Below are 115343 nucleotides of genomic sequence, written 5' to 3' on the forward strand. Positions count from 1 at the left end.
AAATGTTTGCGGGTCCAGAGGTGTTTCAGCACGGCTTTGACGTGTGCGTTGTGGGTGCAGGTCCGGTCGGTATTGCCGCTGCGCTCGAATTGAGCAGGCGCGGCATGCGAACGCTGCTTATCGAAGCCGGCCCGAAACAATCGAAACGGCCCGAACGAAACGAAACAGGTTTCGATATAGACGACGACATCTATCACGCTGCGGACCAGGTTACCTCTGCCACCGGACTTGGCGGCACGTCCGAACGATGGGGTGGGCAATGCGTTGAGCTGGACGATATAGACTTCGAAGCAAGGGATTATGTCGCACACTCCGGCTGGCCTATTGCTCACGAAAAGATTTCGCCGTTCTATCAGCGCGCGCGGTCTCTTTTGAGTAGCAACGTCGCCGGCGAGCGATCGGAGCCGGAATCGGAGACTGATTTTCCGGCATCACGGGAAAGCTGGACACGCATACGCAACACAGCGAAAGCCAACAGGGCTGAGCTCACCTCTTCGCAGAACCTCTTCGTCATCCTGGACGCGAGGGTCAAAGCTCTGGGGTTCGACCCCGTGCAAGGACGGCTACATTCCATATCGATTGGCTGCCGCGGTGGCTCGTACAAGGTATGCGCCGAGCATTATGTGCTGGCCTGCGGAGGCAGGGGCAATACCCGGCTGCTGCTGAACCTTCAGGTCGCCTATCCGCAACTGTTCGGCGGAAGCGACGGGCCGCTCGGGCGCTTCTACATGGGACACCTCGCCGGACAGATCGCGCAGATCGAATTCACCACCAAGGAGCATGCCGAACGGTATCTTTTTAAGCGCACATCCACCGGAACCTTCGTGTGTAACCGGTTTCAACCTGGCCCCAAATTGCAACGGACACTCAAGCTGCCAAATATTGCCTTTTGGCCGACGAACCGGAGGGCCGCTTTCGGTGAGGCCGACCCAGCGCTCTCGCTGCTATATCTCTGGAACAGTAAGAAGGCGGTCGTCCACAAAGCGACGTGGGGCGAGGCCGATCGATCCCGTTACTATAATGTGCTGCATAATGTCCTGCGCCATCCGATTGGCGCGACCTTTTCCGCGTTGGAGTTGCTTCGCCAAAAATACGGCGTCGCTGAGCCATATCTTGTGCTCCGCAGACCTGACCTCAGATACGGGCTTCGCTACCACGGAGAGCAAATTCCAAGCAGTTCAAACCGCGCCTTCCTCAAGCCCGAGCAAGATGCGGATGGCCAGTTCAAGCTCGAGGTCTCGTTCCGATATTTACCTCAGGATATCAGCGGCACGCTCAACGCGCATCTTGCCCTCGATCGATGGCTCAAGGAGCGCAAAATAGGCAAGTTGATCTTCGACACAGCACCCGAACACCTTGAAGAGCATATCGATGCGCAAGCCAAGGATGGCTACCATCAGATCGGGTTGACCAAGATGGGCGTCGACCGCAAGCACGCCGTCGTCAATCACAACTGTCGCATCATCGACATCGTCAACCTCTATATCGCCGGAAGCTGCATTTTTCCCACGTCCGGACAAGCTAACCCCACGCTTCCAGCCGTCGCCTTCGCCGTCAGGCTCGCTGACCATCTCGTTACCGAGATCCGCTGTCAAAGCACGCCGGCGGCTTTGTCGATGAGTAGCCGCCTGGAGCCCAAAGTGGTATCGTCCCTAAGCGTCCCGCGAAGCATTTGCTGACAGGGCTGCCAAGGACATGAAGTTGAGCGAGATGCTGATCGCAAAGCCGATCACGCCGGCAATCGAGGTTTCGACCGCCGCACGAACCTGAAATCTCGAGCGCCAAAGAACCGTATAGCGGCTGCTATTCCTTAGTGATCAATCGCAGGTACGGCGCTCCGGTCCTGGAATGGGTCTTCTCCTCTCAGACCCGCTCGCAGTCGGTGAAAGCGGCTGATATGATCACCACCTCCTTGTTCGGTTACTGAGCCGGCTCGCGCGGCTAGCTGCAGCGAATACCCCCTGATCTTCATCCAATTTTCGCACAAATATCCGGAATCGGCACAAAAGTGGAAGCATTCCGGAAGAGAGCCCGCCAGGAGACACGCCCCTCAAGCTCCCGTTAAGCTTTTAGAAGCTTGCTGGATCGCGTTTGACGCCGGCAAGCCGCTCAACAACCAGTCAGGATTGGTGACAGCCTAACTGGTTTGAGGTGGCCGTGGGTGTCCCACTTTCTTGCTCAACTACGGATGCGGGCAAACTGGATAGCAGAATGCAAAGTCTCACAACAAAGCTTCGCGCCACTATCGCCTTGCTGCTAGTCGCCCTCGCCCAGGCTGTCGCTCTCGCCCACCATCCCATCCCGAATTTCGAAGACGTCGCACTGATCGGTACGCTGTGTCTGGGCATCGCAGTGATCTTAGCAACGCTCGTCAACAGCACGCAATTATCTGAAAGCCCAACCCCTGTTCATCGTGCGGATGCGGGGAATCCTGCGTTAACGACAGCGATCATGTCTGAAGCGGGAACGGTAGCGGGAATGCCCCCACGGGCCGACAAGGAGGGAACGGATACCGCTTCATCCGTCAACGGAGAGAGCGCCTTTGCCGTTGACATTGAAACGATGACCACGGCGGTTATTGAAGGTGACCTTACCGCTCGCATGGCTGAGGGTTACGACGATCCCAACCTCGACCGCGCAGCGATTGCCGTTAACAGAATGGTCTGGACGTTAGAAGAGGGCGTGCTTGAGATCAATCGAGTAACGGAGGCGCTGGCCAATGGCGATTTATCGGCATCCATGCGTGGCCAGTTTCGAGGTTCCATTGGACAAATTCAAAGAAACGTCAATCTCGCAATGGCAACGATCCGGTCCACGCTCAACGTATCCGGAGCAGCGCAATTCGAGCAAAGCGCCTCCCGAGCCGCAAGGATGATTGCTCGTTTCAAGCGGCGAACCGCGTTACCAAAGATTGCTGTTAGCGACGGCTCGTCAATGCCAGTAGCTTCGCCGGCGCGCGCACTCCGCCGCAAAGTCATGCGAGCTTTTGGGGAACCTGCGAACGCGGTCTTGCGCGCACCAAAAGACTCCTCGAAGCGGCTTAACGGACATTATGAGGTTGCGGATGTACTAGCTCATCCACGCAAAGCAACTGGCGCGCCCGATGAGATTTAACCGAGAAGCGCTCGTCTGAGGCCTGCGACCTGCGATCACCTTCTCAAGGATCTTGCCGACGATCTCGACAATCACCGGCCGCCTCGGCGCAACCGAGCCTTGTGAAGGACGGGAAAGCCTGCCAGTGGCGCCTATGACGCCACTGATAAGGACGGGTGTTTTATAACGATAGCTCCAGAGCTTACTTGCTCTGGATCAGGCGGCCTAGCGGCGCGAGCGGGCCGACGGGGATAAACTCAAAGGTCATCAGCCCGGTTTCGGTCAGGGGCAGTTTGATCTCGCGCTACCTGCTCGCGGACATCCGCTCTTCCCAAGCGCCCTACATCATCCCCAATCATTTGGCGCAGGCCGATCCCCTCATCCTGCGCTTCGAGCGATGGGCGCGGGAGCATTTGCAGGACGGCTTCTCGTTGCGGGAAGCCGCCACCGCGCTGGCGACAAGCCCTCGCTCCCTGCAACGCCGTTGCCAGGAAGTGCTCGGCAAATCACCTTTGTCCTACTTTCAGGACCTTCGGGTCGAACGAGCACAAAACCTGATCCATGGCAGCGGGCTCGACCTCGACGCCATCGCCGCCAAGGTGGGATACGTCGATGGGGCGACCTTGCGCACGCTCTTGCGACAACGTCTCGGGCGAGGCGTACGTGAGCTTCGCGAAGACCTACGCTGAGAGGCGCAAGTCTTCTTCGGCCAGCCTATGGCGGATTGCACGTTGGTCAGCAAATCACGTCAACAGCATGTCGACAAAACCGAGCGAAAAAACTACATTGCTGACATGCTGCCTTTTTTGACCCAATGCGGCATCTGCGAATGAAAGGTACCTAAGTGTCTGACGAGGCTGAAGTGAAACGAATCCGGGGAACCGGATGGAAGAGCGTCTACGATACGCTGCGAAGCGAGATTCTTTCTCTCACCTTGCCGCCGGGTCAGCTTCTCGATGAAATGACCTTGGCCGAGCGTTTTGACATGTCGCGTTCGCCGGTGCGCGAAGCCCTAATCCGCTTGGGCGGAGACGAGCTCGTCGTCACGCTCTCCAACCGCAGCACAATCGTTGCGCCAATCGAAGTGGCGACCTTTCCGAAATATGTGGAGGCGCTCGACATCGCCCAGAGGATGAACACGCGCCTGGCCGCGGCACTGCGAACCGAAGCCGACCTGAAGCTGATTGCCAAACGGGAAAAGGCATTTGCCGCCGCCGTCAAAACCGGAAATCATCTGGCGATGTCGGAGGCGAACAAAGAGTTCCACATGGCGATCGCCTATGCCGGCAAGAACCAGTATCTGGCATCCTTCTATCACAAGCTTCTGTCTCAGGGTCAGCGCATGCTGCACCTGCATTTCGAATATCTCGAGCGCACCCATGAGGGATATCTCCTCACCGATGAGCACAGTCTGATGCTGGAGGCGATCCGGGACAAGAACGTCGATCTGGCGGATGAACTCGCCCATGCTCATACCCGACAGTTCCAGCACAACTTCATCAACTTCATGCGCGAGAACTACACGACCGATGTCCCGCTCGGACCCGCGCGGGCGGCGGAATAGGTGGCGAGGATGAAGGCTATTGGTTTCGTCGGAACCGGCGCGATCACGGAGGCCATGGTGCGGGGCCTACTGGCTGAGCCGGCGCATGTATCCGAAATCCATGTCTCGCCTCGCAATGCGGAGATCGCAGCAAATCTTGCCGCCAAGTACGACAGCGTAACTGTAGCGGCTGACAACCAGACGGTCGTCGAACATAGCGATATCGTCGTCCTTGCCATACGCCCGCAGATTGCCGAAGACGTTATACGTGAGCTTCGTTTCAAAGATGGGCAACGCGTTGTCAGCGTCGTGGCTACGGTGGAGCGTCAAAGTCTGCTCGACTGGATCCGCGCGGACATCGACCTTGTGCAGGCGATCCCTTTGCCATTCGTGGCAGATCGCCAAGGTGTGACGGCCATCTATCCTCCCGATCCCGAAATAGCCGGCCTCTTCGATGCCCTTGGCACCGCCGTTCAATGCGAATCCCGAAAAGAATATGACCTTCTTGCCGCTGCCAGCGCCATGATGTCGACCTTCTTCGGCATCATGGAGTTCACGACCGACTGGCTGGAAAAGAATGGGCTCGATCGATCGAAGGGCCAGGCCTATATCGCGCCACTATTTGCGAGTTTGGCGCAAAGGGCCAACGAGCCGGGCGTCACGTCCTTCAGTTCTCTGAGCTCTGAATTCGCCACCAAGGGCGGCCTGAACGAACAGGTTTTCTCGGACTTTGAGACGAAGGGCGGACGACAGGCGCTGACGGCCGCACTCGACCGGGTACTCGCTCGCATTGAGGGCCGCAGTAACTAATCAGAACGTCGGCGGCGTGCAGGCGCTGATGACCTCGCAAGCTACCGGCCCGACGCATCGGAACCGATGCGGGCGTCGACTTTCGAAATAATAGGCATCGCCAGGGCCGAGGATTCGCCGCTCGTCGTCGACCGTGACCTCGAGCCTTCCCGAGAGAACGATCCCGCCTTCTTCTCCATCGTGGACGAGAGGTACCTTTCCAGTATCGGCGCCGGGCTGGTAGCGCTCCTTCAGGATCTGCAAACTGCGCCCGAACAGGTTCTCTCCAACCTGCCTATATGAGATAGCGCCCTTGCCGATCTCGACCAATTCTTCCGCGGCATAAAACGCCTTCTTTGGCCGAGCGGGCTCGAATGCGAAAAACTCCGCCAGGCCGATCGGGATGCCATCCAGAATTCTCTTCAACGCGCCCACCGACGGGTTCGAGGCGTTCGACTCGATGAGAGAGATCGTCGAATTCGGCACGCCGGTGCGTTTGGCAAGCTCGCGCTGCGAAAGGTTGTGCGCAATGCGCAGGTGGCGGAGACGATTGCCGATGTCGACGGACATGATGTGGTGGCGTTCCTGTTGTTCAGAATAGGCAAAAACCTATATGCTGCCGCCATAAATTTCAATTGGTTAGAGCCATAAAGAAAAGGACTTGTTTGAAGAAGGGAAATCGTCGATCTGATTGCTATTCCAAAGAGGAGGCCAATTATGGATCAGGTCAGTAAGCCGAACACCCCCGTTCTCGACAATTTCTGGATGCCGTTTACGGCGAACCGGCAGTTCAAGGCAGCACCGCGCCTATTGGCCGCTGCAGACGGTATGTACTACACCGATGTCGATGGGAACCAGGTTCTCGATGGCACCGCCGGCCTCTGGTGCGTGAATGCCGGCCATGGCCGCAAGAAGATTGCGGAGGCCGTCGAGCGACAGCTCGCCACCTTGGACTACGCGCCGACCTTTCAGATGGGGCACCCGATCGCGTTCGACTTCGCCACGAAGTTGGCCGCGAATGCGCCTGGTGGTGGCGAAGCCAAACTCGACCGCGTGTTCTTCACCGGTTCCGGCTCCGAATCCGTCGATACCGCTCTCAAGATTGCCATTGCCTACCAACGTGCCATCGGCCAGGGCATCCGCACGCGGATCATCGGACGCGAAAAGGGCTACCACGGCGTCGGATTCGGCGGCATCTCGGTCGGCGGCCTCGTCAATAATCGCCGCGTCTTCCCGCAGATCCCGGCAGATCATATGCGCCACACGCTCGACATCGAGCGCAATGCCTTTTCGAAAGGGCTTCCGCAGCATGGCGTTGAGCTTGCAGATGATCTGGAACGGCTCGTCGCGCTACATGGCGCCGAAACCATAGCGGCCGTCATCGTCGAACCGATGTCCGGATCGGCAGGCGTCGTCCTGCCTCCCAAAGGCTATCTGGAGAAATTGCGTGCTACCGCGGACAAGTACGGAATTCTGCTGATCTTCGACGAGGTCATCACTGGCTTCGGACGCCTCGGAACACCCTTTGCCACCGAGTATTTTGGGGTCGTGCCCGATCTGGTCACCACCGCCAAGGGCATTACCAACGGCACAATCCCGATGGGCGCCGTCTTCGCCAGCCGCAAGGTCTATGATGGACTTATGGTCGGGCCGGAGAACGCGATCGAGCTATTCCACGGCTACACCTATTCCGGCCATCCCGTCGCCTGCGCCGCCGGCCTCGCCACTCTCGAGATCTACCAGGAAGAAGGACTGCTGACGCGAGCAGCCGATCTGGCGGAGCACTGGCAAGAAGCCCTCCACTCTCTCAAGGGCCTTCCGCATGTCGTCGACATCCGAAACCTTGGGCTGGTCGGAGCGATCGAACTTGCGCCTCGCAAAGATGCCCCTGGAGCGCGGGCTTACGACGTGTTTGTGGACTGCTTCGAGAAGGGTCTGCTGATCCGCGTCACCGGGGACATCATAGCGCTTTCGCCACCACTGATTATCAGCAGGGCGGAGATCGACACGATTGTCTCCATGCTATCTGATGCGCTGAAGCGCGCAGCCTAAGGTGCTTAGTGGGGGTGCCACTGGCTGGTTCAGTGGCATCGCGATGTCGCGGCCGCCAAGCAAATGATCATGCCTATATGCTGCGCAACGCCATTTATGGGTGCTCATGCCGCCGATATCAGATGGCCGGCTGCTCATTGAAAGAGAACTGTAAGGGCGGGATATCCCTCGCCCTTACGCATCTTCACTTTCCTCAAAACTCTTCCCAGCCGTCCTTGGACACTGCCGTCGCAGTTGCACCGCCTCCGTCGAAAGCGCCGACGATCTTGGCCCTGAGCGAGCGGGCCGGCGACGCGGCCGGCTGGTGACGTTCGCTCGCCACGGCCAGACGCGGTTGCCTATAGCCTTCCTCGACGTTGAACTGGCTAAGCAAACTGTTGAGCGATGCGACTTCCTTTGCAAGGCTGTGGCTCGCTGCGTTCGACTGCTCGACCATCGCCGCATTCTGCTGCGTCCCCTGGTCGATTGCGTTCACAGCCGTGTTGATCTCGGCGAGCCCCGTTGCTTGCTCCCGTGCCGCCTCGACGATCGCCTTCACATTGGCGTCGATCTCTTCGACTTCCTGGACAATTTGGCTTAGGGACTGGCCAGTCCGCGCCACGAGTTCGACGCCGTTGCGCACCTGATTGCTGGAAGTCGAGATCAGCGCCTTGATCTCCTTGGCAGCCTGTGCCGAGCGTTGCGCCAATTCGCGCACCTCCTGGGCAACGACCGCAAAGCCCTTGCCCGCCTCGCCGGCGCGCGCCGCCTCGACGCCGGCATTGAGAGCCAGCAGGTTCGTTTGGAAGGCGATTTCGTCGATAACGCCGATGATGTTCGTGATCTCGCTGGAAGACTTTTCGATACCCTCCATGGCGGCGACAGCCTCGCGCATCACGATACCCGACTTTTCGGCGCCGATACGGGCTTGCGCGACCAACTGGCCAGCCTCCTCGGCGCGCTTCGTGGAGTCTTTAACTGTCGTGGTGATCTGTTCGAGCGCCGCGGCGGTTTCCTCGACGGATGCTGCCTGCTGCTCCGTGCGCTTCGACAGATCGTCCGCGGCCGAACGGATTTCGTTGGCACCGGCATCGATGCCGCGGGCATTGTCGCCAACGGCTCGTAGCGCCTGCTGCATCTTTGTTATCGAGCCGTTGAAATCGCTGCGCAACTGGTCGAGATGGCTGACGAACGGCTTGTCGATGCGGTAGTTGAGATTGCCGTTTGACAGTGCTCCAAGGCCATCAGCCAGCGCCTTGACAGCAAATTCGGTTTCGGCTGCCTCCCTCGCCTTCTGAGCGTCCCGCTCCATACGTTCCCGATCAGAAAGGCTGCGGTTGGCATCTGCGTCACGCTCCAGCCGGATGCGCTCGATCGCATTGTCGCGGAAGACGGCAACGGCTGCGGCCATCTGGCCCACCTCATCCTTGCGCCCCAGGCCGATGACAGATGTCTCGGTTTCTCCACCGGCAAGAGACACCATGCGTTCCCGCAGTTTCTCGATCGGCGTGGTAATACCCTTGGCCGCGACAAACAGGCCGGCGAAGATTGCAGCGACGAAGACGATGCCGAGCGTCGTCAATGTATAGAGGATCGTGCCATTTGCCTGGCTAGTTAAAGTGTCGCTTTGCGTCCCGACGCTCTTGCTGGCGTTCTCGATCCAATGCCGGACACTCAGGATCTCGTCTTCAATCATCGGATCTGCTTGTTTCAGCAACCCTTTGGCACTCTCGTTGTCGTCCTTTGCTCCGGCTTCGACGGCCTTATCCATGATGGCGGTCATTGCTCTGGCTTTGTCCGCCAGCACATCAACTGACGCTGCCTGTTCCGGGACCAGACGCTTTATAGAGTCAAACCAGTCCAACAAGGCTTTCTTGTTTTCGCCGTAGTCTTTGACAAAGCCCGGCATCTCCGCATCCTTGGCGCTATAGGCAAGGATCTGATAGGCATTATAGCTGAGTGCGACCACTCGCTGGCTCGCTCGCGCCATCTGGATCGTAGCGGTCCCCTCGTTTGTAAGAAGACCCGCATAGGCATCATTTGTCGCTTTATAACTCTCCGACATCGCGATGATGCCGGCAATTCCAACAACGCAGATCGGGATGATGACGGAAAGAATCTTCGTGCGAATCTTGGTGTTCTGAAGAAACGACATGGGGCTCATCGTGCAATTGTCAGGCAATCGCTCTGCCGCCAGATGAAATCATCGGCGCAAAATGCGCGTGCCGACCAGTGACCGGGCATCACAGACTCGGAGCATCATGCTCGACGCAAATGCGCTGTATTCGAATTTAAGCAAAACATGCTGACAAATCGGTTAATGGGTAAATTTCGACTTAAAACTCGAATATTAGACCTTGCGCACGAGCCCGCTTGCCGCACCAATTTGCTACACCATGGAGCCCAGCGGACGCAGCGTGGGATCGCATTCAAAATAATTCGGTGATCAGGGCGATCAGGGGCTTGCCCGCATCGCCCGAGTCAATTCACGAATATTTGAATTATTGAACGACGCCCTTTGCAGCGGATGAGCAGAAAAATGGCTTTGTCCACATTCTTACAGTCTCCGGTTATTTTTCCAGAACACGTTAGAAATTCACGCGTTCATGCAGGGCACCTGAATTCAGGAGCGTTCAAGCGACTGCAGGACAGTGCCAGACGCCTGCCGGAATAATCAGCATGCATATAAATCGACTTGAGGCGGAAAGCATAACAATCATTCGCGAAGCGGTTGCCGAGGCTGACAGGCCGGTCCTTCTCTATTCAATCGGCAAAGACAGCTCCGTTCTGCTTCATCTTGTCAGAAAGGCATTCTTTCCAGCTAAGCCGCCATTGCCCCTGTTGCATGTGGACACAAGATGGAAATTCCAGGAAATGTACCAGTTTCGCGATCTTATCCCGCAGCAAACTGGAATGGATCTGCTGGTTCACATCAATCCTGAGGCGATCGAGAAAGACATAAACCCGTTTGACCACGGCGCGGCGCTTCACACCAGCATTACCAAAACGGAAGGGTTGAAGCAGGCACTTGATCATCATCGCTTTGATATGATTTTCGGGGGAGCCCGACGCGATGAGGAGAAGTCGCGATCTAAAGAGCGGGTATTTTCCTTTCGCACGCGCAATCATTGTTGGGATCCGAAGAATCAGCGGCCAGAACTTTGGAGCCTCTACAATACCCGCAAAGCCCCCGGTGAAAGCATACGGGTCTTTCCGCTCTCCAATTGGACGGAATTGGACGTGTGGCAATATATCTTCCAGGAGGGCATTCCAGTTGTGCCGTTGTATTTCGCCAAGGAACGTCCAGTCGTTCTACGTGACGGTATGATCCTTGCCGTTGACGATGATCGCATGAGGTTATTGCCCGGCGAGGAAGTCACTCGTCGCAAAGTTCGTTTTCGAACATTGGGATGTTATCCCTTGACGGGTGCTATCGAATCCGAGGCCGATACCATTGAAGGAATAATCGCGGAACTCATCCAGGCGCCAGTGTCCGAGCGACAAGGCCGGCTGATCGACACTGGTTCGTCGGCGAGCATGGAAAAAAAGAAATTAGAGGGTTATTTCTGATGCTCAGCCTGGATCAGAACAGCAACCAAGATCTCTTATCATCCGAAGAGGTATTTGCGCGTTTTCAGCATCAGGAACAGTCTCGGGATCTCTTGCGCCTTATTACATGTGGCAGCGTAGACGACGGCAAGAGCACCCTCATCGGTCGCCTTCTTTGGGAATCGCAGCAGCTACTTGACGATCAATTGGCGGCACTCAAAGCTGAATCGAAACGCCATGGCACGCAGGGCGATGAAATCGATCTCGCACTGCTGGTCGATGGCCTATCCGCCGAACGCGAACAAGGCATCACCATAGATGTCGCCTACCGCTATTTTTCCACGCCAAAGCGAAAGTTCATCCTCGCCGATTGCCCCGGCCATGAGCAATACACGCGCAACATGGCCACCGCAGCGTCGTCCGCCGACGTCGCAATCCTGCTCGTTGATGCTCGCAAGGGTGTTCTGACGCAGACACGCCGGCATGCTTATCTCGCCTCGCTGCTCGGCGTTCGGCACGTGGTCGCCGCGATAAACAAGATGGATTCGATCGGATACGACGAGCAAATATTCGATCAGATATGCAAGGAAATCTCGACGTTCAGCGCCGCGCTTGGATTTGAGAGCATTACCCAGATCCCGATCAGCGCTCTTCACGGCGACAACATAGTCCGGCGCGCCGCACATACCCCATGGTATCTTGGTCCGACCTTGATGGAGTTCTTGGAGACCATCAAGATAACGCGCACGCCCTCCGACCGACTTGTTATTCCGGTGCAGTGGATCAATAGACCGAATGCGGATTTCCGAGGTGTCTCGGCCACCATCGTCGAGGGCAAGTTGGAGATTGGGGACGAAATACGCGTAACGGGTTCAGGTCAAGTCGCGCGCGTAGCTGAAATCGTCGCGATGGATGGGACGACGAGGCGGGCCGACGAAGGGGCAGCCGTCACATTCAGACTCGATCGAGACATCGACGTTTCCCGCGGCGATGTTCTGTCTTACGCGCAAAAGCCCTTGGAGATGTCTGATCACATTGAAGCCACCTTGATCTGGATGAACGCAGATGCGGGTCTGATTGGCCGTCAATACGATATCAAGCTTGCGACCCAATGGGCGTCCGCATCAATCACCAGCATTAAATATCACATCGATGTCGATACGTTTGCACACACCGCCGGGCGAACCCTGGCGCTCAACGACATAGCCGTCTGCAACGTATCCCTGAGCCGCCCTCTTGTTTTCGACAGCTATTCAACCTCGAAAACGCTCGGCGCCTTTATTCTCGTGGACCGGCTGACGAACGCCACCGTCGCCGCCGGCATGATCCGCCACAATCTTCGACGCGCTCAGAACGTGCACCGCCAGATGCTTTCGATCACCCGGCAAGACCGCGAGCGTTTGAATGAGCATCGGGGCAAGGTAATTTGGTTTACGGGCTTGTCTGGCTCCGGGAAATCAACCCTCGCCAATGCCCTCGAGATGGAGCTGCATAATCAAGGCAAGCGCACATATATTCTGGACGGCGACAACATCAGGCAAGGCCTCAACAAGGACCTGGGCTTTACCGACGCGGACCGTGTGGAGAACATCAGACGAATTGCCGAAGTGGCCAAGCTGATGATGGACGCAGGCCTCATCGTACTCACCGCCTTCATTTCACCTTTCCGCCGAGAAAGAGAGATGGCGCGCGAACTGATCGGCTCCGAGAATTTCCTGGAAGTTTTTGTCGATACTCCGCTCGATATCTGTGAACAGCGTGACCCGAAAGGGCTCTACCGGAAGGCGCGCGAGGGGAAATTGCCGAACATGACGGGGATCAATAGCCCGTACGAGGCGCCGATGTCGCCTGATCTCATCATTCAAAGTGTAGAAAGACCGCTTGCAGAGAGTATCAAATACTTGGTCAATTGCATTGATTCTAATGGCTAATTACAAATACACATAATTATGGTCCCTGCATAATTCCGGTTTGTGGGGCACCGCTTACCTGACAGGAAACACGATTTCTACTTCACTGACCGAGCCGTTCCACATGTCAGCCAGAATCGAATGCCGGAACACATGACCGTTGCAATTTTATATCCGTTTGATAACACGCTCTCTTATGAATATTCTGGCAAAGAACGTTCTCATCTATGGCACGCACCTCCTCAAGCCCCCGCCATCCAATATTGGAAGCCTTAATTATTAAGAAAAACGTAATGAGTGCTGTCGTTCTTCGCGACATGCGAACCCGTTTTTTCAATCATGGCTTGGGTTTTCTTGTTGTATCCATATGGCCTTTGGGGCATATGGCGGGCCTATTGGTAATATATCATCTCACAGGACGCAAAGCGCCCGTCGGCCAGAGCATCAACATCTTCTTCGCGACTGGTCTCATCCCGACTTTGGCCTTCATGTACGTATCGCGATTTATGTCATTGTCGCTTATAGCGAACCGTCCTTTGTTCGGATTTCCGGTAGTAAAAGTAATTGACGTAATGATGGCTCGTGCATTTCTAGAAATTGTCGCTGCGGTGATCACGATGACCATCATGATAGTCATACTTTATATTGTCGGCGACGATCCGGCTCCATATGATCCGGAGCAGGCTGTTCTCGCGTACTTAGCAACGCTACTGTTTGCTGTCGGCATCGGCAGCCTCGTTGGTGTCCTTGTCATGTTTTTCGAGTTCTTTGTTACCATCTATGCTCTACTGATGATTGCAGTCTACATATCGTCCGGAACCCTATTCCTTGCTTCTGCGTTGCCGGATACACTCTCAATACCACTCTCATGGAACCCAATTTTTCAGTGTACGGAATGGATGCGATCCGCTTATTTCGAAGGCTATGACACTAGGCTATTAGGAAAGGAATATCTTGTTGCAGTCGGGCTAAGCAGTCTGTGTTTAGGGCTTTTCCTTGAAAGGGTGTTCCGCCGAAAGATGTCTGAAGGATAGCATTCACGAGCCGTCAGGGCATATGCGAATGTCGGCGGCGAGTATGGCGCTTCTGCCCTGCGGCTTGTCAATATTATATTTACAATTTTGCCAGTCTCAATTGCCAATGGCAGAAAGCATCAACGGTAGGACTTTGATCACTTTTGCTTATCACAGCCGATGCCAGATAGGCGGGGCAAACGCGGTTGAAAGATCGGTTACTATTTTCAACAGTCGCCAGCACGTGGCCAACTATCGTATCGTTCTCCCAATCCAAAGTGCGCCGCAGAGCTTTTGTAGCTAAGTTCAGCGTAAAGTCCCTTTCACTTGCACTTTTTTCCACAGCAATCTCCAATGCATCGGCGATCGACGCAGGGCTCTGATAGGCAAGAATTGCCGTTTCATCTTCATAATCCATCAAATTGTTATAGCGGTACACATCGACGGGGATGCAGCCCGCCGCCATCATTTCAAATGGAATACGAGACGGATTTGAGAGACTAATGCAAATTCCAGCCCGACAATTGTTGTAAAGCGCATTTAGTTGGCGAAGATCAGAGATCACGCCAAGCTGTTCTGCTTCAAAATCAGTTTCAATACGCTCATTCGACCCGTACAGATATATTCTAATGCCAGGATTTCTCTGTTTCAGAATTCGCAGCGCTGCCAAACCCAAAATGTTTCCGCGTCGTGGCTTCTCTGGCTGATATAGCATGCAAACTGCGTTGTCGCGCGCTCCATGCTCCGCGAGGCGGTAGATCGTTGTATCGATGCCCAATCCGGCAGGATTCGTGGGCGCGTTATATTGATTTTGTATAAGATGAGTCAGCCAGTTCCCAATTGTGATATGATTCAACCCTTGGGAATAACTATTCTCCGCCATGATGTAATTGTCACCCACCGGATTAAAAAACGCTTCAGCGTCTTGAACTAAATAGAACTTGTGCTGGGAAACAACGTTTTGCCGAACGAATTCAGCCGAGCAAGCAATTGTCGCAAAAGCAACTGTAGAGGCAATGTTATGTCTCCAATTTGTATGCAGCCGAGCACGCGTTCCCGCCAAATACTCCTCGACCACGTCCAGTCCCGCGCCCTCTCCGTCAAGAAAGATAAATGGCTCAAGCCCCAGGTGCGAGAGCCTCTTTACCACGTTGAAGATAGTGCGGTGACCGCCCGACGCTTTCAACACACCAGGGGCATATATTGCCAACCGTTCCCCGATCATCTTATTTACAGCTGGGCTGTAAACCTGCGTTATGGCTAGCGGCGCGGCGCTTCTATATGCGGTTGCCGATTCTGCCCACCACTTTGCTACGGCACTTTGGCGAATCGCACCATTTCGCCAGCGTACAGATCCTAGCCAATTGTTGAGAATGTAATGCATTTCGCGCGATGAATTTGCTTCGCGCAACTGCGTGAGTTCGCTCTGCCGACCGACCTCGTCAACGAGCCCCGCCCCAAAAGTCTCATTGTGCTCCAGGCGAGAGAAGAGGTCAGCGATAGCCATGGGCGGGCTATTGATCAGGCTTTTGTTCAGCTGACGCGCCAATGGTTTTAAATGTTCGGCCAACAAACCATGAAGACCGATATAACGAGAGAGATAAGGGACTGCAGCAAGCATCCCCGCTTGGAGTGGTTTTAGCTCTTCAACAATTTTCTCTTCATTCTCGATGATTTCCTTCACAGGGTAAAAGGTGCCATCCGAATACTTATAGCTAACGACAGAGCCACCTCGTCCATTATAAATCATTTCAATCGGAGCAACTTGATCTGGTATACTCTGTTCGGGGTCTACATTGTCATCGTTTAACCATCCAAACTTTCTTCCACTTTTGCATTGCTCGTTTAAAAATTTAAAAAGTGCAAGGTAATGCCCATTTATGGGACGATCTAATATTCTGGCGATGTTATCCTGAATTGTACCGCGCCATCCAATGTCTACGATGGTAGTTGGTGTGTCTCCATGCGACTGCAATCCTTCTTGTTCGAGATACCCCTTCAGAAGAAATTGCTGAGCGCGAATGGATTCTCTTGCGTGCTCAGTCAGCTCACTGTCATTCAGCACGGTCAAAAAATCCTCGTTCATCCACGGATGAACGAACGATTTCTCATACTGAACCCCATGCCTTTGGCAAACGCGCCGCAGCAAATCTTCGTCCAAATTGAGCGAGAATGCAAAACCACGAAACGACTGTGAAGTATACATCGTCCACAACCGCATCATATCTCGAATATCGAAATTTTTTATCGACGCCGCAAAAGTTGCTCGGCGGGACACAGCTAATATGGAGGATTTCGGAACGGAAGTTATATATGGATTTTCTCTAGAAATGGCATCATATACTTCCTTTAGAAAAATTCCTTCCCTGGTAAAAAAGAATATATTATCGATTTTATTCTTTACAGCATCCTCAAACACGGAAAGGCAAAATGAAAATACTATCGGCGAAAGTCGTATCCCTATCTGAAACAGCGCTAGGTCGCTATTTACCCTATGAGTTTTTTCGCTTGCCTTACACAGCCCCTCTAATATTGCTAGTATCCGCCTTTGATGTTTGGACAAATCGCCCTGAAGAAAATCCTCGAATGCATCACGATACCAATGTGAGCGATCGGTTTCTTTTATAGGCTTGTATAAGGACGCCGAAATGCCGAGCGATCTGGGAACAGAGCCATCTGCATCCGGATTATCCCCAAAGTGCGCTAATTCAGATGGCTGAAGTGCGAAATCTGACAAAATTCGTTTGAACAATGCCCCACTTCGTTTGCTCTCGAAAGAGTCCGATGAACAATAGGCTTTGGACCAAAGTCCTCCAACGCCATGGCTTTTCAGAAGCTTTCGAACAAAGTCAGCGGACGTATAGAAATCTGACGCAAATACGTAGGGTTGTCGCAGCTTCTCAATGAACTTCGCAGTCCGATCATCTCGATGGGTACAGCGAAGCTCACATTCAAACTCATGAGCAAGCAAACTACCTTTTAGTTGCACAACGGCTTGATCAGAAACAGAAGGCTGTAAAGTTTCGTTCAACCAAACGTCTACCGCGTTGGCGAAGCGGTATTCAAAATCGTTATTGGGGGCAGACCTGTTCTCCGCCCGAATGCGCGACCAGTAAAGTTCCCGAAGTGATTGGAATGCCGGTCGAAGACTGTCGTAAGCATTAAGCAGCAGGTAGCGAGCAGATTGAAGTTTCACCTCGTCGGGATAGCATTCTCGATGTAATAATGTGCTCCAGACATCAAACGAAACAAGCTTTGCTCCGGAAATATCAAAATTTAACTCTCCCTCGCTGTTATCGAGTGATGGCTCGTAGTCCTCAGCCGTTATTAATTGGTCGAAATTTGAAAGGCCAATTGTTCCTTCCGAAAGGTAGTCGCTTTGGCAGGTGTTTAAACCGACGACATAAGGTAACGGCGATCGGCCTTCCTCGCGTCCATATTCGAGGAAATGAAGGTAAGGATGAACACCGGCAGCAACTACATCGGGGTTTTCAGACTTGTACCAATCGCAGGAAAAATGTGTACCTGGATTGTAATTCCCAGAGTTGCCTACAGTCAAAAAATGCACACCAGGATGTATGCCCGACTGGCGAGTTTCCGGATATTCACTCTCATACCAACTTAAACTGAAAAATGGACTGAATTCCCTGCGCTCGTTAAGACCGTGCGATAAAAAATGCAGGAGCGGTGACATCCCCGCTTCGAGAACATCAGGATTGGCTTCAAGATACCACGCAGGATTGAAAATAGGGTGTGGCCAGCGCCCCTCTTTTTCACCCGTAGTCAAATAATGGACTAAAGAATCATTAGCATCGACTACAATAGTTGGGTTCGTTCGCAAGTACCAGTCGGCGTCAAAAAACAAATTAGGAGAACGACGCTCTTTAAAGCCGTAGCGCGAATAATGATGAAACGGCCCCCGCGGAAATTTCTTAACGTCAGGATACCTGTTAAGATAGTATACCTCATCAAATACCAGCCGGACGGCTGCATTTCGACGCGATTTATTTGACAGGCGGGCAAAGGACGCTTTCAGCATTTTCAACCAATTGATGTAATTTCGAAGGTGATCCGACGAATTTTGACGAAGTTTTCTTTGATTTTTCAAAACTAGTCTCTGCGCCGCTATATTTTCTTCCAAGAATATAAGATTATCTTCACGTAACACAGCACCTCATATCGCAACGTCGATCTCTGATCGAGATACCATATTGGCTCCGATTTCTGCAATAATTTCCTCGACGAGGCGAGACTTACTTTGTACTTGCGGTTGTATATGCTTGAGGCGCCGTCGAGACCATCGCCATGTGGGCTCCAATGCTCTGTAAGATGAAAGCTAAGCGTCTGTCAGTACCGGACCAATACTCCTCAACAACGCGGAGTGTTACTCCACTATCGCCAAGCCCGCCGTACTTTGGTTCACCGTGTTTTAGTAAGCGTGCAGATCGACCGCCGTCATCCAGATCGAGGGCTCGAGCTACCGGCTCCGCCAACATGCCGAACTTATGCCGGAGCACGTCCGCTCCAAGGCCTTGATCACTACCGCCCGCCTTCGCGCCGCCATCAAAATCGCGCGGCAGGCAACCGAAAAATGGCCATCTCTCCTTGTGGCCCACGTCGGCATGGTTGGGGAATTTTACTTCGGCACTTTTGGACTCGCTTCGTCAGTGTCGATGATGCGCTCCTTGTCGCGGATATGACAAGGCACCGGCTTCTTCCAACAATATTGCGAACGCATGCAGCTCGTCGAATACCACATGCGAGACTGCAGTTTACCCCAATAGTTACGCGCAGTAGGCGGTCCCTTGCGCACCGATAGCGATAGTAGTGCTGGACGAACTAACCATTGCTGCGTAATAAATTGGTGACCTACAGCCATGTGGGATATTCACCCTGCACCGAGTTCGGGATACTTGGGCTAATAGAATTAGCGGAGCGTGAATATCCTAATATTTCCATTTGTTTGAGAGCGACCTTGAAAAAACTCATTCTCCACATCGGAAGAGCGAAGACCGGCACGACTGCCATCCAGCAGTTCTGCAACGACCATACCAACATTCTTGCCTCACAGGGGATTCTGTATCCCCAAACAGGGATTTTTTACGGCGGTCACCACCCGATTGCCGGTGCGCTTTCAGGCGATGCCGCCCGATGGACGAAACGTGTATCCGATCTCGAGGAGTGCATACAAACAATAATAGATGAATGCACGCACACTGGCCTTGATACCGTTTTATTATCTTCTGAAGGTTTCCAGGGGCGCGATATAAGTAAGTTGATCCGCTTATTGCCAGAAGTGTCTATCAACGTCCTGATGTTCGTTAGGCGTCATGACCGATTTTACGAGTCTCTGGTTTCCCAAGACATAAAGGTGGGGCTTCTCAACATCGTTCCCAGTTGGACTGAAGGATTTTATGAGATGGTGCTCGCGCACTCTAGTGAGGCTAATTATTTTAGCACCTTCTTGGGTAGAGAGGCGATAAAAGTTGGCCTTTACGAGGAAGGAATCGATGTCGTCGAAAAATTCGCGAGCCTATTGGATATTTCCCTCCCTAAAGAGAAACGGAAGACAAGAGGGACGGAGAGTACCAATACGGGAATGTCAACGACAGATATCGGGGCCTGCTTACTTTTCAACCGCCTCTATCCCGCTTCAAAGGATCGGCAGGCTTTCGTAGAGGCATTAACGACGCCTTCCGCACTGGAGCCGGCAGATAACCAACCACGATGGTGGCGAGCGGGGATGTTCCTAAAGATGGATGAACGGGAAAAACTTCTCGAACGTATGCGGTTTGATGTTGACGCGCTGGTAGAGAAGTTTTCTTTCACACCCGAAGATGCTAGCCAAATGGCGAAAGTGCCGGAAGAGTGCCTAGATGCCTGTCCACCATCTTCCGGGGCAATATTTAGACGATTAGGCGAGCTTGCGAAGACTACAAGTCAGATCGAAGCTCTCATGAATGAAGGATACAGAACCTTTTATCGCCCATTCTCCTACGAAGAATACAGTTTTGGACTTGAAAAGATTACATAGTATTTTATTTTATCCGGAATAAATATGCAAATTGCCCAGGTAAGTAAAGCAGATTCTATTGGTGGTGGAGCGAGTACAGTCGCAGATATTCTTTCGGAAGAATATCGAAAAATGACAATTTCGGCTCTGCATTACTGTCTCTATTCAGAATCTGGATTTGACTACAAGCGACGCCCTATCGGGGGGCATGACAACACTTCTGTTATTGACCTCTCTGCGGCCATGAAGCAGCAGTACGGTTTTGCCGACCTCATTCCGTTCGAATATCGTCATTTCGAGGAAGAGCGTCTGCGGTACCCCACTGATCTCTATCATTTCCACGATCTTACATCAGCCGTTTCACCTCTCACGCTCATGAATTTGGCGAGACACACTCCGGTGATTTGGACAATCCATGACTGCTCCACTTTTACGGGTGGTTGCCTCTACCCGATGGACTGCGAGAAGTGGACGCAGAATCCCGGCTGTTTCGATTGTCCTCAACACGGCTTGTGGCCCCTGGATACGGTAGTCGATACGGCCTGGGTAAATCGCCAAGTGAGGAGCGTGCTCCATAAGATGCCGAACCTCACGCTCGTTAGCCCCTCACACTGGATGGCTCACCAGGCGCTCCAATCCGGCATTGTTACGAAGCCCGTCCGCATCATCCCGAACGGTATCCCAAATGGGAACTTTAAAAGGCTGGACATCAACACGGCACGGGATGAGATCGGTATCGGCCGAGATGCCTTGACGCTTTGCTTCAGCTCCGGTCATCTCAAAGACGAACGGAAGAACATAAAGGACGCCATTCGGGCACTCCGGATCGTGCGCGATGCAAATCTCACTGTCATCGCCCTCGGCCACATGTCCGATGAAATTGCCGAAATGCTTCCCGACGTAAACTTGATAGCGCCCGGCTTTATCAGCGACAAAGACGTCCTGGCGCGCTACCTCGTCGCTTCTGACGCCCTTGTCTTCACCTCGCTTGCCGATAACCATCCACTCTCCATTCTGGAGGCGATGGCAGCCGGCACCGCAGTGTTAGGTTATGCAACCGGCGGCGTTCCCGAGCAGATTAATCATGGAACGACCGGCTTGCTGACACCGAGCAGCGATGTTGATACGCTTTTGGGGCTATTTCGCACGCTGCCTTCGCGTGAGAAGCTTATTGAAATGGGTCAGGCTGCCAAGGCCGACTACATGGGTCGCTTCACGTCAAGCCTGATGGCAACCCGATACATAGACCTTTACGAGTCTGAAATCCGTCAATTTGAAAGTGTCTCTCTTGGCTAACAATCCCGTAGAAGATATCCTCACGCATGTGGATGGCCGGCTTTCACGCGGCGAACATGTGGTCGTTGGTCTTGATCTGTTCGATACCGTCTTCACGCGGATTATCCCGAAGGAACTGTCCCTCGAGGTGATGTGTCGGGCCATTGCGCGCAACTTGCTCGGAGATGTCAACAAGCACTTCGATGTGCAACAGGCCTATGAAGAAGCGTATAATGAAAGTGCGGCGATCAATAGCGGTGCGGGCCTCGACTATGAGGCCACGACAGAGGCTCTCTTCGCTGGCTGGACAAGCAATCTAACAAAAATCAAAGACGATATCCTGGAATCCGACGTCGTCGATTGTATCATTGCTGTCGAATCGAGTCTTCTTGTCAGTATCCCGAATACATTTGAGCTACTGACGCAACTCAAGAAACGAAATGTCCGTGTGGTATACGTGTCGGACATGTATCTCGGAAAGCCGATCATTGATGAACTGCTGAATCGGCTCTCCATTGGGGATCTCTTTTCCGATGGCTACGTATCCTCCGATTATTCGCTCCTGAAGCGGACCGGACGCCTGTTCACGCGGGTGCTCGAAGATGAGGGACTGTCGCCGGAGCAGATGATTTTCGCCGGTGATGACCCGTTGGCCGATGTAGAGTGGCCGCAGACCCATGGCATGGCGAGCGTACACTTTGTATTCCCCGAACTAGAGGAGGAACGTGTCTCCCTTCGGTTGGCGTTCGAAAGGGGGATCGAAAGCAAGGATGAACTGGCAAACGCCGTCGTTCAGGCAGCCGGGGGGTGTTGTTTCGCCAACACAAGCGTTGAGGCATTTTCCGCGAACAAATATCTGGGACCCTATTTTGCGTCGTTCGGATTTGCGGTTCAGCAGGAATATTCGAATCTCAAATATAATAATATCCTGTTCGCCGCGCGCGAAGGACTTTTGCTTCTCCGAGTCACTGAGGTTTTTGATAGATATTTCCATGCTGGGAACGAACATCGGAAAATTTATCTTCCAGCTTCTCGATTAACCGCGCTGGCCTTCAGTCTTGCCGATGAAGGTCTGAGCATGCTCGACGTTGCAAACTTAGCCAAGAATGGCAAAAGAACCCTACGGACCATTCTCAGCTTCCTGTCTCTCGAGGAAAAAAGGCTTAATGAGGTTCTGAAGCTCGCAAGAATTCCCGATCCCGACATCCCTCTCGTTCACAATCTGCTCGAATGGGATCCGATATACCGGCTGGTCAAGGTCATCAATGAACTGCCGGAGTTCAAATCCTTCGTCGCAATGGGCAACCGATTCCAAAAGTGGATGACCCAGAATGGCATTCAAGCGGGTCAGTTCAACCTGTTCGTCGATCTGGGCTGGTCCGCTCAAATTCAGGATTCGATTGCGCGCGGGTTCGAGCGCCGTAATATCCCGATGAATTTCGTCGGCCTCTATTCCGGCACCCGCTTATCAGCGCACTGGCGCCGTCGTCCAGGCAACGAGATCTGCTGGTACCATAGCGACGAGTCCCAGCATGACACGGTTTCCAAGGCGACCCTGTGGTTTCCACAGATCCTCGAGACGATCTGCCGTTCGCCTCATGGGACGACCATCGGATTTTCAGAACCGCCGGACGGCCCGGTGCAGGTCCTTTTCAAGGAAGACCGGTCGCCGCTGGAAGTCCAGGACGATCCACTCATTTCGCGTATGCATGAACTTATTCTCGTCTACGCGGACCGGCTCGCAAAGCTCTGCTCCTTGTTCGCATTGCAGCCATGGGATCTGCGCGGCGTCGTCAACGAGCGTGTCTTTAAATTCCTGATGGTGCCGGAACAGCAGGTGGCCCGCCTGTTCAGCGGCTTCTGCAATATATCGGACCTTGGCTCGTCCGAAACATTCGCGTATCGCGGCGGAATGGGACAACCGGGTAAAGATAATCCGAGATTTGCCGATATTGAGCACACGACCCTATGGCCTTCCGGCGCTGCCGCCAGCTATTTCGGCGAGGACGCGGCCTACGCCTATGCGGAGCAATATATCAGAAATCTCGTTCGTTCCGGAAATCTGACCAGAAGCGATGGGATGACGCTTGACAATACCAATGGCCGCTTGGGACCGAAGAACGCCGCAAGCACCCGGTCGGAGGATTGCGAACCAACCATCGGCCTTGCCGATCATCAATTGATGTATGATGGCCTCACCGAGGTGATCGGCAACTTTTCCCGAAGCTATGAATTGACGGAGCTGAAGCAGAAAGCGGCTTTTGGGTCCGTTGCGTTCAGCCCGGCTGATCGCCGTGATCTTCATCATCTGGTGGCCCGAGGACAACAGGCCCATTTGCCGGATTGCTGGCCCCCTTCCGGCAATTCCTCGATGATCGCTAAGTTGCATGGTGACGACCACCGCCTGCGCAATGACCTTCATGCGGCGCGCGCTTTGGCCGAAGAACGGTTCAAGTCCATTCAGGAAATGGATCAGATGATCAAGGAGCGCGACGAGGTTATCGAAGCTCAGGAGAAATTGTGCATCGAAAGATATCAAGCAATACAAGACATGAACCAGATGATCGTCGAGCGCGATGACCACGTTACTCTTCTGTTGTCTATGATCCGCGGACAGGAAGAACGGGACACTTCCGAGATAAGGGGTGTAAATCCATGATTTCCGACGCGGCAAAGGATATTTTAGGCGTTCCCTGCTATCATCAGGACCAGTATAACGTCTTCTCGATGATCAACTACTGGTGTATTTTTGAAAAGCTGATCGACATTCTACAGATTAAATCGATTTGTGAAATCGGTTCGGATCGCGGCGATACATCGCTCCGGCTGATTAGCGGTTCCGAGGCAGGAAATTTCTCTGTGCATATCGTTGATCCGACCGCAAAAGCGGAGTTGGATGAATTGGCCAGCGAAAATATCCACATCCACAGGGAGACGTCCCTGCAATTTCTTGCGAAGCGCCTTCCTTGTGACCTCTATCTCGTCGATGGCGATCACAACTACTGGACGCTATCGCGTGAAATCGCGTCCATTCTGGATCGCGAGACAGCCGACCTGCCCCTTGCAATCGCGTTTCACGATACGTCATGGCCCTGCGCAAGGCGGGACAGTTTCTATGCCCTCGGGGACGTGCCAAGTAAAAGGCCACTCCGCTTCAACAGCGGGATATCGCTAAACAACGAGGAGCTCAATAACGGAACATCCTTCCCCTGTGGTGACGTTTTCGCGTGGGCTGAGGAGCACGGAGGAGCGGAAAACGGGGTTCTGACGGCCATTGAGGATAGCATGTTAAGCGGCGAGCAGTCCTGGCTGCAACTCAGCATGCCCAGCTTTTATGGATTGAGTATATTCGTGAACAAGGCCAAGCAGCAAGCAAAGCAATTGGAAAGTATTGAGAAGATAAAAGAGGCTATCGATTTTCTAAAACCTCTTCTTTCACTGCATGAAGCAAACAGACTGCGCTTGCTGCAAGGTCTGCACGAGACGCAGAAACATCGAGATTCCTTGATTAAATCCATCACTGCAGCCACAACGTGACAATCCGGTTGAATGTTATTGGCGTTCGATTGTGCTGCGGCCCGAGCCTGCACGGTCATCAGACTTGAGCTAATGCTCAATCGTGTCGATGGTTCCGATTAGGGCTAGGGGTCTAGACTCAATCACATCCACCAATTGACGATAGCGGCGATATGGCAAGTTGCGGCGAAGTTTATGGCCAGCTTGCCGTAACGCGTAGCAACCCGGCGCCAGTCCTTGAGACGACAAAACATGCGTTCGATGATGTTTCTGCATTTGTAGGTCTGGGGATCGAACGGCTGGATTCGTTTGCGGGTCGGGTTATTGGGAATGACAGGACGGGTTCCTCGCTGAATGAGGAAGAGCCGCAGGGCATTGCTGTCATAGGCGGTATCGGCGGCGCAGAGATGACTGGGCGGCAGGGGTTCGAGCAGGCTTATGGCGACAGGAGCGCCGCCGCGCTGTCCGGGTGTTATTTTAACCGCGATGGGGCGACCGCAACGATCGACAACAGCATGGATTTTTGTCGATCTGCCGCCTCGCGAGCGACCGATGGCCTGGGCATCCGCCCCCCTTTCCCGCCCGCAGCCGCGCGGTGGGCTTTGGCGGTTGTGCTGTCGATCATCTGGATATCGGTGTCATCCGTCTTGACCAGTGCATCGAATAGCTGACGCCAGATCCCGCGCGCCGACCATCGATGGAACCGATTGTAAATCGTCGTCGAAGGTCCGTAGCAGGCCGGGCAGTCCTGCCAGCGGCAGCCAGACTTCAACACATGAATGATGCCGCTGATCACGCGGCGGTCGTCGGTGCGGTGCGCTCCGGGTTGGTTCGTCGGCAGCAGCGGTTCAATCGCTGCCCACTGACAATCATCGAGCCCAAATTCCCCTCCCATGATCCAAACAGTCAGATTGAATCAAAAACACAAAATGTAATCAATCCTATGATTGGGTTTTCAGCCGTAAGCGCGCGTTTCATTGCACGTGGTAAGCGGCTTGAAGGGGCAGCTCAGGCTGGCTGGCTTTTGAAGTTAAAGGGCAGCAGGTCGTCGATATCGACATCGTCGGGGCGCTGCGGCAGTTCGGTGAGGACGTGGCGTAGCCATGCGAATGGTTCGACACCGCAGGCGCGACAGGTCAGCATCAAGCTGTAGATGACGGCACTGGCTTTGGCCCCCTGGACTGTATCGCTAAAGAGCCAACTCTTTCTTCCAGTTGCAAAAATCCTGATGTCGCGCTCCAGCAAATTGTTGTCGATCGGCATCCTGCCGTCATCGGTATAGCGGGTCAGATAGTCCCATTGGTTGAGCGTATAGGAAACGGCATCGCCAAGCTTGGTGTCGGGCACGACCTTTGGCGCGATTTTGTCGAGCCATTCCTTGAGGGCGGAAAGAACCGGAACGCTATGTTTCTGGCGAAAGCGACGCATGTAATCGGCCTGCGTTTCGCCGTCATCGGGCTTTTCGTCCCGCACCTGCCTTTCGATCCGATAAAGCTGGTCGAAGAACTTGATGGCCTGTGCCGGCGGCCCACCGGGTTTCTTGCGCGCCTTGAGAGCCTCGACAAAGCGCCGCCTGGCATGGGCCATGCACCCGACATGCGTGGCACCTTTCAACGTGCGCCAGGCCTGATAGCCGTCACTCATCAAGATGCCGCGGTAGTCGCCAAGAAAGGCCTGCGGATGCTCTTGTCCGCGGCCGGCCTGATAATCGAACAGCACGATCGGCTGTTTACTGTCTTCGCCACTACGATAGGCCCACATGTAAGAGATGCTGGTGGGATCCTTGCCCTCTTCCTTCAGCACCTGGACTGTGGTCTCGTCACCATGGATGATCGTCTGCGATTGGAGCCGCAGTTTCAGCGCGTCATAGATACGAACGAGGTGTTTCTCGCTCGAACTGATCACCCAGTGGCCGAGAGCGCCGCGGCTGACAGGAACGCCTGCACGCTCAAAGGCCTGCGCCAGACGATAGAGCGGTGTGCCATCGACATATTTATGGACGAGCGCGAAGGCCAGCGTCGAGGCCGTGGCTATGCTGCCGGGCAAGGGCTGCTTCGGCATCGGCGCGATGACAACAGGCGTATTGATCCCGGTCCGGTCGCAGTTGCGGCATGCATATTTTGCTCGGACATTCTGCAGAACCTTCGCCTTCACCTCGATGTGAAGCTGTTCTGTGACCAGTTCGCCCATGCGGTGCATCTGATGGCTACAGCACGGGCAGACCTTCTGATCGTCGGCAAGGTCATATTCGACGCGCTGGCGCGGCAGGTTTTCCGGCAACGGCCTGCGACCAGGTTTCTTGCGTTCCGGCTTGTCGGTCTGCGGCAATCCCGTGTCCGGAAGATCGATGGTATCCGCCTCGTCGGCGAGGTCGCAACCCTCGTCCCCCTCAAGGACGCTCTGCTCGGCTTCGTTGAAGATGCGATCCACGTGCTTTTCACTACGCGGCGCAAAACGATGCAACTGCGCCAGCGCCAGCTCTTCCTCGAGCTTGAAGACGCGCTGCGCAAGGGTATCTTTCTCAGCCTTCAGCGCGGCAATCTCGGCAGCATTCGCCGCCAAAAGCGCCATCAATTCTTCAACGGTCGGGGTACCGGTTCGAGTCATCGCATTTTTGAATCTGAACCGCTCCCCTGCGTCAACCGCCAAATTCACCCGACAAATTCATATTGTCGCACCGGATGGCGAACCATCGCGTCGAGATCAATGCCGTCGAGCAGCCAGTGCAATTGCTCGGCATCAAGCGACACCACAGCCTCCTGTCGCCGAGGCCAGCGGAACTTATCTTCGGTCAGCGCTTTCAAAATTAGCACAAAGCCCGATCGATCAAAAAACAGCAATTTCATCCGGGTTCTGCGACGGTTGCAGAAGGCAAATACCGCCCGCTCGAACGGATTGAGGCCCATAGACTGCTCGACCAAAATCGCGAGGCTGTTGATCCCAGCCCTAAAGTCGATCGGTTCCCGGTGAAGATAGACGCGCAGATCATCAGCCAGCCGGAACATCGCAACGCCCCAACGCTTCGATCATCGCCGACAGAGCCTGCGCATCCGCATCTTCAAGCTCAAGCCGCACGCCGTTCGGTAGCGATGCCTTCAAGCGCATCCGTGGCGATGTCGGAGCCGACGGGGCCGGCGGTCGTCCAGTCGGCGATGCCGCAACCACCGGAACGAAGGCCGACGGCGCGCAAGGCATAACCGTCAACGCCTTCTCCGCCTGCCGGCGCTGATGCAGCTTGATCCAGTTGCGCAACTGATTAGCATTCACCCCGTACTTCAGCGCAAGCCCTGCAACCGATACCCCCGGCTCAAGGGCCGCGTCGATCAAGCGTTCCTTCTCGACCGGATCAAACCGCCGCTTGCCATTGCGAAGAACCTTGACGACCCGAAGCTCCCCTGAAATTCCCGCGCCATCCAATGTCATTGTATCCACAGTCTCCGTTGTGGACACAGATTCGCTCAACACTCCGCCAATGAACAGGTGCAGCGATTTGCGCGCTTACTTTCAGCCTAGAGCGTTTCACGTTTTGACAGAAGCGTAGGCTGAGTTTGCGAAGTAGTTGGCGCATTCGTCTGGTTTGATGGTTTCGGCGAGTAAGGTCGCGTCATGGATGCTGGCCTCCATTCCAGCATCCATCATGAATCACAAATCAACTGATTTGGGAATCCCGACCCGATTCCGATTAGTTATGAACCGCTCTAACTCACGGTCACAATCTACAGTTTCATTTCTGGAAGGTGGCCGCCGGCCGCTACCGATAGTCTCAAGCCGCTCCATTCGACTGTCTTTCTTGACGTCGACAAGGAGCCAGTGGGTGCCAGATCCGACCATTCCCACAAGGCAGCTTACTCAGATGCCACTGAGCAGGTCGCGAGCTCCATTTTTGATTGAACTAATTTCGCCGGTCCTTATTTTGGAAACCCGAAAGCAAGCAATTTATTGCAATCCTATGTTGGACATCGTGATTTGGAATATTTCAATGAAGCCGGCAAACATCTTCGTTCAGTTGACGGGGGCTTTTCATGTCTTGCTATTTAAGTGAAATACCTGAACTGCACGCTGTGGGCTCCCAGGAGTTCATGCATTTGAGGGAGCTGTTTGATCGTTCATTCAAGGCTGCCAGGATAGGCGTATGGGAGTGCAGCTTGCCGGATCAGACGCTAAGTTGGACGAATACGGTCTATGAATTCTTCGATCTTATTCCGCAGACGCCGTTGGCACGGGATGAAATCGTCAAACTCTATACGCCAGAGAGCCGCAAACTTCTTAGCGAAGCCCGAGAAAAAGCAATTCGTACAGGTGAAGGTTTCACGTTGGACGCACAAATAGTTACCGCAAAAGGTAACAGCCGTTGGATTAGAATAACCGCTTGCGTCGAATTTGCGAATGGCTCTGCAGGACGGATATTCGGGGTGAAACAGGACGTCACTGCCGAAAAGACAATGGTCGAGCAGCTACGTCGCCTGGCAGAGCGCGATACCCTCACCGGACTGACATCTCGGACAAGGTTTGAAGCTTTCTTCAACGAGATATGTGGAGGCGAGAGTGAAAGGCCCCGCGCTCTGCTCTTGGTGGATCTCGATGGCTTTAAGTCTGTAAATGACACTTTAGGACATCAGGCCGGGGACGACTGTCTCAAGGTTGCTAGCCGCAGACTCTCGCAGGCCTTACCTGAAGCCGAGATGATCGCTCGCATCGGCGGGGATGAATTTGCAGTCCTCCATCCATGTTCATCGGCTGAAGATCTCGCCAAAATCGCCACTCGTATCGTGGAGGGCATCAATTGGATAATCTCTACGCCGACGAAGAACATCCAGATTACAACATCCGTTGGCGCCGCCATAATCGTACCTGGCCAATCGCCCAAGGATATATTTGCGAAAGCGGACCATGCCTTATATGAGGTAAAATCGGCGGGCAGGAACGGGTTCCGAATCGTGTCACTTTCGCGACCTGCGCTGGAAATCGCTCAGGCAACGTTGCTCAAAGAGGGAAATAGGTTCTCATCAGGAAGAATCTAATGACCTCAGATTTGCGATAGTGAATCATCTTATCCGCATCGGTGTCGGTGATCGCCGGGCAGACTGGTATAGATCGAAAGGCACTCTGCGGATAATCGAGCGTAAACTGTAGGCCCTGCCTCGACTCGAAAATGCCGGAACGAGGTCGATTGACCGGTTCTCCACATAACGATCGCCTTTGCGAAGTTTTCTCTGTGCAGTTGCGCGAAATATGGCTACGTTCCCCCTTTGTTCGGAATGCCGGTCTTTGCGGAGAAAGATCAGCAGACGGTTTTTCAAAGCGAGAATCGAGAGCGAAAACTTATACTCTAATGAGATACTTGACGGTCGGGGACGGGAAAAATGGCAGTTCTTTACGCAACGCTGGAGTAGCATTTGCAGCCGTATCATATCTTAACAGGCGCGGTCAGAAAGGTTTCCGTTTTCCAATGAAATCCAGCCTCGATCATCTGCCGGCGCGTAAGCAACGTGAACTGTCGCACATCGTCGAGATCCTCCACGAGGAGTTCGACGATGCCTTAAAGGGAGGAACGGCGGACTTCAAGAAGAAGGGACGCATTCTCAAGATCATTCTGTTTGGCTCCTATGCCCGTGGCGATTGGGTCGATGAGGTCCACACCAGCAAAGGCTACAAGTCCGACTATGATCTGCTGATCATCGTCAATAACCGAAAGCTCACAGATTTCGCGCTTTTCTGGCACAAGGCCGCCACTCGTTTCCCCTATGACCGCGCCATCAAGACACCGGTCAGCCTGATCGTGCATTCACGCCGCGAGGTCAACACGGCGCTTAAGGAAGGTAACTATTTCTTCTCTGACACCCGTCGTGACGGCATCATACTTTTCGAGCTCGACGACGAGGAGTTGGCGGAGTCGAAGCCACTCTCAGCTGCGGACGAATATCGCGCAGCATCCGAACATTTTCGGATCAGAGCCTCCGGTGCTTCAAACTTTCTTCGTCTCTCGAGATGGCTCTCGAGACGAACATGCTCAGAGAGACCGCATTCTTGCTTCATCAGGCCATCGAGCAAGCCTACTCCACGTTGCTGCTGACGCTGACCAGCTACAGCCCTGCCTCCCATAACCTTAACCACCTCAGAACCTTGGCGGAAGGCCGCGATCGGCGGCTTGCTACCATCTGGCCAAACGACCGACAGCGCTATATCGCCTGGTTCAACACCATCAATCAAGCCTATGTGAAAGCCCGCTATTCTCCGCACTTCCTCATAGGTGACGAGGCCCTCATCTGGCTCAGCGAGCGTACCAGTGGATTGCAGCACCTAGTGAAAGCGATCTGCGAGGAGCATCTCGATAAGCTCCGAAAAAATCCTTCCGCCTATAGTTCAGAACATTAGAAGCAGCGTGTTTAATTGTATTTGCGCATTGGTAAGTTCAGATTACATCGATGCAGATGAAGCTGTGATTTTTCTAAATTGCTGATTGCTGTTATCGCCCTGATCGGCCAGATTGATTCTGCAATCTGGGAGCGAACCGATGGGCGTGGGCCAAGTTACAGCGCGTGAATTAGATAACTTTGTGAGGGGGTGCGATGAACTTGGCGGCGTGGAAGATCCTCGCGCCGCTGACTTCATCGCCGACTTTGAGTTGATTTTTAAAAGTGTTGTCGATGAAAACCTGAACCCGTTCGGTGACGCCTATTTTAATCAACAGATGGCACTTTATACCGAAATTTCTGGCCGTGAAGTCGATCAGGAAACGGGAGAGATATCTCCCATTGATCCCGTATTTCAAGCCGATGGCATCAACCCATACAGATCTAGCGACCTGTCATTTATGAGCCGGCATGTTCGGGCCATTTCGACAGCAATGATGGTCGCGCAACTTCGCAAAGACGCCGATATTCTCGACGTAGGCAGCGGATGGGGACTTAGTTCCGAAATCATCGCTTACTGTGGCGGGCAGGTAACCAGCGTCGACATCAATCCCCTTTTCGTGGAACTTGTGCGCTTGCGAGCTAGAAAGCTTGGATTACCAATTGACGCCGTTCGGGGAAACTTCGACGAGTTTCAATTGAAAAAGAAATACGATGCGGCTTTCTTCTATGAATGTCTTCATCACGCTTTAAGATCTTGGGTGGCCGTTGAAAACGTTGGCCGGCATTTAAAGCCCGGTGGAAAGATTATATTCGCGGGCGAGCCAATTTTCGATCGTTGGATAAATTGGGGAATGCGCCTTGATGCCGTTTCGGTTTATTGCATCCGTAAGTTTGGCTGGATGGAAACAGGCTGGTCGCGAGATTTTATCACCCGTGCCTTCGAAAGAGCGGGCTTCAAACTCGAGTTAATTCCATTTGTCGGCTTAGATAACGGCAATATCGGAATAGCCAGCAGAGTCGATGAAACAGCCTCATTTGATCGAAACCTCATGCTTCCTTTTGATCGTCTGGAAAATGCGATCGAAGCAAAGGATACCTACATCTCTGCGTTGGAAAACGAACTCCATTCGTGGCGAAACAGAGCCAAAGAGCTGCAGGTTCAAGTTGATCATCTCGATTTAGGCAGAGTCAATTTGGAGGCCAATATCTCTGCGATTCACTCCTCCACATCCTGGCGGATCACCCGACCGATACGAAAGCTCTCAGGCATCTTAAATGTCATGAATTCTAGGCGCCCATGATGCATTCACTGATCGCTCACCGTGTTGTGGCCACCACAATAGCTACCCACCTTCTCCCTTAGAAGTCACTGACAGTCAGATCGGCATGAACCTTCGTAGCAGAGCGGGAAGGATCAGCATCTTCCCGGGGATAAATCTCCGACGATCGGTAGCTGAGAGATAGTCGCTATACTTAGCGGCACGCCCGGGAGTTTCCCCACGCTTAACCAGCACAAGTGGCAGTAGAGAAGATAAAATGTTGTAACGACCCGTCGCGAACAGTGGAACCTCAAAAGAGCGCTCAACAAACTTGTCGATAACAGTGCATGGGCATTAAGTCGTAGCAGAGTCCACCGCAGCAAAACGGCTTTGGTCGTTGTTTTCGTATTAGAGAAAGGCTAAACGGTGCGGGATAGATCAAAACCGCCCTCGTCAGGCCTATGAAATTGCTTGTCTGACTTCACCAGGGTTGCGCCGAAAGGAGAATGAAATTGGCGAAGAAAGCGTTGATAACAGGCATTACAGGTCAGGACGGCGCCTATCTTGCAGAGCTGTTGCTGCAAAAGGGTTACGAAGTTCACGGCCTTGCTCGGCGATCAAGCACTTCCGACGTCAATCTTAGCCGCCTTCAATGGCTGGGTATCGAGCGCGATGTTCAAATTGTCGACGGCGATCTCCAGGATCTTTCCGGGCTCATTCGAACCATGCGGGACGTCAAGCCGGATGAAGTATACAACCTTGCTGCCCAGTCATTTGTGAGATCCTCTTGGCAGCAGCCCTTTTTGACGGGACAAGTTACCGGTCTCGGAGTGGCAAACGTCTTGGAATCCATACGTTTGGAGAGCCCTGGCGCCCGTTTCTATCAGGCGTCCTCGTCTGAAATGTATGGCCTTATTCAGGAGCCAATGCAGTCGGAGACGACTCCTTTCTACCCGCGGTCGCCCTATGCGGTTGCAAAACTCTATGGTCATTGGCTGACGGTCAACTATCGCGAAAGTTTTGGCCTGCATGCCTCGAGCGGGATTCTGTTCAATCACGAATCTCCCCTGCGTGGCATTGAGTTCGTGACCAGAAAGGTCACTGACGGCGTCGCCCGGATCAAGCTCGGCCTGGCGACGGAACTGCGCCTCGGAAATATCGATGCAAAGCGGGATTGGGGTCATTCCAAGGATTATGTCCGCGCCATGTGGCAGATGCTGCAGCAGGACATTGCTGACGATTACGTCATCGCGACGGGACGGACGACAACCGTGCGAGATATGTGCGCGATCGCTTTCCGGCATGCCGGCCTCGACATGGACAAGCATCTCATCATCGACCCCGTACTCTTCCGTCCCGCGGAAGTGGATATTCTCCTCGGCGATGCCACCAAGGCTCGGCAGAAATTTGGCTGGGAAGCCAAGATCACGCTCGAAGAAATGATCGTCGAGATGGTTGAAGCCGATTTGAAGCGGCTTAAGAAGTGATACCTGGTTCCAACTCCTAGGGACTGTCCATGCCTCGCGAACATCGTCTTCTTGTAACAGGTGCCAACGGCTTCGTTGGCTCCTGGCTGCAACGCGAACTTGAGACGCGCCGGCTTCAAGCCGGCGTCGATTTGACGGTATTGACCGCAGGTCATGGCGGGACATCGGATCTGTCGGCGGATGTCTCAGATAAGCGCCAGGCAATGGCGCTTATCGAGACCTCCCGACCCTCGGCGATCATTCATCTTGCTGCAATTGCAGCTCCCAGCGATGCCCGCAAGGCTCCCGATCGCGCCTGGGACGTAAACTTTCACGGAACTATGAATCTTGCTTACGCGACGATGGAGCTTGCGCCGGATGCATGCTTCATTTTTGCCGGCAGTTCAGAGGCTTATGGCGCCTCCTTCATCGAGAAGGTCGGGGCGCCGGTTAATGAAAATACCGCCCTTAAACCCATGGGCGTTTATGGCGCGACGAAAGCAGCCGCAGATATGCTCCTCGGTCAGCTCGCATATGAAGGATTGAAGACAATCCGCTTCCGCCCCTTCAATCATACTGGGCCTGGCCAAACCGACGCCTATGTGGTCCCTGCATTTGCGAGGCAGATTGCGGAGATTGAAGCGGGTCTCCGTTCTCCGACACTCAGCGTTGGAAATCTGTCCGGATTTCGAGATTTTCTTGATGTCCGGGATGTTGTGCGCGCCTACGCCGACGCCGCGCTCGGCGATCCGGCGCCAAGCGTTCTTGGCAAGGCTTTCAATTTGTCGTCAGGTCGGCCGACGCAAATTCGCAGCATACTCGATCTGCTCATAGAGTTGTCAGGACTACGCGTCGATATCGAAATCGACCCACAGCGCTTAAGAGGCTCGGAAGTGCCGACGGCATCCGGTCAGAACGAGGCTGCGCTTGCCGCTTTTGGATGGAAGCCAGAAATTGAGCTGCGCGACACACTCAACGACGTCCTTGCTGACTGGCGTCAGCGGGTGAAGTCTCGCTAACAGAGCCGGCATTTGCTACACGCCATACCGCCCAAAGGCCGGAGATAGAGATTTGCTGAAGAGCATCTGGAATTACCGACATTTCATCCTCGCCTCCATCAAGGGAGAGTTGCGGGGGCGCTTCGCGCGATCGCGCCTTGGAGCACTTTGGTTTATCCTGCACCCCCTGGCGCAGGCGCTGATATTTTCGATTGTTCTGTCCGAGGTCATGCGGGCGAAGATGCCGAATATGACTAACCCCGCCGCCTATCCGATCTATCTTCTCTCAGGCATGGCCGCTTGGGGCTTGTTCAGCGAAATTCTGATGCGCAGCATGAACGTCTTCATCGAGCAGGCAGCGGCCCTGAAGAAAATCTCCTTCCCACGACTGTGCTTGCCCATCATTGTCTGGGGAAGCGCGTTGATCAATCACCTTCTCCTGCTTGTCTCGATTGCGGTCATCTTCCTGTTCTTTGGACAATATCCCGGTCTTGCCTGGCTTTACCTCATTCCCGGGATGCTGTTGATCTCTGCCTTAGCCTTCGGCATCGGCGTCTTCCTGGGAGTTCTCAACGTCTTCGCGCGCGACGTTGCGCAGGCCATGGCCGTGGTAATGCAATTGTGGTTCTGGTTCACACCTATCGTCTACGTCAAATCGGCGGTGCCGGAGGGCTTCCAGAAGTTGCTGCGGTTCAATCCGATGGCGCCTTTGGTGGAGCTCTATCAGAACGCCCTGCTCCTGAACGAGGGGCCGTCCTGGCTGGGAATCTTGCCGCCGATCGTGGTTGGCGCGTGTATGGTACTTCTGGCGTTCACACTCTTCCGGCGGGCCAGCGCCGATCTTGTGGACGCACTTTGATGAACTCAATATTGCACGTCTCGCACGTCTCCAAACGCTATCCAACTTATAAAAGCAATCTGCTGCGGTTCGCGAATTGGTTTGGAGCTTCTTTTGCGCCGGCATCAGAATTTTGGGCTAGCCGCGACATCTCCTTTGAAATGCGGCCGGGAGAGGCTGTCGCATTGATCGGTCAAAATGGTGCCGGCAAGAGCACTCTGCTGAAGATCGTCACAGGAACCGTACGGCCGACCAGCGGCAATGTTCAAGTTTCGGGCCGGATCAGTGCCATTCTCGAATTGGGCCTTGGTTTCAATCCCGAATTTACGGGTCGTCAGAATATTTATCAAGCTGGTGGCCTTATGGGCTTCTCAGCGCAGGAGCTTACCAGGCTCATGCCTGGGATTGAGGCTTTTGCCGAGATTGGCGAATTTTTTGATCAGCCGGTGCGCGTCTATTCGAGCGGCATGCAGGCAAGGCTGGCTTTTGCGCTAGCGACCGCCAGCCGCCCGGACATTCTGATCGTGGATGAAGTGCTGTCCGTCGGCGACAGCTATTTTCAGCACAAGAGCTTCGACAGAATAAGACAATTCAAGGCTGAAGGAACGGCTATCCTCCTCGTGACACACGGCCTCGGCGACGTGAAGGCGCTATGCGAGCGAGTCCTTCTCCTTGATAAAGGGCAGATTGTAAAAGACGGCCCACCTGACGAAGTTGTAGATTATTACAACGCGATGGTGGCCGAACGTGAAAATAGCAAGCAGACCATACAGCAGACCCGCGACAGCAACGGATGGCTGAAAACGCGGTCGGGCACGTTCGATATAGCTGTAAGAAACGTTGCTCTCCTGGACCGAGCGAGTCTTGCGCCGGTTTCGACAGCGTTGGTCGGCCAGAAATTGATCTTGCGCATCGAGCTGGAGGTTTGCCGGGCAATACCCAAATTGGTTCTCGGCGTCATGTTGCGAGACCGAACAGGGCATGTGGTATGGGGAACTAATACCTCGCACACGGATCAGACGCTATTCAATCAGCCTGCCGGAGAGCTTATTCGCTTCGATTTGGAGTTTGATTGCAATCTCGGACCAGGCTCTTTCAGCGTAACAACAGCGGCGACCGGTTCGGATACGCATCTTGATGCGAACTATGAATGGCAGGACAATGTACTGGTGTTCGACGTAGTGAATGCGTCACTCCCCTTTTTCGTGGGCTCGAACGCCCTCCAAGCTCAGATTAAAATTGCGAAAGTAGATTGATGGACGGCCTTGAACGAACCCTGATGACTATAGGCTGCAAGGACTGCGAGCAGATCCCCAAGGTCGCCGATGCTGGGCGGATCATCGAAACCGAGAGCGGTCCGGTGCAAATCATGCACAACGGTATTAAAGTCGTTGCCGGAGGCTATCACGGCGATTGGATGGCGCATATCATACGCGCTCTTCATGGACATCACGAACCACAAGAGGAACTTATTTTCGACAGCTTGCTGCGCCTGTGTCGGCACAATTCGCTTTTCGTCGAACTTGGAGCATTCTGGGCCTACTACAGTCTTTGGTACCTCAACGACATACCAGGTTCTCGCGCCATCTGTGTCGAGCCAGACCCGCACAATCGCACCGTCGGCGAAAAAAACATCGCCGTGAACGGGATGCAACAAAGGGTTGCGCTACATAGTGCATGGGTCGGGGAAAAGGAGGAGACTACTTTTGCGCTTCATGCGGAAAGTCTAGGCGCCGAGTTGACACTCCCTTGTTTCAACATGGGTTCCATTTTGAGACTTGCCGGCGAGAATATTATCGAAATCCTTCACATGGATGTCCAAGGAGCCGAGCTGCCGTTTCTGAGTTCGATGACTCAGGCAATCGAAGGTGGACGGGTACGATTTCTTGTCGTCTCGACCCATCATAGCTCCATCTCCGGCTCGAAGACGACACATGGCGACTGCGTTGAGAAAATCAGGACGCTTGGGGGACGCATTCTAGTCGAGCATGACGTTCAGGAATCCTTCAGCGGTGACGGCCTTATCGTCGCGAGCTTTTTCTCCCAGGACGCAAACGTGGTGCTACCACACATAAGCCGCAACACCGCCCGCCAATCACTCTTTCCGGAATTATAATGTTTGTTTCTTACGCGCAAAATTTCGAAGACGTCATTCTTTGGCGAGCACTGAAGCAGGTCAAAAACGGATTCTATATAGATATTGGAGCGCAGGATCCTGTCGTCGAATCGGTCAGCCGCGGCTTTTATGAAAACGGCTGGCGCGGCATTCATGCCGAAGCAACGACGCATTATGCCGAAAAGGTGCGGCAAGATCGACCGGATGAGAATGTTATCCAAGCCGCAATCGGGAGTGGCGACGGCTCCATCCGCTTCTTCGAAGTTCAGGATACCGGCCTAAGCACCAGCGATCCCGATTTCGCGATGAAGCATAAAGCCGCGGGCCACAGCATAGTCGAAACCGATGTTCCGCTCATGCCGCTATCGGCCGTTTTCGCGCAGGCTGGAGACCGGGAAGTTCATTGGCTCAAGGTCGACGTCGAGGGCATGGAGGCATCGGTCATAGAGAGCTGGGCGCCGTCTCCAGCACGACCTTGGGTCGTTGTGATGGAAAGTACGTTACCGAATTCACAGGAAACAAACTACGAGCAATGGGAGCCCAAATTGCTCGATATGGGTTACCAATTTGCCTATTTCGACGGTCTGAGCCGTTTCTACGTAAGCGAACAACATAAGGAGCTTCTGCATTTCTTCGGTCCTGGACCGAATGTCTTCGACGGCTTTGTGCTGGCGGACAAGACTCCTTACACAGCCGTGCTGCGCCTCCGGCTAGCTGAGCGTGATCAACAGCTAGAGCGCGCCCATACCGAACATGCACATCAAATGGCGGAGATGCGCCGGATCGTTCAAGAAGACGATCGACGAATCCGCACATTGGAAGGAGAGCTTTCTGCATCGCGCAACCGAGAAGCGATCATCGGCGCGCAATTGCATGAGACTTACCAAAGTCTTTCATGGCGGCTGACACGCCCTCTGCGCAAAATCAACGCCCTGAAAGCGGGATTGCTCCGTCTGCCTCGACATGGTGTTAAAATCCTGCTTGAAAAAATCATTCGCTGGCTTTCCCGCCACCCTCAGTGGAAAGACAGATGCCTGCAGCTGCTTTATCGCTATCCGAAATTTAGGGGCAAGCTGGAAGCATTTGCGAGATCGCGTGGATATGGCGTGACGCAGCACGGTTTAGACGTCGGTCACGAGGCAGAATGGTATATCGACGCGCCCAAAGGCGCTTCGGCTCAGTGGAAACAACTACTCGAAGATATTCCGGCAAAAAGCGAGAGATGACAGCCTATGCGGCTATGGATAGATGGTCAGTGCTTCCAGACGGCAAGCAGATTGCGAGGGATCGGGCGGTATGTACAGGAGCTAGTACTCGGAATTGCAGACAACCATCCAGAGGTAGAGCTTCTTGTTTCCCTTAATGCCGCGATGCCGCTGGAAGCGCTGGCAGCTCGCGATCATTTGCAGAAATGGATCAAGTCCAGCAACATCCACCTATGGCACGGTGTTGCAGAAGCGGGTGAAGCAATCAACGGCTATACAGAAAAGCGGCGATTGAGCGAGGTTGCGCTTGCTTATCATGTCGCCTGTTTGAAGCCCGATATAGCTCTCTCGACAAGCCCGTTTGAAGGCGTCGGGGAAAAGGCTGTCCCTCTTGTTCCGAATGACATCTCGGGAATGCCGATTGCGTCCATCTTCTACGATGCGATCCCCTATCGCTACCCGCAGCAATATCTCACCTCTTCCGCGATGCGAGCATATTACGATCGGCGCCTTGCGCTTTATTCGCGATATGACCTGAATCTCTGCATCTCGGAATATTCTCGCAGTGAATGCGTTGAGATCTCAAACAATCACCACTCCGTTAACATACTCGCCGGCGTCTCAAAGGATTTCATCGACGCGATCGAACATCCCGATGCCAAGATGCCAAAATCGATCGAGAAGCCGTTCATTCTTTATGTAGGTGCCCTGGACTGGCGGAAGAATGTCAAGTCCGCCATCCAGGCCTTCGCGCGACTTCCAGCAAATATGCGCGATCGCTACAGCTTTGTGTTGGCCGGCGACCATCCCCGAGCACTCCTGAAGGACGAGGAGGATAGATGGAAGAAGCTCGGTCTTCCAGAACAGGATCTTGTGGTTCTCGGCCATGTCACCGATAGCCAACTTGTTTCGCTCTACAAAGCGACTGATCTGGCAATTCAGCCGTCCTTGCTTGAAGGTTTCGGCCTTACTGCTCTGGAAGCCATGACCTGTGGCGCGCCCATTATCGCCTCGAACACGGGCGCCTTGCCTGAAGTCATCGGCGACGAAGAATTCCTGTTCGATCCAGCCGATGTGAATGACATCGCTCGGGTCATGGAACATGCCCTAGCCCACCCGGAAGCGACAAAGGCGGTCGCCGAAAGGCAGCGTTGCCGTGCCCAGGAATTCAGTTGGGCAAAATCTGCGGCCATTGCGGTCGAGGCTTTGAAGAAAGCGGCGGCAGCTACCGCGGGGCCTGCCAGCACCGAAGCCTCCGTCTCCGTGACCCAAAAGATTGTGCTTCGAAACCTCGAAGACAAGGCCCTTCCTGCCGACGCAATCGTCGAAACGCTGTCTCGCTCCGAAAAAATGCCCACCACCGGCGCGCGTCTCATCGTTGATGCGACAGCCACATATCGCGTTGATCATAAGACTGGCATCCAACGGGTCGTCAAGAATATCTGCGCCAATCTTGGAACTGACGACAAAAGCAAGAGCGGCGGGATCGAAAAGATAATTGCGTATAGCGATTCATCCGATGGCTGGTTCAGCATTCCCAGCACTCTGGAGAAGTCGGCCAACCCGCTTGCCTTCACGGAAGATAATCGGCTGGACTTCTCATCCGATGATTTGATTTTGATGCTCGACAGTTCCTGGGAGTTTTACAGACACCACTATATGACGTTACGCTCCGCCCGCTTGCGAGGAGCCCGCGTGGTCTCATGCCTGTATGACACTATCCCACTGCAGTTTCCGGGCTTTTGCAGCCCAATCATGCCGCCGATTTTTTCCGCCTGGTTCCAGACGGCCTTATCTTATTCGACGGCCTTTGTGTGCATCTCAAAGGCCGTCGCCGACGAGCTCATTGCCCTTCTGGAAGCGATCCAGTTTCCGAGAGAAATGAAGATAGGCTATTGGCATCTCGGGGCCGATTTCGCTGAAAAAGACGTTGCCACTGAGATTGATCCTGTTCGGGAAAACAAACGTCCAAACTTCCTTATGGTTGGAACGCTCGAGCCTCGCAAAGGCCATACGGTCGCACTTGCTGCGTTTGAACGGCTATGGGCCGAGGGTCTGGATGTTGGCCTTACAATCGTTGGGAAGCCAGGTTGGGGTGTCGAGCATCTTGTTCGAAGAATTGAAGGGCATTCCGAATACGGACGCCGACTTTTCTGGCACAACGGTATTTCCGATAGTCAATTGCAGGGCGAATACGCCCGCTGCGACGCACTCTTGGCCACCTCCTATGCCGAAGGTTTTGGCCTTCCGATAGTCGAAGCGGGACATTTCGGGAAATCGGTCATAGCGAGTGATATACCTGTATTCCGCGAAGTCACCGCACGCGGACAGAATTGCCAATTCTTTACCGCCGGTTCACCTGAGGCTCTTGCGGATGCCGTCCGATCATTCCTTGCCGCTGGAGACAGTCTTCAAACGAATACCGAAGTCAGCAACTGGACCACTTGGAAGGAGAGCTCCCAGGAATTGGAAAGGATCGTGTTGGCTGAAGATTGGTATAAAATCTACAAGCCGTCCTCAGACAAAGCATACGTTCCGATTAGCGATATCGGAATGACAACGATGATCGCGCCGCTCTCTCCTAGCGATACTCAAATTAAGATCGAACTCGTTGATGGCCCAACTGATGGCGGATCCGCGGGAACGATCAAATACACGGTTCGCGTTACCAATCTTTCCGAAAAGCTATGGTCCAGCGTCGGCACAAATGACGAATCTTTTGCGATAACCTTAGGTTGTAAAGTTTTAAGCGACGACGGAAGCACGGTTTTTGACAATAGTGCAAGCGCTCGCATCCCCTTCGTTTTGCCGCCGAAGCAGAGCTTGTATATTTCGGTCGACATCCCCTCCGATCTGAGGAAAAAAGGTGGCGCTTACGCCGAGCTAGGCCTGTTTCAGAAGACTGTCGGATGGTTGCGTGATCCCTTGCGAGTCCCACTATGATTGGACGAGAGTCAGTCAGCCAGCACAATGCCCAACAGCTAAGGATTGGCGTAGACGCACGAAATCTTGTGACGGAGATGACGGGAATTGGACGCTATGTCCTCGAAATGAGCCGTCATCTCCTTAGTCTTGGTCACCAGCTTTATCTCTATTTGCCGGACACTCCCAACCGGGATTTAGAGAAGGAACTGCACGGCGCAAAGATCCGCGTGTCTCGCTTTCCTGGCGGAATAAAACGCATGATCTGGGCGCAAACGCAGTTGCCGCTCCTTGCCGCGAGGGATCAACTCGACGTCCTTTGGGGGCCGGCTCACCGACTGCCTTTTTTTCTCGATAAACGTATCGCACGCGTGGTGACGATACACGACCTTGTTTGGCGGGATATGTCTGCCACCATGCGATGGCAGACATGGCTCGGCGACCGGTGGTTAATGAAGCCGGCCATCTCAGTTGCTGATCAGGTCGTCGCCGATTCAGAGGCAACGGCGAACGCGCTAAAGCAGCAATTTCGCGGCTGCAACAACAAAATAACGGTCATTTATCCCGGCCTCACCGAAATTTCCGAATTAAATTCTACGAAAGATCTCTCACAATTTTGTATTGACCGCCCCTATATTCTTTTTGTAGGCACGCTCGAGCCCCGAAAAAACCTCCATAGACTGCTGCAAGCTTATGCTTCACTGCCTGAATCTACAAAAGATCGATTTCTTCTTGTGCTTGCTGGCGGCCAGGGTTGGCGGTTAGGTGATCTAAAACAGCTCATTACAGAATTAGGCATTGAGACGTTTGTTCGGCTCACGGGTTACGTGTCAGACGCCGATTTGGCGCAACTCTACCGCCACGCAAGATTTCTCGCGATGCCTTCCCTATATGAAGGCTTTGGGTTTCCCATAATAGAAGCCAACTCGTGGGGAGTTCCCGCGTTGACTTCAAACACGTCGTCAATGCCAGAAGTCGCCGGTGACGCGGGAATCTTGGTAGACCCTGACAACGTTCAATCGATACGGGACGGCTTACAGAGACTCGCGACCGATGATCCCTTGCGCGCTAGGCTGGTTGAAAATTCCCGAGCGAATGCAACTCGTTTCAATTGGCAAAACAGCGTGCTACAGCTCGAAGCAATATTCAAAAAGGCTATAGTCGAGAGAGAAGCCCGATTTATATAATATTAGATTAAATTTGATTAGCCGATGCTTATATTCAAAAAGAACAAAGTATTTCTATAGAAATAAATTTGGCATACACTACATATTACAGCAAAACTCCAATTAGCCAGGAGATCATCATCAAATAATATTATAATAATACTGAAAAGTTGAGGACGAATTCGCAAACTTTTTTAAGAAATATTTTTTACAATTGCCGCAAAACCGGATCCGCACTGGATGAGAACGTAGCCAAATATTGACTACGCGACCAAACTTCATTGTCTATGCTATCACTATGTGATACTTGCTCATCGTTCTCAACGGGGGCGGTGGGAAATGTCACTCAAAACGCTTGCGCTAGTTGCGCCGCCAATACGGCGTTTGTGGCAGGACAGAATAACGTTGATTTCCGAGCGCGATGCCCTTGCAAAGGCCAACAAGGAGCTACGTCTCTCGCTTGAGGCTGCATCGAACCTAAAGCAAAATCCTTTCTTTCATTACCACTGCAGTTTCGATGCGCTGGACGTTCTGAAAAGACACGAGCAAGCTAACCTTGTTGCCGATAATGCTCACGTAACGAACTTCCTAGGCGTAAAGGTCTCACCAAGATTTTTTCCAGGCATTCTCGATGGCAAAGGAGGAACGATTGAGCCTCCCCCAATTCCTGCTAACTGGCACGCTGACATTGCAGAGTGGGCTGCTGCCTTAAGGGCAGTAGACCTAGCTGAAGAAAAGTTCAGGGCCGTTGAGCTAGGCTGTGGTTGGGGCTGTTGGTTAAACAATACAGGAGTGGCAGCCCGAAATCGGGGCCTTAGTGTCCAGTTAACTGGCATTGAGGGCGACAGCGGTCACGTTGAATTTGCCAAAGAGGCATTGGCTAGCAACGGTTTCTCATCTGACAACTATAGGATAATTCACGGAGTTGCTGCCCCTCAAAAAGGCACGGCGCTATTTCCCGTCGTCGAGAATGCTGGCGCGTCATGGGGTTCGGAGCCGATTCTAAATGCAACCGACCTTCAAATTCGGGAGGCAAGTGCTTCGAGACAATTCGAGATATTGCCCGCGCTTTCTCTCGAAGAAATCGCGCTTGGCGAACCACTTGACCTTCTTCATATCGACATACAAGGCGGCGAAGCGGACTACATAGACGCTGCCGTGCAGGATATAAATCGTTACGTCAGATATATCGTAATTGGGACGCACTCTCGTCAAATCGAAGGACGCATAATGTCCACTCTCTTGGCGAACGGTTGGAGTCTTGAAATGGAACGACCGGCTATCATTGGAATAATAGACGGAATACCGCAAATAGCCGTTGACGGAGTGCAGGGTTGGAGAGCTTCACCGGCTGGCCGGCATTGAGTGCGACCGGCATGCTGGTTGGCAACTGCTATCTTTCTCACATTTCAGATTACAATTGATAATTGTTTCGTGCCGCAGTAGGGTCGGGGCGTTATCGCTTTGCGTGCAGTGGAGAGAGGGGGCAATCTTCATGAAGCAGCTCGCGTTGCTTATTGGGCCAATACGTCGCCTCTGGCAGGAGCGACAAGATCTCATCACGGAGCGCGATCATTTGCGCGCCGAAGTGAACCGCGTTAGCGAACTTTCGAACGAGCTTGCAAAAACAGAAGCGAGCTTGAGTACAGCTAAGGCGAGCAATGAGTCCTTTTATCTGCTAGGCGGCATGTTTTCCGGCAGTGCAAACGCGGAATATATGGCGCATTCATATCCCGTCGCATCAGACTTTTTTCATCCTGGCTACAGGGACTTCCTAACTTCCTTCAATAATCATCCATTCCAGATGCACAGGAAGCTATGGGAGTTCGCGTTCATCCAACATAAGCTGACCATTGGTGGAATGATCGCTCCGGGAAAACGGGGCCTATGTTTCGGCGCCGGACAGGAACCGTTGCCGGCACTCTTTGCGGCAAGAGGCTGCACCATTCATGCCACTGACGCGCCATCGGAAATCATCGGTGAGAAATGGACAGAGAGTAAAGAGTTCTCGCGCGCGCTTTCCGACATGAATTACCGCGGGATGATCGAAGAAAAAGAGTTCTTCGAGCGCGTTACCTATTCCACCGCTGACATGAACCATATCCCCCCCGATCTCACGGGCTTTGACTTTTGCTGGTCCGCTTGCTGCCTTGAACATCTTGGCAGTATCGAGCTTGGCCTAGAATTCATTGCCAACAGCTTGAAGACCATCAAGGTTGGCGGCGTGTCCGTACAGACGACAGAGCTCAACTTATCCTCAAATGAGGAGACTGTTGAAACTGGCGATACCGTGCTGTTTCGCCGCAAGGATCTGGAACGCTTCATTGAACGGATGCGCGACGAAGGTCATGAGGTGGAGGGGCTCACGGTCGCCCCCACGGCAACGCCGATTGATGACCATGTCGACGTACCGCCATATAGCCATAACCCGCATCTCAAGCTTCTTCTGGGCCAATATGTAAGTACGTCGGTCGGTATTGTGATCCGGCGCGGCAAATAGCATGTGCTTTGGAAGAAATGCCGGAACCGCCCAAGCACGCTGGATGGGTTGCATTTCGTTTGCGACAGCGAAAAGCTTCGTTGACGACAGTCCGCTGGGTTGCCATGGCAAGATTCGTGCCCCGCGCTCTTCTAGTCACGCAAACTAGCTAGTCATGCGCGTTTCCCCATGAAAAAGATGCCCGAAGGGTCGATACGGTGGGGTATAGTTGTCACGTCACTAGGTCTGCGTTACTGCTTCGCCGAAAGTGACAAAGCTAAGGATTTTTGATGGCGTATTTTGATCGGATCGCCGAAATACTCACCCATGCCGGAATGGGAACGGCAAGAGCATCAGTCATCCTCTTGGCCGTTCTTGCTATCGGTACGCCAGTATCGATACCGATGGCCTTTTCCGCTTCGTTCGGCCGCAAAAGCCTCACCGCTCCATTTGCCGTCCTATGCGGCCTATTCATTCTCAGCGTGGCGTCTTGGTACGCTTTTAGAGCTGGCATCAACGTTCGGATCGTCTATCTCGCGCTGATCATTTTAGGGACAGCGATCTCAAGCTTTTCGCTTGCGATGTCAGCAGCAAGCATCGGCGCTCGATCGACCATTCGCAAACACGGGCCAGCCAGCCTTTGGTCAGCCATCGCATTCATCATTCCTGCCTCGATCTACAACATGATGGCATTCGCGAAAATCAAAGGCGCCAGCCTGCCGTTACTCAGCACAGGCAACAACGATCTATTCGCCTACCTCAAGATGGGTGACATTCTCGCAAGGCTGCCTAGCGTCAATACAGACGTCGCCGGCGGCGATATCATCCCTTCTTTGAAGCTGGATGTCTTCGGAGCCTTCAGCCTCAAAACCTTCGCAGCCTTTGTCTTGCATCTCGATCTCGATCGATGCGCCATTCCAGTCTTTGGCTTTGCCATCGGCTTTGTCGCATTGGGCATCGTGACAATCAGTCGGCGGATATTTGCTCTGCCGTATTGGCTAGCGATCACCCTTGCCACCCTGGTCACGACAGGGCCGCTATTTGCCTATCTGACCCTCAACTATTTCCTGTCGCAGATGCTCTTTGAAGGAACGTTGCTTGCGACGATCGTCTATCTGGCCCAGATCGGCACCGAAGATGGCAGCATCAAGCGCGCCATTACAGCGCTTGCGATCGGCTCCGCCTTCGTCATGTTCACTTACCACCCGTGGTTTGTGCAATACATGGCCCTTGCGGCCATCGGCGTCGGCCTCGCGCTTTCTTTGACGAAAGGAATCCCCGTAGCGGCCTTGGCTTCTATCGGCACATTCCTGACCATTAATCTCGCCAGCGCGCTCCTCGGTGCCGATCGGTACCTATCGAGCGTCAAGGCATTTATTTCGGCGGGAGGCAATGGAGTGGCTGGCTGGCCGCTCTCGTTCGTCAACCTCAATCTTTTGGTTGGCCTGCCTGGTCATTGGCCACCCGCTGCCGGTCACGGAATATCGGCTGCGCATATCATCCCGGCTGCCCTGATATTCGCCGCTTCGGCATTCACCGTGAAGCGCCAAGGGACCAAACCCATGCGTCTTATGCTGCTTCTCCTCTTTGCTGCCATACTGCTTTATCTCGCTGCCTGGGAAATCTATGGTGAATCCTATCGCCAATGGAAATTCGCCACGACATTGTCGTTGCCGCTCGGGTTCATCGCATTGGCTTGTATTTTGTCTCCACTCGCAAAGATGCATACGCCGTTGTCTAAATTGACCAAAATCGCCGTAGGGTTCGCCCTACTTCTCATCATTGCTTGGAACGTGAATTACTTCTATCGAGAGAGCGCTCCAGCAATCCAGCTCGATGCAGATCTATCGAAGATCGCTGCAGCCGATACAGATGACAGCGTGAAGGCGGTGTATATCGATATCTCTGGTTTCAGCCAGAGAATGGCCGCCGCGATCTTCGTCAATCAAAAGCCGCTCTTCTTTGGCGGCGAAACCTATTATGGTCCCGCAACCAAACCTGAAAATCTTCCGGCCGGCACCATCGCCGTGCTTCGCGAAACCTGCATGTCTCGGGAAGAGGCCCCAGACTACGAGATTGCGAAGGTTGCCGCCTCAGAAATCACCTCAAGCAAAGATCGCGTCCCGTTGAATGTTTCTTTTGGCCTCGATAACCGATGCCTAAAGATCACTGGTTTTTCTGGTCAAGAGGCTTGGGGCCGCTGGACGAACGGAAATACTGCATCTCTCAGAGCCACATGTGAATGCGATTTAACCAAACGAGCAACTAATATTGTTCTTAAAGCCGGCACATACCTCGTGCCTGGTAAAGTTGAACACCAACGAATTATTTTCCGGGTGAACGGATCTGCGCCACAGACAATAGTTATGAACTCAATGGACAAAAAAGACGTTGTTGTTGCTGCTCCAGGTAATCCGGCCAATCCATCCTTGTTGGACATTGAAATGGAATTGCCCGATGCTACATCGCCAGCTCAGGCGGGGTCGAGTGACGACCGTCTGCTCGGCTTAGCGATATCCAGCTTTTCGATTGTGCCAAAAGGTTAGCACTCGACGCAGCGGCTTATCGTTTACAATGTTCGTTGAGCGGTTGATTCATTGCCGACAGATTACAGAAGACCCATGTGATACTACAGCGCCGGCCGCCTGTTGCTGCCGACGCTTTTTTAATTATCGATCCTGCACGACTTCGACGACTCACCTCCACAGGCTTTCGCCAATAACGCTTTCTGCTGATTCTGACTTGGATAATATCGGCATTCGCGGTCAAACGGACTTTACCTAACCGTCGTCTCTGTATATCAGCGTCGGTGATTTCCGTCCGTGTCCAATTGTAAATGTACGTAACCCGAGATTGCTATGGCTCCGCAAATTTCCCTGATCGTGCCGGTTTATAAGGAAGAGGCGAACATTCGCCCTTTTCTTGCTCGAGCCGAAGCGGTGTTCGAGAAAATGGGGAAATCGTACGAGATTATTTTTTCCTTGGACCCGTCACCGGACCGGACCGAAGAGGTTATTCTCGAAGAAATCAATCGCAATTCCAATATTAAGCTATTGTTGTTCTCGCGCCGGTTCGGACAACCGGCAGCCACCATGGCAGGCATATTGGCTTGCACCGGTGAAACATGCGTTGTGATAGATGTCGATCTTCAGGATCAACCGGAACTGATTGAACAGCTTTATGGCAAACTCTCCGAGGGTTTCGAGGTCGTGTATGCCACACGCCGCAGCCGGCGTGGCGAGACTTGGTTCAAGCGCCTGATTTCGCATTTCGGCTATACCGTCATCAACAAGCTTAGCGATGTCAAAATCCCTCGCAATACTGGCGATTTCAGGATTATGACGCGCCGCGTTATCGAACAGCTACGCGAACTTAATGAAACGCACGGTTTCCTGAGAGGCTTGGTAGCGTACGTAGGATTCAAGCAGGGATTCATCGAGTATGACCGCGACGAACGGTTTGCTGGAAAAGGAAACTATAACCGGCTGACTGGATCGTTTAAGATCGGTTTGAACGGGCTGGTCAGCTTCTCTTCACGGCCGCTATTCATGATGTCGATTGCCGGCTTTATCCTTGCCGCGTTCAGCTTCCTCCTCGGCGCGTGGTATGCCTTGCAGAAGATCATCGGGATGAATTTGTCGGCCGGACTGTCGACGACGGTTCTGATTGTCACCTTCTTCTCAGGCGTCCAGTTACTGGGGCTCGGGCTTATCGGCGAATACGTCGGCAGAATTTATGACGAGGTCAAGCGTCGGCCGATGTATATCGTCGATCGACAAGTTAATTTTACGGAGCAGAAGTCGTGATCCCATTTAAGCTTCCCTCCCCTCAAGGGTATACCGAAGAGCCCGTTTGGAACGGCCGCGAATTCGTTATAGGCGATAAGACGCTCCCAATATTGGAATACAGCGAAAATTTTGAAGGCTGGTCCGATGACCTTACCCAGTTGCATGAAGAAGCAGCTGGCGAACATCACCCCATCGATGTGGCGTCCCGAACCCGCGCGATCAAAGAGATCGAGAAGTACAAGGGACCTGGCAACAAGGTCGTGATGGATATTGGTTGTTCATCTGGATTTCTGCTTCGCGACATGTCCAGCGCGCTTTCGGATTGTTCGCTAATCGGCGCGGACGTGGTCAAAGCGCCCCTTATTAAACTGGCGAAGGATCTTCCCAACATCCCGTTGGTTCGCTTCGATCTATTGCAATGCCCACTCCCGCCGGCCTCCGTTGATGTCATTGTCATGCTCAATGTATTCGAGCACATAGGAGACGATGTGCTGGCCATGAAGCGAGCATACGATCTTCTGAAGCCGGGTGGTCTGTTGGTCGTTGAAGTGCCGGCAGGACCCAGGCTATTTGGCCCCTACGATGTCGAGCTTCATCATTTTCGCAGATATACGCGCAGCGAGCTGCGTCAAAAGCTGAGCAAAGTCGGTTTTCGCATAGCAAGCGAGTCCCACCTCGGCTTTCTGTTGTTCCCTGCGTTTGCTTTGGTAAAGCTGAAGGACAAGTATTTTGGTGCCAAAAGTGCGAAGAACACGGTGACGCGCCAGGCCGCCTCGACTAGAAACAGCGGACTGATGGGACTGCTTATGAAGATTGAGGTCAATCTCCTATCAGGGATGTCCCTGCCTTTTGGCATCCGCGTGACAATGACAGCCATAAAATAAGACGCGCGCTGAGGCGCGTTCTCGATGGCAGCCGAGATGGACGGTGGAAAGCCTCACTTACGGGTGTAGCTTCCAGGCTCACAGCACGAGACGAAGTAAACGATGAATCTCCTTCAGGATCCAAGATTTCAGATCATAAAGTATTTTCTGGTCGGAGGCTTGACTGCAGCGCTGTATTTCTCAGTTCTTTTCGTAACAGTGAGCGTCCTACACCTGCATCACGTAGTATCCGTAAGCATTTCGTATTTTTGCGCAATTGCTTTTCATTTTTCGGCGAACAAAATATTCACATTCAGGAGCAGGAGCTCAAAGGTACTTCTTGAGGCTCTGCGCTATATCTGTCTGGTGGTTTTGAACTACTTAATCACCTTGATCATCGTCTATATCGTGGTGGACATCTCAGGTCAGTCCACATACCTCGGCGTCGGCGTCGCGGTTGCCGTCACGGTTGGACTGGGGTATGGGGTCACAAAACTCTGGGTTTTCCAGCATAGCAGGGGGTAATTTTGGCTAGCACATTTGTGGTGACAGGTTGCGCGGGCTTCATCGGAAGCAATCTGGTCGATCGCCTGCTTGGCGATGGGCACACAGTCATCGGGGTCGACAATTTTTTGACCGGCCAGCGCCGTTTCCTCGAAGGCGCGCTAGCAAATGCGAATTTCCGGCTGATCGAGATGGATATTCTCGATCTTGACCTTCTCAAGGCGGCCTTTCAGGGCGCAGACGCCGTCTTCCATCTGGCTGCCAATGCTGATGTGCGTTTTGGCACGGAACATCCGCGCAAAGATCTCGAGCAAAATACGATCGCGACCTACAACGTGCTTGAAGCAATGCGCGCGAACGGCATTTGCAAGATCGCATTCTCGTCGACCGGTTCGGTCTATGGCGAAGCGCCGGTCATTCCCACGCCGGAGGACGGGCCCTTCCCTATACAAACTTCCCTTTACGGCGCCTCGAAGGCGGCCGGCGAAGGATTGATCTCGGCATATTGCGAGGGCTTCGGATTCCAGGCCTGCATCTTCCGCTTCGTCTCCATTCTCGGCGAGCGCTATACGCACGGGCATGTCTTCGACTTCTATGAGAAACTGAAAAAGGATCCGACGCGTCTTCCGGTGCTTGGCAATGGCAAGCAGCGCAAATCCTACCTCTACATTCAGGATTGTATCGATGCGATCCTACTTGCGATGGAAAAGGCCGAAGCGAAGGTCAACATCTTCAATCTGGGTGTCGATGGCTATTGCGAGGTCAACGACTCGATCGGCTGGATTTGTGAGACGTTGGGACTGTCCCCGAAACTGGAATACAGCGGCGGAGATCGCGGCTGGATCGGCGACAACCCGTTCATTTTTCTTGATACCGCACGCATTCAATCACTGGGCTGGAAGCCGAAGTATTCAATTCGGGACGGTGTTCTGAAGACGGTAGAATACCTTCGGGCAAACGAATGGGTCTTTAACGCAAGGACATAAGATGAAGGTTTGCGTACAGGGGCTATGGCACCTTGGCTCCGTCACCGCCGCGTGCCTGGCCAGCGTTGGGCATGATGTGGTCGGCCTCGACGACAATTCGGAGGCCATTGCCGGCCTGACAAAAGGAGCGGCGCCGCTTCTGGAAGCGGGACTTGACGATCTCTTGGCAGCAGGTTTGGGCAGTGGAAAGCTTGGTTTCACAACCGATCCGACCGCGGCGTTGACTGGCGTCGATATTCTTTGGATCGCCTACGACACGCCCGTGGACGATGATGATCGCGCAGACGTGCGTTATGTATCATCTAGGATCGAGGCCAGCTTACCTTATCTCATCCCCGGCGCTGTTGTGCTCATCTCGTCGCAAATGCCCGTTGGCTCCGTCGCGGCGTTGGAGGCATATAGCCGGTCGATCGGGCGCGATGATCTGCACTTTGCGTGCAGCCCAGAGAATTTGCGTCTCGGCGGCGCATTAAAGGTCTTCCTTAGCCCGGACAGAATTGTCGTAGGCGTGCGAGATGCGATTGCGAAGGAGCGCCTGACCGCGCTTTTGTCGCCAGTGACTGACAAGATCGAGTGGATGTCGGTTGAATCGGCCGAGATGACAAAACATGCCATCAATGCTTTTCTCGCCACGTCCGTGACGTTCGCAAATGAAATTGCTGCCATCTGCGAGCTGGTCGGGGCCGACGCGAAGGAAGTTGAGCGCGGTTTGAAGACCGAGGCACGCATCGGTCCCAGGGCATACCTGTCGCCCGGTGGACCATTTGCCGGCGGGACGCTCGCGCGCGACATCGAATTCCTTCGCGAGGCAAGCGGCGGCGAAACAGGCCTCACCACACCACTTCTTTCCTCCGTGAAAGTCAGTAACGACGAGCACAAGTCGTGGACGCGCCGAAAAATCAGCCGTCTAGCGGATGCCTTGTCAGGGGTGACCGTGGCTGTTTGGGGTCTCACCTATAAGGTCGGCACGAGTACCTTGCGGCGATCGCAATCGGTCGAGCTATGCGACTGGCTTATTGCTCAGGGCGCAACAGTCCAGGTGCATGATCCGGCAGCCACTGAATTGCCAGAGCGTTGGACAGGATCCGTTCACCGCCACAATGATGCGGTTGAGGCAGCACGCGGCGCGCGCATTCTGGTAATCGGAACCGAGTGGCCGGAATATCGAAGCCGCATTGAGGCGCTACCGATGCCGGAATGCAAAGAACTTGCGGTCATTGACGCAAATCGCTTCGTGCAAGCACAGGCAAAGGCATTGGGTTTAACTTACATCGCTGTGGGTAGCCCGCACACCGAAGGAATGTCGTAGTGGAAGAAAAGCCGCTTAAAGGGCGCGTCGCACTCATCACCGGCGCCAACCAAGGTCTGGGGCTTGAGATCGCGCGCAAATACATCACGGCTGGCGCTGACCTCATGATATGTGCGAGAAACGGCGAACTGCTAGATATCGCAAAAACAGAGCTCGAGGCCCTGGCGGCTCCCGGGCAGAGGGTTTCGTCTCTACCGGTAGACGTATCAAAGCAAGCCGACGTCCAAGATGTGGTCCAAGCCACGTTGTCTGAGTTTGGAAGTTGCCAGATTCTGGTAAACAATGCCGGCGTCTACGGTCCGAAGGGCGAGATCGAAACCGTTGATTGGTCCGAATGGGTTCGGGCCATGGAGATCAATATTTTCGGCTCGGTCCTAATTTGCCGTGAGCTCCTTCCGCACTTCAAGCAACAGGGTTATGGCAAGATCATACAGCTATCAGGCGGTGGTGCGACCAATCCCCTGCCCCGGATTAGTGCTTATGCCGCATCAAAGGCGGCAATCGTGCGTTTTGCCGAAACGCTTGCCGAAGAAGTTCGCGGGCTGGGCATTGATGTCAACTGCATCGCGCCGGGCGCACTGAATACGCGGATGCTCGATGAGGTTCTGGAAGCAGGTCCCGACAAGGTGGGCAAAGGCTTTTATGAGCGCGCATTGAAGCAAAAAGAAAGCGGCGGCGCCCCGATTGGCAGAGGCGCGGAACTCGCCCTCTTTCTTGCTTCCGCCGAAAGCGACGGAATTACCGGCAAGCTAATAAGTGCCGTATGGGACAATTGGGAGCATTGGCCGGAGCATAGCGACGAGCTCGCAAAGACTGATGCCTATACCCTTCGCCGCATTACAGGTCGGGACCGCAGCTTAACTTGGGGTGACAAATGATGCGGCGGCCGGGTCTGAAAGGCCTGGTCAACGTTTCACCGGTGACCGGCGCAGTCAAGGCTGCATGGGCATTCATGCAAGGGAAGTATAAGCGTCGCAATCAGCAGTTTTTACTGGAAAAGCACTAAAAAGCTGAATCACACCTTGCCGATACCTCAACCAAGAGGCTATCGGTGGCACCTCAACACCGGCAGGCTAAGGTTATTTCGTTCTGATGACAGATGACGTACTCGGCGTGGCCATTATTGGTTGCGGATTGATCGGCCAAAAACGAGCAAAGGCGCTCGGCGCCAGGGCAAGGTTGATAGCTTGTGCAGACAAGGACTTGTCCCGAGCCCAGAACCTTGCTGCCAGTTGCGGCGCACATGCCTTTGGCGATTGGCAGGACGTCTTGAGTTTGGCGAACGTCGATATTGTTGTGATCGCCACGCTTCATGACTCCTTGGCAAGCCTGACACTTGCTGCCGCGCAAGCGGGAAAACACGTGCTCGTGGAAAAACCGGCGGCTCGTTTGGCTGCCGAGCTGGTGCCCGTGATGGCCGCCGCCGAAGCACATGGCGTAAAGGTGCACGTGGGCTTCAACCACCGCTACCATCGTGCATTTCGCAAAGCCAAAGAGATCGTTGATGAAGGCGCCCTCGGCGAGCTGATGTTCATCCGGGCACGTTACGGCCACGGAGGTCGTATCGGCTATGATCGGGAGTGGCGGTCAAATCCTGCCTTGTCCGGCGGCGGCGAACTCATCGACCAGGGACCTCATCTCATCGATCTGTCGCGTTGGTTCCTCGGCGAATTCGTGGATATATCCGGCTTCGCAAATACCTACTACTGGGACATGCCAGTCGACGATAATGGTTTCATGCTTCTCAAAACCGAAAAGAAGCAAGCAGCTTTCCTCCATGTCTCGTGCACCGAATGGAAAAACACGTTTTCCATGGAGATCTATGGAAAGGTCGGCAAGCTCGAAATTTCCGGACTCGGCGGCAGCTACGGCGTGGAGCGACTGACCCACTATCACATGCTCCCCGAAATGGGGCCACCCGAAACGACCTCATGGGAATACCCGATGGCCGACAATTCGTGGTCGGTCGAACTGGAAGAGTTTTACGACGACATCAAGCTCGATCGCCCAAGCGCAGCCGGGCTCGCTGACGCTTATGAGTCGTTGAGGATTATCGAAAAGATCTATCAGGAGTCTGGCTATGATCATCGCGCGTAGTCCATTGCGCATCACCTTGGGAGGGGGCGGAACCGATCTGCCTTCCTACTATCGGGATCACGAGGGCTTTCTGGTCTCTGCGGCGATTGACAAGTATGTGTATGTCACGGTGATGCGCCCCTTTACCGAAGGCATCTACCTAAAATATTCCCACCTGGAACACGTTGATAAGATCTTGGATGTAAAGCATCCGATTATCCGAGAATCCCTCCAGATGCTCGGGTTCAACACCCCGCAAGTCGAAATAACGACCCTTGCCGATATTCCGGCGGGCACAGGTCTGGGTTCCTCGGGGAGCTTCACCACCGCACTTCTGAAGGCTCTCTATACGCATCGTCGGCGCCATCTCCACCAAGAAGAGCTCGCCGAGCTTGCATGTCACATCGAAATCGATCGTCTGGGAGAGCCGATCGGCAAGCAGGACCAGTACATCGCTGCAATCGGCGGTGTGACCTGTTTCACCTTCCATAAGGACGACAAAGTAACAGCCCAGCCGCTTGGCGTGTCGATGGACACGATGTTTGACCTGGAGGACAATCTCCTATTGTTCTTCACCGGCTTCTCTCGTAGCGCCAGCGGTATTCTCAAGGATCAGCAGGTCAAGTCTCAGCAACATGACGAAGAGATGCTCAAGAACCTGCATTACGTGAAAGAGCTCGGCTACAGAAGCCGCGACGCTTTGGTTGACGGCGATACGATTCGTTTTGGTGAACTCATGCATGAGCATTGGGAACACAAGAAGCGCCGCTCCGGAGGGATGAGCAATCCGAAGATTGATGAATGGTATGAACTTGGGATGAGGAACGGTGCCGTCGGTGGTAAGCTCGTAGGCGCCGGCGGCGGTGGCTTCCTCATGTTCCTCGCCAAGGATCGCAACAAGCTTCGCCATACGATGGCTGCCGCTGGTCTCGAAGAGGTTAGATTTCGATTTGACTTCGAGGGCACCAAAGTGGTGTTGGCCTCGTAATGTTGAGCGTCTGCATATTGGCGGGCGGCCTGGCGACACGGTTACGTCCGATCACCGAAAAGATCCCAAAGTCGCTCGTCGAAGTCGCAGGCGAGCCGTTCATTTGTCATCAGTTGCGCTATCTGCGCGACCAGGGCGTGAGAAACGTCGTGCTCTGCGTTGGTTACCTCGGCGAGATGATTGAGGATGTAGTGGGCGACGGCGCATCATTCGGACTTAATGTAAAATATTCCCCGGATGGGCCCCGCCTGCTCGGTACAGGCGGGGCAATAAGGCAGGCGTTGCCCATGTTGGCAGACAGCTTCTTTATCCTCTACGGTGACTCCTACCTGCCGATTGACTTCTCAAAAGTGGAAGCCAGCTTCCATTCTGCGAACAAACTGGGCCTGATGACGGTCCTTGAGAATGGTGATCGATGGGACAAAAGCAACGTCCTGTTTCGCGACGGGCAGCTCATCGAATACAACAAGCACAACCCAAGTCCTGACATGAAGTATATCGACTATGGCTTGGGAATACTGCAAGCGAGCACGCTGCAGGCCTACGAACCAGGAGAGGTCTTCGACATCGCTGACCTCTATCATAGCCTATCCGTGCGCGGCCAATTGGCTGGCTATAAAGTCAACGAGCGCTTTTATGAAATCGGATCCCATAGCGGTCTACAAGAAGCAGAAACCTATTTTAGCGAGAACCTGAGACCATGAGCTACGCTGAACAACATCTGAAAGAAGCAGCAGAAATCATCCAGAAGCTGGACACCAGCGCGATTGAACGGATGGCTGATTTGCTGGCGACCGTTAAGGCAGAGGGTGGTCGCATCTTCTTCCTGGGCGTTGGCGGCAGTGCCGGAAATGCCTCTCACGCCGTCAATGATTTTCGTAAAATCGTCGGCATCGAGAGCTATGCTCCGACCGACAACGTCTCGGAGCTGACGGCTCGCACCAACGATGAAGGTTGGTCCACAATCTTTGCCGAGTGGCTTAAGATCAGCAAGCTGAATTCGAAGGATGTCCTGTTCATCCTCTCGGTCGGTGGTGGCAACCTTGAAAAGAACATCAGCCCCAATCTGGTCGAAGCCCTCAAGCTGGCCAAGAACGTTGGCGCAAAGATCACCGGCGTTGTCGGACGAGACGGCGGCTATACCGCTAAGGTCGCCGATGTGTGCGTCGTCGTGCCGACGGTCAATACCGAAACGATCACACCCCACTCGGAAGCATTCCAGGCGGTTGTCTGGCATCTGCTGGTGTCTCATCCGAAGCTCAAGGCTAATGATACCAAGTGGGAATCAGCGGTACGCTAAATGGCCAAGGCAGTCTTCCTGGACCGGGACGGTGTAATAAACCGCGCCATCGTGCGCGACGGCAAGCCCTATCCCCCGGCCAGCGTCCAGGAAACGGAAATTCTGCCGGATGTTGCTGAGGCGCTGACCAGGCTTAAGGACCATGGCTACCTACTGATCGTGGTGACCAACCAGCCGGATGTTGCACGAGGCACAACGAGTAGGGAGACAGTGGAGGCTATCAACGGCTATCTAAGCGCCTCCCTACCGATTGACGAGTTCCGGACCTGCTATCACGACAGCGGTGACAGCTGCGATTGTCGCAAACCGCGTCCTGGGTCACTTCTCGCCGCGGCAGCGCTTCACGACATCGATATGACCCATAGCTTCATGGTCGGCGATCGTTGGCGCGATGTCGAAGCGGGACAAAATGCCGGCTGCAAAACGATCTTCATCGACTACGGCTATAGTGAAAAACAACCTGAAGCAGCTAATTGCCGCGCCTCTTCGCTCGGCGAGGCTGTAGATTACATTCTGGAGGAAATGGAATGACCAAAGTGGAAGCGCTAAACGTCAAGATCTTTGCTGACGGGGCGGATAAAGCCGGCATGCTTGAAATGTATGCCAAGCCATTCATCAAGGGTTTGACGACCAACCCGACGCTGATGAAGAAGGCTGGAATCACCGATTATCGTGCATTCTGCAAGGACATCCTGACATCTATCGCCGATAAGCCCCTTTCGTTTGAAGTGTTTTCAGACGATTTCGCGGAGATGGAAGCGCAGGCTTTGGAAATTGCTAGCTGGGGCGACAATGTCTACGTCAAAATCCCCGTGACCAACACTAAGCAGGAAACTGCCTATGCATTGATCGAGAAGCTGGCAGCTAAGAAGGTAAAGCTGAACGTAACGGCGATCATGACACTCAGCCAGGTCCGCGATGTCGTTGCCGCACTCGATCCGAATGTACCAAGCTATGTATCCGTCTTTGCCGGACGCATCGCCGACACGGGCCGCGATCCGGTTCCATTGATGGCCGCGGCAGTCGAAATGCTGAAGGTAGCTCCAGCCGCTGAGCTGATCTGGGCAAGTCCTCGCGAACTTCTCAATATCTTCCAGGCTGACCAAGTCGGCTGTCACGTCATTACTGTGACCAATGATATCCTGAAGAAGCTGTCTCTGGTCGGTTATGATCTTGACGAATATTCGCTGGACACGGTGAAGATGTTCTACAACGATGCCACATCGGCCGGCTTTAAGTTGTAATCGAATTCAGTCGAGCTCTTAGCTCGATGAACGAGGGATGTCACGATCGCTACACCATGCGATGTCAACCGAAGCATGCGAATACGGCATGCTTCGGTTGGAGCTTTTACTTCTGAATGCAGGTGTCGACGGTATCTTTTGTGCATTCGTCGAGCCCGGTGAAGACCGGATCTTCGACCGTCTTCCCGGCGATCAGGTCCATCATCACGGACGGCGCCTTGTAGCCCATCTCGAACGGCCGTTGGCCGACGAGCGCTGTCACCAAGCCTTCCTTCGCAATCGCCACTTCGTCGCCGATCGTATCCGCAGCGCCGATCACGAACTCGTTCTTGCCGATTTTGTCGGCCATCGGCTTGAACAGGTCACGATACGGTTGCGGAGCGCCGAACAGCGGCCAGCCTCCCATAATGCCAAAAGCGTCGAGGCTTGGATTTGCAGCCAGGATATCGGTCATCGCTTGAACGCCCTTGGCGCCGTCGTCATTGGTGAAGACGGGGCAACCTGCGACTTCCGTCCAGCCGCCCTCACCCTTCAGCGCAGTAAGGCCTTTCTTGCCTGTCAATGTATCGCGCATCCCCGTAAGCGCCGCCTCCGCCCCATTGGATTGGCTATATTTTGAGGCTTGCTGCGTGTGCGAGAAGGTTTCCAGGACTATCTGGAGATTTGCATGGCAGATGATGGATTTGTTGGGCGCTACGAAGTTGTCCAGCCGCGCCGCGGAAACCGGCGTTGGCCAGATGATGTGAAGGCGCGGATCGTAGCGGAAAGCCTTGAGCCTGGTGCTCGTGTCGTTGATGTCGCGCGCCGTCATGACGTTGTTCCGCACCAGCTTTCCTTGTGGCGCCGGCAAGTGCGCGAGGGCACTCTGGCCCTGCCTTTTGAGTCTATGTCGGGGCTGTCGGAGAGCGGCGATGCCGAGCCTGCATTTGTGCCTTTGGCGATTGCGGCAGAGCCGAGCGCGGCTGTGAATGTTTTGGCGCCGCCGCTGCCGGAGGCGGCTTCGTCGGTCCTGACGTTGGAGATCGGCCCGGACGTTGTGATGCGGGTTCCCGACGATGTGCCGGTTGAACGTGTGGCGGCTCTGGTGCGAGCCATGCGAGGGGCGGCATGATTGTCGCGGGCCAACGACTGCCGATCCTGATTGCAACGCGTCCGGTGGACTTCCGCTGTGGGCATCAGGCGCTGGCTCTGATGGTGCAGACCGAGTTGAAGCTCGATCCGCATTCCGGGGTGACCGTGATCTTCCGGTCGAAGCGCGGCGATCGCCTCAAAATCCTGGTGTGGGATGGCACCGGAATGGTGCTGACCTACAAAATTCTGGAACAGGGTAGCTTTGCCTGGCCCAAGGTTCAGGATGGGACGATGCGTCTTTCCAGGGGTCAATACGAAGCCTTATTCGAAGGGCTTGATTGGCGACGGGTCATGGCGCAACGGGTAACAGCGCCGACTGCGGCAGGATGACTCAGCCGTCCTGTTTTTGTATTGTTTTATTGGGTTTTTCTGCTTCGATTTGCTATGAAGCTGCATGTCGCAGCCGATCGATCTTAGCCAGTTCCCGGACCTTCCTCCCGAGGTTTTGAAAGCCTTTGCGGACGTGCAGTTCGAGCTGTCGGTCGAGCGTGCGGCACGTCAGCATGAGCAAGCGGTGGTCGCCGAAAAGGACGCGTTCATCACCGAGCTGAAGGAACTGATCGAGAAGCTTGAGGGGCAGGTTCACGACTATCGGCGCACGAAGTTCGGGCCGAAATCGGAAAAGCTCGATCCGGCGCAGATGGAACTGGCGCTGGAAGACCTTGAAACGGCGATTGCCGAAACACAGGCGCGGATTGCCGCCGTCGAGAAAAAGATCGAAGCCAGCGCATCCGATCCGGACAAGGCCGTTCCTCGCAAGGAGCGTAAGGCCCGTGCACTGCCCGAACACCTGCCGCGGGTCGAGAGAGTGATCGAGCCCGAGAGCATCGTTTGTCCCTGCGGCTGCGGCAACATGGTCCGGATCGGCGAGGATCGGACGGAACGGCTCGACCGGGTTCCGGCGCGCTACGAGGTGATCGTCACGATCCGCCCGAAATACGCATGCCCCAAGGGTCGAACGGGCGTCATCCAGGCCAGAGCGCCAGCGCATCTGCTGGAAGGGAGCTGGCCGACCGAAGCCCTTCTGGCTGAGATTGCCGTCGCCAAACATTCCGAACATATGCCGCTCAACCGGCAGGCCGAGGTCATGGCGCGACACGGGGTGCCGATCGACCGCACGGTCCTGTCCGACTGGCTTGGGCGCACGGGCAGCGAAATCGCACCGGTGGTCGACCACATGGCTGAACGGCTGCTGTTTGAAAGCACGCGGCTCTATGTCGACGAGACAACAGCTCCGGTTCTTGATCCGGGGCGAGGCAAGACGAAGACAGGTTATCTCTGGGCCGTGTTGCGTGACGACCGTGGCTGGAATGGCTCCGCGCCGCAGGGCGTGGTGTTCCATTACCGGCCCGGGCGTAAGGGCGAATATGCCGCTGAAATCCTTGACGGGTTCAACGGGACAATCCAGGTCGATGCCTACGGTGGTTACTCTCACCTCGCCACGTCGGCCCGGATGGGCGGCGATCCCTTGAAGCTGGCTTTCTGCCGAGTAGGCGGGGTCGTTACCGAGCCCCGCCCCTCACAGATCCGGACGTGCAGATTTCCCGCATCCGGTTCCTCACGGTCCAGTTTCGCTCAGATACGGCTCCATTGATGTACGATCCGGGTCGGCGGCAGGGGAAATCGGTCCAGAACCTGCGCCATCCGGCTCCAGTTCGGCTTTCCGGATCGGCCGCGGCGCGAGAGCCCGCTTTTCCAGATGCGTTCGACCTGATGGTGGTACCACTTCAGACGCCGTCCGTTGCCCGTGATCCCGTAATAGGCGTAGTGGCCTTGCATCATCCGGGCCAGATGTCGGTGCTGGACCGTGAGCGACAGGTGTAGGTGTTTGATGCACCACTCCCTGGCTGCCCGTAAGGCCCGCGCAAACCGATCCTTGGCCGTGATCTGCCGCACCACCGGCTTCCCCTTCCGCGACTGGCCCCAGACATGGGTGAAACCGAGAAAGTTGAAACTGGTGGCGCTTGTTGCAGGGTGCCGCCCGTGCGGGCGCCGGAAACGGAAGTCCACATAGCGCGTCTTGTCGGGATGGAGCCGGAGCCCATACCGCTCAAAACGCTTGCCCAGCACGGCCAGCATGCGCCGGCCGTCCAGGTGATCCTCGAAGCTCATGACGAAGTCGTCAGCGTACCGCACCATCTGGCACCTCCGTTTTAGGCGAGGCTTCGCCACCTCCACGAACCATCTATCCAGCACGTGGTGCAGAAAGATGTTCGCGAGAAGTGGACTGATCACTCCGCCTTGTGGAGTTCCAGCTACCGATCGGCTCAGGATGCCCTGGTCGAGCACCCCTGCGTTCAACCACTTGTCAATCATACGTCTGATGACGCCGTCTCTGATCCTCAGGTCGAGGAAGCTGCGCAGATGCCCGTGGTCGATGCTGTCGAAATACTTCGAGATATCCGCATCAATCACCCAGCGCTGACCAGTCTCCATGATGCCATCGCGCAATGTGCGGATGGCCTCATGCGCCGACCGTTCCGGCCGGAACCCAAACGAGCAGTCCAGAAAGTCCTCCTCGTAGATCGGTTCCAGCAGCATCACGATTGCCCGTTGCGCCACCTTATCCTCGAAGGTTGGGATACCCAGAGGTCGCAGAGACCCATCGACCTTGGGGATGTAGTGGCGTCGCACCGGGGGCGCGCGGTAGCTGCCCGACATCATCCGGGTCCGGAGGCTTTCAAGATTAGCCCCGAGATCCTTCTCATAGTCGGCGGCCGTGCGCCCGTCGATGCCCGCCGCGCCATCCTTGCGCGTCAGAGCCCACGCCTCGAACATCCAGTCGAGGTCAATCAGATGGTGCAAGGATGTGAACACCCTCTCCGGGTGCTTCCTCGCCTGTTCGGCTATCCACTGCCGTTTCGTGTACACGTTTGTAGGGCTCAGGGTCCCCTCCGATGTTTCCTGTCAGTGGTTCTGGTTCCGTGACACCCCCCTTTCCTCGTTCGGGTCCCGCCGGACACGGTTCCCCGCGCTCATTGGTACTATGAGGGTGCTACGACTTCCCGCTCACGCTCACCCATCAGCTTATTGCTTCGCTTTCCGGGTCCCATGCGGCCCTGCATATTCGTGTCCGCCAAGGCGCTCCCTCCGACATGCAGGGCTGTCGCAGGGCCTGGAGTCTTTTACGTCAGCCGGCACCCCCGTTTCCGGCATCGCCTCCGTGGGCGTGAGTGGGATCTCTCAGGTTCCCCGGCGATCCATCCCGTGACTTTGCGATGGCCCAAGACCCCGGACGACCCCGCCTGCCTCGCCAATACCGGCAAGTCGGGTGCTGCCCCCGGTCCCAACACTCCGAAGGCGTCATCAAGATCATGATATCGGGGCTTACCCCACCGCTTCATCACCCGCTGTCTACGCTTCACGAATGACGTTGCCGCCATCCATGCAAGACTCGCTTCCGGCTGGCGGGCTGCGCCTTTGCCGGACGGGCGTTGAACCCGCTGGATCGCTACGAACGGTTTCTGTTCGGCTCTCACCTCCTTTCGTCTTCATCCCCCGTTCCGGGGCTTGCCTGACGCAAGCTGGGCGCACGGGCGCAGGAAGCTGATCAAGGCCACGCCAAAGAGTGGATCGCCCATCGTCGACGAGGCGCTGGTGCGGATCGCCGCGCTCTACAAGGTCGAAGACAGTATCCGGGGCTCAGATCCCGAACATCGCCGGGCAGTTCGACAGGACCTGTCCCTTCCGCTCGTGGACGAGTTCTTCACCTGGCTGGCAGCGCAAGCCAAGCGCGTCTCACGCAAGTCTGATCTCGGAAAAGCCCTGGCCTATATGCTAACGCGACAGGACGGCTTCCGGCTGTTCCTGGACGACGGCCACGTCGATATTGACTCCAACCTGGTGGAAAACGCCATCCGCCGACCGGCCATGAACCGCCGCAATGCGCTCTTTGCCGGGCACGATGAAGGGGGCCGAAATTGGGCCCGCTTTGCCAGCCTGATCGGCACGTGCAAAATGAACGGCGTCGAGCCATACGCCTACCTGTGCGACCTCTTCACCCGCCTCGCAAATGGCCACCTCGCCAAAGACATCGATGCGCTGATGCCATGGGCCTATGCCGCCCGCATCAAGGCCTCATAATGAGCTCGTCAGATACTATCCGGTGAGCTCACATCTGGCCCTTAGGCAGCCTTACCCGGTAGCTGAAACTCTAAAATCAATGGGGCGTAGACGGCGCATACGCATCCCCTGAGCACGACGAAGAATGTTGTCGGCGCCGGGGTTGCCTTCGATCGTGCAGATCTTGCCGCCGTTGGGTTTGGCCTTCTTGATGTATTCGCCAATGCGCGCACCCATCAGGTAGTTGTCTGTCCCAAGATAGGTTTTGCGCAGCGCTGCGTCCTCGGCCGCAAGGTCGGCATCGAGCGTCATGACCGGCACCTTAGGGCTGGCCGTCTTCAGGGTCTGGGCAATCAATTTGGCGTTCGAGGGCGAAATAGCGATCGCCGCGGTTTCGGCCTTGCCGAGCACGTCCTGGACGATCTGCGCTTCGCCGGCTTCATCGGATGTCGAGGCCGGACCGGTGTAGAAGCACTCATATTCGGAGTTCGCATTCTCCTTGTTCCACTTCTGGCAACCCTGGTTGATCGCTTCGAAGAATGGGTTGTCCAAGCCCTTCACGACGATGACAAGCTGTTTCTTGGCCGCCAAGGCTTGCCCGGCCGTTAGCGCCAATACCGCGACTGTAAGCAACAATGCCTTCCTCATGACTTCCTCCCCTTTGAAAAGGCGGGCACCACTGCCCGCCCCGTGATCAACCCGGATACCAGATGATGCGAGCTTCCCCTTCCGAACGCTCGTATCCCCGGGCCGAGTCGATGAGCATTTCCAGATCGTAGATGGGGCTCCAATTGAGCAGGTACTTAGCCTTACTGTTGTCCATCCAGTTCGAATGGAACTGGCTGACTATGTCGACGGAACCGAGACCGCGAGTGCGCGCGAGATAGGCGGCGACCTCGCCATAGTCGACCGGACGATCCATGCAGATGTTGAAAAGCTGGCCCTTAGCGCGCGGATTGTCGATGGCCGAAAGCATCGCTGCGACAAGGTCGTCGACATGGACAAAATTGCGCTTCAGCGGGCGCCCATCCGCGTCGCGTAGCAGCGGCACTGTGCCGTCCCTTGAGTAGCGCTCAGCGTCGGCCTGCGGAACAAGCGTCTTCCAGTCGGGTCCGCCGAAGACGTCATCGCCGAATGAAAGCGAGAATCTGAAGTCGTCTTTTTCCATGATCCAAGGCGCTCGCAGGCAGCAGCCGTTGAGGCCGTATTGAATGCCGAATTGCTCCAGCATCACTTCTTCCAGGACCTTCGAAAGCGCATAGCATCCAGGATAAGCCCGATGTGGTGTGGCTTCGGTAACGGGTGTCTCGTGACGATAATAGGAATGACCGATACCGGCGTCGCCGCCGATCAGGATGAACTGACGCGCCGTGGGGCTGGTGCGGAAAGCCTCGAGCAGCCAGAAAAGCCCCTTTACCGTCACGTCCATCATATCGGCAGGCGTTTCCTTACATGTGGCGAGATGCACGACGTGGGTGACACCCGTAAGCGTCCTGGCGACGGTTTCCCGGTCGGCAATCGAGCCTTGTGTGACCTCGACCCGCTCTGTTTCAGGACACAACCGATTATGGCAAAGCGCGCGTATGCGCGCCTTTGAAAATCGTGGATCGCCAAGCACTCCGGCAATAAAATGCTGCCCAACCTTGCCCGTTGCGCCGGTGACAAGGATTAACATGCTCTCCTCCGGCAACAGCTAGTGTAAGGATACCTTCGCGCGTCAACGGAATTGTACTACAAACGAATAATTGTAGGGAAGACCGTAAATTAGTGACATTCGATTGACGATTTCGCGCGGTTCTGAGTAAATATTACCGATGCTCGCAGGGAGGAGACCGGCGGGCAAAATCGCAGCTCAAATCGAAACGAATATATTCGGAAAGGGCGAGCCTGCGGCTTTGGGAGGCTAGAGGGCCGGTGGCAGTTCTTGAGCTCGCCAACATCTCAAAACATTTCGGCGCCATCCAGGCGGTAAACGACGTTTCGTTCTCGTTGGAAGCGGGAGAGGTCGTCGGATTGATGGGCGACAACGGCGCGGGCAAATCAACGCTGGTCAAGATGATTGCCGGCAACTTTCGGCCGAGCCACGGCACGATGAGCCTCGATGGGGAGGATCTCGTCTTGCATAGGCCGGTAGAAGCGCGCCAGCGCGGCATCGAGATCGTCCACCAGGATCTGGCTCTCTGCAACAATCTGACGGCTGCAGCAAACGTCTTCCTGGGGCGCGAGCTTCGCCTCGGCCTCGGCCCCTTACGGATCCTCGACTATAAAGCGATGTACAAGCGCGCTGGCGAGATTTTCAAGGAGCTGAAGTCCGAGACGCGTCCGCGTGACCTCGTTAAGCAGATGTCAGGCGGCCAGCGGCAGGCCGTCGCGATCGCCCGCACGATGCTGGCGGAAGCAAAGCTCGTGCTCATGGATGAACCAACCGCCGCGATTTCCGTTCGCCAAGTGGCCGAAGTACTGGCTTTGATCCGCCAACTGCGAGATCGTGGCATCGCCGTCATTCTGATCAGTCACCGCATGCCGGATGTCTTTTCCGTGGCCGACCGGGTGATTGTGATGCGGCGCGGGCGGAAAGTGGCCGACAAGCAGATCGGGGCAAGTTCACCCGAAGAAGTCACAGGGCTCATCACCGGCGCGATCGAACAAGTATAATCGAAGGCCGTGCCGGTATCGAAAGCAAGCGAGGTCGAATGGCAATTACTCTTGATCAAACGATCGCACGCAAGCAGCGGAGTTGGCTCGCTGCAATTTTCGGCAGCCAGACATTCTGGGTGCTGATTGCCGTCATCCTTGCCTGTATTTTCCTGTCATTCGCCACGAGTTCGTTCGCAACATCCACCAACCTCTACAATATCACCCGCAATGTCACCTTCGTGGCGATCATCGCGCTTGGAATGACGCTCGTCATCATCACCGGTGGTATCGACCTGTCTGTCGGCTCCGTGCTCTGCCTTTGCAGCATGGTGCTCGCAGTCGTCATGCATGCCGGTTACGGGATCGGCACGGGCATTGCCGCGTCGATCGGCACAGCCCTCATCGTAGGAGCCTTCAACGGAGTCCTGATCGCCTATCTCGGCTTTCCGCCGTTCGTCGTCACGCTCGGCATGTTGTCGATCGCCCGCAGCCTGGCGATGGTCGCGTCCAATAACACAGTCGTCTTTCAATTCGGACCGGATCACGACAAGCTCCTTGCACTTGGCGGTGGCGCCTGGCTCTTCGGCATTGCAAACCCGGTGCTTTACATGATCGCGCTAGCGCTTCTGACCGGGTTTGTGCTGCGATGGACCAGATTTGGCCGCTACGTCTTTGCCATCGGCGGCAACGAGCATGCTGCAACGCTGACCGGCGTTCCGGTGCGAAAGATCAAGGTTGCGGTCTATATCCTTTCGGCTCTGTCTGCCGGCGTCGCTGGCATTATTCAAACGGGCTGGCTCGGTGCCGTCACCACGAATATAGGCGCTGGGATGGAACTTCAGGTCATTGCCGCAACTGTTATCGGCGGCGCCAATCTTGCCGGAGGCGTCGGCACGGCGTTCGGCGCACTGATCGGTGCGGCCCTGATCGAAGTGATCCGCAATAGTCTCGGCCTTCTTGGCATCAATGCCTTCTGGCAGGGCACCTTTATCGGTGGCTCGATCGTGCTTGCTGTCTTATTCGACCGTATCCGCAACTTCCGCCAGAGCGAATAGGATGGTGCGGATCACTGCATTCCGCACAAGTTCGAAAGGCGTATTTGCGCCCACGTGCGCAGGAATTCTTGCGTCTGAGGTAGTTTGGATAAGATTTCGCCAGCTTGGCCGCTAATATTTATGGTCGAATCCGTTACTTTGCATGCACCAATATCCAGTGTCACTGTCGCCACAACCTTGCCGTCCAGTGGTGATAACTGGAGAAAGGAATCTGAACTCGATCCGCAAGTGAGAGACACGTTTGCGGTGACAGAAACACCACTTGGAGCTGTACAGAAATCAACGGCCGTTACCTCAAGCCTCCTGGTGCGATTTGGTCCCGAAGGCATCTGCTCGCATAGCTTCGCACTCGCAATTATTGAACTGACTTGCTGCCATTCCGGGCTTTTCAAAGCTGACCAACAGCCAGCCGAGGCCAGATCTGAAAAGGTTACAGATAATCCTGCAGAAATACCGAGGACTTCCGCGAATTTGACAAATCGGCCGCTCATTGGACCGCTTTCTCTATTTTTAAGACATTAAATTCTACATGGATTTAGGGTTGTCTTCAACTGCCAAGGCTTTGTAAATACTACCATAAATTTTCACACGCATTTGTTGTAAACAATCGAGAGTGTTCGGCAATATCGTTCTTGAATGCTTTTAACGGTGTCAATTTTTCTGGCGGCATGGCCGCTGCGCAGACCCCGCCCGGCTCATCGGCACGCTGCTGATTACCGTCGCGTGCTTCATCGCAATGTCGACGCGTAGCGATGATCCCTGAACATCACAATTCAAGTTTGATATGAGCCAAAGCAAAGCTTCATGCGCTCAGTCATCACCGGGATGAACCGATTGGCGATGCGTCGTTGGCTGTACGGCTGTCGACGGGCAGCATGCGAGTGCTCAATCCTGGATCGTGCGGCCGCGAAAGCGACTTGTGCCGCTCTCGCATCGCCTCGGCTGATTGGCGAACGACTTCGGAAATCTCGAGGAACTGTTTGGTCAGGGGGCTGGTCTTTCGCCAGATCATGCCGATCGTTCGCGATGGTTCAACATTATGAAAATGGGCGATGGACACGGGCGCCGAACGCGTCTCCACCGCTACTGCCATTTCCGGGATCAGGGTGACACCAATGCCGGCGCTGACCATTTGGACCAGCGTGGACAGAGAGCTGCCATCCATCAACTCCCGCGGCACTGCCGAAGACAGATTGCAGAACGACAAGGCCTGATCGCGAAAACAATGGCCCTCTTCCAACAAAAGGAGCCTCATCTCGCGCAGCGCTTCGCGATTGGGCACCGGCTTGCCTTCATCCTCGCTCGGCCGGACCAGCACGAAATTTTCCGAAAACAGCGTCACCTCGGTCAACGAGGGTTCGGATACGGGCAACGCAACGATTGCCGCATCAAGCCGGCCCTCCGCCAGTTCCTGCACCAGCTTCGAGGTCTGCGTCTCGCGGACGTGAATGTCGAGCCCGTCATGCATGCGCGTCAAATTGCCGATGATTGCCGGCAGCAGATAAGGTGCGATCGTCGGAATGATCCCCAGGCGCAACCGCCCAACGAGCCGATTCTGCGAGGCACGCGCCATATCTGCGAGCTCATCGACCGAGCGAAGGATATCCCGGACGCGCAGTACAAACGCTTCCCCGAAGCTCGTCAGCCGAACCTGGCGTGCGCCTCTTTCGAAGAGCTCTGTGCCCAGCGATTCTTCCAGTTCCTTGATCTGCATCGACAAGGCAGGCTGGGAGATCGCGCAGACATCTGCCGCGCGCCCGAAGTGACCTTGTCGTGCCAGCGCCTCGAAATAGCGAAGCTGCTTGAGTGTCAAATTCGTCATAACCCTACCTTATCGCCGCAATCAGTAAATCCAACTTAAATTAATGGAACTGCTTGGCTATAGTTCGTAAAGCGCCAATGAGGTGTAGCCATTATCACGCCTGGCTCATAAAATGGCCACGGACGATGTGCAGCTCGTTGACGTCCAGACTGTCCGGAAACACCGGTGCCTCCCAAGCTCGTTGTCGCGACGGTCTGCTTGCAAACAAACAAGGACATTTCATGTGTCTGGTACTTCGTCACCGTACCGACCATGAAACCGGACCGCTTTTCAGAGGATTCGCGATGAACTCTTCTGGATGGCTCAATTCAAGTAATCACGAGGGAGAGAAATATGGATACGAAAGCCGATACAGCCGGCAAATGTCCGGTGGTGCACACCCACACGGCCCATGGCGGCAGATCAAACCGGGACTGGTGGCCGAACCAGTTGAACCTGAAGATTCTCCACCAGAACTCTGCGCTGTCGAATCCTCTGGGCCTGGCATTTAATTATGCCGAGGAATTCAAGAAGCTCGACCTTAACGCCGTCAAACAGGACCTCCATGCCCTGATGACGGATTCGCAGGATTGGTGGCCCGCCGACTTTGGTCATTACGGTCCGCTCTTTATCCGCATGGCCTGGCACAGTGCCGGCACTTACCGCACCGGCGACGGCCGCGGCGGCGCGGGAGCCGGTCAGCAGCGTTTCGCGCCGCTCAACAGTTGGCCCGATAACGTCAACCTCGACAAGGCGCGCCGGCTGCTTTGGCCGATCAAGCAGAAATACGGCAACAGCATCTCCTGGGCCGACCTGATGATCCTCACCGGCAACGTTGCCCTGGAATCGATGGGCTTCAAAACATTCGGATTTGCCGGCGGTCGTCCGGACGTCTGGGAGCCCGAGGAAGACGTCTACTGGGGCGCCGAGGACACATGGCTTGCCGACAAGCGCTACTCCGGTGAACGCGACCTCGAAACCCCGCTTGCCGCCGTGCAGATGGGCCTGATCTACGTTAATCCGGAAGGCCCGAACGGCAATCCCGATCCGCTTGCCGCTGCCAAGGACATCCGTGAGACTTTCGCGCGCATGGCCATGAACGACGAAGAGACGGTCGCCCTCATTGCAGGCGGACATACCTTCGGCAAGACCCACGGCGCAGGCGATGCTGCCCATGTCGGTGCGGAGCCGGAAGGTGCCGGCATCGAAGAACAGGGCTTCGGCTGGAAGAGCAGCTTCGAAACGGGCAAGGGCGGTCATACGATCAGCAGCGGCCTGGAAGTTACCTGGACCACGACACCGACGAAATGGAGCAACAACTTCTTCTGGAACCTGTTCGGCTATGAATGGGAACTGACGAAGAGCCCGGCTGGTGCACACCAGTGGACCCCGAAGCACGGTGCTGGTGCCGGTACCATCCCGGACGCGCACGATAAGTCCAAGCGTCATGCACCCGCCATGCTGACCACTGACCTCGCCTTGCGCTTCGACCCGGCCTACGAAAAGATCTCGCGCCGCTTCTTTGAAAATCCGGATCAGTTCGCGGATGCCTTTGCCCGCGCGTGGTTCAAGCTGACCCACCGCGACATGGGCCCTCGTGTGCGTTATCTCGGTCCGGAAGTTCCGGCCGAGGAGCTGATCTGGCAAGATCCCATTCCTGCCGTCGATCATCCCCTGATCGACGCGAAGGACATCGCCGGCCTCAAAGACAAGATCCTCGCATCGGGCCTTTCCATCTCGCAACTGGTTACGACCGCCTGGGCTTCGGCCGCAACCTTCCGCGGCTCCGACAAGCGCGGTGGAGCGAATGGCGCGCGCATTCGTCTTTCGCCGCAGAAGGATTGGGAGGTCAACCAGCCGGCCCAGCTCGCGACCGTCCTCGATACGCTCGAAGGCATTCAGAAGGCGTTTAACGACGGCCAGTCGGGTGGCAAGAAGGTATCGCTCGCGGACCTGATCGTCCTTGGTGGCGCAGCCGCCGTCGAAAAGGCCGCCAAGAATGCCGGTCATGACATCGAAGTTGCCTTCACGCCGGGCCGCACCGACGCGACGCAGGAGCAGACCGATGTAAGCTCCTTTGCCGTTCTGGAACCGATCGCCGACGGATTCCGCAACTATCAGAAGGGCGAATACTCCATTTCGCCCGAGGAGTTGCTGATCGACAAGGCGCAGCTTCTGACGCTGACCGCGCCGGAGATGACCGTCCTGGTCGGTGGCCTGCGCGTGTTGAACGCCAATGCTGGACAATCCCAGCACGGTGTTTTCACTAAGCGTCCTGAAACGCTCACCAACGATTTCTTCGTCAACCTGCTCGACATGAGCACGGTATGGAAGGCTTCGGCGGACTCGAAATATGTCTTCGAGGGACGCGACCGCGGAACGGACGATATCAAGTGGACCGGCACCCGCGTCGACCTCGTATTCGGTTCGAACTCCCAGCTTCGGGCACTTGCAGAGGTCTATGGCCAGAGCGACACGCAAGAGAAGTTCGTGCGCGACTTCGTGGCGGCCTGGACGAAGGTGATGGACGCGGATCGTTTCGATATCGCCTGATCCGGACAGAAAGCCACTCGGGCGCGGCTGAGCTCCAGCCGCGCCCGAGTGTCATGCGAGGCAAAACTCGCCTGAATATGCGCCGCGTCACTCCATCGGCTTGAATGCCGGCAATTATGACGCTATATAACGTCATAATAATTGGCATTTCGAATTGGAGGTGAGAGAAATGGGTCTCGCCCAATATGCGGATGACGGGTTGTTCGCACCACGGAAGATCGCGGATGCCTTCCGCACGACCAGCGAGGAAATCGCTCGTACAGCCGGCCTCGGCAAGGATGCGATCCAGCGCAAGGACCGGATCCGCTCTGATAAGACGCAGCGGCGCTTGCGCGAAATGATCGAGGTCGTCAACAAGGTCGAACCGCGTTTCGGCTCGGCCCTGATGGCCTATGCCTGGTATCGCTCCGAGCCACTGCCCGGATTTTCTGGCCAGACGGCCATGCAGTTGGTGCGCGACGGACGTGGCGATGAAGTGCTCGACTATATCGACGCAATCGACGCCGGCGTTCACGCATAGTCCCGCTCGATGCGCTATGAAGGAAAGCTCTACCGGGCGCTGAACCCGATCTATGCGCGCCAACCGCTCTCAGGCCGCGGAGCTGAACTCTATGGCGGTCGGTTCAATCCGAAAGGAATGCCGGCGCTCTATACATCGCTGTCGGTCCTGACGGCGCTACGCGAAGCCAATCAGGTCGGCAGTTTGCAACCGACGACACTCGTCTCATACGACGCCGCATTAGAGAAGGTCTTCAATAGTTGCGACGAAGATGCCCTGCAGGCGGAAGGGATGGATGCCGCTTCAATTGCCGACCCAACGTGGCGCGACCAGATGAAGGCGACCGGCGAGGCGAGAACTCAGCGCTTTGCCCGGCGGCTAGCCGCCGCTGGCTATCAAGGTCTGCTCGTCAGGAGTTTTGCCCCCGGTGCAACGGCGGACGACATGAATCTCGTCCTTTGGACTTGGGACGAGAGTGCTTCGGCGCGGCTAACCCTGATCGATGACGAGAACCGGCTGGGTCGACCCGAATAAGGGGTCACTGCCCAGTGCAAGCCGGCGCATCCCCTGCCCTTCCCGCCAAATTTCTTCGCATTAGACAGATCCTGCGAGGAGGGTCGATAGCGCCCAGTTTCGCTTTGAATTCGTCGACGACTTCGCGCAATCGAAGCGTCCGAAACACAACGCCTTAGCCCTTGAGCAGCAGTCCTTATGGAGCCTCTTTGGACTAATCACCGTAGGCTACTTTACCGCGCGTTAGCTTCATAATTTAATAAACGTCAAGCATAATTTATTGTCCTTGAAGTAAAAAGTACGGAGGGACCGAAAGTGCGCCTCGTAGCAACTTTGTTTGTTATTACCGGCCTCGCCTGCGACACTGCCTACGCCTTTCAGGAATGCAATGGAAACCCGCACGTTCGCGTGATGTGGCAGAAGCAAATCATTGAAGTTGACGGCACTTTCTTTCAAATGAAAAAGGAGAAACTCACCAAGAAGACGGCACGGCTCGTCGGACACGACATGGTCTTCGTCCACAATGGCGCCGGCAGCGACACTCTCATCAGGCACGGCGTTTCCACCTCCTATAGCTGCGCCGCCGTTGAAGGTAATCCTGGCCTACAGAAAGCAAACGTGCAGGGGTATCAAGCCAACTCATTGATAGAGGACAATTCTGCACCGGCGGACGCAACCATCACAGGCAATCGATCTAGCGCCTCCTCTGGAAAAGGACACGGTGGCGGCAAACACAAGTAGATGGAAAAATACCCCCTCCTCGGCCGGGGCGCGATAAGCTGGCACCGTTCCTCCGGCGGAGTGCGCGAAACTTTGTCCCCCTCAATGTCGGCTGCTATATTCAAACAGCTCGCATCTGCAGGGAGGCAGATATGTCCGGGAAAAAAGAGCAAATCCGTTCGAATACGGCCCCTGTCCGAGGGCGTCGCCTTCGCATGAAACAGGGGCGACAATCGCGCGTCCTTCAACGAGCCAATCGCCAGGTCACTATGATGGCTGCAGCCGTTATCCTTGCGTTCTTTGTGGCGATCATAATCCAAGGTTTGCTGACTTAGCTCAGGTCAGGAGCACCTAAGACCCACGCTCCCAAGGGAACCAATGGGAGTGGCCAAGCTTGGGGTCGCGTCGAAAACCCAGAGCCTCCCAAAACGCGGCCGCGTCGGCATTGTCCGTATTCACCGTAACAATAGTGCCCTTCGGGATTGTCCGGTTCAGGATCGCTGCTGCCAGTTGGCGTCCCAGGCCACAACGGCGATAGGCCGGACGTATGAAGAAGCGCCGCATGCGCATGGCGGATGACAGATTAGGATCGACCGTCATGCCTCCAACTCCCGCCAAGTCGCGGTCTACTCTGACGATCAGTAGAACCTCGTGCGCTTGATTGAAGCGCTGCTCGCCGCTCTGCCATTCATCATGCAGTCGTTCAATAAATCGCCGGCCTTCGGAAGCGGCGTCACTGCGCAAGACATCAAAATCAGCCGGAAGACGTTCGACAATTTGATCAAATCGAGGTTCGTACAATGGCTTCGTCCGCATAGGTCGTCGCTTCAGCGCAGGAAATCAGGTTCCCTGCCGTCGATCAAACAGAACTTTGATTCCGATCAGATAGCGGTATTCGTGCCGATTCCGAAGTTCTTCGAGTGTTTCGATGGCGGGCACACCGATGCTGCGAGAAAGATGAAGGATCAGCCCTCCCCCGAGGCAAAGGCCGACATGCGCTCCAAAGCTTGTTGGCTTGCTGTGAACAAGTATCAGCCCGAGAGGCACCATCACAGGCGAAACGCGTGTGAATGTTTGATCGGCCCACAGGTCACTTGATCGAAAATCTGGGATGCTGAACCCGAAATGCCTGAGGATCGAGTAGGCATATTGTTGGCAGTTCGCCCCACCGTCTACACCCATCATCCCAGGAGCGCCCGGGTAGTGATCGGCATTGTAGGCGACGTGCCAAAAACTCTCAGGGATCGCAATCGGAGAGCGGGATAAATCACCTTTGATGGCCATGAGCAAAGGTTAGCAGGTATGGGCGACCGTCACGACGGAAATGTCGATTTTCGCGCTCGGCGGAGTTTACCCTATCGGCAAGTGCGCAGGGCTTTTCCTGCGAACTCGATGGATGATGACGCGACGGAATCCGATTTTTACTGCGCCATGTGCACGGCCGGCAAGCCATCTCATCTTAATCGACTTGCCGGCCGGCTGGATGAAGAGTTGTTAGCAGCCATCTTGCGGATACCACAGACGAACGCAGATGGAACTCAATACTAATTTGCTGCAACTCTTCGAGCGAGCGCCATAACGTAGTCATCTGCGATATCGGCCAAGGTCAAAGCGACCTCCGACTCCTTCCAACCTGCAGCGACTGCCGTCAGCACGAATTCGCGGAATGCTTCGGCAAGCACCTCTTCGCGCTCGATGACGCGATATGGATTATTCGCGGCATGTTGAGGGGCGCTGATCTGTATTGTTGTGGGTCGGTTAGGTTCCATGAGACGTCCCCCTGAAGGTTGACTAGTTGTAGATTTGTCCTGCATTTCTGTCTTAACTGCACTGCGATTATGCTTATTTTCTAAAAGATTAACCGGGACGTGTCGTTAGCCACGCATCCCGAAATTTGCCGCAGCGTCCATTTCTGCAATTGCTAATCCAATATTTCTGCCTTTGGACTCATGGGCATGCGCAACGGGTCTGCCGACAGACCCACGGCGTAGCAACGATCCGACTCAACATAGAGACTGCTGGTGCTGCGAACCAAAAGCAGCCGAGCCAAGAAGCGTATGGCAAATTCAGTCAATCGATTGACTTATTTCAAAATTGGTTCATTATGGGAATATGAGACAAAGGAAAGATACAAAATCCGAGGCTGCACGCAGCGACATCACGCGTGAGAAACTGCTTGAAAATGCCCTCGACGTCTTCGGTCGATACGGCTTCGACGGTGCCTCGACGCGCAAGATCACCAACGCGGCCGGCGTGAACCTTCAAGCGATCCCCTATTATTTCGGAAGCAAGGAAGGGCTCTATATCGCCACGGCGGAATATCTCGCCGACATGATCAGTCAGCATGTCGGCGGCATGCGGCAACGAATTGCCGAGCAAATCGCGACGCTCGACAGAACGGGTATGCCGCTCGGCGAAGCGCAAGCGCGGCTCTTTCTGAACGAGATCGTCGAGACGATGGTCGTCCTGTTCGTCAGCAAGAAATCCGAAGCCTGGGCGCGTTTCATCATTCGCGAGCAGATGGAGCCGACGGCAGCATTCGAGCGGGTCTATTCCGGCATCATGGGACCGATGATTGCCCTTGGGCGGCGACTGATCGGGGCGGTCATCGCCGATGATCCCGCATCGGAAAATGTGCGCCTACGTTGCCTATCTTTCGTTGGCAGTCTCATGGTTTTCAGAATGGCCAATGCGGCCGTGCTCGCTCAGATGGAATGGGATGCGATCGGTGAGAAGGAGATCGTCAGATTGCAGCAGCATGCGCGCAGGCTTGTCGCCGCCCTCGGGCCGGCGAAAGGAGAAATATCGTGAACAGGATCATTCCGATTGCCGTCGTTGTCGTCATAGCCGCGGGCGCAGCCGCCTGGTGGTCCGACGCGCCGGCAAAACTCGGCTGGAAATGGCAGGAGCAAAAGGAGTTCGTGCTCTACGGCAATGTCGACATTCGCCAGGTTTCGCTTGCATTTCGCGTCAATGGCAAGCTGAGTGAGGCTCTTGTCGATGAGGGCGACGTCGTAAAGCGCGGCACGGTGCTCGCCCGGCTCGACGCGGAGCCCTATGACTATGCCGTCCGCTCAGCCGAGGCCAATGCCGCGGCATTGCGCGCCACGCTCGACAAGCTCAAGGCCGGGGCGCGGCCGACTGAAATCGCGCAGGCGCGCGCCTCTTATCAAGAACAGCTTGCCGATTTGGAAAACGCCAATCTGGCCTATGATCGCGCCAAGCAGTTGCGGCCCTCCGGAAACATATCCGAAGCCACCCTGGATCAAGCGACGGCAGCGCGGGCGATGGCGGCAGCACGGGTGGATTCGGCCAATCAGGCGCTGAAGTTACTGGAAGAGGGAAGCCGCGCCGAAGATATCGCCGCCGCGGATGCGCAGCTAAAAGCAGCCGAAGCCACGCTCGCGACGGCACGCACATCGCTCGGCGATACCGAGTTGCGTGCACCGAATGACGGTGTGATCCTCTCGCGTGTGCAGGAGCCAGGGGCGATCGTCGCGCCCACCGATCCAGTCTTCGTGCTATCGCTGACCGAGCCTGTCTGGGTCCGCGGCTATGTCGCCGAGCCGGATCTCGGCCGGATTCACCCCGGCATGAAAGTCAAAGTGACCTCCGACACGAAGCCGGACGAAGCTTATGATGGCACCATCGGATTCATTTCGCCTGTTGCCGAATTTACGCCGAAATCCGTAGAGACGCCCGAATTGCGCACGGATCTCGTCTATCGGCTGCGTGTCACCATCGACAAGCCCGGACCCGACCTGCGCCAGGGCATGCCGGTAACCCTTCACTTCCCGACATTGCAAACGGCGGAAAAATGAGCGAGGCGGTCGACAGCGGCGGTAGCGGCGACCTTGTCCGGCTCGACGAGGTCACAAAACGGTTTGACGCGGCAAAACCGGCGCTTGATGCCATTACCGGCGCGGTCCGCGGCGGCGAGATAACCGGCCTCGTCGGCCCGGATGGCGCCGGCAAGACGACGCTCATCCGCCTGATGACGGGGCTTATGCTGCCGGAAAGTGGCACAGTGCAGGTTCTTGGCTTCGACACGCGCAAGGATGCCGCTGCGATCCAGGCAGGGATCGGCTATATGCCGCAGCGCTTCGGCCTCTATGAGGACCTGTCAGTTCAGGAAAATCTCGATCTCTATGCCGATCTGCGCGGGCTTCCGAGGCAGGAAAGAACTGCAACTTTCGACGAGCTGCTTACCTTTACCGACCTCAAACGCTTTACCGGGCGCCTCGCCGGCAAGCTTTCCGGCGGCATGAAGCAGAAGCTCGGCCTTGCCTGCGCGCTTCTTAAGAAACCAAAGCTGCTGCTGCTTGACGAGCCCGGCGTCGGCGTCGATCCCATTTCGCGGCGCGATCTCTGGAAGATGGTCGAAAACCTGACGGAAGAAGGTGTCGGCGTCGTCTGGTCGACCGCCTATCTCGACGAAGCCGAGGCCTGCGATCGCGTGTTCCTGCTCAGCGAAGGCAAGTTGCTTTTTGCCGGCGAGCCGAAGGAACTGACCGCACGGGTCGCCGGCCGCGTTTTTCGCATCAGCGGCATTGCGGGCAGGCGTCGCCAGATGCTGACGAAACTCCTTGACGAAGACGGCGTGGTCGACGGCGTCATTCAAGGAGAGGCAATAAGGCTTGTTACGGTCAAGGACAGACAAAGCCGATTTTCGGCGGCCGGCGATGCCGAAATCGTGCCTGCAGAGCCGCGTTTCGAGGACGCATTCATCGACATGCTTGGCGGCGGACCGGGTGGACGCTCGCAACTGGCCGAGACGCAGCGCAGCTTTACCGTTGAAGGCGACAAACCGGTGATCGAGGCGCATGCCTTGACCAAGCGTTTCGGCGATTTCACCGCGGCCGACAACATCACCTTCGACATCCCGCGCGGTCAGATCTTCGGACTGCTCGGCCCGAACGGCGCCGGCAAATCCACGACGTTCAAGATGCTCTGTGGCCTGTTGAAGCCGACGAACGGCGAAGGCCGGATTGCGGGTTTCGACTTGCGCCGCGACACCGCGGAGGCACGCAATCGTCTCGGTTACATGGCGCAGAAATTCTCGCTCTACGGCGATCTCAGCGTTTCGCAGAACCTGCAATTCTTCGCCAGAGTCTATGGGCTGCGTGGCACGCACAAACGCGAGCGGGTCGACCTCATGACATCGATCTTCGATTTTCGCTCTCGGCTATCCATGTCGGCCAAGGACCTGCCGCTTGGACTGAAGCAGAGGTTAGCCCTTGCCTGCGCGGTGATGCACGAGCCCGAGGTGCTGTTCCTCGACGAGCCCACCTCCGGCGTCGATCCCATCACACGGCGGGAATTCTGGACCCATATCAATGCGCTCGTCGAAAAAGGCGTCACAGTCCTCGTCACCACACATTTCATGGACGAGGCCGAATATTGCGATCGCATTTCGCTGATCTACCGCGGACGCTCGATCGCGCTAGGCTCGCCTGACGAACTGAAGGCCGGAGTTGCCAATTCAGAAAACCCCGATCCGACCATGGAAGATGCCTTCATCGCCCTCGTCCAGGCGTCAGAGCAGAGGATGGCGGCATGACGTCCCCTTCCCCAGCCGCAACTGCTTCCTCACGGCGAGATCGCGTCCGCCGCTTCGCTGCGTTGGTGCGCAAGGAGAGCTTCCAGGTCATGCGCGATCCGAGCAGTATCCTGATCGCTTTCGTGCTTCCGATAATCTTGCTCTTCCTGTTCGGCTATGGCGTTTCGCTTGATACCAAGTTGACGCGGGTCGGCGTGGTCATGGAGGAGACAACGCCGCTTACCGGCGATCTTGCCGCAAGCTTTCGGGCATCCCGCTATTTTTCGGTGGTCAGCGGTCACGACCGCCGACAGTTCGAGGAAGAGCTGATCCTTTCACGTATCCGCGGCATCATCGTCGTACCAGCGGACTTCACGGCGACCTATATGGCGGGCAACCGCCCGCAGATTCAGGTCATCGTCGATGGCTCCGATCCCAACACCGCCAATTTCGTGCAAAACTATGCCCAGGGCGCCGTCGCCAACTGGCAGCTTCAACGGCAGGCGCAAAAGATGGGAGGCAACCCAGCCATCACCGTCGAACAACGCTTCTGGTTCAACCCCGAGCTTACCAGCCGTTCCTTCCTCGTGCCTGGTTCCATTGCGATCGTCATGACGCTGGTTGGGACATTGCTGACATCGCTGGTGGTCGCGCGCGAATGGGAACGCGGCACGATGGAAGCGATGATGGCGACACCGGTGACGGCTACTGAGCTGCTCGCCGGCAAGTTGCTGCCCTATTTCGTGCTTGGCCTGACCTCGATGACGATCTGTGTCCTGTTCGCCGTCTTCCTCTTCGGCGTGCCGTTCCGCGGCTCCGTCCTGGCACTTTATTCCTTGTCGGCGGTTTTCCTGATGCCGGCGCTGGGCCAGGGCCTGTTGATCTCGGCTGCGACCAAGAACCAGTTTCTCGCCTCGCAACTTGCGTTGATCTCCGCATTCCTGCCGGCCTTTCTACTTTCCGGTTTTCTTTTCGAGATCAACTCAATGCCGACCGTCATCCAGTGGATCACCTTCATCGTGCCGGCCCGTTACCTCATTCCCAGCCTGCAGACGGTCTTTCTCGCCGGCGACATCTGGCCGATGTTCCTACGAGCGATCTCCGTCATGTTTGGCATCGGCTGCGTCTTCTTCCTGCTTGCTGCGCGCAGCACAAAAAAGAGGATCGCCTAAGATGTGGTGGTCAAGGCTGAAGGCCCTCATCGTTAAAGAGCTGCTGGCGGTCCTGCGCGATCCAAAGAGCCGCTTGATCTTGATCGGGCCGCCGATCGTACAGCTTCTGGTCTTTTCCTATGCGGCGACCCTGGAGGTACGCAACGTCGACATTGCGCTGCTGAACCACGACAGCGGCCACTGGGGCCAGGAACTTGTCCAGCGCATCGAAGGCTCACCGACTTTCCGCAGCATCTCATCGGTCCAAGATCTCGCCGAAATGCGCGATGCGGTCGACCGACAGCGCGTCACCGCCGCCCTCGTCGTCGGCCCGGATTTCTCGCGGAATATCGAGGCAGGCAGGCCAGCCGACCTGCAGATTATTCTCGACGGTCGACGTTCGAACGCCTCGCAGATCGTCGCCGGCTATCTCAACCAGATCGTTGCAAGCCTCTCCGCCGAAACGCCGGCGGGAACACGCGCGTCGGCGCGATCCGTAGCCGTCGTGCCGCGCAACTGGTTCAATCCCAACCTGATCTTTCAATGGTTCATGGTGCCGAACCTGATTGCCAGCATTGCAATGCTCATCGGCCTCATCGTCACGGCTCTTTCCATTGCACGCGAGCGCGAACTCGGTACGTTCGACCAGCTCATGGTGTCGCCCTTGCGCACCCATGAAATCCTGATCGGCAAGTTCATCCCGCCGATGATGATCGGCCTCTTTCACATGACGGTCTACATCCTTGCGGCGATCTTCATCTTCGGCGTGCCGTTGCGAGGCTCGCTGCTCCTGCTCTACGGCAGTTCCCTCTTCTATCTCGCTTCCGTCGCTGGTCTCGGCCTCTTCATTTCGGCGCTTTCGGCGACCCAGCAGCAAGCAATTCTCGGCGCTTTCCTCTTTCTCGTTCCCGCCATGCTGCTTTCAGGCTTCGCCACGCCAATCGAGAACATGCCCGACTGGCTGCAGCCGCTGACCGTGATCAATCCGCTGCGCTATTTCCTAGTCATCGTCAAAGGCGTCTTCCTCAAGAATATTCCGCCCAGCGAGGTCCTCAATCAGACATGGCCGCTCCTAGTGATCGCAGCGGTAACCCTCAGCGCCGCCTCGTGGCTGTTCCGCCGTAGGCTTGAGTAGCCAAAGACCCAATAGCTGTGAGACAGCTCCTGTAAAAATCCCGCTGACAGGTCGCTTGAAGCTATCCGGTCACAGCTTGCCGGACCGGAATTCACACCAAAAAGCAACCTCATACCGTTTCGAAATAAGTGAAATTAAAACATCGGCATAAGGTGCCGATTGAGCTGTATACCTCTACTTTCTGGAAGTAAATTTCCAAGCAAATTCAGGTCAAATGCTCATCGCTTGGAGTTGTATTCGCGCCCCGCGAAATTCTATTGAACTGATTTACACAATATCAACTATGTTGCCGCATAAAAAATAACCCTAGATGGGAATCGTAGTGCGGGCGAATGATCCGGCGCCCAGAAAAACTTTCGGGATGAGGGATCGATAGCAGATCCTAACCGACGCAACCTTCCCTCGCTCCTGCCGGCCGCGGATGCTTAGCGCTGGCAGCAGCATTCCAAATCTGGGGTGGGGACCTGCATATGGTAAATTGGAAAACATTCGGCATTGTCGCGCGTCTAGCAGTGGGATTTGGCTTCCTGCTCATTCTGATGATCGGTTTGACGCTCTACTCGATCGGACAGGTCAAAACGATCGACCGCAATCTTGGCGTCATCAACGACATCAACAGCGTGAAACAGCGCTTTGCCATCAATTACCGAGGCAGTGTTCATGACCGAGCAATTGCAATCAGGGACGTGACCCTCGTGACTTCCGCGGAAGAACGGCAAGTCGCGGTCAAGCTTATCGAGACACTTGCCTCCACCTATGCAGACAATGAAAAGAAGATGGCGGATATGATTGCCTCACCGGCCGGTGCGACGGCTGAGGAGAAAGCCATCCTCGATGAAATTGCGGCGGTTCAGGCCAAGACCAATCCGCTCGTTGCCGAGATTATAGCCCGTCAGGAAAAAGGCGATGGCGAAGCGGCCCGCAAGATCCTTCTGGAACAGGCAAGGCCTCAATTCGTCGCCTGGCTGAAGGCGATCAACAAATTCATCGATTATCAGGAAGCCCTGAACAAATCGACCGGCAACGAAGTTCGAAGCGCCGCCGGAGGGTTTAACTCGCTCGCGCTCACGGCACTTGCGATTGCTATTTTGCTCGCAAGCGTGGCGGCAGCCTTTACCGCCCGCTCCATCGTCGGACCGCTGGCGAAGCTCCAGACCTCGCTTGTATCGATGGCACAAGGCAATATGGAAGGCGATCGCAAGCTCGAAAAACGCGGCGATGAGATCGGCATGCTGGCCCGCGCGGTCGCGGCCCTCCGGGACGCAATCTCGGCAAAAGCGGAACGCGACGCGGATGCGGATGCAAAGCGGGCTGGTGAAGAGCGCAAACGGCTGGAAACGGAAGCGGCGGAACGCGAAGCTCTTGCCGAACAAACCAATACAGCGGTGAACCAGCTCGCGGACGCCCTTCAGGGATTGGCGAATGGCGACCTAACACGCCAGATCGCCGGCCCGTTCATTCCCTCACTCGACCAATTGCGGGTCGATTTCAATCAGGCCGTGGAGAAACTGCGACTGGCGATGCAGAAGGTCGCCGAGAATGCGAGCGCCATTGCATCGGGCGCACAGGAAATTCGATCCGCCTCCGACGATCTCGCCAAGAGGACTGAACAGCAGGCGGCCTCTGTCGAAGAAACCGCCGCAGCGCTGGAAGAGATCACCATAACCGTGTCAGGCTCCAGCAACCGCGCGCAGGAAGCAGGTCACCTGGTTCGCAAGACAAAGGAGAGTGCCGAGCACTCAGGCCGTGTCGTGCGCAGTGCCGTCGAAGCAATGGACAAGATCGAAGCTTCTGCGACCGAAATCGGCAATATCATCGGCGTCATCGACGAGATCGCCTTTCAGACCAATCTCCTCGCATTGAATGCAGGGGTTGAAGCCGCACGCGCCGGCGAGGCCGGAAAAGGCTTCGCCGTCGTCGCCCAGGAAGTGCGTGAGCTAGCGCAGCGGTCTGCGAAGGCCGCAAAAGAGATCAAGGATCTGATCAATACCTCCAACAACCATGTCAGAAGCGGCGTATCCTTGGTCGGCGAAACCGGCAAAGCCCTGGAAGAGATCGTCGCTCAAGTCCAACAGGTCGACGGCAACGTCGGGGCTATCGTTGAAGCTTCAAAGGAGCAGGCAACGGGCCTCAAGGAAATCAACACCTCGGTGAACACGATGGACCAAGGCACGCAGCAGAACGCAGCCATGGTCGAACAGGCCACAGCCGCAGCTCACAGCCTGGCATCCGAAGCCGAAGCTCTCTTCCAACTGCTATCGCAGTTCAGAATAAGCGCTCAGCCGATGTTTGACTCTCGTAGGACCGGGACAATTTCTGTTGCCAGCTCGGTGTCAAAACCATCGGCGTCACCTGCGAGGCGACTGACGGCGAAGTTGGCCAATGCGTTTAGCGGAAATGCGGCTGTGGCGGAGGGGGGTTGAAGTCCGAAGGTGTTTTTTCTTGGGGTGGCATCGCCATCTTCCACAATACGATCTAGGCCGTAGTGACAATTTAATCATTTGAGCCTGAGCATGATACTGGCAATCTTGATGAATCCCATGAAGTTGGCGGCGATTTTGTCATAGCGCGTTGCGATTCTCCGCCATTGCTTGAGCTTTGCAGCTCTCGATTCCCCAGCGGGCCTTGTAGGCGATGCGGTCGTAGGCCCGCTGATATTTTCGATGACGGCGCGACGGAATGACCGGTTGGCCACCTTGTTCGAGAATGTTGCCATGCAGGCTGTCGGCGTCATAGGCGCGGCCGGCGAGCGCGTGCTTGGCCGGCAGTCCCTGACGAGGTTGCAGGAGCCATATCATTCTGCTGGCCGGGTCCCGGTGAAAGGGCACCGGCAGGCCGAGCGCATCGACTACTGCACGGATCTTGCTGCCAAATCCCCCTCGGGAACGGCCGAGAGCCTGGGCGCGCGGCCTCCCCCTTTTGCGGCGCCCGCGTGCCGCTTGCGCTTGTGCCCGGATCACGGTGGCGTCGATGGACAACCACTCCATATCCGGATCGGCTGCGACTGCTTCGAAAATCTTGTCGAAATGCCTTGTTCGACCCAGCGATAGTAGCGCCGCTTGAGCGTCTGATAGGGGCCGAAGCGATCTTCCGGCAGATCACGCCAGCGCACCCGACCGGGCGAGCCACAACACCGATCGCATGAAGAGGTGATCAGGCCGACGACTGCAAGAAGGATGATGCGCCGCATAGCTGGCTCCTGTTTCTCAAGCCGCGATCCTATGGTAAGTTATAGCAGACCTAGTCGCGCACTCGAAAACATCAAATCAGCCATCGCAGATTTAGCTGCAGAGCGCTTCGAAAACCTGGGGGGTTGGTCATGGGCGATTCTGAGGGAAGAAGCCCCATTGCTTCGTCAGGCTTCACTATCGGCGGAATCATTAAAACCGAAGTCAGCCAACAGCCACTTCTTGCGCTTGTCGTTTTCGTGCCGGTCGCCATCATTCTGGAGCAGGTTACGCCGGAAGCACATACGCTGCTGTTTCTCATGTCGATCGTGGCGATCGTGCCATTGGCGGCGCTGTTGAGCCGCGCCACGGAAGCTGTCGCGGCCAAGACTGGCGATGCGGTTGGTGGCCTGCTCAACGCCACCCTCGGAAATTTGACGGAACTCGTGATCTCGCTTGCGGCGTTGCAATCGGGTCAATATCTGCTGGTCAAGGCTTCACTTGCCGGTGCGATCGTCACCAATACGCTCTTTATGTTGGGTGGCGCTTTTCTGTTTGGCGGCCTCCGCCATCATGTCCAGGAATTCAACAGGGTCAATGCCCGCTTTCAGGCTTGCCTTTTGTTCCTCGCTACGATCGCCATTCTGGTCCCCTCCCTGGTGAGTGAAGCGGATCGCGCACCGGACACTTCTACTGTCCAAAACCTAAGCCTGGGGCTGGCACTCCTCCTCATTGCCGTCTACGCACTAGGCATGTTTTTCTCTCTGAGGACTCACCGCGAGCTTTTCGCGAGCGCCAGCGAGGGCCATGAAAGCGAGAAGCTGTGGCCACTTTCGGTAAGCATCATCATTCTGGTTGTCGTTACTCTATTCGTCGCGATGATCAGTGAAATCTTCGTCGGTTCCGTCCAGATCGCCGCCACTCATCTCGGCATGACACCTGCGTTCGTAGGCTTTATCGTCGTCGCCCTCGTGGGGGCAGCGGCAGAAATGACGACCGCATTTTCCGCGGCGCGCGCAAATAGATTGGACCTCAGCGTCAGCATCGCGTTAGGAAGCGCGGCCCAGATTGCTCTCTTCGTCGCTCCGGTCCTGGTGCTCGTCAGCTATTTCCTCGGCCCGGCGCCGATGTCTCTTGAATTCTGGAGGGGCGCGGTCACGATGATGCTGGTCGCGACGCTCGCCGCCACTCTACTGTCAAATGGCGGACGCGGCGCATGGTACGCAGGTGTCATGGCGCTGGCCGTCTATGCCATTTTCGGACTCACATTATTCCTTCTGCCCCCTGGCGCGCCGTCTTAAGGAAAAGGAAATAGTACGGCACAAACGGCTCATTGCTGCGACTGGCTATCGGGACGAAAATAAAGCCGTTGAATGACGGCCATCATGAGAGCCGTTGCCCATCCAAATATGATCCAGCCGTTGATTGCCTCGAAAGTGGCGATCTGCCGCCATTCCTTTCCGAGAACTATGTCGCCGTACCCCACGGTTGTGAACGTAACAGTGGAGAAGTAGGCGGCATCTTCAAAATTCGGAAGGGCTGACGACATGTAATAGAACAACGCCCAAATACAAACGTCGAGTATAATTGGAATGATCAAGTAAACAATCCATACCACGGTTACGAATGTAGGCTGGCGGAGCAGGAAATTCCGGTGACTTACTTCCATCCGGCGAAAAACGCTCAGTCCGGCCGACATAAACACGGCTTGAATCGCAACTGTCGCTGCAATTAGCGCGCCAGCGAGAAGAAGTCGAAACAACATAAGTGCCTCCTGACATTCTGAACACGCCTCTCAAGTATATCAGAGTTCGGCGAAGTTGTGCTCGGTGCGTCATTACACTGTATGTCCAGCAGGAATTGTGCCAAGAGGTACGCTGCGCCACAATTTTGAGGCTACATGACGATGAAGAAAATCGGCTTCCTATCGTTCGGGCACTGGACGCCCTCGTCCCAATCGCAGACGCGCTCGGCGTCCGATGCGCTTCTGCAGTCTATAGACCTTGCCGTCGCGGCCGAGGAACTGGGCGCAGATGGAGCGTATTTTCGAGTGCACCATTTCGCCCGCCAGCTTGGCTCGCCATTCCCGCTGCTGGCGGCCGTTGGCGCGAAGACCAGCCGCATCGAGATTGGCACGGCGGTCATCGACATGCGTTACGAGAATCCGCTCTATATGGCCGAGGATGCCGGCGCTGCCGATATCATCGCCGGCGGGCGCCTGCAGCTCGGTATCAGCCGCGGCTCCCCGGAGCAGGTTATCGATGGATGGCGCCATTTCGGCTATGCGCCGGCCGAAGGCGAAAGTGAGTCTCAGATGGCCCGGCGCCATGCCGAGGTCCTGTTCGATGTGTTGCGCGGCGAAGGCTTCGCGCAGCCCAACCCGCGGCCGATGTTTCCAAACCCGCCGGGCCTCCTGCGCATCGAGCCGCACTCCGAAAGCCTGCGCGACCGGATCTGGTGGGGCGCCAGCTCGAACGCCACTGCTGCCTGGGCGGCAAAGCTGGGGATGAACCTACAGAGCTCCACGCTCAAGGACGACGAGAGCGGGCTTCCCTTCCACATCCAGCAAGCGGACCAGATCAGAGTGTTTCGCGAGGCATGGAAGGCGGCCGGCCATAAGCGCGAGCCGCGGGTGTCGGTCAGCCGCAGCATCTTTGCACTCGTGGACGACCGCGACCGCGCCTACTTCGGATACGGCAATCAGAATGAGGACAAGATCGGCTTCATCGACGAGAAAACCCGGGCGATCTTCGGCCGCAGCTATGCCGCAGAGCCGGATGCACTCATCAAGCAATTGGCCGAGGATGAGGCTATTGCCGAGGCCGACACGTTGCTTCTAACCGTTCCGAACCAGCTCGGCGTGGACTATAACGCGCATGTCATCGAAGCTATTCTGACTCACGTCGCCCCTGCCCTCGGTTGGCGCTGAACCGCGCGGAAAAGGCGCCAATTGATGGTTGGACGGCTTGCCAAGCGTATCGGCGCGATGTTCGACGGCAGTCAAATGTTGGAACCATGTCCCTCCTTATTCGTTGCTTAAACATGCAAGCAAGGAGGATAAGCACATGCGAAATACAATCATTGGCTGCGCAATGGCGGCTCTCGCTATGGGTTTCGTTGCCGTCCCTGCATTTGCGGACGATGTCATCATCGGCGGTCCTTCTTATGATGACGGCTACTATCCGCGGCACCATCGTGATCGCGCTGGCGTGATCATAAGCAATCACGGCATTTCGATCGGCAGGGTCCGGGACCGCGACCGTTATTACGACAGCGACCGCTGCTTCACCAAGACAGTTACTCGCGTGAATGAAGATGGCGATCGGATAACAAGGACGATTCGTCGTTGCGACTAACCCACAATTAAGGCCCGACATCCCATGCCGGGCCTCATTGATTTCGCATAGTAAATCGCCTCAGGATGAACACGTCGATGCGGGGGCTTTCTCCCCAAAGTTTGACTGCGTCGCTTGCACTGAACTGGCTGTCGGGAAACCGTTCCAGCCTGCTATTACCGAAATGCCCCCGCCAAACCCTTTTCATCTCCCTAACTCAAGGCCTCAGGAAATGATCGGCTGAGGGGCTGCTCTTCGCCGAACTCGACCACCGCGGCAGAGCATGCGAAAGCATGCTCTGCCTGCCGGTTACATTGGCTGGCGATGAAGTATCATCGCTGCTAGTTGAGAGCCGGGCAACCACGTCTGTTGGCGAAGGCCATGCGGTCGGGACCGCCATCATTCCAGCCACGGACGATGATGCGCCGACCGTTCGACTGGATGGAATCGATGCGCCGGAAACCCTCTTCGCGAGCGGCTCGCATGAGTTCGCGCCGGCCGCAGCCACCGTCCCAATCACCTCGCGAGCGACCCCAGTCCTGATCTTGGCGATTATCCCAACGCGGGGGCGGCCTGTAATCCTGATCGTCGTCGTAATATTGCGCCATGGCGGCCGACGGTAACAATTGCACCGTGGCCAGTCCGACCAACGCAATGCAAGAGAATCTTGTCAAACGTCCAAACATCTTTCGCTTCCTCCTATGTCGGCGATATGGGGGGATCATACAGCTCTAACCTGAATGCCACCCGAACGAGCTATTCATATAGCTACTCTGAATCAAGGGCCTCCTTGTATCCTTTATCTACTGCCAAGCCGGGTCCGCAGGACGCGGCGTTCTATACCCTGTTTGTAGGTTAAATAGCGCAGGCGTTTGCGGAGAACAGTCATAATGACGCCCGTCACTGCGATCGCGCATCGTCGCAGGCAACGCGCCAGCGGATAGGAGCGTTGTAAAACCCTTACCCGATACCATCGGCGATCGTACGCGTGAGAACGAAAAAATAATGGCGGCTATCTCCCCCGACGACCATGGCGCCGAGGAGCCGGTCATCGTCAATTTTTCGGAAATGGTCGATAATCGGCTGCCCGTCATACACCATTGCCGCGCTGGTCTTGCCCCTGAAGAACATGGGCCTGAGAGAGGCGACCGGCCCGTTTGCCCGCCACATTTTCTGCAGATACGAGAACCAGCTACGGGCTATCCTGGTCCGCCCGAAGCGATGAAAGCGCAGGACCAATTTCAGAGGGATCATTTCCGGGTCGATGGCCACGAGCCGGTGAGGTCCCACCGCAAACAACAGAGCATCGGCTCTATGATCAGCGGTGAAGCGCTTGCCGTACCATCCGAGATTTTCCAAGACGCCATCCAGCGGGTGGCCGCACGCCACGCCATGACCTCGCCAAAGACCGGCAAGTTCGGTGACCGACGTCACGCCGAGACTGTCGAAATAGTCAAGAGCTTCGGCCTGCGATCGAAAATTGCTCGGAATTTGCCTGGCGGTGTTTTCCACGTCGCTTAACTCGTATGTTCGAATCAAGTTCCGGATCATCCCATCCAAAGACGGCCGAATGCTGCTCCTTGCATATGTCTTAGGGCTGCTACCCTAAGGCTTGGCTAGCCAAACCGTAAATGAGCGGCCCTTCGCTGCCGTCCTTCGGCAGCCAAGCCCGTCTCAGCGACATGCTCGTCACCGTGTCGTAAACCGGCAGCCCCGATTGCGCAAGGAATTGCGGAAAGGCGCCGGTCTGCTGGCGGGTATCGATTCGCAGGAAGCTGCCCGCATGGTCAGCGACATGCGGTCTGATAACAGCGATTGCCTCTTCGTCGCTTGCTGCGACGACCGGACCGATGACATGACCGCGTCCGAAGCGGCGGCAAAGCGAGAAGGCGGCGATGCGGCCGTCTCGTATAAGGGCCAGACCCTTCGAGACATTTAGGAGGCGCGCAAGCACAGGCATGCGATCCGCACCAAAAGCGGCCAGATCCAGCGCCGCGATCTCTGCAAGATCGGCCAGATCGAGCGCCCGCAGCCGTGTGTGTGGCGGCAGCGGCACGACGGGTGGAGAGACCGCTTCGCCATTGCATTGATAGTCGAGCTTTTCCGCACGGAAGCCGAGTGATTGATAAAGCCGCTTGGCCGCGCGGGTGGCGTTGAGGCCGAGCGCGCGGGAGCCGGTTTGCGCAAGGACATGCTCCATCATCCAGCGGCCGGTTCCCAGCATCTGCAATCTCGGAGACGTGATAACCATGCCGATGGTCGTGAAGTCGGGAGCAAAATCGAACCACATGGCGGAGCCGAGCACCCGGCCTATCGCGTCGCGTGCCACGACGCCGCGACCCATCTCGCGAACGATCTGCCAGTCCTCGGCGCGATGCGGCCAGCCGACCGACAGCGAAAGCGCATGCAGGGCATCGAGATCGGCATTCTCCATCTCGCTGAGGGTCAGCTCGAAGGAATCCAGTTGGATCGAACTGGATTTTGCCATGACTATCTCCCCTCCCAACATGCGCGTTCCCGAACCAGCCGGAACGCTTGGCCTATCGTGCAGGATGGACTTCCACGCTTCCACCAGTCGACCACCCCGCTTTGGTTGTAGCGGCGATCACGCAACAGAATACGCTTGAGATCCCCGCGAATTCGAAAGATTCCACCAAAGCCACGGGGCTTTCGGCAGGCAGGGGATAGGCCGCGGCTTATTCTGAATGAAACCTTCCGTTTCCGGATACTTCCCTCCACACACAACAGAGGTCCATCGATGTCCCCTCCCGTCGGTCGCGTCGCCAGCAATCAGGATGTCCCGAAATCCGCCGATGTCGTTATTCTCGGCGGCGGCATGGCCGGTGTCGCAACCGCTTACGAACTCGCCCGGCGCGGAACCTCCGTCGTCCTCATCGAAAAAGGCGTGATCGCCGGCGAACAATCGAGCCGCAACTGGGGTTGGTGTCGCCAGCAGAACCGTGATCCGAGAGAACTACCGCTCGCACGGCTTGCCCTGCGCAGATGGGACAATCTCAATACGGAACTCGGCGATGAAACCGGCTTTCGCCGCAGCGGCCTTGTCTATGCCACGACACGCAAGGCAGACCTGAACGCTTGGGAGCGTTGGAGCCACATCGGCAAGGAGTTCGGCGTCGATACACGAATGCTGACGGGAGCCGAATGTGCCACGATGCTTCCCGGCAATAGCCGTCATTGGAACGGTGGCGTCCATTCCCCGACCGATGGACGCGCGGAACCTGAGCTTGCGGTGCCGGCATTGGCGCGCGGTGCCCAGCGGCTTGGCGCCGTCGTAGTCCAGAACTGTGCCGCCCGTGAGCTCGAAACGGAAGCGGGGCGGATCAGCGGCGTCGTCACGGAAAAGGGTGCGATCCGCGCGTCGGCCGTTCTGGTTGCCGGCGGCGCCTGGAGCGGTATGTTCCTGAGGCATCATGGGATCCGCTTCCTGCAGGCATGCGTTAAATCCACATCCTTCTATACCGTCGCTGCACCGGCCGTGACCGATGGCGGGATCGCGATGGAGGACGTGACCATCCGCCGCCGGCTGGACGGCGGCTATACGGTGGGGTTGAGCGGCCTCGGCCAGTTGCAAATCACGCCCTATGGCCTGCTGCAGGCCCGCGATTTCTGGCGTACGTTTCAAACGAGGCGGAAAGGTCTGACCTTTGCCCTTGGCCGCCAATTTATGGAAGGGCCGGAAGCAATTGCCCGCTGGAAAGCGGACGGCGTTTCTCCCTTCGAGCGCATCCGCACGCTCGATCCGCAGCCGGATGCTCATCTTGTCGAGCGCGGCATTGCCCGACTGGTGGCGACCTATCCTGAACTCGCCGGCATCCGTCCGGCCGAGTGCTGGGGCGGCATGGTGGATTCCACGCCAGATGCCATACCGGTGATCTCGCCGATCGTTTCACGGCCTGGCCTCTTTGTCTCCTCAGGCTACAGTGGTCACGGTTTCGGGATCGGACCCGCCGCCGGCATGCTGGCCGCCGATCTCATTCGCGGTGAGAAGCCCTGCGTCGATCCCAAGCCCTACCGATATGAGCGCATGATAGACGGCACCGATCTCGGAAAGCCAGGGATGCTGTGATGATCGCGATGACAGCGGCACAGATCCTCGAAAAGCTGGTCGAATTTCCCTCCGTGGTCGGTACGCCAAACCATGAGATCGTCGGCTGGATCACCGATTATCTGGAGCGGGCCGGCGCAAAGGTCTTCGTCCTTACCGGGCCTGAAGGAGACCGGTCCAACCTGTTTGCGACCGTCGGTCCGGCCGACCGACCTGGATACCTGCTCTCCGGGCACATGGACGTTGTCGCGGCAGCAGAACCAGGGTGGACAAGCGATCCCTTTCGCTTGCAGCGTCACGGCGCGCGGCTCGCAGGCCGCGGGACGAGCGACATGAAGGGCTTTCTCGCCTGTGCGCTTGCTGCGCTGCCGCCCATTGCCGGACGCTCGCTCGCCCGGCCGCTGCATCTTGCCTTCTCCTATGACGAGGAGGCCGGTTGCCGCGGCGTTCCGCATCTGATCGCACGGCTTCCCGATCTCTGTGCCAAACCGGAGGGCTGCATCATCGGCGAACCCAGCGGCATGCGCGCCATCCGCGGCCATAAAGGAAAAGCAGCAGCAAGGGTCGTCATCAGTGGTCGCGCCGGTCATTCTTCGCGGCCGGATCTCGGCCTCAATGCCATCCATGCGATGGCCGACGTTCTCGGCGAAGCAGTCACGACCGCCGAGCATCTGACCCAAGGGCCATTCGACAACAATTTCGAGCCGCCCTATTCCTCGCTGCAGGTCGGCACTATGCATGGCGGGCAGGCCGTCAACGTCATTCCCGAAGAATGTACCATCGAGCTGGAAGCCCGCGCGATCGCCGGCGTCGATCCAACCAGTCTGCTCGCGGGGATCGAAGGACGCCTGGGCGCCTTGAAACAGCGCGGCTTTACGGCGCGCTGGGAGGTCATAAGCAGCTATCCGGCCCTGTCCCTTACCGCCGACGCGCCGCTTGCCCTGCTGATGGAGGAGCTGACAGGGCGGCCACCGCTCGCCGCCGTCAGCTACGGCACGGAAGCAGGCCTTTATCAGGCGGCCGGAATGGAGGCGGTCATCTGCGGTCCGGGCGATATCGGCCGGGCGCACAAAGCCAACGAATTCATTGAGGAGAGCGAATTGTCTGCCTGTGTCAGCATGATCGAAGCGCTGGGAGATCGTCTCGTCCGTTGATGTTCTGGCGGCATACGTCGTTGGCACGAAAAACGGATCGATATGCGGTTGATTGACCCCACTTCGATGCATCCTGTTGAGACGCCGGCAGCAGAATACCCGGAGCAAGCCAGAGGAAGCCCATGGCCTTTTTATTCAACTCGGATGCAGAGCGGGCGAGGATCTTTGCCGCGGCTTTCGCGCGCGAACTGCCGACCCTCCCCTTCGTCACGGATTCGGCTAGCGTCGATCCGGCAACGATCAAGTATCTGCTGACCTGGACAGCGCCCGCCGATCTCGACCGCTATCACAATCTCGAAATCCTGTTTTCGATTGGCGCGGGCGTCGACCAGTTCTCGCTGGCCGCACTTCCCGACAAGGTCAAGCTGGTCCGCATGGTCGAGGACGGCATTATCAGGATGATGCAGGAATATGTGACGCTGGGCGTCCTTGCGCTGCATCGCGATCTGCCTGGCTATATGGAGCAGCAGCGGGCGGGCAAATGGGCCTCCCGCCCGGTTCGGCAGGCAGCCGACCGCTGTGTCGGCATACTCGGCCTCGGCAATCTCGGCCTTGCCGTCATCGATCGGCTGCGGCCTTTCGGCTTTCCGCTTCGCGGGTGGAGCCGCTCGCCGCGCAGCATTGAGGGCGTCGCCTGCTATGACGGAACGGATCAATTGCCGGAATTTCTGGCGGGCGTCGATATTCTCGTCTGCCTCTTGCCGCTGACGCCCGAGACGCGCGGCATCCTGAATGCCGATCTCTTCAAGGCGCTGCCTGAAGGCGCCGGCCTCGTGCATGCCGGCCGCGGCCAGCAGCTCGACGCGGAGGCTCTCATCGAAGCGCTCGACGGCGGCCATATCAGCAGCGCTGTCCTCGACGTCACCGAACCGGAGCCACTACCGGACGGACATGCGCTCTGGCGCCATCCCAAGATCGTTCTGACGCCGCACATTGCCAGCGTCACGCAGCCGGAGACGGCCGCAAACACCGTCGTCGCCAATATTCGCCGCCACGAGGCTGGGCTCGACCCGATCGGTCTTGTCGACCGCAGCCGCGGCTACTGATCATCAATAGGAAAGGAACCCCATGTCTCTCTTGAAAACCATCGACCCGCAGCCGGCCTTCGAGCCGAAACACTCCAAGGCCATGCCGGACCGGCTGATTTCCGGAGATCCGTCCTTCAAGACCTGGGCTCAAGACAGTGCGCGCGACGGCATGATCAACACCGGCGTATGGGAAGCAACCCCGGGCGAAACGCGCTCGATCAAGGGCGAGACTTTCGAATTCTGCCACATTCTTCAGGGCGTCATCGAATTGACCGATGAGGGCGGCACATCCGTAACCTATCGCGCCGGCGACAGCTTCGTCATGAAGCCGGGATTCAAGGGCGTATGGCGAACGATAGAGACGGTCCGCAAGATCTATGTGACGGTTAGCTGATGATAAGCCTTGCGGACTTGCCGGTCTTTGAGGCCGAACATGAGGGCTATACGCTGAGCACGGATCGCGCTCGCCTCGATGTCGATCGGATCCATCGCTATCTCTCGGAAGAATCCTACTGGGCGCGTGGCCTCGATCGCGCTCTGCTCGAACGGGCGCTCGCCGGTTCGCTGCCGGTCGCTATCTATGCGCCGAACGGCGATTTTGCCGCTTTTGCACGCGTCGTCACGGATCTCGCTATCTTTGCCTATATGCGCGATGTCTTCACCCTGCCGGACCATCGCGGCCGGGGCTTGGCGACGTTTCTTACGGCGGTGATCCAAAGCCATCCAGAGCTGAAAACGGTGAGCAACTGGATGCTGGCGACGCGTGATGCGCATGCGGTCTACGCAAAGGCCGGCTTCGCACCAGTCCCACACCCGGAATATTACATGAGCATCCGAAAAACCACTGAAAGCCCATAACCAAGGGTTATGGATTGCGCTGCTCTTGTTACTGGCGACCGTGAGGCTCACCCGCCATTCTGCTCCGGCCAGCACAAGGAAACAGCACATGGGCTATCGTATCGGGGTCGACGTCGGGGGATCCTTCACCGATTTTGCGGTGTTTGATGAGGCGAGCGGACGCATCTCCACCCTCAAGGTCTTCTCGCGGCCGGATGAGCCGGGCGCGGAAATCACCGCAGGTCTTTCGACGCTCAAAGCCCGCGACGGCCTCGATACTGCTGGGGTCGATTATTTCACCCATGGCACCACCGTCGGCGTCAACACGGTCATCCAGCGCAACGGCCATGACCTGGCTTTGTTCACCACACGGAATTTCGAGGACGTGCTGCAAATCGCGCGCCTGAAGATCCCGCAGATCCACAATCTCTATTCGGTGCGGCCGGAGCCGCTGATTGGGCGCGATCGCGTATTCGGCATCGACGAGCGAACCGCCGCTACCGGCGATATACTCGGGGCTCCGCATGAGGCCGATGTCGAGAGGGCCGTGCGTGCTGCCGAACGGGCCGGCTGCAAGGGTATTGTCATCGCCTTCCTCAACGCCTATCGCAATCCGGCCAACGAACTTGCCGTCAAGGCAATGATCGAAAGGTTTGTGCCGGGCCTGCCGGTCTTTTCCTCCGCGCAAACCTGGCCGATCATCCGCGAATATGAGCGCACCATTACGGCCGTCATCAGCGGCTACGTGCAGCCACGCGTGTCTCGCTACCTCGACCGTTTCGAAAGCGTGCTGAGGCAGGAGGGGCTTGCTTGCCCCCTGCTGATCACTAAGAGCAACGGCGGCGTGATGGGCATCGACCAAGCGCGAAACGATTGCGTACAGATGATCCTCTCTGGCACCGCTTCCGGAGTGATCGGGGCAGGCTATCTCGCCAAGGCCAGCGGCTTTGACCGCATTCTGAGCCTCGATATTGGCGGCACCAGTGCCGATGTCGCCGTCATCCTCGATGGCCTGCCGCAATATGGTGTGGGCGAGCTGATCGGGGATTTCCAGATTCACATCCCCTCCGTATCGGTGAGCTCCGTCGGACAGGGTGGCGGATCCGTTGCCTGGGTGGATGTCTTCGGGATGCTTCAGGTCGGCCCGGACAGCGCCGGCTCGACGCCGGGTCCCGCCTGCTATGGACGCGGTGGAGTTCGGCCGACGGTCACCGATGCGGTCGCGGCCTGCAATCTGATCGGCCACATGCCGCTCGGCTACGGTGCGGTTGAGGTCGACCGCGCTGCCGCCCGCGCGGCGATTGCTCCCCTTGCAACGACGCTCGGCGGTACGATCGAAGCGACGGCAAGCGACATCCTCAACATCTCGGTTTCGGGCATGTATGCCGAGGTCAGCGGCCTGATCTCCCGCTTCGGGATCGACCCGCGGGAGTTCCATCTCTTTGCCTTCGGCGGCGCCGGCGCCATGCTGGCCTGCTTCCTGGCGCGCGAACTCGACATGAGGGGCGTCGTGGTTCCGCCCACTCCCGGCGTCGTCTCTGCCCTCGGCGGCCTGATCGCCGACCTGAAGAACGACTTCATCCGTACCGTCTATTGCGACGTCACGAAGGAGGCGATGGCCACTGTCGTCGCACCCTACCGGGAACTGAAAGCTGAGGCCGAACATTGGCTGCGGCAAAAACAGAGTTTCGCCGGGCCTGCATTCGTCCAGGCCTTTGCCGATATGCGCTATCTCGGCCAATCCTACGAGATCGAAGTCCCGCTTCAGGGCGATTGGCTCGAAGAGATCGATGCCGATGCCATAGTCAATGCCTTCCATGCCGAACATGCGCGGCTTTTCGGCCATGCGGCCTCAGCTTCGCCGGTGCAGATGATCAATCTCCGCCTGACCATATCGGGTGCGACGCCCAAACCGTATCTGGCCGAACTCGGCCCCGCATACGAGCCTGTCCGGCCCCGCTTCTCGGCCGAAGCCTGGTTCGACGGCCGCCTTGCCATGACTGCAGTCTATCACCGCAGCGATCTGAAGGCGGGACATCGCCTGACCGGGCCGGCAATCATCGCGCAGGACGATACCACGACAGTCGTCCCGCCGAATTTCGTCGTCGATGTCGACCGGTTCGGCAACCTTGTCATCACCCGCATGGAGGCCTGAGATGGCGATCGATCGCAGAAATCTGAAGGTGCTCGCCAACTTCTGTGCCGCCGCCGCCGATGCCATGGCCTTCACCCTGATGCGCACGGCGCACTCCGCTTTCGTCAAGGAAACGGAGGACTTCTCCTGCCAGGTGGTGACGCGCGAGGGGCTTGCCTTCGCAAGCCCGCGTCAGTTCGGAGCGCCTTGGTATAGCGGCATCGACTACCGCCCGCTCCTCGACATGTTCGATGGCTATGCCGAGGGTGACATCTGCATCACCAACGATCCCTATAGCGGCTTCGTCGCGACCCATTCTCCCGATATCCATATCTGGAAACCGGTGTTTCACGGCAGCGAGATCGCCTGCTTCGTCGTCGGCCATATCCACAATACCGATGTCGGCGGCGCAGTCCCTGCCTCGCTGTCGCGCTCGCTCACCGAAATCGAGCAGGAAGGCTTGCGCATTCCGCCGGTCAAGCTCGTCGAGAACGGTGTGCTGAACGATTTCGTGCTGCACACTGTCAGAGCCAATGTCCGCCTGCCGGATCAGAACATCGGCGACCTCAATGCCCAGATTGCTTCCGTCAATATCGGCGAGCGCAAGCTGAAGGAGATCATTGCCCGCTTCGGCTTTGACGATTTCATCAATGGTGTCGGCCAGATTCTCGACTATGCCGAGGAACAGACGCGCGCCATTCTCAAGCGCATACCGGATGGCGACTATTTCTTCGCGGATTATGCCGACGAGGATTCGGTCGGCGGCAAACCTTGCCGTGTGGCGCTGACGCTGCGCATCCGCGATGACGAGATCGAACTCGACTATACCGGCAGCGATCCGCAATTGGGGTCGTCGCTCAATATGCCCACCGGCGGGCGCGAACGCCATCCGCTGGTGATGGTGGGCCTGACCTATGTCTTATACACCCTCGACAATTCGCTGCTGCTCAACGCCGGAACGCTCCGGCCGGCGCGCGCGGTGCTTCCCGAAGGAAGCATCGTCAATTGCCAGCGTCCCGCCGCAGTCGGCATGCGTTCCCTGACCTGCGCCATGACCCAGATCGTCACGGTCGGCGCCTTCGCTAAGGCGCTTCCGGAGCTGATGCCGGCCGCCTCTCCCGGTGGCAATGCCATCATGAACATCAAGACCAGCGCCAGAAACGGCCGGCCGGTCATGGCCTCGATCGGTCCGGTCGGCGGCGGTGGCGGCGGAACACCGATCGGCGACGGAAGCGACGGCGCCGGCGGCGCCACGGGTTTCCTGCGCAACACGCCGATCGAGATCAGCGAGGCGGAAGTGCCGATCCGCTTTCTGCGCTACGGATTGGAGACCGATACGGGCGCGCCGGGTCGCTATCGCGGCGGCCTGTCGGCGGTGATGGAATTTCAGGTCTCTGCACCGGAAACCGTTGTGACGGCACGCAATCGCAATCGCTCGGTCATGCCCTCGTGGGGTCTCGCAGGCGGCCATGCCGGCACTATCTCACGCTTTATCCGCAACCCCGGCAGAGACGACGAGATTTCGCTCGGCAATACGGACATTGTGCACTGCAATCCCGGCGACGTGATCCGCGTCATTGGTCCCGGCGCCGGTGGCTACGGCGATCCGTTCGAGCGGCCGGTCGAAAAGGTCATTCAGGATGTGCGCCGCGGCGCTATCTCAATGGAAAGTGCGCGACGCGACTACGGCGTGGCGATATCGCGTGGCGCGGTTGACAGCGAGGCGACCGCAGCCCTACGCGCCGACCGATCGCCAAAGACCGCTCCCATCACCTATGCCGCAGAGCGAATCGCCTTTGAATCGGTATGGACGGAAGAGCGCTACGATCTGCTGACCGGCTTTCTCGCCAGCGTGCCGGTCGGCTGGCGATTCTTCTTGAAGCACAGGATCTTCGACGCGGTCGCCTCCGGCTTGAACAGGTCGGGCGATGTTGCCGAGGAGATGCGCGCCATCTTCGCCGAGATGCGCGAACGCTACGGCGTTTGACAGTCTGCGGCGATTGGTTATGACATCCATAACCTAAAGGCGGATCTCATGAACGCACGCCAGCTAGAAATCTTCCGGGCGATCATGCGCGACAGTACGCTGACCGCAGCCGCGAATTCGCTTGGGATATCGCAGCCCGCCGCCAGCAAGTTTCTTCATCACCTGGAAAGCCAGCTCGGCTACACGCTGTTCGATCGTATCGGCGGGCGGCTCGTGCCGACCATGGAGGCAAACCTGCTGTTTGCAGATGCCGACCGGGTGTTTCGTGAGATGGAAGCCCTGAAATCGCTGGCGCGGGATATCGGTGCGCAGAAGATCGGTTTGCTGAGGCTCGGGATCAGCCTGGCGGTCACCTATTCGGTGCTGCCGAAGGCACTCCTGCGCTTTCGTGCGAAGCATCCGGAAGTGAAGGTTCATCTCCATGCCCTGCCGAAGCGCGAGATCGCCGAGGCGCTGCTTCTCGGCGACATCGACCTCGCCGTCACCTTGTCTGTGATCGAAGCCCCAACCGTTCGCAGCGAAATCCTCAGCGATGTCCCGATCGTCGCGGTAATGCGGGCCGATGATCCCCTGGCATCCAAGGCAAGGATCGGCCCCGCCGATCTCGACGGTTTGCCGCTGATCTCCTACGGCGCCCATGCGGAAATCGGCGCGGCGATGGACGAAGCTTTTTCGAGCTGCGGCCTGCAGCGCGAGGTTGCCATTCAGATTGCCTCCTCTGTTGGCGCTGTGCCGCTGGTGCGCGAGGGGCTCGGCATCGCCCTGGTCGACGGGCTCGTTGCCTGGCATGGCTTCGAGGGTCTGGTGGCCCGCCCCTTCGAACCGCGTCTTGCCATGCAGATGGTGGCCGCCACCAATGACGCCCGGCCCGCCTCGCGATTTGTACGGCCCTTTCTGGCTACATTGCGTGACGTTCTCTAAAGCGCCGAATCTTGCGCTGAAACACTGAGGGCAAACGGGATATTCCGTCGCGACGGCGGAAGCATCAATCGAAACTGCCAGGGTGCAGCCGATAGACTTGCCCGACCCGACGGTAAGGAACGGCCATGACCCTTAGTTTCGATCCAAATTCGCTCGATCTCCCAAGCGGACATTTCATCGACGGCCGCTATGTCGCAGCCATGGGCGGCATGACCATGCACCGGCCGTCGGATGGTGTCGCTTTCGCGGAATGTCCGGTGGCCGGAAAGGACCTGGTCGACCGCGCCGTCGAGGCCGCGAACCGGGCTCTGAAGACCAGCGGCTGGTCCTCCCTCCGGCCGCGCGAGCGAACCAAGGCGCTGGTTCGTTGGGCTGACCTGATGGAAGAAGAGGCCGTGACGCTCGCCCGTCTAGAAGCCGTATCCTCGACCCGCCCGATCGGCCAGCTCGTCGCCGGCGATATCGCCATTACTGCCGAGCAGATCCGCTTCTTCGCGGAGTTCGCTGACAAGGAAGGTGGCGATCTGGTCCCGACTGACGACCACAGCCTCGGCATGATCATGACCGAACCCTACGGGGTCGTCGGCGCGATCACGCCCTGGAACTTCCCGATTTCCATGGCCGGCTGGAAGCTCGGCCCCGCATTGGCAGCGGGCAACGCCGTGGTGCTGAAACCCTCCGAGATGACGCCGTTTTCGACGCTCTACATGGCGGAACTCTCGGTGCGCGCCGGCATTCCCGCCGGTCTGATCAACATCGTTCTCGGCGACGGCCCGACCACCGGCGCGGCGATCACCAGCCACCCCGGTATCAGCAAGATCAGCTTCACCGGTTCGACGGCAGCCGGTGCGGCGATCATGGAGAATATCGCTCGCAGCGGCGTCAAGCCGATGACGCTGGAACTCGGCGGCAAAAGCCCGCAACTCGTCTTCGCCGATGCCGATCTCGATCTGGCCGCCGAGGCGATCGCCCGCAACGTCCTCGCCAATGCCGGCCAGGCCTGCGTGGCGGGTTCGCGGCTGATTGCCGAGCGCTCGATTGCCGAACCTCTCGCCGAGGCGATCCTCGGGCACATGCGTCAGATCACACCAGGCCCCACTTGGGACGAGAAAAGCCTCTATTCGCCCGTTATCTCGGAGCGCCAGATCGGGCGCATCGACAGCATCGTTCAGGCCGCGATCGGCGCCGGCGCGGAATGCCTGACCGGCGGCTCGCGGCTGGATCGACCAGGCTATTTTTATGCCCCAACGCTGCTCGCCGGGGTCGACCAGGCCTCGCCTGCGGTCACTGAAGAGATTTTCGGGCCGGTGCTGACGCTGCAAACCTTCGAGACGGAGGAGGAAGCGCTCTTGCTTGCCGATCATCCGACCTACGGGCTTGCGGCGGGCTTATTCACGCGCGATCTTTCTCGGGCCGTCCGCGTGACGCGCCGCCTTCAGGCCGGAACCGTCTGGGTCAATCGCTACGGGCGTTCCCGCGACCATATTCTGCCGACTGGCGGATACAAGAACTCTGGTATCGGCAAGGACCTTGGCCGCGATGCCTATCTCGCCAATCGTCGCAGCAAATCCGTGCTGATCAACATCTGAGGAGCTGACATGAAGACCTATAGGATCGCTCTCATCCCCGGCGACGGCATTGGCAAGGACGTTACCGCCGCGGCGTGGCAGATATTGGAAAAAGTGGCTGGGAAGGCGGGCTTCGGTCTGGAGCCGACCAGCTTTCCCTGGTCCTGCACCTACTACAAGGAAACGGGCACGATGATGCCGGCCGATGGTATTGCGACGCTGCGCAAATTCGACGCCATCCTGCTCGGCGCGGTCGGCTGGCCGGCCGAGGTGCCCGATTCCGTTTCGCTGCACGGCCTGCTTCTGCCGATCCGCAAGGCCTTCGAGCAATATGCCAATATTCGGCCGCACCGTCTGCTGCCGGGTGTCGAAGGGCCGCTGAAGACGCGCGACTTCGATATTCTCTGCATTCGCGAGAACACTGAGGGCGAATATTCCGGGGCCGGCGGACGCGTGCACCAGGGCACGGCAAACGAGGTCGCCGTCGAGACTTCGATTTTCACCAGAGCCGGCGTGGAGCGCATCCTGCGCTTCGGCTTCGAACAGGCCCGCGCACGCCGCGGAAAGCTCGCCTCCGTCACCAAATCGAATGCGCAGAAATATTCCATGGTGTTCTGGGATGAGATCACGGCGCGGCTCGCCGCCGACTATCCCGACGTCACCGTAACGAACTATCACATAGACGCCATGGCGGCCCGCATGGTTTTGGCGCCGGAAAGCCTCGATGTCGTCGTCGCCTCCAATCTCTTCGGCGATATCCTGACCGACCTCGGGGCCGCCATCCAGGGCGGGCTCGGCTTTGCCGCCTCTGCCAATCTCAACCCGAACCGCACGGCACCGTCGATGTTCGAACCGGTGCACGGCTCCGCGCCCGATATCGCCCATCTCGGCATCGCCAATCCGATTGCCGCCATCTGGTCGGCCTCCATGATGCTGGATCATCTCGGCGAAAAGCCAGCCGCAGCCGAAATCATGCGTGCGATTGCCGCGACAACCGAAGCCGGCATCGGCACCTTCCCTGGTAAGGACAAGACTGACGCCATCACCCATGCCGTGCTGAACGCACTCGCCTGAACGACAAGGAAACAACAACAATGATCGACCTCAAGGACCGGAGCCTATTGCGCCAACAGGGCCTGATCGATGGACTCTGGCGCAATGCCGCCTCCGGCAAGACCGTCGACGTCATCGATCCGGCCACGCAGACAGTAATGGGCACGGTTCCCGACATGGATGGGACGGAGACGCGCGCTGCGATCGAAGCCGCCAGCGCCGCCTTCCCGGCCTGGCGGGCGAAGACCCATGCCGAGCGGGCACAACTGCTGGAAGCTTGGCATGATCTGATGATCGAACATTGCGACGATCTCGGCCTGATCCTGACGACAGAGCAGGGCAAGCCCCTGACTGAGGCACGTGGAGAAATCCGCTACGGTGCCTCCTTCGTCAAATGGTTCGCCGAGGAAGCGCGCCGGATCGGCGGCACGACCATACCCTCGCCGACCCGCGACCGACGCATCGTGGTCCTCAAGGAACCGGTCGGCGTCTGCGGCATCATCACGCCCTGGAACTTCCCCAATGCGATGATCACCCGCAAGGTGGCCCCGGCGCTCGCCGCCGGCTGTACGGTCGTCATCAAGCCATCCGACCTGACGCCTTATTCAGCTCTGGCGCTTGGTGTTCTGGCCGAACGCGCCGGCATCCCTTCGGGCGTCATCAACATCGTCACTGGCCTGCCGACCGAGATTGGCAACGAGCTGATGCGCAATGAAGCGGTCCGCAAGATCTCGTTCACCGGCTCGACCCGCGTCGGCGCACTGCTGATGCGCGGCGCCGCCGACAGCATCAAGCGGCTCAGCCTCGAACTCGGCGGCAACGCGCCCTTCATTGTCTTCGACGATGCCGACCTCGACCTTGCCGTCGAAGGCGCTATCGCCTCCAAATTCCGCAATGGCGGCCAGACCTGCGTCTGCTCCAACCGCATCCTTGTGCAGGACAAGGTCTACGACGCCTTTGCCGAAAAACTGGCCGCCCGCGTTTCCGCCATGAAGGTCGGCCCTGGCACGCAAGCGGGCGTCGACATCGGTCCGATGATCAATGCCGCCGCCATCGAGAAGATCGAGCGCCACGTTGCCGATGCCGTCGAGAAAGGCGCGACGATCGTTGCAAAGGCTTCGAGCCTTCCGGAAGGCCGGCAATATGCAGCCCCCATCGTCCTGTCGGGTGCTACCACCGACATGCTGCTTGCCAGTGAGGAGACCTTCGGACCGGTCGCCCCGCTCTTCCGTTTCAAGACCGACGAGGAGGCGATCGCCATCGCCAACGGCACGCCCTTCGGGCTTGCGGCTTATTTTTATACCGGAAGCCTCAAGCGCTCCTGGGCCGTCGGCGAAGCGCTGGAATTCGGCATGGTCGGGCTGAACACCGGCGCGATCTCAACCGAAGTCGCCCCCTTCGGCGGCGTCAAGCAATCCGGCCTCGGCCGCGAGGGCTCGCAAGTCGGCATCGAGGAATATCTCGAGTTGAAGACCTTCCACATCGGCGGGCTTGGCTGAGCCTGCCAAAGGCAACAAAAAGGGCGCGCCAAAAGGGGCGCCCTACCGACATGCTGCAGAGACATTCTGACAGCTTTCCTGCCCAGCGGGAATTCACTCGGGCTTCACGAGAAGGCCAGCAGCCAAAGCACGGAAGGTCTCGATAGCCTTTGGCAGCACATGCTTCGGATCGTCGCTGGCTGCGACCCAAAGAGCAGCGTTGAGCGCGGCGCCGCTAAGAAGCCGAGCGGCTGCTTCGGCGTCGAGCGGCTTGAAAATCTCTTTGGCGATAAGACGCTCTACCGTCCGCTTGGTTTCCTGAAAGCAACTGCTCTGGCTGGGCCATTTTGATGGATCACCCAACACGGCAGGTCCGTCGAGCAGAACGATGCGTTGAACTTCCGGAACCAGCGCCATCTCGATATAGGCGGCGCCTTCGGCAAGCAGGCCTTTCCAATCGTCTCCCACTCGCGCGCCGATCTCTTGGGCCTGCGATGCCATCTCCGAGTCGATCTGATCGACAACTGCCGCGAGAAGCCCGCGCTTGTCTCCGAAATTATGATAGAGCGCCCCACGCGTCAGGCCGACCTCGGCCGTCAGCTCGTCCATTGATGCAGCCGAATACCCTTTTTCAGCAAAGGCTTTTCGCGCCGCCGCGATCAGTTTGGCACGGTTCTCCTCCATCGTATCGATACGTCGTTTCGCCATCCTGCCCTCAAATTTCATATACGATGCGTATGTGGACTTGACATACGGCGCGTATGCCAGTTATTTCACATACGCATCGTATATGAGATGAGGCGGCGTGTGAAGCAGAATGCATCCTGCTCATCCGCTGTCGCCAACGATAACGAAGAAAGATCGAGAATGACCAAACGTGAGGCAATTTTTCCCGCCAACAGACATGCCCTTTACGAGGAACATGGCTATTCGGCCGCCATTCGCTCCGGTGACCTTCTGTTCGTGTCCGGGCAAGTCGGCAGCCGTGCCGACGGGACGCCGGAACCTGATTTCGGGCATCAGGTCCGTTTGGCTTTCGAAAACCTCAAGGCAACGCTGGACGCCGCGGGGTGCACGTTCGATGATATAGTGGACATAACGACGTTCCACACAGACCCGGAAAACCAGTTCGCAACAATCATGGCCGTCAAGCAGGAGATCTTCAGCGGTCCGCCCTATCCGAACTGGACGGCCGTCGGCGTGAACTGGCTTGCCGGCTTCGACTTCGAGATCAAGGTCATTGCCCGCATCCCTTCGAAGGCGTGATACTTGATCCGACTATTGGAACCGATCGAGCGTCTTGTAATACATGCCGACCAGCGGCAGGAACCAGGGCTTGCCGAAATGCCCCGGCACCGCCGGCCACTCGAGGCCTTTGACGGGATTGCGATCGGCTTTGCCCAGGATGGCATCGGCAATCATCATGCCCATATGCGTCGCCATCTGTGCGCCATGGCCGGAATAGCCCATCGCGTACCAAAGCCCGTCCACATAGCCCGCGCGCGGGAAACGGTCCTTGGTCATGTCGACAAGACCGCCCCAGCAATAGTCGATCTCGATCTTGGCAAGGTGCGGGAAGATTTCCGCGAGGCTGGCGCGTAGGATCTCGCCGCTCTTGGCGTCGGATTGCTGATCCGACGTCGCGGAAAACCGCGCCCGGCCGCCGAATATGAGGCGATTGTCCGGCGAGAGCCGGAAATAATTGCCGATGTTGAGCGAAGTCACGCAAGTGCGGTTGCCGGGCATGGTCGCGGCGACCTCCGGCTTGGTCAGCGGACGCGTGGCAATGATGAAACTGCCGACAGCAACGATGCGACGGCGGAAATAGCTGAAGATGCCGGGCGTATAAGCGCCCGTTGCCAGGAAGACATTATCTGCCGAGAGTTTGCCGCGCGTGGTCGTCAGTTCATGCCGGCTGCCGTTGACCTTCCTGTCGGTGACGGCGGCATTCTCGAAGATTACCGCGCCGCTACGCACTGCGGCTTCTGCAAGACCGACCGCATAACGCCCCATATGCATCATCGCGCTCTTCTTGGAGAGCATCGCGCCATGGAACGACGTCGACCCAATTTCTGTCTTGAGATCGTTTGCGGTCAGCAGCGCCGTATCGGGGTCGATTTCGCGATGGACCGCCTCGAAGTTCCGGGCAATGCTGTCGAAATGCGCTGGCTTGGAGGCAAGCTTCAGCTTGCCCGCACGACGGAAATTGCAGTCGATGCCCTCCTCGGCAACGATCCGCTCGACAGTGTCGACGGCATCGTCGAAGGCGCGATAAAGCGCCTTCGCCCGCTCGACGCCGAGTTCCTCCTTCGCCGCGATGAAACTATGGGCGATGCCGTTGTTGAGATGACCGCCATTTCGGCCGGACGCGCCGGAGCCGACCGTGCCCGCCTCCAGCACGACCACTTTGGCGCCGGCCTTGGCGAGCTGAAGCGCCGCCCCTAGTCCGGTAAAGCCGCCGCCGATGACCGCGACGTCATAATGACCTTCGAGCGGAGCCGTACTCTGCTTTGCGAAACGCGGGGCTGTGTCGTGCCAATAGGACTTGAATTGCATGGCGGCCTCCCGTCAGAGCCCGACGACGCCGGGCAGACCGGAAATATCCTTGATCTCGGTATATTCATAATATGGATTGGCGGGCTCGTGACCCCGATTAACCCAAACCTTGTGCTTGATACCGAGATCATAGGCCGACATCAGATCGTAGCGGAACGATGAGGAGCAGTGCAGGATGTCTTCCGGATTGCAGCCGAGCATATCGAACATATATTCGAACGCCTTGAAGCGCGGCTTGTAGGCGTTGGCCTGCTGCGCCGTGAAGACGGCATGGAACGGCGCACCGAGCTTTTCGACATTGTACATGATCTGCTCGTTCATCGCGTTCGACAGGATGACCAGCGGGATTTCCTTGGCGACCTTCGCAAGCCCCGCCGGCACGTCCGGATGCGGCCCCCAACTCGGCACGGTTTCGTAGATGGAGCGAGCGTCTTCGGCGCGGAAGGTCACGCCGTTCTTGCGGCAGGTCCGCTCGACGGCATTGTGGAGCACTTCATTATAGGGTTTCCAGTCTCCCAGAATCTCGTCCAGCCGGTAGGCCGCGAAATTCTTGATGAACTGCGCCATACGCGGCTGGTCGAGCTCGCCGCCGTAGATCTTCTGAGCAGCCTCGGCCATCTGGAAATTCGTCAAAGTGCCGTAGCAGTCGAAGGTGATGTATTTCGGCCGGAACTTCGTCATGTCTTGGATCCTTGCAGAATGCCGCGCAGGCGCTGATGAATGAGAACATCATAGGCAGCCTTCTTCCATCGGTTCACCGCATTTAGGCCGTCGCGAAGCAGAAAGTTTTGTATCGCCGCTCCGCTTTGGCAGAGAGTTGCGCGTCGTCATAAGCGCGTTGCCGCCGAAATCCGCAATCGCAGCCCGCAACGCCAACCGCCCCGGCATAAGATGCGGCGGGTGTGCCGACGGACGGTGGAAGATACCGCTGCCGCCCTTTCGTCGGGACGATCTTCTTTCGCTACGGGTCTATCAAAAAGAAAAGCAACGACGGGAGAAAAAGCCTGTGCAGGCAACCGGGATCGATCTTCGCCCCCTCGACCACTCTCACCTTCAATCGGCTCTGACACTGTCCCGTCAGGCAGGCTGGCCCCACCGGCTGGAAGAGTGGCAGATGCTGCTGGAGCTTAGCCGCGGCCTTGTGGCTGTCGAGAACGACCGGGTCGTCGCCACGATCTTCGTCACTCCCTATGGCGATGACGTCGCAACGATCAACATGGTGATCGTCGACGAATCGATGCGCGGGCGTGGCATCGGCCGCCGGATCATGCAGGCGGCCCTCGATATCGTTGGTGATCGTGAGTGCCGGCTCGTGGCGACTGCCGACGGTCTACCTCTTTATGAAAGTCTAGGGTTCAAGAAGACCGGCGAGATCGTTCAGCAGCAAGGCCCGCTGCTCGCGTGCATTGCGCCGCCGACGGTGGATTGGGCGACAGCCGCCGATATCGAGCAGATCGTCACCCTCGATCGCATCGCTTTCGGAGCGGATCGCGGGCCACTCATCCAAGCCCTGGTCCAGGCCGGCCGTCTGGCGGTTCTACGCGAAGCCGACGCGCTGCGCGGTTACGCGGCCTTGCGGTCCTTCGGCCGTGGCGAACTCTGCGGCCCGGTCGTTGCCGGAACCACTGGTGAGGCCCAGGACCTTCTGAGCTTTCTGTTCGCGGCCCGGTCAGGCGCATTCATGCGTGTCGATACCGGGGCCGAGACTGGCCTTGCTCCCTTCCTCCTCGAACATGGCCTTGCCCATGTCGGCGGCGGCATCACCATGCATCGTGCACCTTCGTCTACCCCGTCATCCGTTCCCAGCGTTCACACATTTGCCCTGGCCAGCCAAGCCTTGGGCTGAAGAGAGACATCATGCTGAGCAATTCCCTTATCGAACTCGATCGCGCCCACCTCGTTCACCCCGTCGCCTCCTATCGCGGTCACGAACAGGCCGGAGTCCGGGTGTTGAAATCCGCCAAGGGTGCTACCGTCACCGATGCATCGGGCCATCAAATGATCGACGGCTTTGCCGGTCTCTGGTGCGTCAATGCCGGCTATGGCCATGACAGTATCGTGGAGGCAGCCGCCCGGCAGATGCGGGAACTGCCTTATGCCACCGGCTATTTCAGCCTCGGCTCGGAACCGGCCATTCGGCTCGCCGCCGAATTGGCTGACCGCGCTCCCGGCGACCTCAACCATGTCTACTTTACGCTCGGCGGTTCCGACGCCGTCGACAGCACGGTTCGCTTCATCCGCTATTATTATCACGCGCTCGGCAAGCCCACGAAGGATCAGTTCATCTCGCTCGAACAGGGTTATCACGGCTCGTCCACCGTCGGCGCCGGCCTGACGGCGCTTCCGGTCTTCCATGCTGGTTTCGGCATGCCGCTCGACTGGCAGCACAAGATTCCCACCCATTATGCCTATCGCAATCCCGTCGGCACCGATCCGCAGGCGATCATCGCCTCTTCGGTCGCTGCACTGCGCGCCAAGGTCGAGGAGCTGGGCGCCGAGCGTGTGGCGGCCTTCTACGCCGAGCCAATTCAGGGTTCCGGCGGCGTGCTGGTTCCGCCGACCGGCTGGATGAAGGCAATGCGCGACCTATGCAGCGAACTCGACATTCTGTTCGTTGCCGACGAGGTGATCACCGGCTTTGGCCGTACCGGCCCACTGTTTGCCTGTGCTGAAGACGGCATCGTCCCTGATTTGATGACGACAGCGAAAGGGCTGACGTCCGGCTACGTGCCGATGGGGGCCGTCTTCCTGTCGGAGAAGGTCTATGGCACGATTGCCGACGGCGCCGGCGCCTCCGCGATTGGCCATGGTTATACCTATTCCGCGCACCCCGTCAGCGCCGCCGTTGGCCTCGAAGTGTTGCGCCTTTACGAGAACGGCCTGTTGGAAAACGGCGTCAAGGCTGGCGCGCGTCTGATGGCCGGCCTTCGCGATCTCCGTTCCCATCCGCTGGTCGGCGACGTGCGCGGGCGCGGCATGCTTGCTGCCGTCGAACTGGTGGTCGACAAGGAGCGCAAGACGCCCTTGCCTGCGGCTGCCGAGCCCGCGCGGCGGATCTTCGATCGCGCCTGGAACAATGGGCTTGTCATCCGCGCCTTCGGCAACGGTGTTCTCGGCTATGCGCCGCCGCTCTGCTGCACCGATGGGGAGATCGATGCGATCATCGAACGTACGCGCAGGACTCTGGACCAGACACTGGAAGATCCCGATGTACGGGCGGTGCTTGCCTGAGCGCAAAACGGGGCCTTGGCGGCATCGGCGAAATACCGCTTTGCCCTCATATTCGCAATTTTGTGCCGCCACAGCTCTCCCATTCAGAGAATCCGGCGAGCCTTTACTGCGAAACTGAACTGACTAAAGGCGCTCAATGCCCGAAAAACCGGGATTTTCGGCAGATACGAGAAAATCTTCGGTGGGAACAGGACAGCATTTTCTTCTGCATTCAGCCGGCGATCGGAATTGGGTGCACTCAATCAAGAACTGACATTTGGCGAGGGCAGACACTTGGCAAAGAGCCTAGCGGATTTCAAATACTTCACCTTTGACGTCGTCGGAACCCTGATCGACTTCGAAGGCGGTATCAAGGATTGCCTCGCCGGGATTGCCGAGGAAGCGGGCGTCTCGATCGATGGCGAGGAAGCGCTCGCCCTCTATCGCGCCGCGCGCTATTCCGGAGATGCCGGGCTGTTTCCCGATGATCTGGTTCGCGTCTATCTGGTCATCGCCCCGACATTAGGTTTGCCGTCCGAACAAAGATACGGCGAACGCCTGCGTGATTCCGCCAAGAGCTGGAAAGGCTTTCCGGACAGTGCCCAGGCTCTGCAACGCCTTTCGCAGCGCTATCGGCTGATCGCCATGACGAATGCCCGCCGCTGGGCGTTCGAACACTTTTCCAGGGAACTCGGCAATCCGTTTTATGCCGCATTCACCGCCGACGATACGGGCACGGAAAAGCCAGATCCGGCTTTCTTCGAGCAGGTCTTCGCCTTCGTCGCCAAGGAAGGCGGCTCAAAGGACGACATTCTGCACGTCGCGCAAAGCCAGTATCATGACATCGGCATTTCGCGGCGGCTCGGCATGACCAATTGCTGGATCGAGCGACGCCATGCCCAGAAGGGCTATGGGGGCACGATCGAACCCAAGGAATTCACCAGGCCCGATTTCCATTTCACCTCCATGGCAGGACTTGCCGACGCAGTGGAGGCAATCAGGGCCGCTTGAGCGACTATCCGGTATCGACCTCGCGGAAAAAGACGAGGCGCGCCAATCAAACCTTAACAACAAGGGGAACGCAGATGAACGACAAGATCACGAATTGGACCAGCGCAGACGATGCCATGGTCGAAAATGCCATTCGCCGCGGCGCCACCCGCCGCGATCTCCTGCAGATGCTGCTTGCAGGCGGCATCGCTGCCGCAGCCGGCGGCGCAATCTTTGGGCGGGCCTCGGCGGCTTTCGCCGCAACCCCCGTCTCGGGCGGCTCGCTCAAGGCAGCCGGCTGGTCGTCGTCGACGGCCGACACGCTCGATCCGGCCAAGGCGTCGCTCTCGACGGACTATGTCCGCTGTTGCGCCTTCTACAACCGCCTGTCCTTCCTCGACAAGGACGGCGTCACGCAGATGGAACTCGCCGAAAGCATTGAAAGCTCCGACGCCAAAGTGTGGACCGTCAAGCTTCGCAAGGGCGTAACCTTCCACGACGGCAAGACCCTTTCGTCCGCCGACGTCGTCTATTCGCTGAAACGCCATCTCGATCCGGCTGTTGGCTCGAAGGTCAATGCAATCGCCAAGCAGATGACCGGCATCAAGGCTGTCGACCCGCAGACCGTTGAGATTACCCTCGCCAATCCGAACGCCGATCTTCCGACCATCCTTGCCATGCATCACTTCATGATCATTGCCGATGGCACGACGGATTTCAGTAAAGCTAACGGAACCGGCGCATTCGTCTGCGAAAGATTCGAACCCGGCGTACGGTCCGTCGCCGTCAAGAACAAGAACTATTGGAAGTCAGGTGGCGCGCACCTGGACTCCTTCGAGTTCTTCGCCATCGAGGACGATTCCGCGCGCGTTAATGCGCTGCTTTCGGGCGATATCCAGCTCGCCGCATCCATCAACCCGCGCTCCATGCGGCTTCTGGACAGCCAGAAGGGCGTGACGCTCTCGAAAACCACATCCGGCAACTATACGGACCTCAACATGCGCCTGGATATGAACCCAGGCAGCAGCAAGGACTTCGTGACCGGCGTCAAATATCTCCTGAACCGGGAAGTCATTCAGAAGTCGGCGCTGCGCGGACTTGCCGAGATCGGCAACGACCAGCCGGTGCCGCCTTCCAACATCTACCACAATGCCGATCTGAAGCCGAAGGCCTACGATCCGGAGAAGGCCAAGTTCCACTTCCAGAAGTCGGGTCTGCTCGGCCAGTCCATTCCCGTCGTCGCCTCCGACGCTGCAACCTCCTCCGTCGACATGGCGATGGTTCTGCAGCAGGCCGGCGCCGAGATCGGCATGAAGTTCGACGTCCAGCGCGTACCCTCTGACGGATACTGGTCGAACTACTGGCTGAAAGCGCCGATGCATTTCGGCAATATCAACCCGCGTCCGACGCCGGACATCCTCTTTTCGCTGCTCTATTCCTCCCAGGCTCCGTGGAACGAAAGCCAGTACAAGTCGGAGAAATTCGACAGCATGCTGGTGGAAGCGCGCGGTCTGCTCGATCAGGCCAAGCGCAAGGCGATCTACGGTGACATGCAGGCAATGATCGCGGAAGAGGCCGGCACCGCCATTCCGGCCTATATTTCCAACGTTGACGCGATCTCCTCGAAGCTGCATGGCCTGGAGGCCAATCCGCTCGGTGGCATGATGGGTTATGCCTTCGCGGAATATGTCTGGCTCGACGCCTGATCCTCGCCTTTGTACCCGACCAGTGGTGCCACGGCACCGCTTGTCGGGTACAGTGCCGTATAATCGGCACATCCGTTCTCGCGATGGGGATCTGTCATGAACCGCCACGTTCTTTCTCTCGTGCTCGGCCGTGTGATCGTAGCCGTGATCACGCTGCTCATCGTGTCGTTCACGGTGTTTGCGGCAACGGAAATGCTGCCCGGCGACGTGGCGCAGATCCTCCTTGGTCAAGCCGCAACACCGGAAGCGGTCGCGGGTCTGCGCGCCGCGATGCATCTCAACGATCCGGCGATCTTGCGTTTCATTCGCTGGCTTGCCGGCCTTGCCACCGGCAATCTCGGCATTTCCTACGCCAACAACATGCCGATCGCCGATCTGATCGGCGCCCGGCTCGGAAACTCGCTGAAGCTTGCCGCAGCCACCACCCTGTTTTCCGTGCCGATCGCGCTGACCCTTGGCATTACCGCGGCCATGCTGCGCGGCTCCCTCTATGACCGCATCGTGACGGTGGTCTCGATCGGCGTGATTTCCGTGCCCGAATTCATGGTCGCGACATCCGCTGTGCTGATCTTTGCCGTCTATCTCAAATGGCTGCCGGCGCTCGCCTTCGCCAATGAGATCCACTCCTTTTCCCAAATGCTGCGTGTCTTCGCGATGCCGGTCATCACACTGAGCTTCGTGATATCGGCGCAGATGATCCGCATGACCCGGGCAGCCGTCATCGAGACGCTGAATACGCCCTACGTGGAAATGGCACTCCTGAAGGGCGCCTCGCGCCCGCGCATGGTCCTGAAACACGCATTGCCGAACGCGCTCGGCCCGATCGTCAATGCAGTGGCACTTTCGCTGTCCTACCTGCTTGGCGGCGTCATCATCGTCGAAACGATCTTCAATTATCCCGGCATAGCCAAGCTGATGGTGGATGCCGTCGCCACCCGGGATCTGCCGCTCATTCAGACCTGTGCCATGATTTTCTGCCTCGTCTATCTGCTTTTGATCACCATCGCCGACATCATCGCCATCATGTCCAATCCGAGGCTGCGCTGACCATGGCTCTTACCGCACTCACCCCTCGCCGGTTCGGCTTTCGATTTAACATCGTCGGCATGCTCGGCCTTGCGGTCATCCTGGCCTGGGCGCTGGTCGCCATCTTCGCGCCGCTGCTGATCCCCTACCCGATCGGCGACATCGTTGATTTCGATTATTTCGGGCCCATGTCTGCCAAATTCTGGCTCGGCACCGATTATCTCGGCCGTGATATTTTCTCCCGCATTCTCATGGGTGCGCGCTACACTGTCGGCATCTCGCTTGCCGCCGTCTGCATTGCCTGCTTCGTCGGCGTCGCGCTCGGCATGATCGCAGCGGTGATCGGCGGCTGGTTCGATAGCGTGCTCAGCCGCTTTCTCGATGCGCTGAACTCCATCCCGAGCAAGCTCTTCGGCCTTGTGGTCGTCGCCGGCGTCGGCTCGTCGATCCCGGTCCTGATCATGACGCTCGCCGTCATCTACACGCCGGGCGCCTATCGCTTCTCGCGGGCGCTTTCGGTCAATATCAACACCATGGATTTCATCACGGTCGCCCGCGCCCGCGGCGAAGGGGCGCTCTATCTCATTCGCTCCGAAATCCTGCCCAATATCCTTGGGCCGGTCATGGCCGATCTCGGCCTGCGCTTCGTCTTCATCGTGCTGCTTCTGTCCGGGCTCTCCTTCCTCGGCCTCGGCGTGCAGCCGCCAAACGCGGATTGGGGGGCGCTGGTGCGCGAAAACATCGGCGGCCTGCCCTTTGGCGCCCCCGCGGTCATGTTCCCGAGCATCGCGATCGCTAGCCTGACGATCAGCGTTAACCTGCTGATTGACAACCTTCCCCAGAAGATCCGAGACCGGAGCAATTAATGGCCAAGCTCGTCGACATTCGCGACCTAAAGGTCGAGGCCAAGACGGATGCCGGCCGCCAGGTCGATATCATCCGCGGCGTCAGCTTCGACATCCAAGAAGGGGAAATCGTTGCCCTCATAGGCGAAAGCGGCTCCGGCAAGACGACGATCGCGCTGACCCTGATGGGCTACACGCGGCAGGGCTGCCGGATCAGCGGCGGCCAGGTCCTGCTCGCCGGCAAGGACATGGCAAGCCTGCCCGAAAAAGCCAGGGCTCGCATCCGCGGAACCGAAGTCGCCTATATCCCGCAAAGTGCCGCGGCAGCCTTCAATCCGGCGCAGACGATCATGGAGCAGGTGATCGAGATCACCCGCATCCACAATCTGATGCCGGCCGAAGAGGCAAGGACGCGCGCCGTCGAACTCTTCAAGGCGCTGAGCCTGCCGAACCCGGAGACGATCGGTGCGCGCTACCCGCATCAGGTTTCGGGAGGCCAGTTGCAGCGCCTTTCAGCCGCGATGGCGCTGATCGGCAATCCGAAACTCATGATTTTCGACGAGCCGACGACGGCACTCGACGTGACGACGCAGATCGAGGTTCTCCGAGCTTTCAAATCGGTGATGAAAAAGGGCGGCATCGCCGGGGTCTACGTGTCTCACGACCTCGCTGTCGTGGCGCAGGTCGCCGACCGGATCGTCGTTCTGAAGGGTGGCGAAGTTCAGGAAATCGGCGAGACCGAGCAGATCCTCTCCGCACCCGCTCATCCCTATACGCGCCAGTTGCTGGGGGCCTTCGAACCCAAGCTCTATGCCTCCCCTGTGTCGACAGAGCCGGAAAAGATACCCGCCCTGCTGGAGGTGACCAACGTCGTGGCGGGTTATGGTCCTA

The 115343-nt window shown here is 56.7% G+C and carries 92 protein-coding genes and 9 pseudogenes (1 of these 101 cut by a window edge); 78 read left to right on the forward strand and 23 right to left on the reverse strand.

All coding sequences use genetic code 11. The annotated features are described in order from the left end of the window. Positions 1–2 precede the first annotated feature (2 nt). The 5 genes and pseudogenes from N2601_RS24985 to N2601_RS25005 all read left to right on the forward strand — a co-directional run bounded on the left by N2601_RS24985 (position 3) and on the right by N2601_RS25005 (position 5446). Positions 3–1679 (forward strand): FAD-dependent oxidoreductase, encoded by a 1677-nt coding sequence (locus N2601_RS24985; protein WP_260304065.1) that lies wholly within the window; start codon positions 3–5, stop codon positions 1677–1679. Between the two features lie 532 nt (positions 1680–2211). Further along, positions 2212–3114 (forward strand): hypothetical protein, encoded by a 903-nt coding sequence (locus N2601_RS24990; RefSeq protein ID WP_260304066.1) that lies wholly within the window; start codon positions 2212–2214, stop codon positions 3112–3114. 269 nt (positions 3115–3383) lie between these two features. Continuing rightward, positions 3384–3782, forward strand: a pseudogene (locus tag N2601_RS24995) (helix-turn-helix domain-containing protein); the annotation flags it as partial. Positions 3783–3937: 155 nt separating this feature from the next. Next, on the forward strand, positions 3938–4657 hold the full coding sequence (locus N2601_RS25000; RefSeq protein ID WP_260304067.1) for a GntR family transcriptional regulator: 720 nt from the start codon (positions 3938–3940) through the stop codon (positions 4655–4657). A 9-nt stretch (positions 4658–4666) separates the two neighbouring features. After that, positions 4667–5446 (forward strand): pyrroline-5-carboxylate reductase, encoded by a 780-nt coding sequence (locus N2601_RS25005; protein ID WP_260304068.1) that lies wholly within the window; start codon positions 4667–4669, stop codon positions 5444–5446. Here N2601_RS25005 and N2601_RS25010 read toward each other — a convergent pair whose 3' ends face one another. Next, positions 5447–5995, reverse strand: a complete 549-nt coding sequence (locus N2601_RS25010) for a cupin domain-containing protein (RefSeq protein ID WP_260304069.1) — start codon at positions 5993–5995, stop codon at positions 5447–5449. It abuts the gene before it with no gap. 147 nt (positions 5996–6142) lie between these two features. On the opposite strand from N2601_RS25010, the gene N2601_RS25015 reads away from it, so the two are divergent. Then, entirely contained in the window at positions 6143–7477 is a 1335-nt protein-coding gene (locus N2601_RS25015) for an aspartate aminotransferase family protein (protein ID WP_260304070.1), read from the forward strand. 193 nt (positions 7478–7670) lie between these two features. Here N2601_RS25015 and N2601_RS25020 read toward each other — a convergent pair whose 3' ends face one another. Further along, on the reverse strand, positions 7671–9611 hold the full coding sequence (locus N2601_RS25020; protein ID WP_260304071.1) for a methyl-accepting chemotaxis protein: 1941 nt from the start codon (positions 9609–9611) through the stop codon (positions 7671–7673). Positions 9612–10135: 524 nt separating this feature from the next. Here N2601_RS25020 and cysD point away from each other — a divergent pair. The 3 genes from cysD (at position 10136) to N2601_RS25035 (ending at position 13949) form a co-directional block, all read left to right on the forward strand. Then, entirely contained in the window at positions 10136–11026 is an 891-nt protein-coding gene (cysD, locus tag N2601_RS25025; RefSeq protein WP_260304072.1) for a sulfate adenylyltransferase subunit CysD, read from the forward strand. Then, positions 11026–12936, forward strand: a complete 1911-nt coding sequence (gene cysN / locus N2601_RS25030; protein WP_260304073.1) for a sulfate adenylyltransferase subunit CysN — start codon at positions 11026–11028, stop codon at positions 12934–12936. The genes cysD and cysN overlap by 1 nt, the downstream gene beginning before the upstream one ends. A 272-nt stretch (positions 12937–13208) precedes the next feature. Beyond that, positions 13209–13949: an ABC transporter permease gene (locus N2601_RS25035; protein WP_260304074.1), complete on the forward strand. Its 741-nt coding sequence runs from the start codon at positions 13209–13211 to the stop codon at positions 13947–13949. A 79-nt stretch (positions 13950–14028) separates the two neighbouring features. Here N2601_RS25035 and N2601_RS25040 read toward each other — a convergent pair whose 3' ends face one another. After that, positions 14029–18096, reverse strand: coding sequence for a rhamnosyltransferase WsaF family glycosyltransferase (locus N2601_RS25040; RefSeq protein WP_260304075.1), 4068 nt, complete (start codon positions 18094–18096; stop codon positions 14029–14031). 286 nt (positions 18097–18382) lie between these two features. On the opposite strand from N2601_RS25040, the pseudogene N2601_RS25045 reads away from it, so the two are divergent. From N2601_RS25045 to N2601_RS25065, 5 genes and pseudogenes are all read left to right on the forward strand, one after another. Further along, positions 18383–18605: pseudogene (locus N2601_RS25045) on the forward strand (hypothetical protein); the annotation flags it as partial. Between the two features lie 298 nt (positions 18606–18903). Continuing rightward, positions 18904–19962, forward strand: a complete 1059-nt coding sequence (locus N2601_RS25050) for a hypothetical protein (protein ID WP_260304076.1) — start codon at positions 18904–18906, stop codon at positions 19960–19962. Positions 19963–19986: 24 nt separating this feature from the next. Beyond that, the gene (locus N2601_RS25055) at positions 19987–21237 is read left to right on the forward strand and encodes a glycosyltransferase (protein ID WP_260304077.1); all 1251 of its coding nucleotides are present in this window, start codon (positions 19987–19989) and stop codon (positions 21235–21237) included. After that, complete coding sequence (locus N2601_RS25060) at positions 21230–23875, forward strand: HAD hydrolase-like protein (RefSeq protein WP_260304078.1); 2646 nt, start codon at positions 21230–21232, stop codon at positions 23873–23875. Before N2601_RS25055 ends, N2601_RS25060 begins: the two co-directional genes overlap by 8 nt. Beyond that, entirely contained in the window at positions 23872–24753 is an 882-nt protein-coding gene (locus N2601_RS25065) for a class I SAM-dependent methyltransferase (RefSeq protein ID WP_260304079.1), read from the forward strand. The genes N2601_RS25060 and N2601_RS25065 overlap by 4 nt, the downstream gene beginning before the upstream one ends. 188 nt (positions 24754–24941) lie before the next feature. Here the strand turns inward: N2601_RS25065 and N2601_RS25070 are convergent. The 4 genes and pseudogenes from N2601_RS25070 to tnpA (N2601_RS25085) form a co-directional block, all read right to left on the reverse strand. Continuing rightward, positions 24942–25627, reverse strand: a pseudogene (locus N2601_RS25070) (IS5 family transposase); the annotation flags it as partial. Positions 25628–25740: 113 nt separating this feature from the next. Then, complete coding sequence (gene tnpC / locus N2601_RS25075; RefSeq protein ID WP_104825542.1) at positions 25741–27339, reverse strand: IS66 family transposase; 1599 nt, start codon at positions 27337–27339, stop codon at positions 25741–25743. A 44-nt stretch (positions 27340–27383) separates the two neighbouring features. Continuing rightward, positions 27384–27737, reverse strand: coding sequence for an IS66 family insertion sequence element accessory protein TnpB (gene tnpB, locus N2601_RS25080; RefSeq protein ID WP_104825480.1), 354 nt, complete (start codon positions 27735–27737; stop codon positions 27384–27386). After that, the gene (tnpA, locus tag N2601_RS25085; protein ID WP_104825481.1) at positions 27721–28155 is read right to left on the reverse strand and encodes an IS66-like element accessory protein TnpA; all 435 of its coding nucleotides are present in this window, start codon (positions 28153–28155) and stop codon (positions 27721–27723) included. The genes tnpB (N2601_RS25080) and tnpA (N2601_RS25085) overlap by 17 nt, the downstream gene beginning before the upstream one ends. A gap of 599 nt (positions 28156–28754) precedes the next feature. Here tnpA (N2601_RS25085) and N2601_RS34160 point away from each other — a divergent pair. The 26 genes and pseudogenes from N2601_RS34160 (at position 28755) to N2601_RS25215 (ending at position 58595) form a co-directional block, all read left to right on the forward strand. Then, positions 28755–29753: a sensor domain-containing diguanylate cyclase gene (locus N2601_RS34160; RefSeq protein WP_311319444.1), complete on the forward strand. Its 999-nt coding sequence runs from the start codon at positions 28755–28757 to the stop codon at positions 29751–29753. Between the two features lie 428 nt (positions 29754–30181). Continuing rightward, a pseudogene (locus N2601_RS25100) lies at positions 30182–31107 on the forward strand (nucleotidyltransferase and HEPN domain-containing protein). Between the two features lie 139 nt (positions 31108–31246). After that, positions 31247–32389, forward strand: coding sequence for a class I SAM-dependent methyltransferase (locus N2601_RS25105; protein WP_260304081.1), 1143 nt, complete (start codon positions 31247–31249; stop codon positions 32387–32389). 464 nt (positions 32390–32853) lie between these two features. Continuing rightward, positions 32854–33834 carry a GDP-mannose 4,6-dehydratase gene (gene gmd, locus N2601_RS25110; protein ID WP_260304082.1) on the forward strand — a complete coding sequence of 327 codons (981 nt, stop codon included), beginning with the start codon at positions 32854–32856 and terminating at the stop codon, positions 33832–33834. Positions 33835–33863: 29 nt separating this feature from the next. Beyond that, positions 33864–34832: a GDP-mannose 4,6-dehydratase gene (locus N2601_RS25115; RefSeq protein ID WP_260304083.1), complete on the forward strand. Its 969-nt coding sequence runs from the start codon at positions 33864–33866 to the stop codon at positions 34830–34832. 52 nt (positions 34833–34884) lie between these two features. Beyond that, on the forward strand, positions 34885–35670 hold the full coding sequence (locus N2601_RS25120) for an ABC transporter permease (RefSeq protein ID WP_260304084.1): 786 nt from the start codon (positions 34885–34887) through the stop codon (positions 35668–35670). Next, positions 35670–36905, forward strand: coding sequence for an ABC transporter ATP-binding protein (locus N2601_RS25125; RefSeq protein ID WP_260304085.1), 1236 nt, complete (start codon positions 35670–35672; stop codon positions 36903–36905). The genes N2601_RS25120 and N2601_RS25125 overlap by 1 nt, the downstream gene beginning before the upstream one ends. Beyond that, positions 36905–37765, forward strand: coding sequence for an FkbM family methyltransferase (locus N2601_RS25130; protein WP_260304086.1), 861 nt, complete (start codon positions 36905–36907; stop codon positions 37763–37765). Before N2601_RS25125 ends, N2601_RS25130 begins: the two co-directional genes overlap by 1 nt. Further along, on the forward strand, positions 37765–38991 hold the full coding sequence (locus N2601_RS25135; RefSeq protein WP_260304087.1) for an FkbM family methyltransferase: 1227 nt from the start codon (positions 37765–37767) through the stop codon (positions 38989–38991). The genes N2601_RS25130 and N2601_RS25135 overlap by 1 nt, the downstream gene beginning before the upstream one ends. A gap of 6 nt (positions 38992–38997) precedes the next feature. After that, complete coding sequence (locus N2601_RS25140; protein WP_260304088.1) at positions 38998–41913, forward strand: glycosyltransferase family 4 protein; 2916 nt, start codon at positions 38998–39000, stop codon at positions 41911–41913. A gap of 77 nt (positions 41914–41990) precedes the next feature. Next, entirely contained in the window at positions 41991–43079 is a 1089-nt protein-coding gene (locus N2601_RS25145; RefSeq protein ID WP_260305245.1) for a glycosyltransferase family 4 protein, read from the forward strand. Positions 43080–43397: 318 nt separating this feature from the next. After that, positions 43398–44423: a class I SAM-dependent methyltransferase gene (locus N2601_RS25150; RefSeq protein WP_260304089.1), complete on the forward strand. Its 1026-nt coding sequence runs from the start codon at positions 43398–43400 to the stop codon at positions 44421–44423. A 130-nt stretch (positions 44424–44553) separates the two neighbouring features. Then, positions 44554–45558: a hypothetical protein gene (locus N2601_RS25155; protein ID WP_260304090.1), complete on the forward strand. Its 1005-nt coding sequence runs from the start codon at positions 44554–44556 to the stop codon at positions 45556–45558. A 2024-nt stretch (positions 45559–47582) separates the two neighbouring features. After that, on the forward strand, positions 47583–48083 hold the full coding sequence (locus tag N2601_RS34255) for a DUF7024 domain-containing protein (RefSeq protein ID WP_445945040.1): 501 nt from the start codon (positions 47583–47585) through the stop codon (positions 48081–48083). Positions 48084–48395: 312 nt separating this feature from the next. Then, a complete protein-coding gene (locus N2601_RS25165; protein WP_260304092.1) occupies positions 48396–49343 on the forward strand; it encodes a glycosyltransferase family 2 protein in 948 nt (315 codons plus the stop codon). Then, positions 49340–50209: a class I SAM-dependent methyltransferase gene (locus tag N2601_RS25170; protein WP_260304093.1), complete on the forward strand. Its 870-nt coding sequence runs from the start codon at positions 49340–49342 to the stop codon at positions 50207–50209. Before N2601_RS25165 ends, N2601_RS25170 begins: the two co-directional genes overlap by 4 nt. 102 nt (positions 50210–50311) lie before the next feature. Continuing rightward, positions 50312–50713 carry a GtrA family protein gene (locus N2601_RS34260; protein WP_445945014.1) on the forward strand — a complete coding sequence of 134 codons (402 nt, stop codon included), beginning with the start codon at positions 50312–50314 and terminating at the stop codon, positions 50711–50713. A 2-nt stretch (positions 50714–50715) separates the two neighbouring features. After that, positions 50716–51678 (forward strand): NAD-dependent epimerase/dehydratase family protein, encoded by a 963-nt coding sequence (locus tag N2601_RS25175; RefSeq protein ID WP_260304094.1) that lies wholly within the window; start codon positions 50716–50718, stop codon positions 51676–51678. A gap of 1 nt (position 51679) precedes the next feature. Beyond that, on the forward strand, positions 51680–52987 hold the full coding sequence (locus tag N2601_RS25180) for a nucleotide sugar dehydrogenase (RefSeq protein WP_260304095.1): 1308 nt from the start codon (positions 51680–51682) through the stop codon (positions 52985–52987). Continuing rightward, positions 52987–53865: an SDR family NAD(P)-dependent oxidoreductase gene (locus N2601_RS25185; protein WP_260304096.1), complete on the forward strand. Its 879-nt coding sequence runs from the start codon at positions 52987–52989 to the stop codon at positions 53863–53865. The genes N2601_RS25180 and N2601_RS25185 overlap by 1 nt, the downstream gene beginning before the upstream one ends. Before the next feature lie 214 nt (positions 53866–54079). Further along, positions 54080–55084, forward strand: coding sequence for a Gfo/Idh/MocA family protein (locus N2601_RS25190; RefSeq protein WP_260304097.1), 1005 nt, complete (start codon positions 54080–54082; stop codon positions 55082–55084). Continuing rightward, positions 55068–56051: a GHMP family kinase ATP-binding protein gene (locus N2601_RS25195; RefSeq protein WP_260304098.1), complete on the forward strand. Its 984-nt coding sequence runs from the start codon at positions 55068–55070 to the stop codon at positions 56049–56051. The genes N2601_RS25190 and N2601_RS25195 overlap by 17 nt, the downstream gene beginning before the upstream one ends. Next, on the forward strand, positions 56051–56755 hold the full coding sequence (locus N2601_RS25200) for a nucleotidyltransferase family protein (RefSeq protein WP_260304099.1): 705 nt from the start codon (positions 56051–56053) through the stop codon (positions 56753–56755). The genes N2601_RS25195 and N2601_RS25200 overlap by 1 nt, the downstream gene beginning before the upstream one ends. Next, complete coding sequence (locus N2601_RS25205; RefSeq protein ID WP_260304100.1) at positions 56752–57351, forward strand: SIS domain-containing protein; 600 nt, start codon at positions 56752–56754, stop codon at positions 57349–57351. Before N2601_RS25200 ends, N2601_RS25205 begins: the two co-directional genes overlap by 4 nt. Continuing rightward, a complete protein-coding gene (locus N2601_RS25210; RefSeq protein ID WP_260304101.1) occupies positions 57352–57882 on the forward strand; it encodes a D-glycero-alpha-D-manno-heptose-1,7-bisphosphate 7-phosphatase in 531 nt (176 codons plus the stop codon). Beyond that, positions 57879–58595: a transaldolase gene (locus N2601_RS25215; protein WP_260304102.1), complete on the forward strand. Its 717-nt coding sequence runs from the start codon at positions 57879–57881 to the stop codon at positions 58593–58595. The genes N2601_RS25210 and N2601_RS25215 overlap by 4 nt, the downstream gene beginning before the upstream one ends. Positions 58596–58701: 106 nt before the next feature. Here the strand turns inward: N2601_RS25215 and N2601_RS25220 are convergent. After that, positions 58702–59172: pseudogene (locus N2601_RS25220) on the reverse strand (substrate-binding domain-containing protein); the annotation flags it as partial. A 90-nt stretch (positions 59173–59262) separates the two neighbouring features. Between N2601_RS25220 and tnpA (N2601_RS25225) the strand changes: the two are divergent. The 3 genes and pseudogenes from tnpA (N2601_RS25225) to tnpC (N2601_RS25235) form a co-directional block, all read left to right on the forward strand. Then, complete coding sequence (tnpA, locus tag N2601_RS25225) at positions 59263–59706, forward strand: IS66-like element accessory protein TnpA (RefSeq protein WP_260304103.1); 444 nt, start codon at positions 59263–59265, stop codon at positions 59704–59706. After that, on the forward strand, positions 59703–60056 hold the full coding sequence (tnpB, locus tag N2601_RS25230) for an IS66 family insertion sequence element accessory protein TnpB (RefSeq protein WP_260304104.1): 354 nt from the start codon (positions 59703–59705) through the stop codon (positions 60054–60056). Before tnpA (N2601_RS25225) ends, tnpB (N2601_RS25230) begins: the two co-directional genes overlap by 4 nt. Before the next feature lie 64 nt (positions 60057–60120). Next, a pseudogene (gene tnpC, locus N2601_RS25235) lies at positions 60121–61224 on the forward strand (IS66 family transposase); the annotation flags it as partial. Positions 61225–61301: 77 nt separating this feature from the next. On the opposite strand, the gene ltrA reads toward tnpC (N2601_RS25235), so the two are convergent. Then, positions 61302–62531, reverse strand: coding sequence for a group II intron reverse transcriptase/maturase (gene ltrA / locus N2601_RS25240; RefSeq protein WP_260304105.1), 1230 nt, complete (start codon positions 62529–62531; stop codon positions 61302–61304). A gap of 720 nt (positions 62532–63251) precedes the next feature. On the opposite strand from ltrA, the pseudogene N2601_RS25245 reads away from it, so the two are divergent. Then, positions 63252–63809: pseudogene (locus N2601_RS25245) on the forward strand (IS66 family transposase); the annotation flags it as partial. 99 nt (positions 63810–63908) lie between these two features. Here N2601_RS25245 and N2601_RS25250 read toward each other — a convergent pair. After that, positions 63909–64436: pseudogene (locus N2601_RS25250) on the reverse strand (substrate-binding domain-containing protein); the annotation flags it as partial. Positions 64437–64482: 46 nt separating this feature from the next. Continuing rightward, positions 64483–65463: an NAD-dependent epimerase/dehydratase family protein gene (locus N2601_RS25255; RefSeq protein WP_260304106.1), complete on the reverse strand. Its 981-nt coding sequence runs from the start codon at positions 65461–65463 to the stop codon at positions 64483–64485. Between the two features lie 191 nt (positions 65464–65654). Here N2601_RS25255 and N2601_RS25260 point away from each other — a divergent pair, with 191 nt between their 5' ends. Beyond that, the gene (locus N2601_RS25260; protein WP_445945041.1) at positions 65655–66443 is read left to right on the forward strand and encodes an ATP-binding cassette domain-containing protein; all 789 of its coding nucleotides are present in this window, start codon (positions 65655–65657) and stop codon (positions 66441–66443) included. A gap of 38 nt (positions 66444–66481) precedes the next feature. Further along, complete coding sequence (locus N2601_RS25265) at positions 66482–67480, forward strand: ABC transporter permease (protein ID WP_260304108.1); 999 nt, start codon at positions 66482–66484, stop codon at positions 67478–67480. 817 nt (positions 67481–68297) lie between these two features. Here N2601_RS25265 and N2601_RS25270 read toward each other — a convergent pair. After that, entirely contained in the window at positions 68298–69302 is a 1005-nt protein-coding gene (locus N2601_RS25270) for a hydrogen peroxide-inducible genes activator (protein ID WP_260304109.1), read from the reverse strand. 333 nt (positions 69303–69635) lie between these two features. Here N2601_RS25270 and katG point away from each other — a divergent pair, with 333 nt between their 5' ends. The 4 genes from katG to N2601_RS25290 all read left to right on the forward strand — a co-directional run bounded on the left by katG (position 69636) and on the right by N2601_RS25290 (position 73587). Continuing rightward, positions 69636–71834: a catalase/peroxidase HPI gene (gene katG, locus N2601_RS25275; RefSeq protein ID WP_260304110.1), complete on the forward strand. Its 2199-nt coding sequence runs from the start codon at positions 69636–69638 to the stop codon at positions 71832–71834. 169 nt (positions 71835–72003) lie between these two features. Next, positions 72004–72354: an MbcA/ParS/Xre antitoxin family protein gene (locus tag N2601_RS25280; RefSeq protein WP_260304111.1), complete on the forward strand. Its 351-nt coding sequence runs from the start codon at positions 72004–72006 to the stop codon at positions 72352–72354. Positions 72355–72363: 9 nt separating this feature from the next. Continuing rightward, positions 72364–72867 (forward strand): RES family NAD+ phosphorylase, encoded by a 504-nt coding sequence (locus tag N2601_RS25285; protein ID WP_260304112.1) that lies wholly within the window; start codon positions 72364–72366, stop codon positions 72865–72867. A 294-nt stretch (positions 72868–73161) separates the two neighbouring features. Then, positions 73162–73587 carry a hypothetical protein gene (locus N2601_RS25290; RefSeq protein WP_260304113.1) on the forward strand — a complete coding sequence of 142 codons (426 nt, stop codon included), beginning with the start codon at positions 73162–73164 and terminating at the stop codon, positions 73585–73587. 330 nt (positions 73588–73917) lie between these two features. Here N2601_RS25290 and N2601_RS25295 read toward each other — a convergent pair whose 3' ends face one another. The 3 genes from N2601_RS25295 to N2601_RS25305 all read right to left on the reverse strand — a co-directional run bounded on the left by N2601_RS25295 (position 73918) and on the right by N2601_RS25305 (position 75335). Beyond that, positions 73918–74367, reverse strand: coding sequence for a GNAT family N-acetyltransferase (locus N2601_RS25295; RefSeq protein WP_260304114.1), 450 nt, complete (start codon positions 74365–74367; stop codon positions 73918–73920). Between the two features lie 39 nt (positions 74368–74406). Beyond that, positions 74407–74850: a hypothetical protein gene (locus N2601_RS25300; protein ID WP_260304115.1), complete on the reverse strand. Its 444-nt coding sequence runs from the start codon at positions 74848–74850 to the stop codon at positions 74407–74409. Positions 74851–75110: 260 nt separating this feature from the next. After that, positions 75111–75335, reverse strand: a complete 225-nt coding sequence (locus N2601_RS25305; protein WP_104827142.1) for a hypothetical protein — start codon at positions 75333–75335, stop codon at positions 75111–75113. 343 nt (positions 75336–75678) lie between these two features. Between N2601_RS25305 and N2601_RS25310 the strand changes: the two genes are divergently transcribed. From N2601_RS25310 to N2601_RS25335, 6 genes are all read left to right on the forward strand, one after another. Further along, complete coding sequence (locus N2601_RS25310) at positions 75679–76377, forward strand: CerR family C-terminal domain-containing protein (protein WP_260304116.1); 699 nt, start codon at positions 75679–75681, stop codon at positions 76375–76377. After that, positions 76374–77387, forward strand: a complete 1014-nt coding sequence (hlyD, locus tag N2601_RS25315) for a secretion protein HlyD (RefSeq protein WP_260304117.1) — start codon at positions 76374–76376, stop codon at positions 77385–77387. Before N2601_RS25310 ends, hlyD begins: the two co-directional genes overlap by 4 nt. Next, positions 77384–79126, forward strand: coding sequence for an ATP-binding cassette domain-containing protein (locus tag N2601_RS25320; RefSeq protein ID WP_260304118.1), 1743 nt, complete (start codon positions 77384–77386; stop codon positions 79124–79126). Before hlyD ends, N2601_RS25320 begins: the two co-directional genes overlap by 4 nt. Then, on the forward strand, positions 79123–80277 hold the full coding sequence (locus tag N2601_RS25325; RefSeq protein ID WP_260304119.1) for an ABC transporter permease: 1155 nt from the start codon (positions 79123–79125) through the stop codon (positions 80275–80277). The genes N2601_RS25320 and N2601_RS25325 overlap by 4 nt, the downstream gene beginning before the upstream one ends. A 1-nt stretch (position 80278) precedes the next feature. Continuing rightward, positions 80279–81391 carry an ABC transporter permease gene (locus tag N2601_RS25330; RefSeq protein WP_260304120.1) on the forward strand — a complete coding sequence of 371 codons (1113 nt, stop codon included), beginning with the start codon at positions 80279–80281 and terminating at the stop codon, positions 81389–81391. Between the two features lie 470 nt (positions 81392–81861). Then, positions 81862–83814, forward strand: coding sequence for a HAMP domain-containing methyl-accepting chemotaxis protein (locus N2601_RS25335; protein ID WP_260304121.1), 1953 nt, complete (start codon positions 81862–81864; stop codon positions 83812–83814). Between the two features lie 74 nt (positions 83815–83888). Here N2601_RS25335 and N2601_RS25340 read toward each other — a convergent pair. Beyond that, a pseudogene (locus N2601_RS25340) lies at positions 83889–84537 on the reverse strand (IS5 family transposase); the annotation flags it as partial. Positions 84538–84710: 173 nt separating this feature from the next. Here N2601_RS25340 and cax point away from each other — a divergent pair. Further along, complete coding sequence (gene cax / locus N2601_RS25345; protein ID WP_260304122.1) at positions 84711–85859, forward strand: calcium/proton exchanger; 1149 nt, start codon at positions 84711–84713, stop codon at positions 85857–85859. 29 nt (positions 85860–85888) lie between these two features. On the opposite strand, the gene N2601_RS25350 is transcribed toward cax, so the two are convergent. Further along, entirely contained in the window at positions 85889–86323 is a 435-nt protein-coding gene (locus N2601_RS25350) for a potassium channel family protein (RefSeq protein WP_104827151.1), read from the reverse strand. Between the two features lie 141 nt (positions 86324–86464). Between N2601_RS25350 and N2601_RS25355 the strand changes: the two genes are divergently transcribed. Both N2601_RS25355 and N2601_RS25360 read left to right on the forward strand, forming a co-directional pair. Continuing rightward, the gene (locus tag N2601_RS25355; protein ID WP_260305246.1) at positions 86465–87487 is read left to right on the forward strand and encodes an LLM class flavin-dependent oxidoreductase; all 1023 of its coding nucleotides are present in this window, start codon (positions 86465–86467) and stop codon (positions 87485–87487) included. Positions 87488–87623: 136 nt separating this feature from the next. Continuing rightward, a complete protein-coding gene (locus N2601_RS25360) occupies positions 87624–87914 on the forward strand; it encodes a hypothetical protein (protein ID WP_260304123.1) in 291 nt (96 codons plus the stop codon). Positions 87915–88234: 320 nt separating this feature from the next. Here the strand turns inward: N2601_RS25360 and N2601_RS25365 are convergent, their stop codons facing one another. The 3 genes from N2601_RS25365 to N2601_RS25375 all read right to left on the reverse strand — a co-directional run bounded on the left by N2601_RS25365 (position 88235) and on the right by N2601_RS25375 (position 90381). Next, on the reverse strand, positions 88235–88579 hold the full coding sequence (locus tag N2601_RS25365; protein ID WP_260304124.1) for a hypothetical protein: 345 nt from the start codon (positions 88577–88579) through the stop codon (positions 88235–88237). A gap of 274 nt (positions 88580–88853) precedes the next feature. After that, positions 88854–89327 (reverse strand): DUF4334 domain-containing protein, encoded by a 474-nt coding sequence (locus N2601_RS25370; protein ID WP_260305247.1) that lies wholly within the window; start codon positions 89325–89327, stop codon positions 88854–88856. A gap of 166 nt (positions 89328–89493) precedes the next feature. Further along, positions 89494–90381, reverse strand: a complete 888-nt coding sequence (locus N2601_RS25375; RefSeq protein ID WP_260304125.1) for a GNAT family N-acetyltransferase — start codon at positions 90379–90381, stop codon at positions 89494–89496. 270 nt (positions 90382–90651) lie between these two features. On the opposite strand from N2601_RS25375, the gene N2601_RS25380 reads away from it, so the two are divergent. The 11 genes from N2601_RS25380 to N2601_RS25430 all read left to right on the forward strand — a co-directional run bounded on the left by N2601_RS25380 (position 90652) and on the right by N2601_RS25430 (position 104140). Then, positions 90652–91980: an NAD(P)/FAD-dependent oxidoreductase gene (locus N2601_RS25380; protein ID WP_260304126.1), complete on the forward strand. Its 1329-nt coding sequence runs from the start codon at positions 90652–90654 to the stop codon at positions 91978–91980. A gap of 8 nt (positions 91981–91988) precedes the next feature. Then, positions 91989–93113 carry an acetylornithine deacetylase gene (gene argE / locus N2601_RS25385; protein ID WP_445945042.1) on the forward strand — a complete coding sequence of 375 codons (1125 nt, stop codon included), beginning with the start codon at positions 91989–91991 and terminating at the stop codon, positions 93111–93113. Between the two features lie 122 nt (positions 93114–93235). Then, a complete protein-coding gene (locus N2601_RS25390; RefSeq protein ID WP_260304128.1) occupies positions 93236–94159 on the forward strand; it encodes a 2-hydroxyacid dehydrogenase in 924 nt (307 codons plus the stop codon). A 22-nt stretch (positions 94160–94181) separates the two neighbouring features. After that, positions 94182–94535 (forward strand): cupin domain-containing protein, encoded by a 354-nt coding sequence (locus N2601_RS25395; RefSeq protein ID WP_260304129.1) that lies wholly within the window; start codon positions 94182–94184, stop codon positions 94533–94535. Further along, positions 94535–94999, forward strand: coding sequence for a GNAT family N-acetyltransferase (locus tag N2601_RS25400; RefSeq protein ID WP_260304130.1), 465 nt, complete (start codon positions 94535–94537; stop codon positions 94997–94999). Before N2601_RS25395 ends, N2601_RS25400 begins: the two co-directional genes overlap by 1 nt. 88 nt (positions 95000–95087) lie before the next feature. Beyond that, entirely contained in the window at positions 95088–97133 is a 2046-nt protein-coding gene (locus N2601_RS25405; protein WP_260304131.1) for a hydantoinase/oxoprolinase family protein, read from the forward strand. A gap of 1 nt (position 97134) precedes the next feature. Beyond that, positions 97135–99099 carry a hydantoinase B/oxoprolinase family protein gene (locus N2601_RS25410; RefSeq protein WP_260304132.1) on the forward strand — a complete coding sequence of 655 codons (1965 nt, stop codon included), beginning with the start codon at positions 97135–97137 and terminating at the stop codon, positions 99097–99099. Positions 99100–99147: 48 nt separating this feature from the next. Further along, complete coding sequence (locus N2601_RS25415) at positions 99148–100020, forward strand: LysR substrate-binding domain-containing protein (RefSeq protein ID WP_260304133.1); 873 nt, start codon at positions 99148–99150, stop codon at positions 100018–100020. A 125-nt stretch (positions 100021–100145) separates the two neighbouring features. Next, positions 100146–101609 (forward strand): aldehyde dehydrogenase family protein, encoded by a 1464-nt coding sequence (locus N2601_RS25420; protein WP_260304134.1) that lies wholly within the window; start codon positions 100146–100148, stop codon positions 101607–101609. A 9-nt stretch (positions 101610–101618) separates the two neighbouring features. After that, positions 101619–102662 (forward strand): tartrate dehydrogenase, encoded by a 1044-nt coding sequence (locus N2601_RS25425; protein WP_260304135.1) that lies wholly within the window; start codon positions 101619–101621, stop codon positions 102660–102662. A gap of 20 nt (positions 102663–102682) precedes the next feature. Then, positions 102683–104140, forward strand: a complete 1458-nt coding sequence (locus tag N2601_RS25430; protein ID WP_260304136.1) for an NAD-dependent succinate-semialdehyde dehydrogenase — start codon at positions 102683–102685, stop codon at positions 104138–104140. Between the two features lie 93 nt (positions 104141–104233). Here the strand turns inward: N2601_RS25430 and N2601_RS25435 are convergent, their stop codons facing one another. After that, a complete protein-coding gene (locus N2601_RS25435; RefSeq protein ID WP_260304137.1) occupies positions 104234–104827 on the reverse strand; it encodes a TetR/AcrR family transcriptional regulator in 594 nt (197 codons plus the stop codon). A 159-nt stretch (positions 104828–104986) separates the two neighbouring features. Between N2601_RS25435 and N2601_RS25440 the strand changes: the two genes are divergently transcribed. After that, positions 104987–105385 (forward strand): RidA family protein, encoded by a 399-nt coding sequence (locus tag N2601_RS25440; RefSeq protein ID WP_260304138.1) that lies wholly within the window; start codon positions 104987–104989, stop codon positions 105383–105385. 12 nt (positions 105386–105397) lie between these two features. On the opposite strand, the gene N2601_RS25445 is transcribed toward N2601_RS25440, so the two are convergent. Then, positions 105398–106675, reverse strand: a complete 1278-nt coding sequence (locus N2601_RS25445) for an NAD(P)/FAD-dependent oxidoreductase (RefSeq protein WP_260304139.1) — start codon at positions 106673–106675, stop codon at positions 105398–105400. Between the two features lie 12 nt (positions 106676–106687). After that, the gene (locus N2601_RS25450; RefSeq protein ID WP_260304140.1) at positions 106688–107356 is read right to left on the reverse strand and encodes a haloacid dehalogenase type II; all 669 of its coding nucleotides are present in this window, start codon (positions 107354–107356) and stop codon (positions 106688–106690) included. A gap of 325 nt (positions 107357–107681) precedes the next feature. Between N2601_RS25450 and N2601_RS25455 the strand changes: the two genes are divergently transcribed. The 7 genes from N2601_RS25455 to N2601_RS25485 all read left to right on the forward strand — a co-directional run. After that, positions 107682–108521 carry a GNAT family N-acetyltransferase gene (locus N2601_RS25455; RefSeq protein WP_260304141.1) on the forward strand — a complete coding sequence of 280 codons (840 nt, stop codon included), beginning with the start codon at positions 107682–107684 and terminating at the stop codon, positions 108519–108521. A gap of 11 nt (positions 108522–108532) precedes the next feature. Then, positions 108533–109906, forward strand: coding sequence for an aspartate aminotransferase family protein (locus N2601_RS25460; RefSeq protein WP_260304142.1), 1374 nt, complete (start codon positions 108533–108535; stop codon positions 109904–109906). Between the two features lie 273 nt (positions 109907–110179). After that, positions 110180–110896, forward strand: coding sequence for an HAD-IA family hydrolase (locus N2601_RS25465; protein ID WP_260304143.1), 717 nt, complete (start codon positions 110180–110182; stop codon positions 110894–110896). Positions 110897–110970: 74 nt separating this feature from the next. Then, on the forward strand, positions 110971–112581 hold the full coding sequence (locus N2601_RS25470) for an ABC transporter substrate-binding protein (protein WP_104827171.1): 1611 nt from the start codon (positions 110971–110973) through the stop codon (positions 112579–112581). A gap of 96 nt (positions 112582–112677) precedes the next feature. Continuing rightward, positions 112678–113628: an ABC transporter permease gene (locus N2601_RS25475; RefSeq protein WP_104827172.1), complete on the forward strand. Its 951-nt coding sequence runs from the start codon at positions 112678–112680 to the stop codon at positions 113626–113628. Positions 113629–113630: 2 nt separating this feature from the next. Next, a complete protein-coding gene (locus tag N2601_RS25480; RefSeq protein WP_260304144.1) occupies positions 113631–114473 on the forward strand; it encodes an ABC transporter permease in 843 nt (280 codons plus the stop codon). Then, positions 114473–115343, forward strand: the 5' portion of a protein-coding gene (locus tag N2601_RS25485) for an ABC transporter ATP-binding protein (RefSeq protein ID WP_260304145.1). 791 nt of this gene lie beyond the right edge of the window; only the first 871 of its 1662 coding nucleotides appear in the window; it begins with the start codon at positions 114473–114475; the stop codon falls past the right edge of the window. The genes N2601_RS25480 and N2601_RS25485 overlap by 1 nt, the downstream gene beginning before the upstream one ends.

The organism is Rhizobium sp. CB3060 (assembly GCF_025200735.1).
Classification (GTDB): domain Bacteria; phylum Pseudomonadota; class Alphaproteobacteria; order Rhizobiales; family Rhizobiaceae; genus Rhizobium.

Coding starts and splice junctions, on each gene's coding strand:
- N2601_RS24985 (WP_260304065.1), top strand. CDS start 3: ATGTTTGCGGGTCCAGAGGTGTTTCAGCACGGCTTTGACGTGTGCGTT.
- N2601_RS24990 (WP_260304066.1), top strand. CDS start 2,212: ATGCAAAGTCTCACAACAAAGCTTCGCGCCACTATCGCCTTGCTGCTA.
- N2601_RS25005 (WP_260304068.1), top strand. CDS start 4,667: ATGAAGGCTATTGGTTTCGTCGGAACCGGCGCGATCACGGAGGCCATG.
- N2601_RS25010 (WP_260304069.1), bottom strand. CDS start 5,995: ATGTCCGTCGACATCGGCAATCGTCTCCGCCACCTGCGCATTGCGCAC.
- N2601_RS25015 (WP_260304070.1), top strand. CDS start 6,143: ATGGATCAGGTCAGTAAGCCGAACACCCCCGTTCTCGACAATTTCTGG.
- N2601_RS25020 (WP_260304071.1), bottom strand. CDS start 9,611: ATGTCGTTTCTTCAGAACACCAAGATTCGCACGAAGATTCTTTCCGTC.
- cysD (WP_260304072.1), top strand. CDS start 10,136: ATGCATATAAATCGACTTGAGGCGGAAAGCATAACAATCATTCGCGAA.
- cysN (WP_260304073.1), top strand. CDS start 11,026: ATGCTCAGCCTGGATCAGAACAGCAACCAAGATCTCTTATCATCCGAA.
- N2601_RS25035 (WP_260304074.1), top strand. CDS start 13,209: ATGAGTGCTGTCGTTCTTCGCGACATGCGAACCCGTTTTTTCAATCAT.
- N2601_RS25055 (WP_260304077.1), top strand. CDS start 19,987: ATGCAAATTGCCCAGGTAAGTAAAGCAGATTCTATTGGTGGTGGAGCG.
- N2601_RS25065 (WP_260304079.1), top strand. CDS start 23,872: ATGATTTCCGACGCGGCAAAGGATATTTTAGGCGTTCCCTGCTATCAT.
- tnpC (WP_104825542.1), bottom strand. CDS start 27,339: ATGACTCGAACCGGTACCCCGACCGTTGAAGAATTGATGGCGCTTTTG.
- tnpB (WP_104825480.1), bottom strand. CDS start 27,737: ATGTTCCGGCTGGCTGATGATCTGCGCGTCTATCTTCACCGGGAACCG.
- tnpA (WP_104825481.1), bottom strand. CDS start 28,155: ATGACATTGGATGGCGCGGGAATTTCAGGGGAGCTTCGGGTCGTCAAG.
- N2601_RS34160 (WP_311319444.1), top strand. CDS start 28,755: ATGTCTTGCTATTTAAGTGAAATACCTGAACTGCACGCTGTGGGCTCC.
- N2601_RS25105 (WP_260304081.1), top strand. CDS start 31,247: ATGGGCGTGGGCCAAGTTACAGCGCGTGAATTAGATAACTTTGTGAGG.
- gmd (WP_260304082.1), top strand. CDS start 32,854: ATGAAATTGGCGAAGAAAGCGTTGATAACAGGCATTACAGGTCAGGAC.
- N2601_RS25115 (WP_260304083.1), top strand. CDS start 33,864: ATGCCTCGCGAACATCGTCTTCTTGTAACAGGTGCCAACGGCTTCGTT.
- N2601_RS25125 (WP_260304085.1), top strand. CDS start 35,670: ATGAACTCAATATTGCACGTCTCGCACGTCTCCAAACGCTATCCAACT.
- N2601_RS25130 (WP_260304086.1), top strand. CDS start 36,905: ATGGACGGCCTTGAACGAACCCTGATGACTATAGGCTGCAAGGACTGC.
- N2601_RS25135 (WP_260304087.1), top strand. CDS start 37,765: ATGTTTGTTTCTTACGCGCAAAATTTCGAAGACGTCATTCTTTGGCGA.
- N2601_RS25140 (WP_260304088.1), top strand. CDS start 38,998: ATGCGGCTATGGATAGATGGTCAGTGCTTCCAGACGGCAAGCAGATTG.
- N2601_RS25145 (WP_260305245.1), top strand. CDS start 41,991: ATGACGGGAATTGGACGCTATGTCCTCGAAATGAGCCGTCATCTCCTT.
- N2601_RS25150 (WP_260304089.1), top strand. CDS start 43,398: ATGTCACTCAAAACGCTTGCGCTAGTTGCGCCGCCAATACGGCGTTTG.
- N2601_RS25155 (WP_260304090.1), top strand. CDS start 44,554: ATGAAGCAGCTCGCGTTGCTTATTGGGCCAATACGTCGCCTCTGGCAG.
- N2601_RS34255 (WP_445945040.1), top strand. CDS start 47,583: ATGTCTCGGGAAGAGGCCCCAGACTACGAGATTGCGAAGGTTGCCGCC.
- N2601_RS25165 (WP_260304092.1), top strand. CDS start 48,396: ATGGCTCCGCAAATTTCCCTGATCGTGCCGGTTTATAAGGAAGAGGCG.
- N2601_RS34260 (WP_445945014.1), top strand. CDS start 50,312: ATGAATCTCCTTCAGGATCCAAGATTTCAGATCATAAAGTATTTTCTG.
- N2601_RS25180 (WP_260304095.1), top strand. CDS start 51,680: ATGAAGGTTTGCGTACAGGGGCTATGGCACCTTGGCTCCGTCACCGCC.
- N2601_RS25190 (WP_260304097.1), top strand. CDS start 54,080: ATGACAGATGACGTACTCGGCGTGGCCATTATTGGTTGCGGATTGATC.
- N2601_RS25195 (WP_260304098.1), top strand. CDS start 55,068: ATGATCATCGCGCGTAGTCCATTGCGCATCACCTTGGGAGGGGGCGGA.
- N2601_RS25200 (WP_260304099.1), top strand. CDS start 56,051: ATGTTGAGCGTCTGCATATTGGCGGGCGGCCTGGCGACACGGTTACGT.
- N2601_RS25205 (WP_260304100.1), top strand. CDS start 56,752: ATGAGCTACGCTGAACAACATCTGAAAGAAGCAGCAGAAATCATCCAG.
- N2601_RS25210 (WP_260304101.1), top strand. CDS start 57,352: ATGGCCAAGGCAGTCTTCCTGGACCGGGACGGTGTAATAAACCGCGCC.
- N2601_RS25215 (WP_260304102.1), top strand. CDS start 57,879: ATGACCAAAGTGGAAGCGCTAAACGTCAAGATCTTTGCTGACGGGGCG.
- tnpA (WP_260304103.1), top strand. CDS start 59,263: ATGGCAGATGATGGATTTGTTGGGCGCTACGAAGTTGTCCAGCCGCGC.
- tnpB (WP_260304104.1), top strand. CDS start 59,703: ATGATTGTCGCGGGCCAACGACTGCCGATCCTGATTGCAACGCGTCCG.
- N2601_RS25255 (WP_260304106.1), bottom strand. CDS start 65,463: ATGTTAATCCTTGTCACCGGCGCAACGGGCAAGGTTGGGCAGCATTTT.
- N2601_RS25265 (WP_260304108.1), top strand. CDS start 66,482: ATGGCAATTACTCTTGATCAAACGATCGCACGCAAGCAGCGGAGTTGG.
- N2601_RS25270 (WP_260304109.1), bottom strand. CDS start 69,302: ATGACGAATTTGACACTCAAGCAGCTTCGCTATTTCGAGGCGCTGGCA.
- katG (WP_260304110.1), top strand. CDS start 69,636: ATGGATACGAAAGCCGATACAGCCGGCAAATGTCCGGTGGTGCACACC.
- N2601_RS25280 (WP_260304111.1), top strand. CDS start 72,004: ATGGGTCTCGCCCAATATGCGGATGACGGGTTGTTCGCACCACGGAAG.
- N2601_RS25285 (WP_260304112.1), top strand. CDS start 72,364: ATGCGCTATGAAGGAAAGCTCTACCGGGCGCTGAACCCGATCTATGCG.
- N2601_RS25300 (WP_260304115.1), bottom strand. CDS start 74,850: ATGGCCATCAAAGGTGATTTATCCCGCTCTCCGATTGCGATCCCTGAG.
- N2601_RS25305 (WP_104827142.1), bottom strand. CDS start 75,335: ATGGAACCTAACCGACCCACAACAATACAGATCAGCGCCCCTCAACAT.
- N2601_RS25310 (WP_260304116.1), top strand. CDS start 75,679: ATGAGACAAAGGAAAGATACAAAATCCGAGGCTGCACGCAGCGACATC.
- N2601_RS25320 (WP_260304118.1), top strand. CDS start 77,384: ATGAGCGAGGCGGTCGACAGCGGCGGTAGCGGCGACCTTGTCCGGCTC.
- N2601_RS25325 (WP_260304119.1), top strand. CDS start 79,123: ATGACGTCCCCTTCCCCAGCCGCAACTGCTTCCTCACGGCGAGATCGC.
- N2601_RS25330 (WP_260304120.1), top strand. CDS start 80,279: ATGTGGTGGTCAAGGCTGAAGGCCCTCATCGTTAAAGAGCTGCTGGCG.
- N2601_RS25335 (WP_260304121.1), top strand. CDS start 81,862: ATGGTAAATTGGAAAACATTCGGCATTGTCGCGCGTCTAGCAGTGGGA.
- cax (WP_260304122.1), top strand. CDS start 84,711: ATGGGCGATTCTGAGGGAAGAAGCCCCATTGCTTCGTCAGGCTTCACT.
- N2601_RS25350 (WP_104827151.1), bottom strand. CDS start 86,323: ATGTTGTTTCGACTTCTTCTCGCTGGCGCGCTAATTGCAGCGACAGTT.
- N2601_RS25355 (WP_260305246.1), top strand. CDS start 86,465: ATGAAGAAAATCGGCTTCCTATCGTTCGGGCACTGGACGCCCTCGTCC.
- N2601_RS25360 (WP_260304123.1), top strand. CDS start 87,624: ATGCGAAATACAATCATTGGCTGCGCAATGGCGGCTCTCGCTATGGGT.
- N2601_RS25365 (WP_260304124.1), bottom strand. CDS start 88,579: ATGTTTGGACGTTTGACAAGATTCTCTTGCATTGCGTTGGTCGGACTG.
- N2601_RS25375 (WP_260304125.1), bottom strand. CDS start 90,381: ATGGCAAAATCCAGTTCGATCCAACTGGATTCCTTCGAGCTGACCCTC.
- N2601_RS25380 (WP_260304126.1), top strand. CDS start 90,652: ATGTCCCCTCCCGTCGGTCGCGTCGCCAGCAATCAGGATGTCCCGAAA.
- argE (WP_445945042.1), top strand. CDS start 91,989: ATGACAGCGGCACAGATCCTCGAAAAGCTGGTCGAATTTCCCTCCGTG.
- N2601_RS25390 (WP_260304128.1), top strand. CDS start 93,236: ATGGCCTTTTTATTCAACTCGGATGCAGAGCGGGCGAGGATCTTTGCC.
- N2601_RS25395 (WP_260304129.1), top strand. CDS start 94,182: ATGTCTCTCTTGAAAACCATCGACCCGCAGCCGGCCTTCGAGCCGAAA.
- N2601_RS25400 (WP_260304130.1), top strand. CDS start 94,535: ATGATAAGCCTTGCGGACTTGCCGGTCTTTGAGGCCGAACATGAGGGC.
- N2601_RS25405 (WP_260304131.1), top strand. CDS start 95,088: ATGGGCTATCGTATCGGGGTCGACGTCGGGGGATCCTTCACCGATTTT.
- N2601_RS25410 (WP_260304132.1), top strand. CDS start 97,135: ATGGCGATCGATCGCAGAAATCTGAAGGTGCTCGCCAACTTCTGTGCC.
- N2601_RS25415 (WP_260304133.1), top strand. CDS start 99,148: ATGAACGCACGCCAGCTAGAAATCTTCCGGGCGATCATGCGCGACAGT.
- N2601_RS25420 (WP_260304134.1), top strand. CDS start 100,146: ATGACCCTTAGTTTCGATCCAAATTCGCTCGATCTCCCAAGCGGACAT.
- N2601_RS25425 (WP_260304135.1), top strand. CDS start 101,619: ATGAAGACCTATAGGATCGCTCTCATCCCCGGCGACGGCATTGGCAAG.
- N2601_RS25430 (WP_260304136.1), top strand. CDS start 102,683: ATGATCGACCTCAAGGACCGGAGCCTATTGCGCCAACAGGGCCTGATC.
- N2601_RS25435 (WP_260304137.1), bottom strand. CDS start 104,827: ATGGCGAAACGACGTATCGATACGATGGAGGAGAACCGTGCCAAACTG.
- N2601_RS25440 (WP_260304138.1), top strand. CDS start 104,987: ATGACCAAACGTGAGGCAATTTTTCCCGCCAACAGACATGCCCTTTAC.
- N2601_RS25445 (WP_260304139.1), bottom strand. CDS start 106,675: ATGCAATTCAAGTCCTATTGGCACGACACAGCCCCGCGTTTCGCAAAG.
- N2601_RS25450 (WP_260304140.1), bottom strand. CDS start 107,356: ATGACGAAGTTCCGGCCGAAATACATCACCTTCGACTGCTACGGCACT.
- N2601_RS25460 (WP_260304142.1), top strand. CDS start 108,533: ATGCTGAGCAATTCCCTTATCGAACTCGATCGCGCCCACCTCGTTCAC.
- N2601_RS25470 (WP_104827171.1), top strand. CDS start 110,971: ATGAACGACAAGATCACGAATTGGACCAGCGCAGACGATGCCATGGTC.
- N2601_RS25475 (WP_104827172.1), top strand. CDS start 112,678: ATGAACCGCCACGTTCTTTCTCTCGTGCTCGGCCGTGTGATCGTAGCC.
- N2601_RS25480 (WP_260304144.1), top strand. CDS start 113,631: ATGGCTCTTACCGCACTCACCCCTCGCCGGTTCGGCTTTCGATTTAAC.